Source organism: Pseudomonas sp. P5_109, from assembly GCF_034009455.1.
In the GTDB taxonomy this organism is placed as follows: domain Bacteria; phylum Pseudomonadota; class Gammaproteobacteria; order Pseudomonadales; family Pseudomonadaceae; genus Aquipseudomonas.
Genome location: NZ_CP125380.1, coordinates 5,721,004 through 5,836,346, shown reverse-complemented (window position 1 = coordinate 5,836,346; position 115,343 = coordinate 5,721,004). Strand labels below are relative to the sequence as shown.

Genomic DNA, 115,343 nt, shown 5'->3' with positions numbered 1-115,343 from the left:
GCCATCGCTGACCAGTTTGTCACCCGGCTGCACGCCCTTGATGATGTTCTGGCCACTGTCCTGATAGACCATTTGCACGGGCACGGTTTCGACTTTGTCGCCATTGAGGCGATAGACGAAATGTTGATCCAGGCCACGCTGTACGACGTTGGGCGGTACGACCAGTGCATTTTTATCCAGCGCTGTCTGAATCTTTACCGTCACCAGCAAGCCCGGCCAGAGCTTCTGCCCGGGATTGTCGAACTCGGCCTTGGCGCGGATGGTGCCGGTGTTGGCGCTGATCTGGTTGTCGATCAGGGTCAAGTGGCCTTCGCCGAGCAGGTTGCCGGTTTCGCCGTCGGTGTCGGCACCGATGTAGGCCTTGACCTGGGCGCGCTGCGGATCGTTGATCAGGCCCTGCAAGGTCGGCAGCATTTGCTGCGGTAGGGAAAATTCCACGGCGATCGGGTCGATCTGGGTCACCGTAAACAGACCCAGGGTGTCGGTCATGCGCAGGAAGTTGCCTTCGTCGACTGTGCGAATGCCGACACGACCACTGACCGGTGAGCGAATTTGTGTGTAGGAAAGCTGGACCTCGGCGGAGTCAATCGACGCCTGGTTGCCCTGGGCGGTGGCTTTGAGCTGGTTGACCAGCGCCTGTTGCTGATCGTAGGTCTGCTTGGACACGCCGTCATCGACGCTGAGCAGTTTGTAGCGCTTGAGGTTGACCAGTGCCACTTGCAGTTGTGCCTGGCTTTCGCCCAGTTGTGCCCGGGCCTGGTCGAGGCTGGCGCGGATCGACCGGTCGTCGATGGTGGCCAGCAGGTCACCTTTTTTCACCAGTTGGCCTTCCTTGACCATGATTTTGGTGAGGATGCCGTCGATTTGCGGGCGGACCACGACGCTGTGCAGGGACAGGACCGAGCCGATGCCGCTGACGAAGCGGGGGACGTCTTTTTCGGCAACGGCGACCACGCGCACCGGGATGGCGCTGGGGGCGGCGAGTTTGGCCTTGGCCGGTTTGGTGGCATACCACAGGCCCAGCGCTGCCAGGACGATCAGAAGGGCGACGAGCAGGGCGGGTGTTTTCTGGATTCGCATGCGAGTGGGGCGCCGGGGCTGGGTTTTGGGTCGAAGGGGAGTTTCCTTTATAAACCTGTTTGGTGGTCAGGAGGGTGACGGCTAACTGACGGCGCTGTCAGTTTGTGTATCTTGGCGGCCTCTGGGCCGACCATGTTCTTGGGTGATTGAGTACATATCCGTTTCTGCGGTGACGGCGGCTTATGGTTTCGCCCTTACGGCGAGTCCCTTTTGGCAAACGCCCCAAAAGGAACCAAAAGGTCTCGCCCCTGGCGTCCGGCCCCTCGCTTAGGCTCGGGGTTCCTTCGCTCCGGCATTCATCCGGGGGCATCGCCCTCCGGTTGGCTTCGCTGGCACCTACATGCGATGAGTTCGACTGCGTCGAACGGCGCTGCGCGCCAATCCCCGGATGAACACCTCCACTCAGCCTCCCGAGGGGGCGGGTGGATCAAGATCAAGAGCTGCAGGCGAGCTAACGCTCGGCCTGTTGAGTGGTGAGGGGCGTGGGTGTGTGCCGATCTGCCTTTGCTCTTCTGTGGGAGCGGGCTTGCTCGCGATGGACGACAACGATAACGCGGGAAACCTGATTCACCTCGGCGCCTCAGGTTTTTCGCGAGCAGGCTCGCTCCTACAGGTATGCGCGTCAATTCGCCACCCGAACCCCACCCAGACTCCCGCTCAGTTCATACGCCGCCAATTCCGCCTGATGCGCGGCCAGCAATTCCGGCAACGATCCGCGCAAATACTCGACCCAGGTCTTGATCTTCGCATCCAGGTACTGGCGCGAAGGGTAGATCGCATACAGATTCAGCTCCTGCGAGCGGTACTTGGGCATCACGCGCACCAGCGTGCCGCTGCGCAAGCCCTCTATCGCGGCGTACAGCGGCAGGACGCCAACGCCCATGCCGCTGATGATCGCGGATTTCATCGCGTCGGCGGAGTTCACCAGGAACGGTGAGCTGTTGATGGTGACCATTTCCTGGCCATCAGGGCCGTCGAAGGCCCATTTCTCCAGGGGTATCACCGGGCTGACCAGGCGCAGGCAGGCGTGGTTGAGCAGGTCGCTGGGCTTTTGTGCGCAGCCGTTGGCTTTGACGTAGGCCGGCGAGGCGCAAACGATGCTGTAGGTGATGCCCAGGCGCTGGGAGACGAAGCCCGAGTCCGGCAGTTCGCGGGCCAGGACGATGGACACGTCGTAGCCTTCGTCGAGCAGGTCCGGCACGCGGTTGGCCATGGTCAGGTCGAAGGTCACGTCCGGGTGGGTCTTGCGGTAGCGGGCGATGGCGTCGATCACGAAGTGCTGGCCGATGCCGGTCATGGTGTGCACTTTCAGCTGTCCGGCCGGGCGCGCGTGGGCGTCGCTGGCCTCGGCTTCGGCTTCTTCGACGTAGGCCAGGATCTGTTCGCAGCGCAACAGGTAGCGCTTGCCAGCTTCGGTCAGGGCAATGCGGCGGGTCGTTCGGTTGAGCAGGCGGGTTTGCAGGTGGGCTTCCAGGTTGGAGACCGCGCGCGAGACGTTGGCCGTGGTGGTGTCCAGTTGCACGGCGGCGGCGGTGAAGCTGCCGGCCTCGGCCACGTAACTGAAGGCGCGCATGTTTTGCAAAGTGTCCATGGGGTGCTCTCGGGTGCGATGGCAAATTGTGACACGAAGTTTCGGGGTCGGTGACCCCCTACCTACGGATTATCTCGTTAACGGTAACAAAGATTCACAGGAATCCCAGCTTATCGCCATCAAAGCCCACCCATAGAATTGCGTGGACTGTAGGAGCCGGCTTGCTGGCGATGGCATCGCTGCGGTCACCCAGATGCACCGCGGTGGCTGCATCGCCAGCAAGCCGGCTCCTACAAGATCTCGTTATCCCCCTATTTCAGGAAATCGCAGCAGTGCCGCGTCGCATCAGCAGAGCGCTTCAACCGCTCAGTGTTTTGGCTTTAACCCTGGCAATCAGCGGCTGCATCGGAACCGGAGGTATTGCCCCGCAGGGCAAGGCGCTGGAGGCCAATGCACTGGCTACCGACGAAGCGATCCAGAACGCCGCGCAAGATGCGCACTGGCCCACCGCGCAATGGTGGCAAGCCTATGGCGACCCACAATTGAATCGCTGGATCGACCTCGCCCTGCAAGGTAGCCCGAGCCTGGCCATGGCCGCTGCCCGGGTGCGTCAGGCCAGGTCCATGGCTGGCGTGGCCGAAGCCGCCGAGTCGCTGCAGATCAATGGGGATACGACCCTCAAACGCCACAACTGGCCGACCGACCAGTTCTACGGCCCGGGCGAGCTGGCCAACAGCACCACCTGGGACAACAACGCCGCGCTGGGCTTCAGTTATGCCCTCGACCTCTGGGGCCGCGAAAGCAATGCCACCGAGCGTGCCGTGGACATGGCCCACATGACCGTCGCCGAAGCCCGCCAGGCCCAGCTCGAATTGCAGGACAACATCGTCCGGGTCTACATCGAGTTGTCGTTGCATTACGCCCAGCGGGATATCGTCGAAGCGACCTTGCAGCAGCAACAGCAGATTCTCGAGCTGGCGCAAAAGCGCCTGAACGGTGGTATCGGCACCCATTTCGAGGTCAGCCAGGCCGAGACGCCGTTGCCGGAAACCCATCGCCAGATCGATGCCCTCGACGAAGAAATCGCCTTGAGCCGCAACCAGCTCGCCGCCCTCGCGGGTAAGGGCCCAGGGGAAGGCACGCAGTTGCAGCGGCCAACGCTGTCGCTGGGTGCGCCACTGAAACTGCCGTCTTCGCTGCCGGCGCAATTGCTCGGGCAGCGCCCGGACGTGGTCGCCAGCCGCTGGCAAGTGGCGGCGCAGGCGCGAGGTATCGATGTCGCCCATGCCGGGTTCTACCCGAACGTCGACCTGGTCGGCAGCCTCGGCTACATGGCCACCGGCGGTGGGGCCCTGGAGTTCCTGACCGGCAAGAAACTCAACTACAGCGTGGGTCCGGCGATTTCGTTGCCGATCTTCGATGGCGGGCGGTTGCGCTCGGAGTTGGGTGAAGCTTCGGCCGGTTATGACATCGCCGTGGCCAAGTACAACCAGACCCTGGTCAATGCGCTGAAAAACATCTCTGACCAATTGATCCGTCGCGAGTCCATGGACAAGCAGCAGGCGTTCGCCGCCGAGTCGGTGGCCACCGCGCAGAAGACTTACGACATCGCGATGATCGCCTACCAGCGCGGCCTGACCGACTACCTCAACGTGCTCAACGCCCAGACCCTGCTGTTCAAGCAGCAGCAAGTGCAGCAGCAGGTTCAGGCAGCGCGCCTCAGTGCCCATGCCGAACTGGTGACGGCGTTGGGCGGTGGTCTCGGTGCCGGTAATGACGTGCCGACAGATCGCCAGACCCAAGTGCCGAAAACCCCGAGCCTTTTGCGTTGAACACTGCACCTGTGGGAGCGGGCTTGCTCGCGAAGGCAGTGTGTCAGACGACATTTATGCTGCCTGACACTCCCACTTCGCGAGCAAGCCCGCTCCCACAGGGTCCGAGTTTTGGCTGAATTTTCATTGAGCAGGATTTGATGACTCCCTTGCCCGCCCCTTTGCGCTGGCTGTATTCCCTGGAATGGCGCCGGGGATTCTTCGACTGGGCACGCAGCGATGGCGTGACCTGGGTCTACATTTTCAAGGTGCTGCTCGCCGCGTTCCTGACGCTATGGTTGGCCATGCGCCTGGAACTGCCGCAACCGCGCACGGCGATGATCACCGTGTTTATCGTCATGCAGCCGCAAAGCGGCCAGGTGTTCGCCAAGAGTTTTTATCGTTTTCTCGGCACCCTGGCCGGGTCGGCGGTGATGGTCGCGCTGATCGCCCTGTTTGCGCAGAACACTGAACTGTTCCTCGGTTCGCTGGCGATCTGGGTTGGTATCTGTACCGCCGGTGCCGCCCGCTGCCGCAACTTCCGCGCCTACGGTTTCGTACTCGCCGGGTACACCGCCGCGATGGTCGGTTTGCCCGCGCTGGCCCATCCGGAGGGTGCGTTCATGGCGGCGGTCTGGCGGGTGCTGGAGATCTCCCTGGGCATTCTCTGTTCGACCCTGATCAGTGCCGCCATCCTGCCGCAATCGGCGAGCGCGGCGATGCGCAATGCCTTGTATCAGCGCTTTGGCGTGTTCGCCCTGTTCGTCACCGACGGCCTGCGCGGTCGCAGTCAGCGCGAGGCGTTCGAGGCCGGCAACGTGCGCTTCATCGCCGAAGCCGTGGGCCTGGAGGGCTTGCGCAGTGTCACTGTTTTCGAGGACCCGCACATGCGTCGGCGCAATGGCCGGCTCAGTCGCCTGAACAGCGAGTTCATGGGCATCACCACGCGTTTCAACGCCGTGCACCAGTTACTCGAACGTCTGCGCAGCAGCGCGGCGGACCAGGTTGTAGCAGCGATCAAACCGGGATTGCAGGACCTCGCCGAGTTGCTCGACGGCTTCAGCGGTCGTGCCCTGACCAGTGCCGATGCGGCGCGCCTGGTCACGGTGCTGAGTGTCTACAAGGAAGGCTTGCCGACGCGGGTGCGCAGCCTGCGGGCAACGTTCCAGCAGAGCAACCCGAGCGATGCCGAACAACTGGATTTCCACACCGCCTACGAGCTGCTTTATCGCTTCGTCGACGACCTGCACGGTTATGCGCAGACCCACGCGTCCCTGGCCGATCACAGTCACGAACGGGAGCGCTGGGACGAGCCGTTCACCCCGCAAACCAACTGGATGGCCGCGGCGGCGTCGGGCATTCGCGCAGCGTTCATCCTGGTGGTGTTGGGTAGCTACTGGGTGGCAACCGCCTGGCCAAGTGGCGCGACCATGACCCTGATTGCCGCCGCGACCGTGGGCCTGTCCGCTGCTACTCCGAACCCGAAACGCATGGCCTTTCAGATGGCGTGCGGGACGTTGCTCGGGGCGCTGATTGGTTTCGTCGAGATGTTTTTCATTTTCCCGTGGATCGACGGATTCCCGTTGCTGTGCGTGATGCTCGCACCGGTGATCGTGCTTGGTTCGTTCCTGACATCGCGGCCGCAATACGTCGGTGTCGGCCTGGGTTTGCTGATCTTCTTCAGCACCGGTTCAGTGCCGGACAACCTCACGGTCTACAACCCCTACACCTTCATCAACGACTACATCGCCATGGTGCTCGGCATGCTGGTGTGCGCGGCGGCCGGGGCGATCATTCTGCCGCCCAACAGCCGCTGGCTGTGGCGCCGGCTGGAGCAGGACCTGCGCGGTCAGGTGGTGTACGCCATCAGCGGCAAGCTCAAGGGCCTGGCGTCGAGTTTCGAAAGCCGTACCCGCGATCTGGTGCATCAGGCCTACGGCTTCGCGGCAGGTCAACCGCAAGTGCAGCGGGACTTGTTGCGCTGGATGTTCGTGGTGCTGGAGGTCGGTCACGCGATCATCGAATTGCGCAAGGAGCAGGCGATTCTGCCGGTGCATCCGGCCTATGCCGAATCCCAGCCATGGCGGCAATCGATCCGGGTGATGGGGCGTGCACTGGTGCGGCTGTTCCTGCAACCGAACAGCAGCAATCTCGAACGCGCGCTGATCGCGGTCGATCACGCGATCAGTCGTGTGCAGTCCACCGACGAACCCTTCGCCCCGCATTTCGATACCTCGGCGTTGCGTCGGGTGAAGAGTTACCTGCACTTCATCCGCACCTCTCTGCTCGATCCGCAATCACCGCTCGCTGCCTTCGCCAACAGCCAGCCCCAAGGACTTGAACATGCCTCGTGAAATCGCCTTCCACGGCGTGTACATGCCGACCATGACCCTGATGTTTTTCATCGCGGCGGCGCTTGCCTGGGCGCTGGACCGATTCCTGTCCGGGTTCGACCTGTACCGTTTTTTCTGGCACCCGGCGTTGCTGCGCCTGAGCTTGTTTACCTGTCTGTTCGGCGCGTTGGCGCTGACTGTCTACCGTTGACTCTCTTTCACTGAGAATGTCCTGATGAAAAAGTTTTTCAGCCTGCTCGCGACCTTGCTGGTGCTGGCCCTCGCGCTGTGGATCGGCCGCTCCTTGTGGGAGCACTACATGAACACGCCATGGACCCGCGACGGTCGCGTGCGCGCCGACATCATCAACGTCGCCGCCGACGTCACCGGCGAAGTGGTGAACGTGCCGGTGCGGGACAACCAGTTGGTGAAGAAGGGCGATTTGCTGATGCAGATCGACCCCGAGCACTACCGTCTCGCGGTGAAGCAGGCGCAAAGCCTGGTGGCATCGCGCAAGGCAAACTGGGAGATGCGCAAGGTCAACGCCCATCGTCGCGCCGACATGGACAACCTGGTGATCTCCCGGGAAAACCGCGACGACGCCAGTAACCTCGCCGACTCGGCCCTGGCCGATTACCAGCAGGCCCAGGCACAACTGGAAGCTGCCGAGCTCAACCTCAAACGTACTGAAGTGCGCGCGGCGGTGGACGGCTACGTCACCAACCTCAACGTGCATCGCGGCGATTACGCGCGCATCGGCGAGGCGAAAATGGCCGTGGTCGACATGAACTCGTTCTGGGTCTACGGCTTCTTCGAAGAAACCAAGCTGCCCCATGTGCGCGTGGGTGATAAGGCCGACATGCAACTGATGAGCGGCGAAGTGCTCAAGGGCCACGTGGAAAGCATTTCTCGCGGCATCTACGACCGCGACAACCCGGAAAGCCGTGAACTGATCGCCGATGTAAACCCGACCTTTAACTGGGTTCGCTTGGCGCAACGGGTGCCGGTGCGCATTCACATCGATGAAGTGCCGGAGGGTGTGGTGTTGGCGGCGGGGATTACTTGTACGGTGGTGGTGAAGCAAGGTGATGGTGCATAACCGATAGATCGAGTCGCCTGCTTCGCGAGCAAGCCCGCTCCCACATTTGATCTCCTTCGTGTGCAAACTTTGAGTTCACTGAAGATCCAGTGTGGGAGCGGGCTTGCTCGCGAAGGGTACAACGCGGTCCGTCAGACACGCATCGGGGCATTCACTCCTTGCAAAACGTCTCATGCAAATGCCGCCAGATCACCCGCCCATCCGCCTGCTTTTCGAACGCAACGGTCGAGCGCCGATCCGAGTGCAGCCCGGTCGCATCGGTCTGTTGCTCGCGGTAACTCACGGTTGCGCCACCGTCGTACAAGGCAATGCCACGCAACTCGCTGAGCTCGATGCGGAACCCGAGCTTCTTGCCGCCCGCCAGCGTGAACAATTCGTTCAGTGCGTCAAAGTCCAGCACCCGGCCGAGCGGCGAGACCATGGAGAATTGCGGCGAAAAACGGCTCAGCAGTTTTTCGAGTTCACACGCGTCGCGTTCCTCGGCCAGCCATTGTTCGATGGCCACGTGGGCCTGGATCACTTCGTCGAAGTATTCGGTGTAGTCGGTCATTTTTTTCCTGAATTTCCGTGGTGTCTGTTCTGACGCCTTCGCGAGCAAGCCCGCTCCCACAGGTCATGCGCAGATTCTGTGTGGGAGCGGGCTTGCTCGCGAAAGGGGCGAAGCGGTCTCAGAGCTGCCCACGCAACCCGAACCGCTTCATCAGCCCGACTTCCAATAAGCCTTTCGGTAACAACCCTGCCAGCAGTGGCAACGCACGACTGCCATTGCCGAGACGAATCAGTCGCGGTGGCTTGTCCTGCTGCACAGCCTTGAGTAATCCAGCGGCAAATTCACTGGCCGGGGTCGGTTTGTCCTGTGACGCCCTGGCCCGTGCGCGAATGCCTTCGCGCAGCGGAAACCATGGGGATTGCTCGCTGATCAATTGCTCGGCTTCGTGGCCGGCATTCTTGGCAAAGCTGGAAGCGATAGCCCCCGGCTGCACTTCCATGACCCGCACACCGAACGGCGCCAGTTCCATGCGCAAGGCATCGCTCAAGGCATGCACGGCGGCTTTCGAGGCGCAGTAGGCACCGGCGAATGGCGTGACCAGAACACCGGACACACTACCGATATTCACCACCAGCCCCTTGGCCCGGCGCAGTACCGGGAACAGGGCGCGAGTAACGCCTATGACAGCGAACACATTGGTCTCGAACTGGCGCTGCATGGCCGGCACACCACCATCGAGCAGCGGCCCCATGGCACCGTAGCCCGCGTTGTTGATCAACACATCAAGGCCACCGGTTTGCTGGTTGATTCGCTCGCCCAAGGCTTCCAGCGCGGCGGCATCGTTGACATCCAGTTGCACGGCGGTGAAACCCGCGGCGGTGAGTGCCGCGACATCTTCGGCCTTGCGCGCGCTGGCCCAGACTTCATAGCCGGCGACCTTGAACGCATCGGCAAGGGCGCGGCCGATGCCGCTGGAACAACCGGTAATCAACGCAACGGGCATGGCGCATTCCTTGTGCAAAAAATGGGGGAGGGCTCAGTCGGAAAAACTACCCTGCAATCGCTCGGCGCGAAACTCCAGGGTTTCCGGACGGTAGCCAGGGCGCAGTGGCGGCAGCGGCAAGCAATCTTCCCAGTTGCCACCGGCCTGCAATTCGCCGGGGCCACGATAACGCGGGGCAGTGTATTGATTGTCGGCCAGGTTCACCGTGTCGCCCGGAGCATACGCCGCGACCCGCCAGCGCAGCTCGGTCAGCGGCACGTCGTTGCCGTTGTTCATCGTCAGTTGCAACGGACGGTCTGCCGGGCAGTGTTGCGGCGCATAGCTGATGCGCAACTCCAGGCGTTGCAACTGCTTGAGTTCGCGGTGGTCCAGCCAGACGACCCAGGTGGCGACCAGGCCCAGCCCCACGGCGGCGGCCATGGACACGGGCAAGGCCTTGGCCGGATAGCGCAGCAACAGGATCAGCCAGGTGATGACCAGCAGGACGCCGATGAACATGGAGCGAAACCTCGCTAGCGATAAGAACTCATCTTATCCGGGCCGTGAGGGAAACCAACGTAACCATCCGTCGGATATGGCGGCGAACCTGTTAAGTTTGACAGGTTCTTCCGCGCGCAAAAAGCCGTAGGTTGGGGAGCAATCCACTGGCCTGTCGGTGACTCCCATGCAAGACAAGAACAATCGGCTATTGCGTAACCTTGTTAGCGAAATCGCTGACAAGAGCAGTCAGCCGGGCAAGGTGAGTTTCATCACCGCCATGCAGCAAATGAGCATGACGTCGGTGTTTGACATTATCGGCCAGTCAAAGCCCCGGTTTGTCGAACGCTTGGGTGAGATCTGTGACGCGGACGGTGCGTTGGCCTATGACAATGCCATGTGTTATGCGGTCCAGATCGGTGGACTGTATCGTGAGCATCGAGTATCCAGTGGCAAGCCCCAGGACCTGACCCAACGTACGGGTGTTCGTGCCTTGGTGGACGTGGGCCCCAGTTACCCCAACCTGTTCAAGGAAAACTGGGATGAGTTCTGCAAGGTCGGCGCGATCGCGGCGATCGACTCGCCGGTGTCCTACCTCAGTTCGTTGTACCAATTTGCCACGCGTACGCTGGAAACTTCGGGGCAGGGTGACCGGCCGAAAATTTTACTGGGCAAGCGGCGGCCCGACATTGCAAGCCTGGTCATTGACCAGCAAAGCACCTTTACCCCCCGGCCAATGCTGGAGTTGGTCAACGGGATTCTGAAGGAAGATATTGAGCGTTACCGCAAAGGCAAACCTGATGAAAACAAGCCAGTGTATGAACTACTGGCTGAACGACGGTACCCGTTCATCTTTCCGTACCACTTTGCCCATCATCAATGCCGTCTTGGATTGGCAAAAAAAAAACTTGGGTTGGGGGTGTTGAATTACCTGATCAGCCGTGAGGTGCCGGCGACTCAAGGTGATCGCAATGTCTATGGCGCGGTGCAGAATGCGTCGCTTGAGGCGCAACGGTTGTTGTCGGGATTGAGTCCGCAGCAACAACAGTTGTTGATCGAGCCGTCACTGTTTACCACGTTTTATCTGTCGAAGGCCGAGCTGGCGGCTGGTTGGAAAGGCCCGGGGACTTCTCACCTGAGGCCACATAAAGCGCTGGGCGTGGGCTTTTTACTGCTGCCGGGACAGGCCTCCATTGAAGTTGTCGTGCCAAGAGCGGATTTTTTTATCGACGACTTTTCGTCAACCAACCAAGCAGCGATGTTTTTTTCCAAGGCGGATAGTCCCGACAAGCTTCACGAAGTAGTTTTATTCAATTCAGGCACCCCGGCCCGTTCGGAACTATGGACGCTCAATTATCTGCATCAGGCCTCGTCCGAGACAATGTGTCCGCGTATCAGTTGGGGGGGGAATGATTCAGCGGGATATCGTGCTTCATTCACTATCACAACCACCAGCGGCTCTGTAACGGCCCCCCTAGGCGTGGCAGCGCTCAGCGTAACCCTCATGTCGGATGAGATTCCTGTCTGGTCGGTCGAGCAGCAAGGTTTTTTCCAGAAACACTACGGTCTTGAGAGCAATTTGATACAACTCGATCAGTCGCTGATCGAACTCAAAACCTTCATGCAGCGGACCGGGCTGGACGCGCAGCAAGTCGAAGCGGTGTTATCGCAACGTACTCATTTTCCCCGTCTTTCCCCCAACTGCCCAAGCACCAATCCGCAATTCGGCGCGGCGGGAATAGGAGCGCCATACCCTCATGCTTCCCACTTTGGCGCGTGTTACGTCAATGGCCACGGTTCGGGTCGCTATGACAGTGTCACCCCTGCCACCGCTACATCGATCCGCAAGGATCAATTCGACAACTCAATGGGCCTCACAGAGGTCCTGGTGGGCACTCGCAAAACCTGGCGCCTGACCAAAACCTCACCCAACCGCTTCGACCGCCTGCAGCGCATGATTCGCTTGCAACGCTGGCTGGACATTCCGTTTGCCGAGCTGGACACGCTGATCATCAGCGCTATCCGCAGCGAAGGCGAACACAACCTGACCATGGAGCTGAATCTCAATACCTTGCGGGCCTTGGGGGTCTATCGTTATCTCGCCCAACGATACAAGCTCGAGCCTCTGGAATTCGCCGCGTTTCTCCATGACCTCACGCCTTATGCGACCGGCGATGATGTACCGCTGTTTGACCAGGTCTTCAACGAGGTAACGCTGTTCGACGTGCCATTGGTGCTTGATCAACAGGTGTTCAATGCCAGGGGGGCGGACGTCGCCTCAAAACGAACCGTGGCACAACTGTGTGCCGGCCTCGGTTTGCAACCCTCGGAGTTGTCGTTTTTGCGCCTGGCCGGGCATACGCAGCAGTATGTCGGGCCACTGAAGCGCGATCTGGAAACGGTTTCATCGGTTTATCGTCAGGCGCGTGTCCCACAGATGTTTGGCCTTTCGGCGGAGGACGGCTGGGCCTTGATAGATTTGTTGGGGGGGCAGGACTATCAGCGGTTGCTGTGCACAGGGCGTTTGAGCCACCAATCCGGGCAATCGCTCAAGCCCCTTTACGTCAAGGCGGTGAGTCAAGATTATGAAATCACCTTGGCACTGGTTGTCGAGCCTTTGGCTGCGGGAGACTCCTTGCGCTTGCTGCCGGGGTCATTGCTTTCTGTGGAGGCGGGCGATGACTTTGCTCACACAGAAGACAGGCTTCGTGAGTTTACGCTTGACCGTCCAGGGGCTTCACCCGATGTGGCATGGTTTCTAACAAATGCTGACGACAGTCCGCTGACACTTGATCCGGTGGAGGCCGGGGGAAGACTCTCATTGAGCGGCAAAAAGATCACCAGAGTTGCCTGGGAGGCGATAAACGACTGGCCAGCAAAACCGATTGATTACTTGCGCGTGAGGTGTGGGAGGCTTTCAGTACAATTGTTGTCGTTCAGGGGGGTTACCGAAGGCGAGGCTTTCACGACACCACCCGACATTCTCGACCTTTTAATGCAAATGGACTGGGCCGTGACCTGGCTCAAGGACAGCAAGCAAAGCGTCACCGATGTGCGACGTTTACTGGGACTTGATCCGGGGGACTACCTGCCACCCCAGGGCCTGATTGATCGCCTGGCGAAGTTGGCCCTCGACACCCGGGCCGCGGTCATCACCGATCAGCAGATCGAGGCATTGAATCTGCCAACCCATGAGGCGCCCGCCAAGGGGCGTGGCCCGGGAGACGCCATCAACTGGCGCACGGTTTTGCTGCCGTTGCTCGATGAGCGAGGCATGGTCAAAGACTTGCCACTGGAGCTGATCGAAAACACCCAAGGGCAATTGTCGGCGGCGCTGGTGTTGGCGCTCAAGCCCCTGAGACTTGAGCCTGAGGCCAGGGCCCGGAGCCTGGAGAAACTGGGCACGCTGCTCCTGGTCGGTCATGACCGGCAACTGCGCCTGATCGAAGGACTGACTCAGGAAATGGTCAACTTGCCCATGGACCGCACCCAGGTTGTGGTGCGCTGGGCGGGGACTTCGGTCTACGAGTTGCTGTCGGCGGTGCTGCAAACCGATGCCGATGCCGGCATCTCGTCAATGGCCTCCCTGCTGGAGCAAATTCGCTCGATGCTGCGTCATGCAGAGGCGGCGCTGCATATGCGCCTGGACACCAGCGCCCTGCGTCTGTTCCTGGTCCATCCCGAGTGGCTGGGGGCCAAGGGTGGCACAGCGTTGTCATGGGCCAGTTTCTATTTGCTGGGCCGCTACAGCCAGTGGCTCCGCAGCCAGAGTCAGGCTGAAGAAGCCTTGCTCGGATACTTCATCGCGGCCAACCCGGCGAAGGTCCATCTCAAGAACAAGGCATTGCGTAGCGCGGTCAACGATGAATCAGCCGAGGCGTTGGCCAACCTGCTGGGTTGGTCCGTGCAAGAGGTCAGCCGATTGTTTCAAGAGTTGCCGCAAGGACGCGCCTGCTCCATGGCCGAGGTGGACTGGATATTGCGTTGCCAGGGCGCCAGCAAGGCCAGCGGGATGACGGCAGCGGATGTGTTGGCGGCTACTGCGCTGCATGCCGACAGTGCCCCTGCTGCCTGGCAAGCCGTCGGTGAAGCGGCGGTGGCCGCCAGTCGTTGAGTGATGTTTTTTCACTTTAAGGATCAAATCATGTCCAGCACCCTCGACAGTCAACTCAACGAAACCCTGCGCGATGCCCTGGTGGCCTACTACCTGGATGAACTGGTACCCAATGCTGCGGAATTTGTCGATAGCGGCTTGAGCGACAAAATCAAGACCGCCAACGACCTCTACGAATACAAACTGTTGGACGTGCAGGTCAGCCAGGCGGTGCCCAGCAGCCCGGTGGCGTCGGCGATTGCCAGCCTGCAGCAGTACATCAACGGCGCGTTGATGGGCATGGAGCCGGGGTATGAAGTCAAGGTCATGGAAGACCATCTGCTCACGCAGTGGCGCGAGATCAACAGCCAGTATCCGATCTGGGCGGCCAACCAGCAGTTGCGTTATTACCCGGAGGTGTACATCGACCCCTCATTGCGCATGAGCAAGTCGACCTACTTCCAGCAACTGGAAAACGACATCAACCAGAACAAGATTCACATCGACACGACTCAGGAAGCGGTGCTGAGCTATCTGGCCAGTTTCGAAGAAGTGGCCAACCTGACCATCATCAATGGCTACATCTCCACCGATGATTTCAAGAACGGCATGTACTACTTCATCGGCAAGTCCCGGGCCGAGAGCGTGTATTACTGGCGTTCGGTGGACATGTCCCAGCGTACCTACAAGGACATGAGCGGCAGCAACCCTGACCGGCCCAAATTCGATTATCCGCAGCCGGGCGCCTGGTCGGATTGGCACAAGGCCAACCTGCCGATCTCGGCCAGTGCCATCGAGCGCACGATTCGGCCGGTGCTGTTTAATAACCGCTTGTTTGTGTTCTGGGTCGAGTGCATCGACAACAACCCTCAGGCCTTGACGGTAGAACACGACACGGCCCCGGATCCGGGCATGCCGCTGACTACGGTCAAGACCAATCCGATGTTGCGGCTGAACCTGGTCTACAAGAAATACGACGACAGCTGGAGCGTGCCGCAAACCATTATCGAGGCGTGGAGCGAGGCGCCACGGTTCAAGACCGAGGATCTGGATAAATGGGTCGAAAGTATCACGGTGCACGACAGCTCGACTTCGCCCGACTCGATGTTCGTGGCGATGTATGCCGGGTATACCGCTGGCGCTGCTCAGGATGGCGTACACGACCAGTATGATTTTTTGAAAACGGCGATGATTGACAAGAACTTTAATGTCACGGAGTTGTTTCCCAGTCGCGGGTATGTGCCCAGCGTTGGGACTGCGGCAGATATAAAGGCGCCACATGTATTAAGGGTAGGGCGGATATTTGCGCTCGATAATAAAACACGGTTTCAGTTTAGGCTGCCTGCGTTTACTGTTGCACTGAAAAGTGTCGAGACGAGTTCGCCGAATACGGCAGGAGAGCCATGGAATTTTCGAGGGTGGCAAACTAAAATTCGCACGCCTGTCAAGGATGTTGATGTGAGATTTAATAAGCTTGCACAGCGTCTTGAATTTGATTCAAAAATATCCAGTAGTTTCTCTTGGTCGCCACGACTCAAAACGTGGTTGTTTTCGACGCGGGACAGTTATGGCTTTAGTTGGAGATTAACGCTGATAACCTCAGATAATCCAACTCCTCCGTATGAGGAACTGCTTTCAGGTTCGAAGTTGGAAATGATAAAAGGTCCGCCGGTTGGGCCTGGATCGAAATATTATTTCGGCTTGAGAGTAAACTGGAATCCGGGTTTCTTTGGAAGCATAATAAGGGACAGTGCCGAAGTCGAATATTGTACATTGCCGGGAATGCCTGATGGGGCCTCTGTTTCGCTTGCCGGTAAGGTGATTTTGGAATTGGCACTGATTTATTTAGTGGATAATCCGGAGCTTGTTGTTAGTGGGTCGATTGGGTCCCCTGATAATTATAGTCATGAGCTAGATGGTTATATGGAATTTCAAAAAGAAGCTTCTTATAACTTCCAGAATCTTATTCTAAGACCAGCAGATCTGAACAATTTTACCCCTGCTCATCCCGGCTACCATGCGCTGCATTACTCTTCGGCGCTTTTGGAGAGAAATCCACCTGATACGCAGACAATATCCATCGCCATCGATCCTGAAACGCTGCTACCGGACTGGAATGGCAATTGGCCTGTGGGTGTAAAAAAAATCCCACTGATACATGGCATCAAGGTTTTCAGCAGCGGCCAGGAAATGGGGCACGCGCTTAAACTCACCCTCATTGAGCTTGAACTTGCCCCCCGAGTCACGACTCCACTGATCGCCCCTTACATCAACACCCGCCCCAGCCCAACCCTGGGCACTGCCGAGTTCATCGATTTCACCGGCTCGGGCATTGCTCGCAACGACGACAATAGCGCCGCGCGCCAACCGATCCGCATGAACACCCTGTTCGCCCGCGAGCTGATCAACAAGGCCAACATCGCCCTGGAAAACCTGTTGGACTGGGACACCCAGAACCTCGAAGAGCCGCCCTTGCAGCCACCGTCAGCGGTCAACCGCATGGACTTCCACGGTGCCAATGGCCTGTACTTTTGGGAATTGTTTCTGCACTTGCCATTCATGGTCAGCCAGCGCTTGAACCTGGAACAAAAATTCGACGAGGCCGAGCAGTGGCTGGGTTTCATTTTTGACCCGGCACGCAAAAACGCCAGCAACGGCCGCCCGGACTACTGGAACGTGCGGCCACTGATGGACGACCCGGTGGAGATGGATTACGCCAGCCGCAAACCCGATGACCCGGACGGTATCGCCAGCAGTCATCCCGTGCGTTACCGCAAGGCGATTTACCTGCACTACCTGAAAAACCTGCTGGACCGGGGCGATGCCGCCTACCGGCAATTGACCCCCGACAGCCTCGGCGAAGCCAAGCTGTGGTACGTGCGGGTTCTGGATCTGTTGGGGCCGCGCCCGGACATCAAGTTGGTGGACCACTGGCTGCCCATCACCCTGAAAACCCTGAGTGATTCCATCAGCACCGAACTGCGCGCGTTTGAGCAGCGGCTGATCAGTCAGGACCAATTGCGTGCCGACAGCGCCGAGGCCAACGACGGTCAATCGCTTTATGACTTTGCCGAGCCTGCGTTGTACTTGCGCACTTTTAGCCCTGACCCGACCCTGATGGATCTGGACAGCGATTACTTGCGCCTGCCGATCAACCAACATCTGGTGCGCACCTGGGACATCGCCGAAGCGCGTCTGGATAACCTGCGCAACAACCGCACCCTGGATGGCAAGCCCTTGATGCTGCCGTTGTTTGCCGCGCCGTTGAACCCACGCGACCTGCTGGCGGCCTACGGCCAGGGCGCAGCGTCCGGCGGTGCCGCGCGGCTGCTGGCCCAGGACGTGCCGCATTATCGTTTCAATGTCATGCACAACCGCGCCAGCAGTGCCGTGGAGACCCTGATCCAGTTCGGCAACACGCTGCTGTCGTTGATCGAGCGCAAGGAGCAGGCACAGCTCCACGAGCTGCAAGGCCAGCAAGCCTGGGAGTTCGCGCAGTTTGCCATTGAACTGCAGCGTCAGGCGCAAGTGATCGACGTCGAACAGCGCAAGGCCCTGGAGGCAAGCAAGGCAGTGGTGCAGGGGCGTCTGGACTTTTACACGCGGTTGGCGGATGAAGTGGTGAACGCGGGTGAACAAGGTGCCGCAGGACTGCATTTAGCGGGGCGTGTCGCGGAAGGAGTAGGCGCCGTCGCTAATGCCATTGGTGGCGCTTTAATTGTCCCGCCCAATGCGGTCGGGGCCGTCGGCGGTAAGATCTCAGGTGCGGCCAATGGTGGGGGTGGCGGTGGATCGGTGGGTGGCTGGCGTCTGGACGGCGTAACAAGAATGGTCGCGGCGTTCGCTTTCGGCCTGGCCTCTGGGTTCCACGGCGCTGCCGAGGCGACGGACCGCGCCGAGAGCTTTCGCCGCCGCCATCAGGAATGGAAGCAGGCTCGTGATCAGGCCCAGCTTGAAATACAGCAGATCGATGCGCAGTTGAAGGTGCTTGAACAACAAGCCCTGGCCACGACCGTGCAGTTGAACCAGGCGCACGCCGCCCAGGAACAGGCATTGGCCAGTTATGAATTCCTGCGTACCCGCTTCAGCAACGCGCAACTCTATCAGTGGCTCAACGGCCAGTTCGCGACCTTCTATTACCAGGCCTACGACGCCACGCTGGCGCTGTGTCTGGCCGCCGAAGCCTGTTGGCAGTTCGAAATCGCCGACTACACCAGCCGCTTCATCCAGGTCGGCGCCTGGAAGGACAGCTACCGTGGCCTGGGAGCCGGTGAGTCATTGAAATTGCAGTTATTGAAAATGGAGTCGGCCTACATCACTCGCAACGAACGACTGCTGGAAATCACCAGGACCGTGTCCCTGCGTCAGCTCAAGGACCAGACCCCGGATTCAGAGATGAACCAGGACTGGCCCACCATTGAGTTGCGTTTGGAGGAGGAGGGTGACGTGGCATTCGAACTGACCAGGGCGATGTACGAAAGTGATTACCCAACGCACACGCTGCGGCGGATCAAACGCATCAGCGTGACCTTGCCGGTGACCCTGGGCCCGTATGAAGACATCTGCGCCACGCTGACGCAAACGTACAACGCCGTACAGATCGGTGACAGCCTCAAGGAAAACCTGCGGGCCAGTCAGCAAGTGGTGTTGTCCGGCGGTGTGGCGGATGACGGGTTGTTTGTCTTTGATTTCAACGATGAGCGTTACTTGCCCTTCGAGGGCACTGGGGCGATTTCCCGCTGGCTATTGCACTTTCCCAATCACGTACAGCAAGAGGCAATGATCAAGAGCTTGACCGACATCATTGTGCAGGTCCAGTACACGGCCAAGTCGTGAGCCCGGTGATGGTGACGATGAACGCGCAAGGTGGAGCCAGCCAGTGAACAGCCCATCGATTCACTGGCAGACTCCGCTGTTGAGTGTCCGCGCCCCTCGTGCAATGACGGTGCGCAGGGTGCAGTTCTGGCGCGACACTCCTGGCTTGCCAGCACAGGCGCGCGTCAACCGTAGTGCCTTTGACAGTGCCGGCAGGGCGGTGGCCGAGTGGGACCCGCGTCTGGGAATGGAGCCATCGGCGCCTGCCAATCTGGCGACGATATACTCGCTGAGTGGCAAGGTGCTAAGCACTCTGAGCGTGGATGCGGGGCTGCGGGTCAGTCTGTTTGCAGAGGCTGGACAGGTCGTGCAGAGCTGGGATGGTCGGGGCGCTCAGCGTCGCGTTGAGTACGATGCTCTGTTGCGTACCGTGGCATTGTTTGAACAGGCACGCTCTACGGAGCGTTACGAATACGGCGCTGCGCAGCTTGCCTTTGCCGACCACAACCAATGCGGCCAATTGATTCGCCACGATGACCCGGCGGGGACGCGACACTTCAACGCGTTCGGGTTGACAGGCGCATTGCTTGAGCAGACGCAGCACTTTCTGCGAGACCTGGATTCACCGGATTGGCCAATGCCAATCAATGAGCGCAATGTGCTGCTTGAGCCGGGCGAGGGTGCCCGCACCGTTTGGTGTTTCAATTCCCTGGATGACCGGTTGGAGCAAACCGATGCCCAAGGTAATCGCCAGCGTTTCAACCAAACCGTTGATGGCCAGTTGCGTGATAGTTGGTTACACCTGAAAAGCACGACCGAGCCCCGGCAAATGGTCCGCGCGATGGATTACAACGCCAACGGCCAGGTTGAACGTCAGATTTCAGGCAACGGCGTCATCAGTCTGTTCGACTACAGTCCCTCGGATGACCGGCTCATTCGCCTGCGGGCCTTGCGTGCCAACCACCAATCGCTGCAAGACCTGAGTTACCGTCACGACCCGGTGGGTAATATCCTCTGCATCAATGACAAGGCGTTGCCCATTCGTTACTTTGCCAATCAGCGTATCGAGCCGGTCAGCTGTTACGAGTACGACAGTCTGTCGCAATTGATCCGGGCTACCGGTTGGGAGGCCGGGAGTGCCAATCGCGGACCGTCCAAAATCGAAGACCCCAAAGCCGTCGCCAATTATCAGCAGACGTATCGTTACGATGCCGGCGGTAATTTGCTGGAACTGACTCATCAAGGGCCCCAACGACATGGCCGTGTTTTGACCGCAGCGAAATTCAGTAATCGTTGCTTGCTGGTACAGGATGGACGCCCGCCGACAGACGCTGAAATAGCAGGAGCGTTCGATGAAAGCGGCAATTTGTTGAGGCTGGAAAAAGACCGGACACTGAGTTGGGACGTTCGCAATCAACTTCAACAGGTGTGCCCGGTAGAGCGCGAGTCGGAGCTCAACGACACGGAGCGGTACATCTACGGCGGTGGTGGCATGCGTCAACGCAAGATACGCTCGGCCCACACCCATGCACGCGCAGTCATCAGCGAAACCCGCTATTTTCCAGGGCTGGAAGTACGCCGCGTAGATGATGACATACTTCATGTCATCACTGCCCAAGCCGGGCGCACGACGGTGCAAGTGCTGAATTGGGAAAGTGCGCCGCCCAACAACTTGGCCAATGACCAATACCGCTACAACCTCGCCGACCATCTCGGCTCATGTGCTCTGGAATTGGACCACGAGGCCAAGGTCATCAGCCGTGAAACCTATCACCCGTTTGGCAGTACGGCGTTCAGTGAACGGGGAGATTCGAATGAGGTGAGTTATCGCACGTTGCGTTACTCGGGCAAGGAGCGGGATGCGACGGGGCTTTATTACTATGGGCTCAGATATTACATCCCGTGGTTGCAGCGTTGGACAACGGTTGACCCGGCGGGCATCGCTGATGGGCTCAACCTATATTGCATGGTCGCGAACCGCCCCCTGGTTTTTCGTGACGCTAATGGTCAAGTCCGAGGTTTGCCAGAGGGTGTAGTGGTGAAGGATGAGCGCGATCCTCGGCAGAATGTTGTAGGTGCTGATCAGGCCAACCCTGTCATAGCTAGGGAACTAGATTTACCCCCTGAAATGTCACACTCAGTGGAATCAACTGTGGGTACATCAATGGCCAATGCGTCTCTACCCCGATGGACTCCTTTGCAATACCTGGCGGCGCATAAGGACAGTCAGCGAACATTGGTCGTGGGATGTGGTGCCAGTCCGCAAAACGTGACCAGCATGGGTGGCATTCGAGGAGGTGCCTGTTCTTTGGGAAGCTCCCATGAGCATGACTTTACGGTGGATATCGATGCGGGAGCGAACGCGGACCTTACGGCTGACCTGGTCACTTACAGAGGCACAGATCTTGGTCGAGATGGGTTGCAGCAGTTTGACGTGATCAGTTTTGAGTATCTCTTCAGAGGACCGCGTAATCCATTTAAAAATGAGCACATTCAGGCCTGGATTCAAGCAGCCGATGCATTGTCGCGGCCAGGAGCCGAGGTTTTTTTCTTTAATGGCCATGCCCCGTACAGAGAGGTTGCGGCGCAAGAATTGAGGCGGCTGAGTTACTCAGTGAGGGAAGAAAGCAGCAATCCTGGAAACCGCCGCGGACACGTATTCGTTGTGGGTAAAAAACCAGGGAATTCTCTTTTCAGCAAAATCAGAAAATTGTTTTGATTGGAAAAAACCCCCGTCCAGTTTACTGCGGATAGTGCACGCAGCAGACCGGACGGGGGCTTTTGTTTTGCTTGATGCTTACTGCGCGATCGTCTTCACCGATACCCCACGCTCAACCGGCGTCGAGCGACCATAGATATCCTCAAACCGCTCGATATCGTCCTCCCCCAAATAACTCCCCGACTGAACCTCGATGATTTCCAGCGGGATTTTCCCCGGGTTTCGCAGGCGATGCACCGAAGCGATCGGAATGTAGGTCGATTGGTTCTCGGTCAGCAGGAACACGTTCTCGTCACAGGTCACCTCGGCGGTGCCGCTGACCACGATCCAGTGTTCGGCGCGGTGGTGGTGCATTTGCAGCGACAGGCAGGCGCCCGGTTTGACCGAGATGTGCTTGACCTGGAAGCGCCCGCCCATGTCCACCGAGTCGTAGGAGCCCCACGGACGGTAGACCTCGCAGTGGTTCTGGGTTTCAGTGCGGCCCTGTTCGTTGAGGGTGTTGACCATCTGTTTCACGCCTTGGACCTTGTCCTTGTGGGCGATCATCATGGCGTCCTTGGTTTCGACCACGACGATGTTTTCCAGGCCGATCACCGACACCAGTTTGCCGTTGCCGTGGATCATGCAGTTTTTGCTGTCCTGAATCACCACGTCGCCTTTGGTGACGTTGCCGTTGGCGTCTTTTGCATTGACTTCCCACAGCGACGACCAGCAACCGACATCGCTCCAGCCGGCGGTCAACGGCACGACGCAGGCGCGTTGGGTTTTTTCCATCACCGAGTAGTCGATGGAGTTGTCCGGGCAGCAGGCGAAGGTGGCTTCGTCGAAGGTGATGGTGTCGGCGTCCTGGTGGCTGCGTTCCAGGGTCAGCAGGCAGGTGTCGTAGATGTCCGGATCGTGTTTTTTCAGCTCTTCGAGGAAACGGCTGGCGCGGAACAGGAACATGCCGCTGTTCCAGAAGTAACCGCCGGACTGGACGAACTCGGTGGCGCGCTTGACGTCGGGTTTTTCGACGAAGTGCGAGACGCGGCTGACGCCTTCAGGCAGCAGCGAGTCGTTGGTCGACTTGATGTAGCCATAGCCGGTTTCCGGCTTGGTGGCCGGCACGCCGAACAGCACCATTTCACCGTTTTCGGCGGCGACGGTGGCTAGGGCCAGGGCGCGCTGCAGGGCTTTCTGGTCCTCCAGTACGTGGTCGGCCGGCAGTACCAGCATCAGCTCGTCGCGACCTTCGTTGACCAGCATCATCGCGGTCAGGGCCACGGCCGGCGCGGTGTTGCGACCGAACGGCTCCATCAGGATGCGCTGGGTTTCCAGCTTGCGGGCGCTCAACTGCTCGTTGACGATGAAGCGATGGTCTTTGTTGCAGACCACGATCGGCGTGTCCATGCCTTCGAACACCAGGCGTTCCAGGGTTTGCTGGAACAGGGTGTGTTCGCCGGTCAGGGCGAGGAACTGCTTAGGGAATTGTTTGCGGGAAAGCGGCCAAAGACGTGAGCCACTACCACCTGACAAGATCACCGGAATCATGTTGTTACTCCTTGAATATCGATTGGTTAGAGCTACTGCGTTCTGTCGTTTCACTCTTGTTTTTGTTCCGTGTCCGGATTGACGCCTCGGTCCTCTGTAGGAGCGAGCCTGCTCGCGATGGACGTCAACGAAAACGCGTTCTGTCTGGGTAAACGCGTTGCCCTGACGTTTTTCGCGAGCAGGCTCGCTCCTACAGGGGGGACATGTGTCAGTCCGGAAAATTTGTTAGCGCGTCGACACCGGGCGTTTCACCCAGACCGGCGACAGGCTGCTGCCGCTGCCGGTGACGTACAGCACCGCGGCTTCACCGCGTTCCAGGGCGACCGGTTTCACGTCGCCGACTTTGGTGGTGCCGTCATACAGCGCCAGGCTGACCTTCACCGGGTTGATTTCACGCTCGCCGCGACCCTTGGGCGCAACGTTCGGGACCACGTCGGTCTTGCCATCGGCGGTCTTCAGGGTCAGCGCCTTGTCGCTCAGGTTTTGTACGCGGACCAGGGACTTCTGCTTGTTCTTGAACGGCGGCTCTTCGATCAGTTGCGGTGCGCCGCTGGCGTTGTTGACCAGGGTGTAATAGTGGTCGCCGGCCAGTTTCACCGGCAGGCCCTGGCTACCGACCTTGGCGCTGTAGTCGCCGCCCGGCATGAAGCTGAAGTCACTGCTCGACAGTGGCGCGACATCGCTCAGGTTGGTGCTGCCGACGGTGGCGCTGACTTCGGCGCTGCTCGCGTTGTAGATGCGCACGAAGGTCGAGCCTTTCGGTGCGGTCGGGCCGTACAGGGCGGCGTCGCCACCGGCGAAGGCCTGCATCGAAAGCACGCTCATGCCCGCAACGAGGGCAAAGGTCTTGGCGAGACGACGAGGAGTAGTAGTGAAAGTCATGGTGTACCTCTCTTTCAGTTTTGCGCCCGGTCGGGCGTCTCGGATTTGTTGTTGATGGCTACGTTTTGTTGGCGGGCGCCGGCTTGTTTAAGCTCTGCGACCCACTGCGGGTCGGCGTCGCCGATTTCGTTGTTCACAGGCAGATATCGTTCAGGGAACTCCCAGATCAGCACCTGTGGCGGGCTGTTCTTGAAAGCATCGCTTTTCAGGTAGCTGAGCATCGGCAGGATCGGGCCGTGGCCGTCTTCGGCGTAATTGACCACGTCGCTGTGCAGTGCTTGTTTCAGTGCGCCGACAAAATTCCAGTTGGGGTTGGCGCTGTAGCTGGTGCCGATCAGGGCCACCGGCACTTCGGTGTTGGCGAACAGGGCGTCGTCACCGGCTGGCTGGTCATCCGCTGCCACGGTGTTGCGCTTCTGCAAGGGTTCTGCCTTGGGCATCAGGTTTTCGAACAGCGGGTCCAGTGGCAGGAACAGACGCAGGTCGCCCTTGTGCGTGACGGTTTCTGCAGGTTCAGTGACGAAGCGCTGTGGCTCGCCACTCAACGGGTACTTGTCGGCGATGGTCTTGGCCAGACGGTTGGCGGCGATCTCGGCGCCTTCCGGGGTCCAGTGGGTGTCCGTGCGCAGGAACACTTGCTGGCCATTCTGCTTGGCCTGTTGCAGCGGGCCGAGCAGGTCAGGGGCCGGAATCCGGTCGGCGGCCAGGCGCTGGTGGAAGTCCTGGTAGAGGTTGGCGTGAATGCTCGCCGGTTTCACTTCACCGAGGTGTTCCGGGTACAGGCGCACCTTGGCCGGCACCACTGCCATCACCAGTTGTACGCCTTTGGCTTTCAGCGTTTGGCGCACGCCTTCGACCAGCGCGTAGTTGCCTTGCAGGTTCAACTCTTCGTTGACCACCGGGTGGAATTCTTCATCGCTGTACAACCACTGGTCGCGGCCGAGCACCACGCCCGGACGACCTTCGTTGAACAGTTTGAAATCCAGCGCGGCCCAGAGATTGGTGCCCAGGCGCTTGATCGGGAACTCGTCGTCGTAGTGCGTTTCCACTGCCTTGGTCCAGCGACCGTTGAGCACGGTCGCATCGGCGTTGGTGCTGAAGCCGAAGAAGCTGCGCACCGACCACAGACCGAGCACCAGCAGGGTCACCAGGAACAGCGCGATGTAGAAGATGCGTAATGAGCGGGTCATGGTCAGATCCCTCAGAACTGGAAGTAAAGGAACGGCGAGAAGCTTTGCGCCGAGAGTTTGAGAATCGAGGCGATGAACAGCAGCAGCACCAGCGCGCGCATTGCGTAACGCGACCAGTCAGCGGTCCAGTAGGCCGGTTGCACCTGGGCGTCGACGCCGACGGTGTAGCCAGGCTGGTGGATGTTCGCCGGGTTATCCCCAGGCGCGGCTTTGATCAAACCCGGTTCAGCAGCGGCGGGGCCATCGCTGTCGACGTTCACCGCAGGCTTGGTCTTCACCGGAGGCTGATTGGTGTAGAAGTCACGGATGCCGAAGAACGCCAGGGTCACGTAAGCCACGATCAGCGTCGCCACTTGCAGGCCGGTGAGGCTGGCCTGGTTGAGCTCCGACAGCGACCATTCGCCGAAGCTGAACATCGCGCCGTACATGCGCCCGGCGACGTGCAGGTTCTCTGCGCGGAAGATCACCCAGCCCATCACCACCAGCAGGAAGGTCAGGGCCCAGCGGATCGGGTTGATGCTGCGTGGCGAAGTGTTCAGGCCCAGGGCCTTTTCAATCGCCAGCCACATACCGTGCCACGCACCCCAGACGATGTAGGTGATGTTCGCGCCGTGCCACAGACCACCGAGCAGCATGGTCAGGAACAGGTTGCGATAGGTCATCAGCGTGCCTTTGCGGTTACCGCCCAGGGTGATGTACAGATAGTCACGCAGCCAGGTCGACAGGCTGATGTGCCAGCGCCGCCAGAACTCGGTGATCGACTGGCTGATGTACGGCTGCTTGAAGTTTTCCATGAAGCGAAAACCCATCATCAGGCCCAGGCCGATGGCCATGTCGCTGTAGCCGGAGAAGTCGAAATACAGCTGCGCGGTGTAGGCCAGCGCGCCGAGCCAGGCATCGCCCGTGGTCGGGTTTTGCAGGGCGAAGCAATGGTCGGCCACTACCGCCAGGGTGTCGGCGATGAAGACTTTCTTGATGAAACCCTGCATGAACCGCGTGCAACCCTCGGAGAACTTGTCGAGGGTGTGGGTGCGGTTGTTGAACTGGTCGGCCAGGTCGCGGAAACGCAACACGGGGCCGGCGATCAAGTGCGGGAAGATCGCCACGAACGCCGCGAAGTCGATCAGGTTGCGGGTTGCCGGGGTGTCGCCACGGTAGACGTCGATGATGTAGCTGATGGACTCGAAGATGTAGAACGAGATACCGATCGGCAGCAGCACGTGGGTCAGGATGAACGGCGAAAGACCCACCGATGTCATCATCGCGTTGATGCTGTCGACGCCGAAGTTGGCGTACTTGAAGTAGCCGAGGATGCACAAGTCGACGGCCACGCCGAGCAGCAGCCAGCGCTGCGCCGGTTTGGTCCGAACGCCTGCGGCGCCGACTTTCAGGCCGATCCAGTAGTTCCACAGCGTGACCGCCGCGAACAGCGCGAGGAAGTCCACACGCCACCAGGCGTAGAACACGTAGCTGGCAATCAGCAGCAGCAAATTGCGATAGCGTTGCCCGCTCAGGTAGTACAAGCCGAGGAAGATCGGCAAGAACAAAAACAGGAACACGTTGGACGAAAAAACCATCCCGATCTCTCCTTGTTTGAACCAACAGTCAAGGGCCAACGGCCCCCCCAAACCCCCCATAGAAACTGGGGGATGTCTTGCATTCAAAGCCACCGCGATCCCTTGTAGGAGCCGGCTTGCTGGCGAAGGCGGCAGATCAGTCGACATCGATGGTGAATGTCATACCGCCATCGCCAGCAAGCCGGCTCCTACAAAGGTTATGCGTTATGAACCCTTGCCCTTTTCATTGGCCGGGTCGTAGACCTTGGTCAGGTCACCGCCGAGGCGGAAGGTCTTGAAGGGTTGCATCTTGTGCTTCTGCGCCAGCACCTCGGGCGTGCAGGTGTAGAGCGAGCAGAACGGTTCGAGCCAGGCGAATTTCATGTCCTCCTTCAGGTCGGTCATGTCTTGTTCCTTGCCGTTCTTTTTCTCGAACTCGTCAGGGTCTTTCACCCCCGACAGCACCCGGTCACCGAGGCGTTTGAGTGCGCCATTGTTTTCCTGGCGCAGATCCACGCCGTTGACCTGGGCGAAACTGGCGATCATCGCCAGCGGCGGCAGGGCGTAGTTGTGGTAGGCCAGCGCCCGTTGCTGACGCTTGAGTTCGTTGGGCAGGTAGCCGTCGGCGTCGATCTGGTTGGCGCCGACCTTGTATTCCTTCACCGCCCAGTCGAACAGGTCGCGGCGGTTGGTGGCGACGGAAGTGGCCATCACCGACCACGCAGCCCAGTACGAGTGGTTGTTGGTCTGGTCGAGCGGCAGGTTGTCCCAGTCGCTGACCACCTGGTCGGCCATCTTGCTGAACCAGGCTTCGATCAACTGGGCTTGCTGTTGATGGGTGGCCAGCGGGTGGGAGTCGGAAAACTTCAGGCGGATGTACGCCGAAGCCATGCTGCCCAGCGCCCATTTGCGCATCGACTTGCCGGTGTGGTTGAAGTCCTTGGACATCAGCGCGTCGGCCTGGGCCCAGGCCGTCAACCAGTTCAACGTACACTCAAGCTGCTCCGGACGACCGTCACGCATGAACTGCATCACGCGCTTGCTGGTGCCGCGCTCGATCTTGGTGATGTCGGCGGTGCTGTCGCGGAAGGCTTTTTCCGACTGCACGTTCAGGGTCGCGCGGGCCTTGTCGGAACCTTCGTACTTGCTGCGAAATTGCAACGAGCCGGTGTACGGCGTCGGCATCGCATCGCAGCCTTCGCTCTTGTCGCCCGTCTTGAATTTATCCACAGGCGCAAAATAGCCCTGGGGTGGACGCAGTGGCGCGGCCGCTTGCGTGGCCCCGGCGAACATCGCCAGGCTCAGGAGCGTGGGTGCCAACAGTGTTGAAAATTTCGGATAGCGCATAGCAGACCTCATTGCCCGACCGAAGCAGTACGCTGCTCGGCGCCCGGGAATACGTTGCGTTTGCAAATTTTCGCTTCGACTTTCTGAGGCGCGGCACCGGCTTCGGGGCCCTGGACTTCAACGGCCAGCAGGTTCTGCGAAGCCCAGTCTTCGTCCGTGCGCAACTCGAAAGCGAAACGCCCGTCAGTCTCGGAGGTTTCCGGTTTGTCGATCTTGATGTCCTCGTGGCGACCGTTCATGTACCAGAGGGTGGCTTGCAGGGTTTTCACCGAGGTGTCGGCGAAGCGGATGTCGACCTGGTGGCTGCTGTTGCGCAGGTCCATGTTCTTGCTGTTGACCATCAACTCGTTTTTGCCCGGCTTGAGCGTGGCGCTACCGGACATCTGCGCATCCTTGCCTTCGCAACCGTTGTCCAGCAGCGCCATCATCTGGCGGTAGATGGTTTCCTGGTCGAGGCGGTACAGCGGCGAGAATTCCCAGATGAGAATCTTCGGCGGGTTCTTCTGGAACTCGTCGCTGCCCAGGTACTGCAGCATCGAACCTTCCAGGCCGCCGCCGGGGAATGCCACGTTGAGGATGTCGGCGCCGATGGCCTCTTCGAGGAATCCGGCGAAGTTGTAGTTCTTGCCACTGTGGGACGTGCCCACCAGGGTGATCTGCGGGTTGCCGGAGTCGCCGAACAAATCGCCATCGCCCGCTTCGCCCTTCGGCTCGGTGGTGAATTGATCCATGTACTGGATCGCGTAGCTGGTGCCACAGAGTTGACCGGCCATGTTGTGCAAGGTTCCGGTCTTGCCCATGCGCCCTGACTTTTTGGTCTCGAATTCGCGCTTGGGAATGTCGGCGAATTCAGGCAATTGCTTGACCTTCTCGGCGACGATTTTCGCCGTGCGCTGGGCGCCGTACGGGGTCCAGTGCTGGTCGCCACGGAAGTAGAAATCGTGGGCGGGCAGGGTGTCGGGCAACGACTCGTTGGTCAGCGGCGACAGGTCCGGAACGACGTAGCCCATCTGCGCGAAACGACCGAGCATGGTCTTGTAGTTTTTCAGTGCCTTGTCGAAGTCGAAGCTGGCCTTCTCCGCCGGATTGAGCTTGTTGCGGTTCACCAGGCCACGGGTTGGCTGGTACACGACAACCAGTTCCACGCCTTTGCTCTTGAACGCATCGTGCAGTTGTTTCATGCGTTTGTAGCCGGCGGGCGTGGTGTCGAATTCGGTGCGCAAATCCTCTTGCGTACGGAACAGCCAGTCGCCTTGGGCCTGCACCAGCGTGGTGAAGTTCTGCTGATAGCGGGTGGTGTAGTTCTTTGCGTCGTGGGCGGCCGGGCACAGGCTGCAGCACGGTTCGGCAGAGAATTTTGGTGCCTGGATTTCATCGGCACGCGCACCACCGCTGGCCGCGAGAATGCCGGCGGTCAGGGCCGACAGGCTGAGTAATTTGATCAAGTGTGGGTGCATAAAATTATCCTCAGTCCCGCATTTCGGTCTGGCGTTCGACAGGGTCGATCAGCACGGCTTTCTGCTGGCGCACCAGCAGGTCGAGAATTTCATCCTGACGTTCGCCAAGGATGCCGGTGAAGCTGATGCCGCTGGATTTGGTCGGTGCGAGCATCGACACGCGATACAACTCGACACTCAGCGGCGAGTCGATGGACAGCGGTCCGCTGCCGTTGGCCGCGAGCTCACCGCCGACCACGATCAGCGACACCTGGGCGTCGAACGGGTCGAGCTTGATGTCGCGGTCGGTGTTGCTCAGGTCCTTGATGTGGCCGTAGACACCGGTCAGGCCGTTGGCCATGGCGACGTTTTCGTAGAGGCGAATGTTCACGCTGTTACGAATGCGGATGCCGTGGCGGCGGTTGCTCAAGACCTTATTGCCCCACAACAGGTTGTCGGCACTCTCGTAGAGGGTGATGCCGTCGGTGTGGTTCTGGTAGATCTCGTTGTGGGCGATCAGGTTGTTGACGCTATTACGGTCGATCACCAGGCCCGAGAGGTGGTTGTCGTAGCTGCGGTTGTTGAAGATGAAGCTGTCGTTGACCTCACGGGAAATAATGATCCCGTGCTTCTTCTTGGTCCCGTACACCGTGTTGTCGGCAATGATCAGGCCGTGGGAGCGGTCGTGCGGGTCGATGCCGTAGACGATGTTGTCTTTGTAGGTGTTGCCCTTGACCACGAAGTCGCGGGTTTCATAGCAGTAGAAGCCGTACCACATGTCCGAGAATTCCGAGCCGACGATCCAGCCGGTCGGCTCAGGACGCTTGAGCACCTTGGCCATGTTCGGCGTGTACTGGGAAATACTCACGCCATAGGACTTACTGTTGGCGTAGCCGAAACTGGCGATCTTGCTGTTGGCGATGTAGGTCTCGGTGCCGCCCCAGGACAGCAGGAACGGACGGAATTCCTTGGGCGAATTGAACGTCGCCGGGCCGTTGTCCTTCTCGCGCCAGCCGGTGATTTTGGTGTCACGCACGAACAGCTGGCCGTCGTTGACCAGGAACGCACCGCCCTCCTGGGACAGGCGCAGTTCCTGGGTCTGCTTGTCGATTTCGAGGATGCCGTGACGACCGACCACGATCGGCAACCGGGAAAGGAACACCCCCGGCGAGGTTTCGCTGAAGTACTGCTTGGGAACCTTTTTCGCCAGGTCCTTGAGGTTCATGTAGCCGTCGTCGACGAAGATCGCCTGCGGGATACCGTGCTGACGCACCACCCACTCGGCCATCTTGTTGTCGCCACCGATGAAGTCCTTCAGGGCGTCTTCCTGCATCATCCGGCGCAGGCTGATCTTGCCCGGTTTGCTGCGCACGATTTTCGCGGCGATGGCTTCGGCGGTGTAGCCGGAAACGTCCGGCAGTTTCGGCGTGGCCAGTTCCAGCGGCGCGGTTGGTGCGCTGCTGACGGTGTAGGTCTTGGCCTGTTGCAGTTCCTTGGCCACGGTCGCAGGCTTCGCCGGCTCCACATTGGCGAAGGCAGTCGCGCTGGCCAGCAGCATCGCGCCGGCCAACAGGCTGATCGAGCCTTTTCGGGCTGGATGATTCATCTGGGAGACTCCCTTCGCAATGTGCATCAGAAGCGCCAGATCACGTCGATGAACGCGCGGTGCATGTACGAATCGACTTCCTTGCCGTACGCATCGCCTGGCTTGAACACGCCGCCACGGAAGCGCACCAGGGCCGAAGGCTCATCGATCGCCTGGCTCATCGACGCGGGCAACAAGCCTTGCTTGAAGTACTTGGTGACCACCAGGTCCATTTCCTGACCGAGGTCTTTCTCGCCATCGTTCAGCGGCAGCGAAGTGCTGGAGAGGATCGCGCCGGTGACGTCGTCGGTGTTGTTCTCGACGGCGTTGATGCCGTTGCTGCCGACCGGCTTGTTGCCGTCGACACGCCAGAATTTGTGGTAGATCAGGCTGGCGTCGTATTCGTCGTTGAGCATCCACGAACCGAACAGGGTGGCGGTCTGCATGTTGTTCATTTCGCCACGGAAGGCTTCGCCGAAACGGTGCACTCGCGAGCGGGTGCCGGTGTAGTTCGAGCGGTTGCTTTCCAGGCCGTTCTGTTCGTACTCGGCGCTGGCGCGAGCATAGGCGGCACCGACTTGCCATTGCGGATCGAGGCGCAAACGCACGCCGACATCGGTGGCCCAGCCGTTGAGGTCTTCACCGCGCTTGGCTTCGGTTGGCGACGTGCCATCGGCGTTCAGCGGGTTGACCTTGTCGATGTCGCCGCTCATGCCGGTGATGCTGCCCCAGTAGTTGACGGTGTTGGTATTGCGCCAGTTATAGGCGTCGCTGTCGGCGGTCAGGCCGAGCCAGCTGATGTCGCCGTTCTGTTTCTTGTCCAGCGAATCGGTCGGCACACCCGGCTCCGGGTAGTCGAGCTTGCCGTTGTCATGGGTGTGATGACCGCGAATGCCGACCCAGTTGCCCGGGGTCCACTGGTACGCGGCATCGGCGTAGGCGTGCAGGCGATCCTTGTCTTGTGGCGACAGCTCCTTGAGGTCGGTACGGTATTCGCTGAAGCGTTCGGCGATACCGACGTTGGCGCGCAGCAGGGTGGTGTCGAAGGTCCAGTTCAGGGCTTCGATGTTGGTGTCGCGCCACTGGCCGTCGTCGTTGCGCAGGCGCTGGCGACCGAGCTTCAGGACCTCGCCAGGGTAAGGCGTGAAGCCGCTGTAGCCGACCCAGAACTCACGCATGGCCAGGTAGTTTTTCTTGGTTTCGCGATCACCGTTGTCGGTGTTCTCGGCGCCGTCGGATTGTTGCAGGGTGTCGGTCTCGATGATGTCGGTGGACGTCAACGCCTGACCCATGGCGTAGGCGCTCCACGCGCCGCTTTCGCCGTAGACCCACGGACGCAGGTCCAGGCCGACGCCGTTGACGTCGCCACCGGGCGCGGTGCCGAGATCGCGGTCGTCTTCGGATTGGCCGGTGATTTTCACGTCCAGGCCGAAGTTCTTGGTTTCTTCAGTCATCGCAGCAAGCGTCGGGCAAGACCAGATCAGCGCGAATGTCAGGCCGATGCCGGCCTTCATGAATGGATTCAACTTCATTTCGATTCCTCGCTGGCTTCTTCTTGCAGGGCATTCAGCTCCGGCGTGTTCGGGCTCAGGGCTCCGCGCACGGCCTGTTCTTGTTTCAACAGGCGTTGGGCTTCGGCCAACCGCTCGGGCGGCAGTTGCGTTTGGATGGTTTGCGCGAGCTCGGTGGCTTGCGGAGTGTTCTGGGCCAGGGCCAACTGGCTGAAGACGTAGGCATTCAGCGGATCAGGCTTGGTGCCCTTGCCTTGGGAAAACAGCTGGGCGATGGCGAAGTCGGCGCTGTTCTGGCCGTTGCGCGCAGCGGTCAACAGATGGTCGAGGGCCTTCTGCGGATAGACCTTGCCCAGGTAGCCACGGCGATAGATCTGGCCGAGGTAGTAATCGGCAGCGACTTCGCGACCGACCGCTTTCTGGAAATGCTCTTCGGCGACCTTGGCGTCGGCCGGTACCAGCTTGCCTTCGAAGTAGAGTTTGCCCAGCAACAGTTCGGCGCGGGGCTGGTCGGCGGCGCGACCGTTGTCCAGGTACTTCATCATCTGGTCGACGTCACCCAGTTCGGGGAAGTCGTAGAGCAGTTGCGCGAGGCTGACCCACGAGGCTGGATAGCCCGGTGCGATCGGTTCGAGCAGTGACTGCGCGGTTTTCTCGTCGGTCTTGCCCAGGGACGAGTCGGCGAGCACGCGGGCGACGCTGTCCACACGTTGTGCCGACACGCTGCCGCGAGCGTGAGCTGCTTGCATCTGCTTGATCAGCTCGGCCTGTTGCTCTGGCTTGGCCTGTTTCTGATAGACCGTGGCCAGTTCGACGTAGCAGATGTCGCTGGTGTTGAGCGCGGCCTTGCAGATTTTTTCCACGTCATCCAGGTGCTGGTCGTAGGTGCCCTGGGTACGGTAGAGCAGCACTTGTGCCAGGCCGGCTTCCGGTTTGTTCTCGGCACGCCATTGGCTGATCTGTTGCTGCGCATTCACGTTCGGGAAGCTGTGCGGGTATTGCAGGTACAGCATCGCCAGCGGGATCAGCGTGTTGCCTTCGCCCGCGGCGGCGGCTTTTTTCAACAGGGTTTCTGCTTCGTGCTGCTCGGCTTCGGTGGAGCCGGGCTTGGCCACCAGCAAGCGACCGAGGCGTGCCTGGGCGCGCGGCGAAACGCTGGCCGCGGCGCGGTAGGTCGCCTCGGCCTGTTTCATCTGCGCCGGGTCACGGCTGTCGACCTGGATGTCAGCCAGACCGACCTGGGCTTCGCTGTAGCCCAGGTCTGCCAGTTGCCGGTAGTTCGCCGCAGCGGTGGCGGTGTCGCCACGCTTGAGCGCTTCGTTGGCCAGGCGCTGGTCGGGCAGGCCGGCGCAACCGGCCAGGCTTACCGCCAATGCCACTGCACACAGAGACCCCATGTGGGAGCGGGCTTGCTCGCGAAAGCGGTGTGTCAGCAAGCATTTATTCTGAATGTTCAACCGCATTCGCGAGCAAGCCCGCTCCCACAGGGGGTGTGGTGTGTTCAGAAAATTTGGAGTAGTCACAGGCATGTCCTCGACTTAAAGACCGACAGCCATGGCTTTGTCGATCAGCCAGTTCAGGTTCGGGCCACGGTCGCTGCTCACTTCCACAGGGCGGCCGGCGAGGGAGCTGTCCAGGGTTTCGTCCGGCTGGATCAGCACGCGGATGTCGGAGGACAGGTCGGCGCTTTTCAGGCTGGTGCTGCTGACGATCTTGCCGGTGCGGCTCTGGTCTTCGCCGGCGATCTGGAAGCGCACCGAAGTGCCTGGGCGTACGTCGCCGAACTGGCGATAGGAGAAGCGCGCTTCAACGTTGGCTTCGCTGTTGCGTGGCACCAGTTGGAAGATCACGTCGCCCTTGCTGGCGTACTGACCGTTGGCGACCATTTGCTGGGCCACGGTGCAGTCGCAAGGCGAGGTCAGGGTGCCGGTCATCTGCTTGCCGAACAGTTCTTCAACCTTGGCCGGTTGCAGCTGGTCTTCGTCCAGATGGCCCTTGAGCACATCGAGCATGCTGGTGCTGAAGGTCGCCAGCGGTGCGCCTTTGGCGGCCACGCCGTCGGTTTTCACCAGGCTTTGCACGGTGCCGTCGCGGGGCATGGTGATGTTCACGCCCGGCACGCTGACCAGACCGGCCTGGGCGTGGCTGACGAAGTACATGCCGTAAACGGATTTGAAAACAAAGCCGAATGCAGCCAGGCCGACAACGAAGACACCCAGGCTGAAGGTCACGGCCTTCATGCGACCGAACGCGGACATGCCGTGGCCGCCGTCCTTGACCTTGCGCGCCTTGGTGAAGTTGTCGCGCTGCAGGGTCGCCAGCATTTCACCCACGCTGACGATGTCACCGGCCAGGTGCGAAGTGATCAGGTGGCGCAGGGTCGAGATGTCCCGTGGTTCCAGGTTCTGGAACTGGCAGCCAGCGCGTCCGGTCTCGCGGTCGAAGGAGCGGACCTGCAACTCGACGTCCATGGCCAGGCCGAGGTTGTCGATGACGAATTGCAGGCGGGCCTTGTACACGTCGCCGATCTTCAGTGGCAATTGACCGGCGTTGAACGCCAGGCCACCGGCGGACAGGTCGATCACCCGGGCTTCGACCGGTGTCCGGTCGGGGCCGAAGAAACGCAACTTTGCCGGGATTTTCACGCGGGCGTGTTGGCGCTGGGCTTCGGATTCGTGCACTACGTTGGCGTTGACGGCGGTATTCATAAGGGCGTTTTCCTAGTTAATTCAGGCGAGTCAGGTCAGACCATCAACAGCAGCACGGCGACAAAAATGCTGCCGGCAGAGAAGGTCATGGTCCGAGACGACCAGGTGTTGAACCAACGTTGAAAGCTGGCGAGATCACGGGTCAGAGAAGTGGGCTGGCGAGTCCAGGATTGTTGGTCGAGGCGGAAGAACACATAGATCTTCACCAGCGCGCCGACGATCTGGTTGTAATAGAGAATCGCCGGGTAGGCCGGGCCGATCCGGTGTCCGGAGCACGACAACAACAAGGTCAGGATGAAGCGGGTGATGCCGATCCACAGCAGGTAAACCAGGATGAACGCGGTGCCGTACTTGAAGCTGGCGATCAGTGCCACGGTCAGGCCCAGCAGCGAGGTCCACATCGACACACGCTGGTCGAACAGCACCACCGAAGTGAACACGCCGAGGCGTTTGATCCCCAGGCCCAGGGCGCGGGAGTTCTGCCGCAGGTTGTTGCCGTACCAGCGGAACATCAGCTTGCGACTGGCCTTGATGAAGCTCTTTTCCGGCGGGTGTTCAACGGTGTTGATCGCCGCGTCGGGCACGTAGAACGTGTCGTAGCCCAGGCGCATCAGGCTGAACCAGCTCGACTTGTCGTCGCCGGTAAGGAACTTGAAACGACCCAGGCGCCAGTGTTGCAGCGAGTCGCTTTCCACGTCGGCGATGAACTCCGGGTTGGTGACCACGGTGGCGCGGAACACCGACATGCGCCCGGTCATGGTCAGCACGCGCTTGGACAGGGCCATCGAGCACATGTTGATGTGACGCTGGGCGAAACGCAGCTTGTGCCATTCGCTCATGATGTAGCCGCCGCGCACTTCGCAGAACTCGTTGGTGGTCAGGCCGCCGACGTTGCCGAACAGCTGGAACCACGGCACGGTCTTGCGCACCGTGCCTTCGCCGAGCACGGTGTCGCCATCGATCACCGCAACCACGGCGCGATCATCCGGCAGGTGCCGGGAGATGGCGCGGAAGCCATAGGCCAGGCCATCGCGTTTGCCCGTGCCGGGAATGCGCACGAAGTCGAGCTTGACCCGGGACGGCGGATTCATCCGGTTCCACAGGCTCTTGACCAGCAGCTCATCGGACATTTCCACGATGGAGCAGACCACGGTGGTCGGCAGGCCGCAGTCGATGGCCTCGCGGATCACCGAGCTGTAGACCTGTGCGGTGGTCAGCGCGTCGATACGGAAGCTGGTGACCATCAGGAACACGTGGGACGGGTCAGCCTCCTTGCCCAGCTTGCGCACTTTGCGCCGCAGGTGCGGGTAGACGATGTAGAGAAAAATCATGCCGCGCACAAAGTGTGTGGCACCCATCGAGTAGCGCCAGATACCCACGGCGCCAATCAGGAAAATGAAGTCCTTCGACTCGGAGTCGAACGTGGACACGGGCAACGCCATGGCGAGGCCCATCAGTAACGTCAGGTAGAACAGCCAACCGGCGGCCTGGAGTAGGCCGTGTTTTAGCCTGTGCATAATCTGCATCCGTCTAGATCTCGGGTTAACGCAGGCGTACAAACCTGTAGGAGCGAGCTTGCTCGCGATGGTCGCCAACGATGACGCTGGGTATCTGATACCCAGCGGTGTTCTCAGGTGCATCGCGAGCAAGCTCGCTCCTACAGGGGGCTTACCAGCAGATCCCTTCGGTACGGCCGCTGACGCTGGTGGCTTTGGACATGAAGCCGACCAAGTCGATCACCTGCTTGCCGTGCGGAACGTTCTGCGCCAAGGCGCGGAATTTCTCGTCGCGGTTGCCGAGGATGATCACGTCGGAGTTGTTGATCACATCGTCGAAGTCAGCGTTAAGCAGCGACGAGACGTGAGGAATCTTCGACTCGATGTAATCCTTGTTCGCGCCGTGAACGCGGGCGTACTCGACGTTGCTGTCGTAGATGCTCAGGTCGTAGCCCTTGCCGATCAGCATTTCCGCGAGGTCAACCAGCGGGCTTTCGCGCAGGTCGTCGGTGCCGGCCTTGAAGCTCAGGCCCAGCAGGGCGACTTTGCGTTTGTCGTGGCTGGAAACGATGTCGAAAGCGTTCTGCACCTGGGATTCGTTACTGCGCATCAGCGAGTTGAGCAACGGCGCTTCCACGTCCAGGGAACCGGCGCGGTAGGTCAGGGCACGCACGTCTTTTGGCAGGCACGAGCCGCCGAAGGCGAAGCCCGGGCGCATGTAGTACTGGGACAGGTTGAGGGTCTTGTCCTGGCAGACCACGTCCATCACTTCGCGACCGTCGACGCCGACCGCCTTGGCGATGTTGCCGATTTCGTTGGCGAAGGTGACCTTGGTGGCGTGCCACACGTTGCAGGTGTACTTGATCATCTCGGCGACCGCGATGTCCTTGCGGATGATCGGAGCGTCGAGCTCTTCGTACAGCGATTGCAGAACGTCGCCGGACGCTTTGTCGAACTCGCCGATGACGGTCATTGGCGGCTGGTCGTAGTCGGCGATGGCGGTGCTTTCGCGCAGGAACTCAGGGTTCACGGCTACGCCGAAATCAACACCGGCCTTCTTGCCGGAGCAGTCTTCGAGAATCGGGATGACCACGTTGGCCACGGTGCCCGGCAGTACGGTGCTGCGTACGACGATGGTGTGGCGGGTAGTCTTGTCACGCAGGACAAAACCGATTTCGCGGCACACGGCCTCGATGTAGTTCAGCTCCAGGTCGCCGTTCTTCTTGCTCGGTGTGCCCACGCAGATCATCGACAGGTCGGTGTCGCGAATCGCCTCGGCGAAGTTGGTGGTGCCGCGCAGACGACCGGTCTGGATGCCCTGGGCCAGAAGTTCGCCAAGGCCCGGTTCAACGATCGGCGATTTGCCGGCATTGATCATATCGATCTTGTCTTTGGCCACATCGACGCCAACGACGTCATGACCCCGTGCAGACAGGCAACCGGCACAGACTGCGCCGACGTAACCCAAACCAAAAATGCTGATGCGCATCGCAATTACCTCTGTATTGATCAAGCCATTAGATGGCCGGAGTTAATGGTGTTCAGCGTGTTTTAATGCACTCGAAAGTGCGCCTTGCAGGCGCAACAATGCCGTGTGCTGGCATATGAATTACGAGTGTCTAAATAAGTGCACTCAAGGGGTGCGCAACTAGGCCTTATAATTATAATTTGCCCTGTTATGCAGCCGATCCTCCTTTCAGGGGATGCTGGCGCAAAGGTATTACACGCTTGATGTCAGGCCGAAAGCCCGTGGATCAAGCGGTTTGGTGCTCGGGTGAGCACGTTTATAAGGGCGCTGCCGTGGCCTTGTAGGGGATAGTCATACCGCGTTATCTCCTGTCCGCTTGCTGTTGTCCAAATCAGTGATTAATCAGCGCAAGTTATTATTACAACTTGGCTACATGAATCGCTTATCTGCGTAAGTTATCTCGTACACGCTCGGCGAGAATCGTTACCGGTGGTATGAACGGCGCGTTTGGACATAGTTCCAGTCCATCCATCGCGAAATCTGAAATTTTTTGAAATATTGAGAAAGATGGCACTGCTCTCAAACTGATAGCACTTGCCGTTTCGCCCTTTATATATAGGCGGATAATTGGGGAGGATAGTTTTTTGCCAGCACTGTTAAAAAAAATCAGTGCCACTACGCAAAAAAAAGATTGAAGTCGAGTGAAACTAAAGTTAGAAAACCGGGTGGTGTTTTTATGGCGCCATAAAAATGGCGAAAAGGCGGGGGAAGACTGAAGTGAGTCCAGGGTCGGCGCACGAAGGTTGTGGAGGTCGTGCGCCGACCAGATGCATCACTCTGGTGCGTGATCGCGCAGGAACACCAGATTGTCCGGTTTAGACTGCTCGGCGCTGTAGCGATAGCCTTGAACGTCGAATTGCTTGAGGGTCGCCGGATCGTTGATGCGTTCCTCGATGACGAAGCGGCTCATCAAGCCGCGGGCCTTTTTCGCGTAGAAGCTGATGATCTTGTACTGGCCGTTCTTCAGGTCCTTGAATTCGGTATTGATGATGCGCGCGTTCAAGGCGTTGCGTTTGACCGCCGAGAAATACTCGTTGGACGCCAGGTTGAGCAGCACGTCATCGCCCTGATCGACCAGGGCTTCGTTCAGCCATTCGCTGATGCGTGTGCCCCAGAAGGCATACAAATCCTTGCCCCGGGCGTTGGCCAGCTTGGTGCCCATCTCCAGGCGATAGGGTTGCATCAGGTCCAGCGGGCGCAGCAGGCCATACAGGCCCGAGAGCATGCGCAGGTGTTTTTGGGCGTAATCGAAATCGGCTTCGCTGAGGGTTTGCGCATTCATGCCGGTGTACACATCGCCCTTGAAGGCCAGCAGTGCCTGCTTGGCGTTTTCCGGGGTGAAGGCGGGTGTCCAGCTGCCGAAACGCGCGGCGTTGAGCCCGCCGATCTTGTCGGAAACGTGCATCAACTCGCTGATTTGCGCGGGCGTCAGCTCGCGCAATTGCAGGATCAACTCCTGGGAGTGGTCGAGGTACTGCGGCTGGGTGAAGCGCTGGGTCGCCGGCGGTGTTTCGTAGTCGAGGGTCTTGGCGGGTGAAATCACCATCAGCATGAAGTCGTCTCCTTTAATCGTGGCGGCGATTCTAGGGGGTTGTCTTCGTTGACTCCAGCTATCAGGGTCATAGGTGATCAGCGGTTCGCCACAAACCTGTGGGAGCGGGCTTGCTCGCGAATGCGGTATGACATTCACCGAAAATGTCGACTGATACACAGCCTTCGCGAGCAAGCCCGCTCCCACAGTGGTTCAGTGTTGCTGCAGGAGGTGTGCCTGGATCAGCTATAGTGCCGCGCGGGTTTTGTTATGGAGACATCCCATTGCGTATCGCTTTTCTCATTTCGGTCTGGCTACTGAGCTTCGGCACCATCGCGGCACCGGGCGATGTGGCGACGCTTGATCGCGGCACCTGGCCGGAAAAACTCGGCAACCCGACGCTGTTCGACGTGGCGTCGAGGGCCGAGATCCTGATGTTTTCCAGTGTCCTGTTGGCCAGCGAATCGCTGGATGAACCCGCCCTGGCCCAGCGCCTGGGCCTGCGCACGATCAATCTGGAGTCGGTCAACCGGGTTCGCCAGCGCATGTGGCAACGGCTGCTGGCCAACTACAACTTCGCCCAACAGAGCTGCGACCAGGATGCCTCCTTCTGTTTTCTGGTCGAAGATATGCCCACCCTGCGTGAACAGGCTGGCAAGTTCCAGGTCAGTGCAGACAGCTACTACATCAAGTGGGCCGAGCCGAGCCGTGTGTTTCACAGCCAATACCTGGACGAGCAGTTACGCAAGGCCGCGCTGTTCCCGCAAACCAGCAGCGAAGTCGATCGTTTCGGTGACTATGAGCGCAGCGGCGACGAGATGCATGACCGGCTGTTTCTGCTGACTTTCGACAGTGCCGCCAACGCCGCGCCGGACAATACCGCCTGGGTCACCGAGTACCTGCGCAAGTCGAACATGAGCGCAACGTTCTTCGTCCTTGGCAAGGACATCCAGACCCGTTTGGCCGAGCATTCGGTGAGCGACCTGCAAGCGACCTACTCGACCCAGTGCATCGGTGTGCAAGGCTGGGAATTCCGCTCCCACAGCTATTGGCAGGGCTGGCAGGATTCGGTGCGCCGCAGCGCCGAACTGGTCAAAAGCAAGCTGCCGGAGAACTACGTGCCGCTGTTCCGCCCGCCGGATGGCCAGCGCCGTTCCGATGCCGAAAGCTTCTTCAAGACTCAGGGCTTGCAGGTAGCCTTGTGGGACATCGATGCCCAGGATGGCGCCGGCAAACTCAAGGGCAACCAGAGTGCGCAACGGGTGCTGACCTTGATGCTGCTGTGGCGGCACGGGGTGATCAATTTCAATGTGAAGCAGGATGGGGTGAAAACGGCGTTGCCGTGGCTGGTCACGCAAACGGCGCCGGCCGGCATCGGTTGGGAGGATTGCCAGGACGCGTTTCGCTGAAACGACAAAACCCCGTAAACATTGGGTTTTTGCCGATTTTGGCAGGGGATTCGTTGCAGGTGGACTTCCGACTTTAAACGGGTGATGGCAGTCCGCCAAGTGCTATTGGTCAATCTGAAAAATAAACTTCAAAAAAGCGTCAAAGTATTTTTTTTGTCACACGTTTTGGAGTATTACGAAGACAGACCGCCGAAACCTGCAACACAGGTGGCGTCTTCCAAGACCCCGCATGTAGGCAGAACACTTGAGTCCCCGCAGGTGTATTCGGCAGTCACTTCGAGGCGCAGCACCGCCAAGGTATTGCGTCGAATGGCTCCCACAAAGGTGACCGAGTATGGATGATCACGGACGTAGCTCTTCTTCCAACCAGCCAATCCTTTATGTACTCGATACCAACGTATTGATTCACGATCCAAACGCGCTGCTTAACTTCGAAGAACACCACGTCGCGATCCCGATGACCGTGCTTGAAGAGCTCGACAAGCTCAAGAGCGGGCATCACAGCGTTGCCGCCGAATGCCGCCAGGCCATCCGCCTGATCGACAAGACCTTGGGCGATGCCTCACCCGAGGACGTCGAGCAGGGTGTGCCGATCCAGCGTGGCAAAAGCGGACCCAAGGGTTTGCTGTCAATTCTGATGAGCAAACACGCCGAGCCGAACCTGATTCTGCCCGAGCACCTGAACGACAACAAAATCATCAATCAACTGATCGACCTGCACACCCGCGACCCGAAGAAGCCCGTGGTGCTGGTCACCAAAGACATCAACATGCGCCTCAAGGCGCGCGCCTGCGGGATTGCGGCCGAGGACTACAGCACCGACCAACTGGTCGACGACGTGTCCTTGCTGCCCAATGGCTACCACAACATGACCGGCTCATTCTGGGACCGCGTAAGCAAGGTCGAAACCCGTCAGGACCACGGCCGCACCTGGCATCAGGTGCAATTGATCGACAACCTGCCGGCGGTGCACATCAACGAATTCATCATTGATGAACAGGGCTTTGTCGGCTGGATCAAGGAGATCGAAGAGGACCGCTTGCTGATCCTCGACCTGCACCAGGAACCGCTGTTGCACCAGGAAGCCTGGGGCCTCAAGCCGCGTGATATCTATCAGAGCCTGGCGCTGTACGCGTTGCTCGATCCGGATATCCACCTGGTCAACCTGTCCGGTGCTGCAGGTTCCGGTAAAACCATCCTGGCGCTGGCCGCTGCGATCGAGCAGACCATGGTCAGCAAACGTTATCGCCGCATCATCGCCACCCGCAGCGTGCAGGGCCTGGACCAGGAAATCGGCTTCCTGCCCGGCACCGAGGCGGAAAAAATGGAGCCGTGGCTGGGCGCCATCACCGACAACCTCGAAGCCTTGCACATGGATGACGAAAGCACCCATGGCAGCGTCGACTACATCCTCAGCAAAGTGCCGTTGCAGTTCAAATCCCTCAACTACATCCGGGGCCGCAGCTTCCAGCAGAGCCTGATTTTGATCGACGAATGCCAGAACCTCACGCCGCACCAGATGAAAACCATCATCACCCGTGCCGGCGCCGGTTCCAAAGTGGTGTGCCTGGGCAACCTGGCGCAGATCGACACCCCTTACCTGTCCGCGACCAGCTCCGGGCTGACCTACCTCACTGAACGCTTCAAGGACTTCCCGAACGGGGTGCACATCACTCTGCAAGGGGTACCACGCTCGATCCTGGCCGAATACGCCGAAACGCATTTGTAACTGTCCACCGGAACCGGGCGGCCGTGAGGTCGCCCGGTTTTTTATGCCGGACAAAATTCCCTTGTGGGAGCGGGCTTGCTCGCGAAAGCGTTGTGTCAGGCAACATTGAGGGTGGCTGACACTCCCTCTTCGCGAGCAAGCCCGCTCCCACATTGGTTCCAGGTTGTTCATGCAATCTAAGGTGCGGAAAATTGACCCGCAGGTTTACAATCGGGATTCCTGATCAGGAGTAATCCCGTGCTGACTCATCTCGATTCCCAAGGTCGCGCCAACATGGTCGACGTCACTGAAAAAGCCGTGACGTTCCGTGAGGCGACCGCTCAAGCGCTGGTGCGCATGCTGCCCGAAACCCTGAAGATGATCGTCAGCGGCGGCCACCCCAAGGGTGATGTGTTTGCCGTGGCGCGCATTGCCGGCATCCAGGCGGCGAAGAAAACCAGCGATCTGATTCCCCTGTGCCACCCGCTGATGCTGACCGGCGTCAAGGTCGAGCTCAGTGCCGAAGGCGACGATTCGGTGCGCATCGTGGCCCGCTGCAAGCTGTCCGGGCAGACCGGCGTCGAGATGGAGGCCCTGACCGCCGCCAGCGTCGCTGCGCTGACGATCTATGACATGTGCAAGGCCGTCGATCGCGGCATGACCATCGAAAGCGTGCGCCTGCTGGAGAAGCTCGGCGGCAAGAGCGGTCACTTCCAGGCGGAGCAGCCATGAACGTGACCGTGAAGTTTTTCGCCCGTTATCGTGAAGCGCTGGGTCTGGACTCGGTGAAAGTAGAAGGCAACTTCGCCACCGTCGACGACGTCCGCGCGCTGTTGGTCCAACGTGACGGTGCCGAGGTGTTGAGCGAGCAGAACCTGATGTGCGCCCGCAACGAAGACTTGTGCCAGCTCGACGAGCCGGTCAGCGAGGGCGATGAAGTGGCATTCTTTCCGACCGTGACCGGAGGCTGAACCATGGCCATTCGCGTGCAGTCCACGCCGTTCGACCCGGGTGCCGAAGTCAATGCCATGCACGATGCCAATGTCGGCGTGGGTGCGGTGGTGAGTTTTGTCGGCTACGTGCGCGACTTCAATGACGGCCTGGACGTCGCCGGGATGTTCCTCGAGCACTATCCCGGCATGACTGAAAAGGCCCTCGGCAAGATCGCCATCGAGGCCGGGCAACGCTGGCCGCTGCTCAAGCTGGAAGTGTTGCACCGCATCGGCGGCCTTGAACCGGGCGAGCCGATTGTCTTCGTCGGCGCAGCCAGCGCCCATCGGCAGGCGGCGTTCGACGCCTGCGCCTTTGTCATGGATTACCTGAAAACCCGTGCACCGTTCTGGAAGAAAGAAAACACCAGCGACGGACCGCGTTGGGTTGAGGGGCGTGACAGTGATCATGCGGCGGCGGATCGCTGGAAGCAGTAGTTTCTGCGGCGTTCTGAAGTCAGCCTTCGCGAGCAAGCCCGCTCCCACAGGGTTTTGTGTACGACACAGAACCCTGTGGGAGCGGGCTTGCTCGCGAAGAGGCCATCTAATTCAGCCAATACCTTGCAGATCCACCACCCGACCATCAACCGGCACGGGCTGCATTTGCCTCATTGACGATTCATACATAAAAGTCCAGTATGGAATTATAAGTACAAAAAAGGTTCCCGCCCCGTTTCAGCTTTTTCTTCTGTCTTGCCAAACCAACAACAACCCGCGAGAAACGAACATGAAGAAGTTCCCCCTCATCACCGGTCTGGCCCTGAGCCTGTTGGCGTGCAGTTCTGTGTTTGCCGCCGAGAAAACCCTGCGCATCGGCATTGAAGCCGCTTACCCACCGTTCGCCTCGAAAACCGACAAAGGCGAGATCGTCGGTTTTGACTATGACATCGGCAACGCCCTGTGCGCGCAGATGAAGGTCAAGTGTGTGTGGGTCGAAGGCGAGTTCGATGGTCTGATTCCTTCCCTGAAGGTGAAGAAAATCGACATGGCGCTGTCGTCCATGACCATCAACGAAGACCGCAAGAAGTCGGTGGACTTCACCCACAAGTACTATTTCACCTCGTCGCGCCTGGTGATGAAGGACGGCGCGGTGGTGGATGACCAGTACGCCAGCCTCAAGGGCAAGACCGTCGGCGTGCAGCGCGCCACCACCACCGACCGTTACGCCTCCGAGGTGTTCGAGCCCAAGGGCATCAACGTCAAGCGCTACAGCAACAACGAAGAAATCTACATGGACCTGGCGGCCGGTCGCCTCGACGCGATTTTTGCCGACACCATTCCGCTCAATGACTTCTTGTCGATGCCGCGTGGCCAGGGTTATGCCTTTGTCGGGCCGGAGTTGAAAGATCCGAAGTATGTGGGGGAAGGTGCCGGGATTGCCGTGCGCAAGGGCAATACCGAGTTGGTCAGCGAACTGAACACGGCCATTGATGGCATTCGCAGCAGTGGCGAGTACCAGAAGATTTCCGAGAAGTACTTCAAGTCAGATATTTACGGCGACTGACAGTCCGCTTTCGCGAGCAAGCCCGCTCCCACATTTGATCTCCATAAGACGAAGTTCCAGTGTGGGAGCGGGCTTGCTCGCGAAGAGGCCAGATCAAGCAATACAAATCTCAGTGCCTAGCCCTTCAACTCCTTCAAATGCTTGTACACCGTCGCCCGGCCCATGTTCAGCACATTGGCCACGTAGTTCGATGCGCTTTTGCCCTTGAACGCGCCTTCGGCGTGCAACGCCAGCACCAGTTCACGCTTGTGGTCGCGGGTCAGCAGATTCAGGCTCAACTGGCGCTCGCGCAGCCAGGTGTGGAGGAAGGTGTTGATCCGCTCCTGCCAGTCATCGCGGAACAGGGCGTCCGGTTGCGGGATCAGTTTGGTCGGCGACAGGAACAGGTCCAGGGCGGCCTTGGCATTCTCGAACAACGAAATATTCAGGTTGATGCACAGCACCGCCAGCGGATGCCCCTCGCTGTCGCGCAAAACGGTGCTGAGGCTGCGAATTTTCTGACCATCCCAATTGAGCTTTTCGTACGGCCCGATATTTCGTTCGCTGGCATCCTCGCTGAGCATGTCTTCCAGCGCCGAGTCGTCGCCGATTTCGCGCTTGGACAGGTTGTTGGCGATGTAGTCGACCTTTTGCGTGCGCAGGTCATGCAGCACCACTTCGGCGTGGGGAAAGAACAACGTGGCGATGGCGTCGGCGATCGCGTGGAAGTTATCCAGGGACGTGTCGTTCAGGGCCGGGTCTTTTTCGGGGGCGTTCATACGGTGGAACTCCAGGCAGCGTCAGCGCCCCATCAAAGGGGCGCTGAAAGTGTGCCGTAATCGTGTGGGCGCGTCACCTGAGGATCTGGATCAGCCGAGGCGGGCAGGGGAGAGCATTTCGGCACTCAGGCCGAAACGGCCGAGCGTCTCGGGCAACGCCGCACCGCGTACCAGCGCGGCGCTGGCCTGGCCCATGGCCGGCGAGGTCTGGATGCCATAACCGCCCTGTGCCGCGACCCAGAACAGGCCCGGCACCTGTGGATCGAAACCGGACAGCAGGTCGCCATCGCTGACGAAGCTGCGCAAGCCGGCCCAGGTGCGGGTCGGGCGGCGAATGGTCAGGGTCGTGGCTTCTTCGATCTGGTAGATGCCCATGGCAATGTCCAGCTCTTCGGGCTGCACGTCGTGGGGTTCCACCGGGTCGGCGTTGGCCGGCGAACCGAGGAACATGCCGGCGTCGGGTTTCATGTAGAAGGATTCGTCGAGGCTGACCAGCATCGGCCAATGGTGGATGTCCACGCCCTCTGGTCCGGCGAAGATGAACGCGGCACGGCGTTTGGGTTGCAGGCCCAGAGGCTGCGCGCCGGCCAATTCACCGATCTTGTCGGCCCAGGCGCCCGCGGCGTTGATGATGATCGGTGCGCTGAAGGTCTGGCTGCCGGTCTGGACGAGCCATGTACCTTGATCATCGCGGCTCAGGCTGACGACCTCGCTGTCGGTATGCACTACACCCTGGTTGCGGCGGATGCCGCGCAGGTAGCCTTGGTGCAGGGCATCGGTGTCGATGTCGCTGGCGCTTGGGTCGTAGATGGCGCCGTGGACTTTTTCCCGACGCAGGATGGGTACCAATGCGCAGGCCTCATCTGCGTTGAGCAATTGCATCTCTGGCACGGTGGTTTTTGCGCTCTGGTATTGCCTGTTCAGTTCATCCGGATCGCCAGTGAGATCCACGGTCATCTCGCCGCGCGGGGTCAGCAGCGGGTGTTCGCAGAAGCCAACGGGCGGGTTGTCGAAAAAGTCGCGGCTGGCCAGGGTCAATGCCCGCACTTGCGGGGTGCCGTAGGCGGCGGTGTACAACGCCGCCGACCGACCGGTGGAGTGATAGGCCGGATGGGATTCGCGTTCGAGTACGATCACGCGGCCATGCTGCGACAGCCAGAAACCCGTGGAAGCGCCGGCAATCCCGCCGCCGATGATGATGAAGTCTGCCTGGCTCATGAATGTCTCCTGAAAGGGCATAAATGGGTAGTCCCTGTAGGAGCCGGCTTGCTGGCGATAGCATCACCGCGGTTTATCAGATGGACCGCGGCGTCTGTATCGCTGGCAAGCCAGCTCCTACAGGGGGTGTGGCGTTAGTGAGATAGGCGATGGATCGCATTGGCCAGCGCAATGTCTTCCAGGCCCAGGCCGATGGAGCGGAAGAACACGTGGCGGTCGTAAGCGGGGCGCTGCACTTTCTCGCTGATCAGGTCGGGCAGGTCGCCGACAATCGCGTCCTTGTCCCAGCCGTGTTGTTCGGCGGCGATCAGCATTTCACCGGCCGAGCCCGGGGTGGTCAGGCGATAGTCGCAGAACACCTGCATGTCGTTGAGGCTCTGCGGCGGCACTTCGTGGGCACGCGGCGCGTTGGTGCTGATGGAGGTGATCAGCGCCGGTTTGCTCAGGCTTGTCGGGTCGATCACCGGGCCGGGGGAGGAGGTGCAGAGCATGATCACGTCGGCGTCTTCAACGGCGGCTTCGCGACTGTCGAGGATGTTCAGGCGTGGTTCGATGTTTTTCAGCAGGCTCACGGTTTCGGCATCTTCACTCAGGCCTGGCGAGTACAGGCTGATGCTCTGCCAGTCGCGCAGGCCCTTCACGTAATGCAGGTGCGCCTGGGCCACTTTGCCACTGCCGATGATGGCCAGGCGATTGGCTGTGAGCGGCGCGAGGGCGTCGACCGCTACGGCGGTTGTCGCGGCGGTGCGTGCCGTGGTCAGTTCGCCCGCGTCGCACAGCAACAGCGGCTGCCCGGTTTGCATCGACATCAGCAAAGTCCACGCCGTCACCAATGGTCCCTGTTCACGGACGATGTACGGCGAAGTCTTGATCCCGTACACGCCATCCTCGGCCAGCACGCCCAGGTAGTTGATGAAGTCGCCGGCGCCCTGTGGAAACTCCACCAGTTGCTGCGCCGGTTGTACGGCTTGCCCCGCGGCCAGGTCGCGGAACATCTTGCGCAGGATCTGCGGTACATCGACCTGCGCCAGCAACTCGCGAGCCTGGGCTTGGGTGATCACTTGGGGCGTACTGGACATGGTCGGCTCCGGAGCTGAAAGTAAACTAATTTGTCTATTATGGACTTTTAGTTGTCTCTAGCAAGCTCCTGTTGAAAAGCCGGGCGAAAAAAAAGCGCAGTCCGTTTCCGGCTGCGCTTGTCTTTTCAGCGTCGCTTAATGCGGACGCTTGCGTTCAACGGCCCGCAACAGATGCGTCGGTGGCGTTTCACAGCTGATCTTGCGCCCCAGCTTTTCCTCGATGGACGGTAGCTGATAGGAGTCGTCTTCACCGGCAAAGCTGATCGATACACCGTCGGCACCTGCACGCCCGGTACGCCCGATGCGGTGCACGTAGTCGTCCGGCACTTCCGGCAGGGTGAAGTTGATCACGTGGCTGATGCCGTCGATGTGGATACCGCGACCGGCCACGTCGGTGGCGACCAGCACGCGAATCTTGCCTTCGCGGAAGCCTTCCAGGGTCTTGATGCGCTTGTGCTGCGGCACGTCGCCGGACAGTTGCGCGGCGTTGATGCCGTCGCGCACCAGGCGTTCTTCGATGCGCCGCACTTCATCCTTGCGGTTGGCGAACACGATGACCCGCTCCCAACCATTGTCGTTGACCAGGTTGAAGAGCAGTTTGTATTTGTCGGCACCGGCCACCGCGTAGATGTGCTGTTCGACGTTTTCGTTGGCCACGTTCTGCGACTCGATCTCGACGATCGACGGGTCGGTGGTCCATTGCTTGGCCAGGTTCATCACGTCTTCGGTGAAGGTCGCGGAGAACAGCAGCGTCTGGCGCTCGGACTTCGGCGGCGTCTGGCGAATGATCTGGCGCACTTGCGGGATGAAGCCCATGTCGAGCATGCGGTCGGCTTCGTCCAGCACCATCACTTCGACCATGTCCAGATGCACGTCGCCGCGCTGGTTGAAGTCCAGCAGGCGGCCTGGCGTGGCCACGAGGATGTCGCAGTGACGGGCTTCGAGGTGCTTGAGTTGCTTGTCGAAGTCCATGCCGCCGACGAACGTCATCACGTTGAGGCCGGTGTACTTGGTCAGGTCGGCGGCGTCCTTGGCGATCTGCACCACCAGTTCGCGGGTCGGCGCGATGATCAGCGCCCGTGGCTCACCCATGTAGCGCTCTTTTGGCGGCGGGGTTTGCAGCAACTGGGTGATGATCGAAATCAGGAACGCAGCGGTTTTGCCGGTGCCGGTCTGGGCGCGGCCGATGGCGTCTTTGCCTGCGAGGGTGAAGCCCAACACCTGGGCCTGGATCGGCGTGCAATACGGGAAGCCCAGGTCCTGGATGGCGTGCATCAGTTCAGGGGCGAGTTTGAAATCGTGGAAGCGGGTTTTGCCTTCCTGGGGTTCGACGACGAAGTCTTCGAGTTTCCATGGGATGACCGGTGCCTTGGGCTTGGGTTCGCGGCGCGGCCTGGCGGGTTTCGGCGTTTCGCTGCGCGGTTGTTCCGGGGCTGCTACTGCCGCAGGTTGGGCAGCTTTTGCGGTCTCCGGCTCATGCTTGGGTGCCGCAACGGGGGCGGCCCGTTCAGACTGATTACCGTCGGTGCGGTGGCTGGGAGCGTGAGACGCAGCGCTGGGAACTGGCGCGAGTTGCTCAGTCTCGCTTTTACCGAACATTTTCTTGAGTGCTTTGAGCACGGTCATCTCATCAATTGGTTAAGGAATGTACGCCGGCCAGTGTAATGCAAGAATCGGGCGCGGCGTAGGGGGATGGATCAAAGGGTGTTTTTAAACATTCATGTTCAGCGCAGGCGCTCGGAGAGCCAGGCGCCGATATCACGAATCTCCTCGGGTAACACTTCGTGACCCATTGGGTATTCCTGCCATGTCACGGTGACACCACGCTGCTTCAAATGCTCGTAGGCGCTGCGTCCCATCGAGTTTTGCACTACATCGTCGTATTGGCCGTGCATCGACAGTACCGGAGTGCGCTGCTGGCTGGCGGACAGTTCCAGTTGGTCGCTGAAGGTCGGTGCATAAGTAGAAAGGGCAACTACGCCACCGAGTGGTCCCTGCCATTTCAGAAACGCGGTGTGGAACACCACGGCGCCACCCTGGGAAAAGCCTGCCAGGAAAATACGCGAGGCGTCTATTCCGAGGGCTCGCTGGGTGTCGATTAATTTGATGACTCTGTCCGACGACTCTTCCAGTTGCTCGCGGTTGATCGCACGCGCGGGGTTCATGGCCAATATGTCGTACCAGCTCGGCATCTCATATCCGCCATTGATGGTGACGGCGCAGGTGGGGGCCTGAGGGAGAACGAAGCGGGTGGTCAGCAATGTTTCCTGCAACGCTTCGGCCACTGGCAGGAAGTCGTAGCGATCGGCGCCCAGGCCGTGCAGCCAGATAACGCAGGCGTCTGCGGGCTTGACGGGTTCAAGAATCAGGGGCTCGGTCATGTCTGCTCCAATGTTGTGCGTGCGCTCTCATTGAGTGCGAGGGCTGAGTGCGCGTCTGGTTGATCAGTTACGAAGATGTCGCAAGGTTACAAGTTTTGCTATTGACCTGCAGCTGAACCGCTTCGGTGAGCGGTGTGGTACGGGCTTTGCTATGGCGAAGTCTGTATGAAAAATCCCACGTCTGTCGGTAACACTATCAGGCCAAGGTTATTAGTGGGATTGAAAAAAATCCGGTGATGGATGTTCGCCAAAGGCCGCTACGGGGCTGCGCGAACGTGAAAGGGCTACAGCCCGTTCGGCCGACTGGTGAGAGTGAGTTTTCCATGATGTGGATTTTCTCCTACTAGACTCATAGCTAACGTCTTACGTCGGTTGACCCCAAAACAAGCCAACTCGGGTCAACTACGCCTCATAAGGGTGCGACAGGACTCACGCTCCGACACAACAAGAGCAAAACTGGAGGTTTGAATGAAGATGTTGAAATCCACCCTGGCTATCGTGACTGCAGCCGCAGTGCTCGGTGTCAGCGGGTTTGCCCAGGCGGGTGCAACCCTGGATGCAGTGATGAAGAAAGGTTTCGTGCAGTGTGGCGTCAGCGATGGCCTGCCAGGCTTCTCGGTTCCGGATTCCACCGGCAAGATCGTGGGTATCGATGCGGACTACTGCCGCGCAGTAGCGGCCGCTGTCTTCGGCGACGCGACCAAGGTCAAGTTCAGCCAGTTGAACGCCAAGGAGCGCTTCACCGCGCTGCAATCCGGCGAAATCGACATCCTGTCGCGCAACACCACCATGACCAGTTCCCGTGATGCGGGCATGGGCCTGAAATTCCCAGGCTTCATCACTTACTACGACGGCATCGGCTTCCTGGTAAACAACAAGCTGGGCGTGAAAAGCGCTAAAGAACTGGACGGTGCAACCATCTGCATCCAGGCCGGTACCACTACCGAACTGAACGTTTCCGACTACTTCCGTGGCAATGGCCTGAAGTACACCCCGATCACTTTCGACACCTCCGACGAAAGCGCCAAGTCGCTGGAATCCGGTCGTTGCGACGTACTGACCTCCGACAAGTCCCAGCTGTTCGCCCAGCGCAGCAAGCTGGCAACGCCTGCGGATTACGTGGTTCTGCCGGAAACCATTTCCAAGGAACCTCTGGGCCCGGTCGTGCGTAATGGCGACGACGAGTGGCTGGCCATCGTGCGCTGGACTGGCTACGCCATGCTCAACGCTGAAGAAGCCGGCATCACTTCGAAGAACGTCGAAGCTGAAGCCAAGGGCACCAAGAACCCTGACGTTGCCCGTCTGCTGGGTACCGACGGTGAATACGGCAAAGACCTGAAAGTGAAGAAAGACTGGGTCGTGCAGATCATCAAGCAAGTAGGCAACTACGGCGAAGTGTTCGAGAAAAACCTCGGCAAGAACACCCCGCTGGAAATCGACCGCGGGCTGAACGCTCTGTGGAACGCTGGCGGCATTCAATACGCACCACCAGTGCGCTGATGGTTCTGTCACCCGGTGGGCCAACCACCGGGTGATGTTCTGTTCCATTATTTCCGGGGCACTTCATGCAAAATTCAATCGGCGCACCAAAGCAGAGGCTCAGCCTCAGCGATCCGAAAGTGCGTGCGTGGCTATTCCAGATCATCACCATTGTCGCGGTGGTCTCGATGGGCTGGTATCTGTTCGATAACACCCAGACCAACCTGCAACACCGGGGCATTACCTCCGGTTTCGACTTTCTCGAGCGCAGTGCCGGTTTCGGCATCGCTCAACACCTGATCGACTACACCGAAGCGGACACTTACGCCCGGGTGTTTGTCATCGGTCTGCTCAATACCTTGCTGGTGACTTTCATCGGCGTGATCCTGGCGACGATCCTCGGTTTCATCGTCGGCGTGGCACGGCTGTCGAAGAACTGGATCATCGCCAAGCTGGCGACGGTGTATGTGGAAGTCTTCCGCAACATTCCGCCGCTGCTGCAGATCCTGTTCTGGTACTTCGCGGTATTCCTGACCATGCCGGGGCCGCGCAACAGCCACAACTTCGGCGACACCTTCTTCGTCAGCAGCCGTGGCCTGAACATGCCGGCGGCGTTGATGGCGGACGGTTTCTGGGCGTTTGTGATCAGCATTGTCGTGGCCATCGTCGCCATCGTGTTGATGAACCGCTGGGCGACCAAACGCTTCGAAGCCACCGGTGTGCCGTTCCACAAGTTCTGGGTCGGCCTGGCGCTGCTCCTGGTGATCCCGGCCTTGTGCGCACTGATCTTCGGCGCGCCGCTGCACTGGGAAATGCCCAAGCTGCAGGGTTTCAACTTCGTCGGCGGCTGGGTGTTGATCCCGGAACTGCTGGCGCTGACCCTGGCCCTGACCGTGTACACCGCGGCGTTCATCGCCGAGATCGTGCGCTCGGGCATCAAGTCGGTCAGCCACGGCCAGACCGAGGCGGCGCATTCGCTCGGCCTGCGCAACGGCCCGACCCTGCGCAAGGTGATCATCCCGCAGGCCCTGCGCGTGATCATTCCACCGCTGACCAGCCAATACCTGAACCTGGCGAAGAACTCCTCGCTGGCGGCCGGTATCGGTTATCCGGAAATGGTCTCGCTGTTCGCCGGGACCGTGCTCAACCAGACCGGCCAGGCGATCGAGGTGATTGCGATCACCATGAGCGTGTACCTGGCGATCAGTATCAGCATTTCCCTGCTGATGAACTGGTACAACAAGCGCATTGCGCTGATCGAGCGGTAAGGAAAAGCGCATGAGCACTCATACTTTCAAACCTGACATGCCTCCACCAAGCAGCAGCATCGGTGTGGTGGCGTGGATGCGCGCGAACATGTTCTCCAGCTGGCTCAACACCCTGCTGACCCTGTTTGCGTTCTACCTCATTTACCTGGTGGTACCGCCAATCCTGCACTGGGCCATCCTCGATGCGAATTGGGTGGGCACGACCCGCGCCGACTGCACCCAGTCGGGCGCCTGCTGGGTGTTCATCCAGCAGCGTTTCGGCCAGTTCATGTATGGCTACTACCCGCCGGTACTGCGCTGGCGCGTGGACCTGACGGTGTGGTTGGCGATTGTCGGCGTGGCACCGTTGTTCATCTCGCGCTTTCACCATAAGGCGGTGTACGGGCTGAGCTTCCTGGTGCTGTACCCGATCATTGCCTGGTGCCTGCTGCATGGCGGCGTATTGGGTCTGGACGCCGTGGCGACCAGCCAGTGGGGCGGCCTGATGCTGACCCTGGTGATCGCCACCGTCGGCATCGCCGGCGCGTTGCCGCTGGGGATTGTCCTGGCGCTGGGCCGTCGTTCGAACATGCCGGCGATTCGCGTGGTCTGCGTGACCTTCATCGAATTCTGGCGCGGCGTGCCGTTGATCACGGTGCTGTTCATGTCCTCGGTGATGTTGCCGTTGTTCCTGCCCGAAGGCATGAACTTCGACAAACTGCTGCGGGCCCTGATCGGCGTGATCCTGTTCCAGTCGGCCTACGTGGCCGAGGTGGTGCGCGGTGGTCTGCAGGCAATTCCAAAAGGTCAGTACGAAGCGGCCGCAGCGATGGGCCTGGGCTACTGGCGCAGCATGGGCCTGGTGATTCTACCGCAAGCCCTGAAGCTGGTGATCCCCGGCATCGTCAATACCTTCATCGCATTGTTCAAGGACACCAGCCTGGTGATCATCATCGGCCTGTTCGACCTGCTCAACAGCGTCAAGCAAGCCGCCGCCGATCCGAAATGGCTGGGCATGGCCACCGAAGGCTATGTGTTCGCCGCCCTGGTGTTCTGGATTTTCTGTTTTGGTATGTCGCGCTATTCCATGCATCTGGAACGCAAGCTCGACACTGGCCACAAGCGCTAAGTCGCTACCTAATTTAGGAAGTTTTGTGATGAGCGAAGCAAACAAAAAGCCTGTGAGCCCTGAAGGCATTATTCAGATGCAGGGCGTGAACAAGTGGTACGGCCAGTTTCACGTACTCAAGGACATCAACCTCAACGTCAAGCAGGGCGAGCGCATCGTCCTGTGTGGCCCGTCGGGTTCGGGCAAATCCACCACCATCCGCTGCCTCAACCGTCTGGAAGAACACCAGCAGGGCCGCATCGTGGTCGATGGCGTGGAGCTGACCAACGACCTCAAGCAGATCGAAGCGATCCGCCGTGAAGTCGGCATGGTGTTCCAGCATTTCAACCTGTTCCCGCACCTGACCATCTTGCAGAACTGCACCCTGGCGCCGATGTGGGTGCGCAAGATGCCCAAGCGCAAGGCCGAGGAAATTGCCATGCACTACCTGGAACGCGTACGCATTCCGGAGCAGGCGCATAAATACCCGGGGCAACTGTCCGGCGGCCAGCAACAGCGTGTGGCGATCGCCCGCGCACTGTGCATGAAACCGAAAATCATGCTGTTCGACGAACCGACTTCGGCGCTCGACCCGGAGATGGTGAAGGAGGTTCTCGACACCATGATTGGCCTGGCTGAAGACGGCATGACCATGCTCTGCGTAACCCACGAAATGGGTTTCGCCCGCACCGTGGCCAACCGTGTGATCTTCATGGACAAGGGCGAAATCGTCGAACAGGCCGCGCCGAACGACTTCTTCGACCATCCGCAGAATGAGCGTACCAAGCTGTTCCTGAGTCAGATCCTGCATTGATTGAACCCAGGCACTGAAATAAACCCGGACTGCGTTCCGGGTTTATTTTTGCCTGAAGAAAACCATGTCCCTGTAGGAGCGAGCTTGCTCGCGATGGACTTGAGAGCGCTGCGGGGTACCTGCCAACCAGCGATATCGTTGACGTCCATCGCGAGCAAGCTCGCTCCTACAGGGATCGTCTTGCTCTCTCGGGTGAAGCTGACTAACATGTCAGAAAATTCATCCTATGATTGGATGAAAGGGCGAATCCTATGTCAGAAGCTGCTCCACTCGTTAAACGATCCCTGGTCGATCAGGCCCTGGATCAACTGCGCCAGCGCATCAACCAAGGTGTTTGGATCGTGGGCCAGCGCCTGCCCACCGAGCCTGAGTTGTCCGCCGAGCTGGGCATCAGCCGCAATACCGTGCGTGAAGCCATGCGCGTGCTGGCGTTTTCCGGGTTGATCGAAATCCGTCAGGGCGACGGCAGTTACCTGCGGGCGGTGGTCGATCCGCTCGATACCTTGAAGGCGCTGTCCCGTTGCTCCCTTGAGCAGGCCCGGGAAACCCGGCACATCCTCGAAGTCGAGGCCATCGGCCTGGCAGCCCTGCGCCGCACCGATGAAGATCTGGTGGCATTGCGCGAGGCCTTGGGTGTCAGCGGCAGTCACTACCACGGCGATCTCGACACCTACATCGCCTGCGATCTGGTGTTCCACCGCCGCTTGGTGGACGCCGCGCACAACCCGACCCTCAGCGAGTTGTATCGCTATTTCTCCAACATCGTCGGCGCGCAATTGCGCCAGACCCTGAACATCGTCCCGCGCCGCCAGGAAGTGTTCGACCTGCACATCGCATTGCTCGATGCCGTCGAACAACGCGACCCGGAACGGGCCAAATCCCTGTCGAGGCAGTTGATCAATGAACCTTGAAACCGAGAAGTCGATACAGCGCAGTGATTTATCCACAGCCCCCAAACGCTCGGCAGAGTTGGAAGAACTGCTGATCGACGCCGAGGCTGATGACGAACAGGTTCAGCAAACCCACCCGGTTCTGCGCCGGCCGTGGTTGTTGCTGCTGGGCCTGGTACTGGTGGCGCTGAACCTGCGCCCGGCGCTGTCGAGCATGGCGCCGATGCTCAGCGAAGTGTCGAAGTCCCTCGGGCTATCGGCTTCCCAGGCCGGTTTGCTGACGACGTTGCCGGTACTTTGCCTCGGCCTGTTTGCGCCGCTGGCACCGCTGCTGGCAAGACGTTTTGGGGCTGAGCGTGTGGTGTTGGGCATTCTTCTGACCCTCGCTGGCGGGATCATCTTGCGCAGTTCCTTTGGCGAGATTGGCCTGTTCGCCGGCAGCGTACTGGCCGGTGCCAGCATCGGCGTGATTGGCGTGTTGCTGCCGGGCATCGTCAAGCGCGATTTCCCGAAACAGGCCGGGACCATGACCGGTGTCTACACCATGGCCCTGTGCCTGGGCGCGGCGATGGCGGCGGGTGCGACCGTGCCGCTCAGTGAGCATTTCGACAAGAGCTGGGCGCTGGGCCTCGGCTTCTGGGTCATTCCGGCATTAGCGGCCGCGCTGTTCTGGTTGCCACAAGTCGGCCAAAAACACGGCGCGCACAACGTCGCCTACCGCGTCCGCGGACTATTGCGTGACCCGCTGGCCTGGCAGGTGACCTTGTACATGGGCCTGCAATCGTCCCTGGCCTACATCGTGTTCGGCTGGTTGCCGTCGATCCTGATCGGTCGCGGCCTGACCCCGACCCAGGCCGGGCTGGTGTTGTCGGGCTCGGTGATCGTGCAACTGGTCAGCTCCCTCGCCGCGCCATGGCTGGCGACGCGTGGCAAGGATCAGCGCCTGGCGATCGTAATCGTGATGGCGCTGACCCTCGGCGGTCTGTTCGGTTGCCTGTACGCCCCGATTGAAGGTCTGTGGGGCTGGGCCATTGTGCTCGGGCTGGGGCAGGGCGCCACGTTCAGCCTGGCGTTGACCCTGATTGTGCTGCGTTCGCGGGATGCCCATGTGGCGGCGAACCTGTCGAGCATGGCCCAGGGCTTCGGTTACACCCTGGCGTCCATGGGGCCGTTCGCGGTCGGTATCGTGCATGACTTGACCGGCGGCTGGACGGCCGTGGGCTGGATCTTCGGCGTCATCGGCCTGGGGGCGATCATTGCCGGCCTCGGTGCCGGGCGGGCGCTGTATGTAGAGGTCAGCAGTGAGAAAATTCAACCGTGACAGACGCCTACAAATAGTTAACCTCAAGGGTCGCAGAGCCGTTGAGTGTTGCATCGCTACTCAAGTCCAGCGTTGAGGTGGGGGCAATGACGGTGACGAGCTTGACCCGACTGCTCAGGTTCTGAATTGCCACAGGACCTGCGGTGCTGCCCGCTACATCGGTGAAGCCCAGATAACTTCTGGCGCTGATCGGTAGGGGGTCGGACCTGGATGTACTCCACGCCCGCCCCGCAGTGGTGGAGTCGGTTCGATACACTTGAGGCACTGCGTCCACTGTGGTGCTGGCGGGATCGAAATTCAGTGAATACAGGCCGATCTTGTTGCCGCTGCGATCGAACTCCAGGCCATAGTAGATCTGACTGTCGACGATGGCCGAGCCTTCGCGGTTGTCCTGCATGAGCAATGCGAAACGGGCTGCTGCCGTGCAGCTGATGTTGAGGTCGAGGAACTCGTCACGCAGTTGCGTCCTTTTGTCGACGCTCAGGTCTTGCCGGGAGATCATCCCGTAGTCGACAACGCCGTTGTTGGAAAAGATCGGGGTGCAGGCGACCGGGGTGATGAGGCCGTTGACAGTCAAATCAGCGGTAGGCGCCGCCAGGGCGCAAGTCGTACTCATCAACAACGTTACGGTCAGGATCAAAGGTATACGCTTCATCGGTAAATTCCTTTTCGAGAAGAAGGTATAGGTGCTGAACCGCTTGTTCATGGAGGCAACGAACGGTTCAGCGTCCTGGTCCTTAGAGGTACATCACTTCAAACGTTGCGGAGCCGTCAAGGTCGAGGTCGCCGTCCAGCGTCAGCTCGTCAGCACGGAGGATGTAGGTGTCGACCTTAAAGTCCACGGTGACATTCTGTGCATCGATCGGTGTGGTACTGCTAGGGGTGGCTGCGGACAACCAAACTCCCGGTTTAGCAGAGTCTGTTCTCGCCCAAGTGGCTCCGTTGTCGTTTGACTCGATAGGATCAACAACGGCTGTATCAGCTGTGACTCGCTGAATTAGTGGGGTAAAGAATCCCACCGGATTTCCGTCGTTCAGGCCAAGGCCAAACCCGTCACCAATACCTGAGCCGGCTTTATTGTCGATTGCAATGATGGCGAAGCCGGTAGATCCATCGCAGTTCATGGACAATGAAACATCATGACTGCCAACTAGGGTGTTCTGCTCCTGTTCAAGCTGATTGTACGAGATCGATCCCAGGTCAATGTCACCAACGGAGAGTGTCGGCGTGCAAGCGACTGGCGTGATGACGCCGCTGACCGTCAGTTCAGTGCTCGGCCCTGCCAGAGCAAAAGGAGCGACGCTGATCAGTGCTGTCGTGGTGAGTGCTGCGAAGTACTTTTTCATGGGTGAAACTTCCTTTCTGTAGTTGACCTTGAAGGGTCCTGGGCGCGTGATTGCGCCTCGGCTTCAACAAGGTTGGGTGGGTTGTTACGGGTAAAACATCTCTATCGTCCCTGAGCCGTCGAGTTGAACGTCGGTGCTCAGGTCCAGGCTCGCCGTGGGGGCGATGACGGCATCGACCGTGACCGTGGTTGCGAGGTTCTGGATCGAGGCCGGCCCTGCGGTGCTGGCGGCGCTGTCGGTAAAGCCCAGGTAGCTTTGCTGGGCGATCGCTATGGGGTTTGAACTGGCGGTGCTCCAGGCCACGCCTCGGGTGGTGGAGTCGGTTCGATACATGCGGGTAAAACTGTCCACGCTGGCGTTGGCGGGATCGACAGTCAGCGAGTACAGGCCAATCTTGTTGCCGCGCCTATCCAGACCCAGTCCGTAGTAAATCCCGCTGTTGACCGTCGCCGTACTTGGGCGGTTGTCATGCATGACCAGGGCAAATTGCGTCGGTGCGTCGCAGCCAATTCGCAGGGTTAGATCCTTGGGAGGCAGTCGGGTGTTTTGGTCGGGATTCAGGTCGTTTATCGATAACCGACCGAAATCCACCTGGCCGCCATTGGACAGATCCAGGGTGCAGGCGACGGGGGCGAAACTGGCACGCAGGGTTATCTCCCTGGTGCGTCCCGTAGCGACCGCATCAAGCAGGCCGGTGGTTTCCCAGACAACCGCGTCTCGTATCTGCAAGGCTTTTTCCGGCGCCCAGGCTGTCAGTTCCAGTTGCGCCGACAGGCTTTGTCCTTGTACCGCCACACCACCTCGAACCGGAACGATCGCCTGTTGCGGTCGCCAGAGCAGACTCGAAGCGATTTCTTCGGGTACCTGGCCGACGGCGGAAATCTGGCCCAGGTCCACCGGTTGCCCATCGAGTACGGCGTCCCCCATACGCACGGCATAGCTGCCGTGCTCGGCAAAGCGAAAGCGTTCGGCGGTCGCGGACATGGCGCGGTAGAACAGGGTCATGTCAGTGGGTTGTGGGCAGTTCAGGGTCAAGCTCAGACGGCGCTCGCCCAGGGTTCGCTCCGCGGGGGCATGGGCGCGTATTGATCGATTCATCACGCCGTAATCGAGTACGGGCTGACTCAAGGTGAGTTGGCATTCATCGGTGAGCGCCCAGGCCTGAGGCGCAAGGGCGCTCAACATCAAGGTGCCGAGTGTCAACAGTAAAGGGTGGGAGAGCTTCATAGGGGCATCCTCAAAGTGTTCGGCACTGGGCGGTGGCGGTCTCGTAATACACCTGGATATTGGCCTTGGCGGGCAGCTCGAAACGCAGTTCGCAGCGCTCCAGCCCCGGTGCGGTTATCCATAGGTCGCGCGTGTCCAGGACGTTGGGCAGAAACACCAACCCCCCTTCTTGAGCGAGCGTGACGAACTCACCGTTTGCGGTGGTTACCGTCGCGCCACGGGGCAGGGGGGCACCGTTGTCGGTGGTAACCTTGAGCAAGACACGACGGGTCAACGTGACACCGAACTCGACTTTGTCGACGGCTCCGCGCCCGGCGGACACCATGGCCAGTCCGTTGTTGATATCGAGGTTGCGAGGCAGCGAGCGGGTGTCGACTTCTACCGGGCTGCGACCATAGGCGCGCACTTGAGGAACCACGGCGTGACCTTGCCAATCGGTCCATACCGGACCGCTTGGGGTCGAGACTTTGATGGCGCTCGTATCGCCTACCGAAAGCAGCGCGAAGGTGTCCCGCACGGCATATGGCGAAAACGTCAAGCCGTCGCCGTGCAATACAGCTGCGCCACGCGCGCCAATCTGGTAGCTGGAGTGTTCGGCATCGGAGCGGGTGTAGCTCAAGTCCAATTGGCTGTAGCGAGGCAGCAGGGAAACTCCTGCCGAGGACTGCACTTGTCTGTCTCGTGTGTCGTGCTCGACCCCGACCCGGTAACTCAACTGGTCGTTGAGCTGCTCGTTCAAGCCGACACCACTGCGGTATTCGCCAGCTGAACTGCGTACCCACGTGCGCGCCCGACGATTTTCACCCAGTGGAATACTCAAGCTCAGGTAAACGCTGTCGTCGCTGCGTTGGCTACCGCTGACTTGCCATTGCGCCGTGGCAGACACCGACACGCCGCCAATCTGGGTGCCCCAGGACGCCAGGGCGCGGCTGCTGTTTTGTCCGTCGAAAGTCGTTGAGCGATTGACGCCGCTGCTGAACGCGCCTAACCCGGGGTGTGACCAGGCAAGCGACAGGCTCTGCTGATCGCGGTAACGCGACTGGCTGCGCTCCGACCGGGAATCGAACACTGCCTCCGATAGCTCGCGATAGCCGAAGGTCCGGTGCGAAGTTCCGGCATTGATCGACCACTGCTTTCCCATGCGTTGCGAAACATTCAGGTCGGCCTGAAGCCCACTGTCGGCCTGGCGGGTGCTGGTGTCGGTCGCTTGCAGGGTGGCCTGGATCTGTGTGTCGGGCCCTGGCAGCAGGCCCAGGCCTGCGCCCGCAGCGCGGTAGTTGGTGGTCCCGGTGGCACCGGTGGTAAGCAGGACATTCGGGTTGAGTGCTCCGCTCCAGCCACCGCTGATCACCCAGGGCTCGCCGCTCTGTGCAGCGCCGAGACTACGTACCTGGCCGGCGGCCAGCGAAAAACCGGGAGCCGGCAAGCCAACACCGAGCATGGCGACGGGGACCGTGACGCGTTGCTCGCTGCCGTCCGCTTCCTTGACGGTGACCTCGACATCGGAGCGACTGTCGAGCCGACGCACGTTGCTCAGGGAAAACGGCCCGGCCGGCACCACTGTCGAGTGGATCAGTGAACCGTTCTGCCGGATTTCAACCTGAGCCTGGCTGTGAGCAATCCCCTCGATGGGATTGCTTTGGCCTTCGACCCGGAGCGCCTGCTCGGTCATGAGCTGGACGCCGGTGATCTGCGCGCCAGCCAGTACCGGGTTATAGAGATTGACCTGACCCGCTTGAAGCACCGTCTCATGGCTGGCAAAGGTGCGCTGGGCGTAGGCCGCAAGGTGAGTGGTACTGGACACATCGTTCTGCCAGGTCTGCACCTGACGACTACGCACAATCCAGTCGCCGGCATTGAAACCGACTTCGGTATTGGCTGAGAGGTAGCGGTTCGATTGGCTGCCGTATTGGCTGTGAAGGCTGTTGACGTCGTAGTTGAGTAATCCGGCGATACCGCCGGTTTGATAGCCCGAAACATCCCGGACAGCCGGACGTATTGCCTGGGTGGGTACTATCAATGACAGGCCGAGGTTGGCCGGGTCCTGTTCGATTCGGGTTTGCGGCCACGTGGCGAGTACGTCGAAGCAGCCTTTGTCGCTGGCTGGAGTTGGAGGTACGGTCAGGTTTGCCGCATCGAGCAGGGCAGGGTCAAAGCACAAGTCGCCTTCGCCGTTGAATGTGACGTCCACCCGGCCACTACGCAGGCCATTGACCGTGAGGGTGATCGGATGTCGGCCAGCGGTGAAGTTCGGAGCGGCCAGCAGCAGGGTTGCGAGAATGGGGTCGATACCGCGTTGACTCAGCATGTTCTGGTCGAACGAAGTCAGCAACGAAGCAGCATTGAGGTCTTCGGCATTGGCTTCGAGCCCAATCAGCACGTTGCTCAGCAGCAACAGCATGGCGGTCTTGGCCCGCGACAGTTGAGGGAACGTGTCGGCCGACCGAATCGCAGGCATGGCTTCGCCATCACGGTATTTCAATACGGTGTTCATGAGGCTCACTTGGGTTATGTCTAGGTGCCGGCTTGATCCGCGACGTCTTTCGTCACACAGTCGGCGACGGCAAAACAGGCCGTCACGTTGAGATGTCGACGCCTGCCTTTCCCTGCACGGCGCTATCGGTGGTATTGGTTCTAGGGAACGAGCAGCGCTTCATAGGGAGGCACGGCAAAGCCATAGACGGTCGCGGGATGAATTCGAACCTGGGTGGCAGCCTTTACTGGGGTGGAAACGCTGATGTGGTCCCCGGGTAGCACGTAGGTTCGCGGTAGCATTGCACCGCTCCCGGAAGGCAGCAGTTGTACTTCCTGGGCCAGGCGTACGACATAAGGTGTTTCGTTGCGCACGCTCAGTTGACCCTCCTGCAGCGACCATTTCAGGTCGGTCCACGGTGTGCGGTTGAGCGCCAGGCCTGCGGGGTGAAGGATGATCGGCAGGTTCTGGCGCACCGTCACACCCACACGGGCATGCCCGGCTTCGGGAGCAGATTTGTTTTGGGGGATGCCTTCAAAAATCACTCGTTTCAAACGCTGGGTGAGCAGGGGCTTTTCTGATTGCAGGATGAAACGCACCAATTGTGACTTTGAGGCTTCAACGCGTGCCAGTGGCGGTGTCACGAACACCAATGGTTCGAGGTCTTCAGGAATGTCTTCGATGGTGACGTGCAGCAGTGCCAGGCTGGCGTCGGTATTGGTCACCGAGACAGCAGTTTCCCCATTGGCTTCATTGACGATCACAACGGACGTATCGGGCACCATGCCGTCGGCGTGGACCTGTGCGATCCAAAACAGAGCACACGCACTGATGCCCGTATGGGTCAGGCGGCGCATCTGCTTCAAAAGTAATGTCTTGAAGTCTCTCATTGAAATTCCCGGATAAAAGACCCTTGGCATGGTTCGCCATACAGGTAACGCAAGGATTGCGTGAGCAGGAGTTCAGTGTGTTGGGTCATTGGCGTCTTGTTCATGTATTCGATAGTCATGCAGAGAGTGAGCACAGTTCCGTACAGGTATGGCCGGACTGCTTGGCAGGTCACAACTTAGCGAGTCGGCGGAGTGGGAGGAATGCAACTAGTACGAAAAGAGAGGGGGCGTGTATGAAAGAGTGTTGCGGACTACACAGAATTTCTGACGAGGAATACTTTGTTTGTAGTCCTCCTGCGTAGTCTTCAGTGCGCTGCAATGTAGGAACCGTCTATTTGTTAGATGGGCAAAGACTTGGTCCATTGAATACATTGAGGGGGGGACGTTAGAGCTCGGGGGCGGGGCGTTGTGGATGGGTAGGAACGGCGCTATTTTCCGCGCCTTAGTGCCACAAGCAGGAGGTACCCTACAATGCGAGTCGTAATTGCTGACGACCACTCTGTCGTTCGTGTCGGGCTACGCATACTCATCAACGCCAGCAGGCGATGCGTGATCGTCGGTGAGGCTGACAATGCCGACAGCTTGATGAATGTGCTTTCTAGCACGCCTTGTGACCTGCTGATCACTGACTTCTCCATGCCGGGAGGGCAGCAGGCCGATGGCTTGAAAATGTTGAGTACGATTCAACGCCTTTACCCCGCCTTGCCGATCATTCTGGTGACAATGTTTACCAGTGTGGCGACGGCAAGGGCTGCGTTGGCTCAAGGAGTGATGGCCATCGTCGCCAAGGCCGCATCGGCGACTGAGTTGTCCCTGGCGATCAAAGCGGTGCAGGAAGGGCACCATTACCTTAGTGAGTCCCTGCGCACGCTATTGGCCAACGCCAGCCATCAGTTGCACGAATCGCCACTGTCTGCCAGGGAGCACGAAGTGGTCCGAATGCTCGCCAGCGGCATGACCGTCAGCGAAATCGCCATTTATTTCAAACGCAGCGTGTCGACCATCAGTAAACAAAAGAACATGGCCATGCACCGGTTGGGTATTTCCACGGACGTTGATCTTTTTACCTACGCCCGGGACAGCGGAATGACGTATTGAAATGACGTGAGTAATCACCGCGTTATTTTCGTCATGAATGCAGATAGTGTTCGATGCATTTGCAGACTATCGTGCAGGCAATCTTTTGAAGCCATTATGCAAATCCAGGGGAACCCGCAAATGAGTGAAGCCCATAGCGCCTTGATCACCCGTTTCTACCAGGCTTTCCAGCGCCTGGATGCCGAAGCCATGGCGGCCTGCTACACCGAAGATGTGGTGTTCAGTGACCCGGCATTCGGCGAGCTTCGCGGTCGTGATGCCGGTGACATGTGGCGCATGCTGACCACTCGGGCCAAGGACTTTTCCCTGACGTTCGACCATGTTCACGCCTCCGAGCGCACCGGTGGCGCCCATTGGATCGCGACCTATCTGTTCAGCCAGACCGGCAACACGGTGATCAACGATATTCAGGCGCGTTTTGTCTTCCGTGACGGCAAGATTTGCGAGCACCACGACAGTTTCGATCTATGGACATGGGCGCGTCAGGCGTTAGGTTTCAAAGGCCTGCTGCTGGGCTGGACGCCACTGGTGAAGAACGCCGTCCGCGCCCAGGCATTGAAGGGCCTGAAGGCATTCCAGGCCAGTCGCTGATAAGATCGCGGCTTGTTTTCCTCCAAGTCCTGATCGTTACGTGACCACCCTCAGCGAAAACCCTGTCGACGCCGACACTCCTGCGAGCAAAACCTGGTTCGTCTACCTCGTTCGCGCGGCCAATGGTTCGCTCTATTGTGGGATCAGCGATGATCCCGTGCGTCGTTTCGCCAAGCATCAAAGCGGCAAGGGCGCACGATTCTTTCTGTCCAGCCCGGCCATGGCCTTGGTCTACACCGAGCGCTGTCGTGACAAAAGCGACGCGTTGCGTCAGGAGCGGCTGATCAAAAAACTCAAGAAAAGCGCCAAGGAATGCCTGGTGGCGAGTGCCACCCCTGGCTTATCACCCTGACTGATCAGTTCCCATCAGGCAGATCTGTAGGCTGTCAGGTGATTGCGCGCTAAGCTGCGGACTCTTGATCCTTGCGGCGGAGCCGAGCATGTCCGAGTTGATTCTGCATCATTACCCGACGTCCCCATTTGCCGAGAAGGCCCGCCTGCTGCTGGGATTCAAGGGCTTGTCCTGGCGCTCGGTGAAGATCTCGCCAGTGATGCCAAAACCGGATCTCACGGCGTTGACCGGTGGTTACCGCAAGACTCCGATGCTGCAGGTCGGTGCAGATATTTATTGCGACACGGCATTGATTGCCCGGCGACTGGAGCAGGAAAAAGCCTTGCCGGCGTTCTTCCCTGAAGGCCAGGAAATGGTCACCGCGTCGTTTGCCGCCTGGGTCGACTCGGTGGTGTTCCAACATGCCGTCAGTCTGGTGTTCCAGCCGGAATCGATCGCGGTGCGCTTTGGCAATTTGTCGCCGGAAGCGATCAAGGCGTTTCTGGCCGACCGTGCCGGTTTGTTCAGTGGTGGTAGTGCGACAAAACTGTCTACCGAACAGGCCAAACACCAGTGGCCAACGATCATGTCGCGTCTGGAGCTGCAGTTGCAGCGCGAAGAGGGGGACTTCCTTTTCGGCGAGCCGTCGATTGCCGACTTCGCCCTGGCTCATTGCCTCTGGTTCCTGAAAGCCACGCCCGTCACGGCGCCACTTGTGGATGCGTATCCGGCTGTTGCCGCGTGGCACGCGCGGGTACTGGGTTTCGGTCACGGTGCGTCCAGCGAAATGAGTTCCGAGGAGGCTCTGGCAGTGGCGCGCGCGTCCACGCCAGCGGCATTGCCGGATGAGCAATTCATCGATCCTAACGGGTTCACGACGGGTCAGCAGGTGGTCATCGCGGCCACGGACTATGGCGTTGATCCGGTGGCGGGCGAGTTGTTGTTTGTCGGCCGCGAGGAGCTGATTGTACGGCGAGAGGACGAGCGTGGCGGTGTGGTGCATGTGCACTTCCCGCGGTTTGGTTTCCGGATTGAAGTGCAGTAAGTCCCGCCACACACCGGCACTGTAGGCGCTGGCTTGCCAGCGATTGCGGTTTGTCAGTCTGCAGTTTTGTCGACTGATCCACCGTCATCGCTGGCAAGCCAGCTCCTACAAGGGAGGTTGCGCGCCGAGAAGTTACTTCAACGCTGCCAGAATCGCATCCGGGTCATATCCGCGTATAAGGGTTCCGTTGACATCGATGATCGGAATCCCGCCCCCACCGAGAGCCTCATAGTCCTTGCGTGCTACGGCATCTTTCTCGATATCGAATTCCTTGTAGGGAATGCCTTTCTGATCGAGAAAACGCCGGGTGAGCTTGCAGTAACCACACCAGTCGGTGGCGTAGAGGATGACGTTGGCCTGGGCCTGCGTCTGTGCAGACACCGCCTGCGAAGGGTTGAACACCCGCTCGATCTTGCCCCAGTTCTGGTAAGCCACGACCACCAGCAGGATCAGCAGGAATTTTTTCAGTACGCCGCCGAGCATCAGTTGCGACGCTTCAGTTGATCGGTGAGCGAAGTGGGCAGGCCCTTGATGATCAACGTGCCGGCTTCTTCGTCGTACTCGATCTTCGAGCCCAGCAGGTGCGCTTCGAAACTGATCGACAGGCCTTCGGCGCGGCCAGTGAATCGGCGGAACTGGTTCAGGGTGCGTTTGTCGGCCGGGATTTCCGGCGACAGGCCGTAGTCCTTGTTGCGGATGTGATCGTAGAAGGCCTTCGGGCGTTCTTCGTCGATCAGCCCCGACAATTCTTCCAGGCCCATCGGCTCGCCGAGCTTGGCCTGGCTGCTGGCGTAATCCACCAGGGTCTTGGTCTTCTCGCGGGCGTCGTCTTCCGGCAGGTCTTCGCTTTCAACGAAATCACTGAAAGCTTTGAGCAGGGTGCGGGTTTCGCCGGGACCGTCGACGCCTTCCTGGCAGCCGATGAAGTCGCGGAAATACTCCGAAACCTTTTTCCCGTTCTTGCCTTTGATGAACGAAATGTACTGCTTGGATTGTTTGTTGTTCTGCCACTCGGAAACGTTGATCCGCGCCGCCAGGTGCAATTGGCCAAGGTCCAGGTGACGGGACGGGGTCACGTCCAGCTCATCGGTCACGGCCACGCCTTCGCTGTGGTGCAGCAGGGCGATGGCGAGGTAGTCGGTCATGCCCTGCTGATAGTGCGCGAACAGCACGTGGCCACCGACCGACAGGTTCGACTCTTCCATCAGTTTTTGCAGATGCTCGACTGCCACGCGGCTGAACGCAGTGAAATCCTGGCCGCCCTCGAGGTACTCCTTCAGCCAGCCGCTGAACGGGAATGCGCCGGATTCCGGATGGAACAGGCCCCAGGCTTTACCCTGTTTGGCGTTATAGCTTTCGTTGAGGTCGGCGAGCATGTTCTCGATGGCCGCGGACTCAGCCAGTTCAGAGTCACGGGCGTGGAGAACTGCAGGTGTGCCGTCGGGTTTTTTGTCGATCAGGTGGACGATGCAATGACGGATCGGCATGGGCTTCTCGGCTGAATGAAGAGAGGAGGGCGTGCTCCCCCGAAAAAGCGCTCAGTGTACCGCAACCACTGGTTTTGGCGCGGTGCGAAGGGCAATTGGCAGGCGACCGACGGCGCTTATGCGTTTTTTTCCTGTTTTAGCGCAATAAAGCTGACCAAATGGGTAGCTAGAGGCGGATATTTCCCCGTCTGTGTGCTAGCTTTGCCCGGTCTTGCGCGAAGTCACTGCGTTAAGCGTGCAGTCAGCATTTGTCAGGTCGAACCAAACCCTGATTTCGGTATCTATAACCCCGATCCCGAGGTTATTTGGCCGAGGGTGCCGGATCCATAAGATCGGGCTCGATAGCTGACATTGCACTCTGCAATCCATATGAATTTGATAGGGAAGGAACACTAAATGGCTCTTACTAAAGACCAACTGATCGCCGACATCGCTGAAGCTATCGACGCGCCGAAAACCACCGCGCGTAACGCTCTGGACCAACTGGGCCAAATCGTTGCCGATCAGCTGGAAAACGGCGGCGAAATCACTCTGCCAGGTATCGGCAAACTGAAAGTGACTGAGCGCCCTGCCCGTACTGGCCGCAACCCTTCGACTGGTGCTGCCATCGAAATCGCTGCCAAGAAAGTGATCAAGCTGGTTGTGGCCAAAGGCCTGACCGACGCTGTTAACAAGTAAAAACTTGTTAAAAAAAACCGTGCGCCGGAGTGATCCGGGCACGGTTTTTTTGTGGGCGCCGGAAACAATTTCGCAAGGTAAATTGGCGCGATAATCCCGTTGTTTGAAAACGTTTGTAACCTGCGCACCGATAGTGAAAGCGCAGTTGCGTCGAATAGCACTTTTCTCTCTATATAAAGCGAACGGTCCTACAGAACTGATAGTTGAGTGTGCGCCTTGGGTCGGTAGTATCAACAAGGCGTAGCGCATGGCTTTGCTTAGAAAGCCAAAACCAAATTTCAGTTGTTGGTTACAGGGACGTTCTTATGAAAGTTAAACAGTTGTTGATGTGCGTATCATTTTTGGTATCTGGCCAGGCTTTGGCGAATGTGACCGAATACTGCCCGGGCCCTACTGACATCAAGGAGATGGCAGCCGGTGTCTATAAAGCCCCGACAGCAGGTGGCGACGGCGAATGGTACGGTGTTACGCAAACCGGGCGTGGGCCGGTAGCCGATTTTGAAATGGCGATATTCGTACCCCGCGTCGCAGCCGGGGGCGCCACCGTTGCCGGTGAAATCCTGCGTTGTGGTTACAAACTGCAACATGGGGGCGAGCTGGATATGAGATTCAAACGGGAGGGAACAATCGTAAGTATTGATACCGGTGGGCCATGGGAGGAGTGGTATGGCCAGTATTACTGCGATAGCAAAGAGGCGCGAGCCTGTGCATTCAAAGAGAATGTTCGTACAAAGTTTTAAAATGAAGATATCCAGATTTTCTGATAACGATATTGCAGAAAAGTTGTAAGGCAGTTAATGGTTAAAGATCTGAGCGTCACTGTTAAGCGGTGAGGTTTGTAAAAAGCCGTGTCCAGGACCCATCCGGGCACGGCTTTTTGTGCGCTTGGCCTTTTACTCAGCTGTAGCTTTCGACCATCGTGCCTGACGCCAGGCCTGTTGCTGCGCTTCGGTCTGAAAGGTCCAGGCGACGAAGCGGCTCTGTTTTTGGCCCTGTCCCATTTCCACCACCCGACTTTCCAGCGCGCCGGCCTTTTTCAAGGCGGTCTGGATCTGCGGCAGGTTCGACGCCTTCGACACCAGTGTGCTGAACCACAGCACTTGTTGCGCCACTTGTACGCTCTCGCTGACCAATTGCGTGACGAAACGCACCTCCCCACCCTCACACCACAATTCCGCCGCTTGCCCGCCGAAGTTCAGCACCGGTAGCTTGCGTTTCGGATCGGCTTTGCCCAAGGCTCGCCATTTTCGCGTGCTGCCCCGTGTGGCCTCGTCCAGCGAAGCGTGGAATGGCGGGTTGCACATCGTCAGGTCGAACCGCTCTGCGCTCTCCAGCAAGCCTGTGAGGATCTGCTTGGGGTTGCTCTGCTGGCGTACCTGGATCGCTTTGTTCAGGCCATTGGATTGAATGATGGCTTTCGCCGCAGCGATGGCGGTCGCGTCGATATCGGAACCAAGGAACTGCCACCGATAGTCGCTGTAACCGATCAGCGGATACACGCAGTTGGCGCCCATGCCGATGTCCAGCACCTTCACGGCGGCACCCCGGGGGATCACGCCTTCGTTGCCGCTGGCCAGCAGGTCGGCGAGGAAGTGCACATAGTCGGCACGGCCTGGTACTGGCGGGCACAGGTAGTCGGCCGGAATGTCCCAGTGGGCAATGCCGTAGAACGACTTGAGCAGGGCCCGGTTGAACACGCGCACGGCTTCCGGGCTGGCAAAATCGATACTTTCCTTGCCGTATGGATTGATGATCACGAACTTCTTCAGTTCCGGAGCGCTTTTGATCAGCGCCGGAAAGTCGTAGCGACCCTGGTGGCGATTGCGCGGGTGCAGGCTGGCCTTTTCCTTCGGGGCGACGGCCGTGGCCGGGGTCTTCGGGGCAGGCTTCTTGCGCGCAGGCTTGGGGGGGCGGGGGGCGGTCATGGGTGTGGTCGATTCGGGCATGGCTGAAAGTGGTGGGCATTGTCCCACATCTGAGAGCCACACTAATCAAATGTGGGAGCGGGCTTGCTCGCGAAAGCGGACTTTCAGTCAATATCTATATCGAATGTTATGGCCTCTTCGCGAGCAAGCCCGCTCCCACAGGGGGATCTTCATTGGATATAAGAAGGTGACAGGCAAAAAAAGGGAGGCCACTTGGGCCTCCCTTCTTCATTGCGATTTGCCGTTACAGGCTGGCAATCCGCGCATGCTGCTCGGCCAGCTTGCCCAGGGCCTGTTCGGCCTCGGCCAGCTTGGCGCGTTCTTTCTCGATGACTTCGGCAGGCGCCTTGTCAACGAAACCGGCGTTGGACAGCTTGCCGCCGACACGTTGCACTTCACCTTGCAGACGCTGGATTTCCTTGTCCAGACGCGCCAGTTCCGCACCTTTGTCGATCAAGCCGGCCATCGGCACCAGTACTTCCATCTCGCCGACCAGTGCGGTGGCGGACAGCGGTGCTTCTTCGCCGGCAGCCAATACGGTGATCGATTCAAGGCGCGCCAGTTTCTTCAGCAGGGCTTCGTTCTCGGTCAGGCGACGCTGATCCTCGACGCTGACGTTCTTCAGGAACAATGGCAGCGGTTTGCCCGGGCCGATGTTCATTTCGCCACGAATGTTCCGGGTGCCGAGCATCAGGCCCTTGAGCCATTCGATGTCGTCTTCGGCCGCCGGATCGATGCGGGTTTCGTTGGCCACTGGCCAAGGTTGCAGCATGATCGTCTTGCCTTCGATACCGGCCAGCGGCGCGATGCGCTGCCAGATTTCTTCGGTGATGAACGGCATGAACGGATGCGCCAGGCGCAGGGCGACTTCCAATACACGAACCAGAGTGCGGCGGGTGCCGCGCTGGCGTTCGACCGGAGCGTTCTCGTCCCACAACACAGGCTTGGACAGTTCCAGGTACCAGTCGCAATACTGGTTCCAGATGAACTCGTACAAGGCTTGCGCAGCCAGGTCGAAACGGAACTGGTCGAGCTGGCGGGTCACTTCGGCTTCGGTGCGTTGCAGCTGCGAAATGATCCAGCGATCGGCCAGGGACAGTTCATAGGCTTCGCCGTTCTGGCCACAGTCTTCGCCCTTGTCCAGCACGTAGCGGGCGGCGTTCCAGATCTTGTTGCAGAAGTTGCGATAGCCTTCGACGCGGCCCATGTCGAACTTGATGTCACGACCGGTGGACGCCAGCGAGCAGAAGGTGAAGCGCAGGGCATCGGTGCCGTAGCTGGCGATGCCTTCGGCGAACTCGTCGCGGGTCTGCTTCTCGATCTTCTTCGCCAGTTTCGGCTGCATCATGCCGGAGGTACGTTTCTGCACCAGGGCTTCGAGTTCGATGCCGTCGATGATGTCCAGCGGGTCCAGGACGTTGCCCTTGGACTTGGACATTTTCTGGCCAAGGCCGTCACGCACCAGGCCGTGAACGTACACAGTCTTGAACGGAACCTGTGGCGTGCCGTCTTCGTTTTTCACCAAATGCATGGTGAGCATGATCATCCGGGCAACCCAGAAGAAAATGATGTCGAAGCCAGTCACCAGCACGTCGGTGGAGTGAAATTTCTTCAGGAACTCGGTTTTTTCCGGCCAGCCGAGGGTGGAGAACGTCCACAGGCCCGAGCTGAACCAGGTGTCGAGAACGTCATTGTCCTGTTGCAATGCAACGTCCGGGCCGAGGTTGTGCTTGGCGCGTACTTCGGCTTCGTCGCGACCGACGTAGACCTTGCCCGACTCGTCGTACCAGGCCGGAATCCGGTGGCCCCACCACAGCTGACGACTGATGCACCAGTCCTGTATGTCACGCATCCACGAGAAGTACATGTTTTCGTATTGTTTCGGCACAAACTGGATGCGACCGTCTTCAACGGCGGCAATCGCAGGTTCGGCCAAAGGCTTGGTGGATACGTACCACTGGTCGGTCAGCCATGGCTCGATGACGGTGCCGGAGCGATCGCCTTTCGGCACTTTCAGGGCGTGGTCGTCAACGCTGACCAGCAGGCCGGCAGCGTCGAACGCGGCCACGATCTGCTTGCGTGCTTCGAAGCGGTCGAGACCGGCGTATTCGGCCGGGATCTTGCCGTCGATGGATTCGTTCAGCGTGCCGTCGAGGTTGAACACCTGGCAGGCTGGCAGAACGGCGGCGTTCTTGTCGAAGATGTTCAGCAGCGGCAGGTTGTGACGCTTGCCGACTTCGTAGTCGTTGAAGTCGTGGGCCGGGGTGATTTTCACGCAGCCGGTGCCGAATTCAGGGTCGCAGTAATCGTCGGCGATGATCGGGATGCGGCGGCCAACCAGTGGCAGCTCGACAAATTTGCCGATCAGGGCTTTGTAGCGTTCATCGTTCGGGTTAACCGCGACGGCGGAGTCGCCGAGCATGGTTTCCGGGCGAGTGGTCGCGACGATCAGGAAATCGTTGCCTTCAGCGGTCTTGGCGCCGTCGGCCAGCGGGTATTTCAGGTTCCACAGGAAACCTTTCTCGTCGTGGTTCTCCACTTCGAGGTCGGAAATCGCCGTGTGCAGCTTGGTGTCCCAGTTGACCAGGCGCTTGCCGCGATAGATCAGGCCGTCTTCATGCAGGCGTACGAAAGCTTCTTTAACGGCTTCCGAGAGGCCGTCGTCCATGGTGAAGCGCTCGCGGCTCCAATCTACGGACGAGCCGAGGCGGCGGATCTGACGGCTGATGTTGCCACCGGACTCATCTTTCCATTCCCAGACTTTCTCGAGGAATTTCTCGCGACCCAGATCGTGACGGTTCTGGCCTTTGGCTTCGAGCTGACGCTCCACCAGCATCTGCGTAGCGATACCGGCGTGGTCGGTACCCGGCTGCCACAGGGTGTTGCGACCCTGCATGCGGCGGAAGCGGATCAGGGCGTCCATGATCGCGTTGTTGAAGCCGTGACCCATGTGCAGGCTGCCGGTGACGTTCGGCGGCGGGATCATGATGGTGTAGGACTCGCCCGCGCCTTGCGGGGCGAAGTAATTCTCTGACTCCCAGGTGTTGTACCAGGAAGTTTCAATGGCGTGCGGCTGGTAGGTCTTATCCATGCGCGGCGGGACCCTATTGGCATTTATTCAGGAAAAGCCGGGAAGTATAGCGGGGATGAGCCGATGCGCGTAGAGCGAGGTGACAATGGGCGGGGGAAAAGTTGTGGTTTTTCAGGGGGTGTTTTGTCTGCAATGACGCCATCGCGGGCAAGCCACGCTCCCACAGTGTCGGTGTCGATCACAAAAAGGTAGTACGACACTAACCCTGTGGGAGCGTGGCTTGCCCGCGATGGCGGTCTATCAGTCGATGCGATTCAAATCGTTATGACGTGTTTCCTTCAGGCACAGCACCGCAATCAAACTCAGCACCGCCGCCCCGGACACATAGCCGCCGACGTAACTCAAACCACCCATCGCCACCAGTTTCTGGGCGAAGAATGGTGCAGCCGAGGCCCCGACAATCCCGCCCAGGTTGTAGGCGGCAGAGGCGCCGGTGTAGCGCACGTGGGTGGGGAACAGCTCCGGCAGCAGCGCACCCATCGGCGCAAATGTCACGCCCATCAGGAACAGCTCGATGCACAGGAACAGTGCCACGCCCCAGGTCGAGCCCTGGGTCAGCAGCGGCTCCATGAGGAAACCGGACAGGATCGCCAGCACGCCGCCGATGATCAGCACCGGTTTGCGCCCGTAACGGTCGCTGGCCCAGGCTGACAGCGGGGTGGCGGCCGCCATGAACAGCACGGCGAAGCACAGCAGGCCAAGGAAGGTTTCACGGCTGTAGCCGAGCGTTGCAACGCCATAACTCAGGGAAAACACGGTGGAGATGTAAAACAGCGCGTAGCACACCACCATCGCGCCGGCGCCCAGCAATACCGGCATCCAGTATTGGCCGAACAGCTCGAACAGCGGGATCTTCACTCGTTCCTGGCGCGCGATAGCGTTGGCGAACACCGGGGTCTCATGCAGCTTGAGGCGTACATACAGGCCAACCATTACCAGCGCGGCGCTGAGCAGGAACGGGATGCGCCAGCCCCAGGAGCGGAACTGTTCATCGTCCAGCACCACGGCCAGTGTCAGGAACAGGCCGTTGGCCGCGAGAAAACCGATGGATGGGCCGAGTTGCGGGAACATGCCGAACCACGCGCGCTTGCCTTTGGGCGCGTTCTCCGTGGCCAGCAGCGCTGCGCCACCCCATTCACCACCCAGCCCCAGTCCCTGGCCGAAGCGCAGGACGCACAACAGGATCGGTGCCCAGGCGCCAATGCTGTCGTAACCCGGGAGCACGCCGATCAGCGTGGTGCACACGCCCATCAGCAGCAGGGAGGCGACCAACGTCGATTTACGGCCGATACGGTCGCCGAAGTGGCCGAACAACGCCGAACCCAGCGGGCGGGCGAGGAAGGCGATACCGAACGTGAGAAACGCCGAAAGCATCTGGGCGGTGCCGGACGTCTGTGGAAAGAACACTGGGCCGATCACCAGCGCGGCGGCAGTGGCATAGACATAGAAATCGTAGAACTCGATGGCGGTACCAATGAAACTCGCGGTAGCCACGCGGGTGGCGGAGTTCGTCGGTTGCGCAGGTGCGGAGTCGTTGTAAGTCGTGCTGGTCGTCATGCAGTGATCCCTGACAGTTTTGTGCTCCAGTGGAGCGAATTATTATGGTCGAGAACCCAGGGATGTGGGTGAGGGCGCGGTCGCTGTTTCAGGTAGGAACAGGCGTCGGTTTTTTGCAGTTCTTGTCGATGGTCGGGCCGGAAGCTGCTAGGTGCGGGGTAAGCACGGGGCCGGCGAGGCTTGGGTAAGCGATTCGATTATAGGAAGGTGGCTAACGATCGAACAAGGGGTATGGCGAGGACATTGTGGCGAGGGGGCTTGCCCCCGTTGCGCTGCGAAGCAGTGCCAGAATAAGTCAGCCCCCAAGCCGGTGTGCCGGTTGATTTACGACTGCTTCGCAGCCGAACGGGGGCAAGCCCCCTCGCCACAGGGGATTGTGTCAGGCGTTAGATAGCGACAGGCATCGAACTGGTCTGCCAGATCAGCACCCGCGTGACACGGTTGTCTTCGGTCTCGAGAATTTCCAGGCGATACCGGCCAATCTTCAGGCACACCGCGCTTTCGGGAATGGTTTCCAGGGCCTCGGTGACCAAACCGTTCAGGGTTTTCGGGCCATCGCTGGGCAGGTGCCAGCCGAGGCTCTTGTTCAGTTCGCGGATGGATGCGGCACCGTCGATCACCAGGCGCCCGTCGGCTTGCGGATGAATGTGCGGGTTGTCCTGGCTGTGCTGGCTTTCGAACTCGCCGACGATTTCTTCGAGAATGTCCTCCAGGGTGACGATGCCCAGCACTTCGCCGTATTCATCGACCACCATGCCCAGGCGTCGCTGCTGCTTGTGGAAGTTGAGCAATTGCAGCTGCAGCGGAGTGCTTTCCGGCACGAAGTACGGCTCGTGACTGGCTGCCAGCAACGCTTCCCTGGTCAGGCTCGCATCGGGCAGCAAGTGCAGGATGTGCCGGGTGTTGAGGACGGCTTCGACCTGGTTGATATCACTGTGGAATACCGGCAGGCGCGTGCGCTTGTTGTGGCGCAATTGTTCGATGATTTCGTCGATGGGGTCATCGAGGTTGATGCCGTCCACGTCGCTGCGCGGCACCAGGATGTCATTGACCGTGATGTTGTCCAGCGCGTGGATGCCTGGCAGCGGGTGAGGGCGACTTACGGTTTCCGGCGTGTCCTGCCGCTCCGGCGGTGTTTCGTCCTCACTTCGTTGCACCACTTTGGCTTTACGGGCGAACGGTCGCGTCAGCAATTGACTGATGCTGTTGAGCAGCCATGCCGCGGGATAGATGAATTTCAGTGGTATGCGCAACAGATTGTTGCCCTGGGCCAGGATCGCATCCGGATAGCGGGTGGCCAGCGCCCGTGGCAAATAATCGGAAAACACCAGCAGAATCGCGCCCGTCCCAAGGCAAGCGACCCACGGGCCATTCTCGGCCCAGGTGAAAATGGCCAGCAAGGTGCTGATGACCACCGCGAGTGCACGGCAGAGGGTGTTGCAAAAAATCAGGCTGGCCAGGGGGAAGCTGAGTTTCGCCACCGGTTTGTCACTGGAGCGCGTCGCGGTGCGCTGGGCCAATAAATGTTGGTGCGCCGCTTCGATGGCGGTAAACAGCCCCGACCATAAAATCAACAGGGTCACTACCGCGAGCATCGGCCCTATGGGCAAGTCGTCCATTAATGCCGCCCGTCAGATATGCAGGATGTATTCACGAACCAGTTTGCTGCCGAAATACGCCAGCATCAGCAGGCAAAAGCCGGCCAGGGTCCAGCGAATGGCTTTGTGCCCGCGCCAGCCGAGGCGATTGCGCCCCCACAGCAGCACGCTGAAAACGAGCCAGGCCAGGCAGGCCAGCAGGGTTTTGTGCACCAGATGCTGGGCGAACAGGTTTTCGACGAACAGCCAGCCGGAAATCAGTGACAGCGACAACAGCGTCCAGCCGGCCCAGAGGAAACCGAACAGCAGGCTTTCCATGGTTTGCAGCGGCGGGAAGTTCTTGATCAGGCCGGAGGGGTGCTTGTGCTTGAGCTGGTGGTCTTGAACCAGTAACAGCAAAGCCTGGAACACCGCGATGGTGAACATGCCGTAGGCCAGAATCGAGAGCAGGATGTGGGCGAGGATGCCCGGCTCCTCATCGATGACCTGCACCGTACCGGCCGGCGTGAAATGCGCCAGCAGCACAGTCAGGGCGCCAAGCGGGAACAGCAGGACCAGCAGGTTCTCCACCGGAATCCGCGAGCAGGCCAGCAGGGTCAATGCAATGACCGCCACGGCAATCAGGCTGGCGGCATTGAAGAAATCCAGGCCCAGGCCGATCGGGGTCAGCAGATGGCTGAGCAGGCTGGCGCTGTGGGTCACTACGGCGAGCACGCCAAGCATGACCAGCAGGCGTTTGTTGGCCTTGGCACCGGAAGCCAGGCGAGTGCCCTGATAAATGGTCGCAGCGGCATACAAGCAGGCGGCGGCGAGGGTAGTAAGCAAACTGGGTGACAAGGGGAGCATAAATCCTGTTAGGCAAGCCCGAAAGTCGCTGAGTTTGGCATAGAACCCCCGCCACACGAAAGACCGCGCAACCTGACGGCGAGGTGTCCGCCGGCCACAGTCTTCGCTATAATCCGCGACCTGCCCACGCCGCAGGCTCGCCGAGCACACGTTTAGTCCGGTCCGGGCCGCCATTATCCCGGTCTACACAGGGCCTGAAAGGATCGCGCAATGTTTGAAAACTTAACCGACCGTCTCTCGCAGACGCTGCGCCATGTCACCGGCAAGGCCAAGCTGACTGAAGACAACATCAAAGACACCCTGCGCGAAGTGCGCATGGCGTTGCTCGAAGCCGACGTCGCCCTGCCGGTGGTCAAGGACTTCGTCAACTCGGTCAAGGAACGTGCCGTCGGTACCGAGGTATCGCGCAGCCTGACGCCGGGCCAGGCCTTCGTGAAGATCGTCCAGGCCGAGCTCGAAAGCCTGATGGGCGCGGCCAACGAAGATTTGAACCTGAGCGCAGTGCCGCCAGCGGTCATCCTGATGGCCGGTTTGCAGGGCGCTGGTAAAACCACCACCGCCGGCAAGCTCGCGCGCTTCCTTAAAGAGCGCAAGAAGAAATCGGTCATGGTTGTGTCCGCCGACGTTTATCGTCCCGCGGCGATCAAGCAGCTGGAAATGCTCGCCGGTGAAGTCGGCGTTACCTTCTTCCCGTCCGACCTGAGCCAGAAGCCGGTCGAGATCGCGCAAGCGGCTATTAAGGAAGCGAAACTCAAATTCATCGACGTGGTCATCGTCGATACCGCCGGTCGCCTGCACATCGATGAAGAGATGATGGGCGAGATCAAGGCGCTGCATGCCGCGATCAACCCGGTCGAAACCCTGTTCGTGGTCGACGCCATGACCGGCCAGGACGCCGCCAACACGGCCAAGGCCTTCGGCGATGCATTGCCGCTGACCGGTGTGATCCTGACCAAGGTCGACGGCGACGCCCGTGGCGGTGCCGCCCTGTCGGTGCGTGCCATCACCGGCAAGCCGATCAAGTTCATCGGTATGGGCGAGAAGAGCGACGCGCTCGATCCGTTCCACCCTGAGCGTATCGCCTCGCGCATCCTCGGCATGGGCGACGTACTCAGCCTGATCGAGCAGGCGGAAGCGACCCTCGACAAGGACAAGGCCGACAAGCTGGCCAAGAAGCTGAAGAAGGGCAAGGGCTTCGACCTCGAAGACTTCCGTGATCAGCTGCAACAAATGAAGAACATGGGCGGCCTCGGCGGACTCATGGACAAGCTGCCGAACATGGGTGGCGTGAATCTGGCGCAGATGGGCAACGCCCAGGGTGCGGCAGAAAAGCAATTCAAGCAGATGGAAGCCATCATCAACTCCATGACCCCGGCCGAGCGCCGCGACCCCGAGATGATCAGCGGTTCGCGCAAACGTCGGATTGCCATGGGTTCCGGCACCCAGGTGCAGGACATCGGTCGCTTGATCAAGCAGCACAAGCAGATGCAGAAGATGATGAAGAAGTTCTCCGCGAAAGGCGGGATGGCCAAGATGATGCGCGGCATGGGTGGAATGCTACCCGGCGGCGGCATGCCAAAGATGTAAAGAATTCGCGCCGGTCGTCGCACCGGCGCTAACCCACACGGACGTGGGATACACAGCAAACCCGCACTTGGCGGGAGCTGATCGGCCGTTTTCAACGACGGCTCTATAGCAAATCTGCAAGGCGGCCGATAGACCGCCGGAAAAAGTCATTTGCAAAAGTCCGGATATTCCTTAGAATATGCGGCCTTTCGGGCACCCATGCCCGCTGTGCCTTTAGATTTGCAGCACCGACTACAGGAACGATGTTCACATGCTAACAATCCGTCTTGCCCTTGGCGGCTCCAAAAAGCGCCCGTTTTACCACTTGACCGTAACCGACAGCCGCAACCCGCGCGACGGTTCGCACAAGGAACAGGTTGGCTACTTCAACCCTGTTGCTCGTGGTCAGGAAGTTCGTCTGTCCGTGAACCAAGAGCGCGTAGCCTACTGGCTGAGCGTTGGTGCACAACCTTCTGAGCGCGTTGCTCAGTTGTTGAAGGAATCTGCTAAGGCTGCGGCCTGAGCAATATGAACGCGACGCCAGCCATTGCTGATGATTTGATCGTTATCGGCAAGATTTACTCAGTTCACGGCGTTCGCGGCGAAGTGAAGGTGTACTCCTTTACTGATCCGATTAAGAACCTGCTGGAATACAAAACCTGGACGCTCAAGCGTGAAGGCAATGTTAAGCAGGTAGAGCTGGTCAGCGGACGCGGGAACGACAAGTTCCTGGTCGCAAAGCTCAAGGGGCTCGATGATCGCGAAGAAGCTCGTCTTCTGGCCGGTTATGAGATCTGCGTGCCGCGTAACCTGTTTCCTGAACTGACCGACGGCGAGTACTACTGGTACCAGCTGGAAGGTCTCAAGGTCATCGACACCCTCGGACAACTGTTCGGGAAAATCGATCACCTGCTGGAGACTGGCTCGAATGATGTAATGGTGGTCAAGCCTTGCGCTGGCAGCCTGGATGATCGCGAACGCCTGTTGCCCTATACCGAGCAATGCGTGTTGGCCGTCGACCTGGCCGCGGGCGAGATGAAGGTGGATTGGGACGCGGATTTCTAAGCGTGGCTAACTTGCGCGTAGAAGTGATCAGTCTGTTTCCCGAGATGTTCTCCGCCATCAGCGAGTACGGCATCACCAGTCGTGCGGTGAAACAGGGGCTCTTGCAGCTCACCTGTTGGAATCCGCGAGACTACACGACGGATCGACATCACACTGTGGACGATCGCCCGTTTGGCGGTGGTCCGGGCATGGTGATGAAGATCAAGCCCCTGGAAGATGCTCTGGTTCAGGCCAAGGCAGCAGCCGGGGAGGCGGCGAAGGTAATTTACCTGTCGCCCCAAGGCCGTCAACTGACTCAGTCGGCGGTACGCGAGTTGGCGAATCTGGATGCATTGATCCTGATTGCCGGCCGCTATGAAGGCATTGACGAGCGTTTTATTGATGCTCATGTCGATGAAGAGTGGTCGATTGGCGACTATGTACTGTCTGGCGGCGAGCTGCCGGCGATGGTCCTGATCGATGCGGTTACACGACTGCTGCCTGGAGCTTTAGGGCATGCGGACTCCGCCGAGGAAGATTCCTTTACGGATGGTTTGCTGGATTGCCCGCACTACACCCGACCGGAGGTGTATGCGGATCAGCGTGTTCCCGACGTATTGCTAAGTGGCAATCACGCGCACATCCGGCGTTGGCGTTTACAGCAGTCCCTTGGTCGGACCTTTGAACGACGCGCCGATCTTCTGGAAAGCCGCTCGCTTTCTGGAGAAGAGAAGAAGCTGCTCGAGGAATACATCCGCGAGCGGGACGATAGTTAACAACGTATCGATGGTAGATCAGACGATTTACCTTAGGAGCACAGCATGACTAACAAAATCATCCTTGCACTCGAAGCAGAGCAGATGACCAAAGAGATCCCTACCTTTGCCCCGGGCGACACCATTGTCGTTCAGGTGAAAGTGAAGGAAGGCGACCGTTCGCGTCTGCAAGCGTTCGAAGGTGTTGTTATCGCCAAGCGTAACCGCGGCGTAAACAGTGCATTCACCGTTCGTAAGATCTCCAACGGTGTTGGCGTAGAGCGTACTTTCCAGACCTACTCCCCGCAAATCGACAGCATGGCTGTCAAGCGTCGCGGTGACGTACGTAAAGCCAAGCTGTACTACCTGCGTGACCTGTCGGGTAAAGCAGCTCGCATCAAGGAAAAACTGGCTTAAGTCCAGCTTCCGATGCAGAAAAAAGCAGCCTACGGGCTGCTTTTTTGTTGCCTGCGATTTGTCCGTTCCCTGTAATAGGAGCTGGCTTGCCAGCGAAGACGGCCGTCCAGTCGATGAATGTGTCGACTGAAACACCTCCTTCGCTGGCAAGCCAGCTCCTACAAGGCGAATCGATCTGTCAGGCGCCGCTGATCTCGGGCTGAATCAACGCCAGAAGCGTCCACCCGGCAGCAGGCTTCAACGTGCTCTCCGGCGTCACCACATGCACCCAGCCGCTGTCGTCGCGCACGAACAGCAAAGTCGCCCGCTCACCATGCAGCGCGCGGTAATCGTCCCAGCCGAAGCCATCCGTCAATGTCGTGCTGTATAGCTCCGAGCCCTGGCTCAACTGGCTGGCGAGCTTGGCGTAGGTCAGCGCTTCGCTGCCCAATTGATTGCCGCGATGTTCAAGGCTGGTGCGGTGTTTGTCGGTGCGGCGGCTTTCCTGGCCGCTGGCCAGGCCGAACATGCGCTGATGGCCCAGTTCATGACGAAAGCGCATCAGCGCCAGGGTGTTCATCTCGCCAGAAGGCGACAGCGCCAGCAAGTGCCCAAGGCCTACCAGGTCCAGATGTGCATCGGCATGTTGTGACGCCGGATTGCCAAAATAAGTCGGCAAGCCTTCCATCCGCGCTACGCGAATGTTTTCCCAGCTCGAATCCGTCAGCAGTACGCGACTGCCTAGTTGTTGCAGTGCCTTGCCCAGGGTGCGCGCAGGTCCGTTGGCACCGATGATCAGGAAACCACTCGGTGCCGGTTCCGCCACCTTCAGCAAGCGAGCCAGCGGTCGTGCCGTCGCGCTTTGCAACACCACCGTGCCGATGATCACCGCAAAGGTGAGCGGCACCAGCAGCAATGCCCCCTGATGGCCGGCCTCATGCAGGCGAATGGCGAAGATTGCCGACACCGCCGCTGCCACGATACCCCTTGGCGCAATCCACGCCAGCAGCGCTCGCTCACGCCAACCCAGGCTGGAGCCTGCCGTGCTTAGCAGCACATTCAAAGGACGGGCGATGAACTGAATGACCAGCAGCAAAATCAGCACCAGTGGCCCGAGGCCGATCATGGCATTCAAGTCCAGCCGTGCCGCCAGCAGAATGAACAGGCCGGAGATCAGCAGCACGCTGAGGTTCTCCTTGAAGTGCAGGATGTGCCGCACGTCGACGCCTTTCATGTTGGCCAGCCACATGCCCATCAAGGTCACGGCCAGCAACCCGGATTCGTTGGTGACTTCGTTGGAGCCAATGAAAATACCCAGGACTGCCGCGAGCGCTGCCAGGTTGTGCAGGTATTCCGGCAGCCACTGGCGGCGAATCAGTGTACCGAGCAACCAGCCGCCAGAAACACCGAACAGGCTGCCGCACAGAATCACGCCACCGAAGGTCAGCAGGCTTTCCTCGAGGCCGTTACCTTTGGAGCTGGCGATAATGAAGCTATAGACGACCACCGCCAGCAGGGCACCGATGGGGTCGATGGCAATGCCTTCCCAGCGCAGGATGTTGGCAATCGACGCTTTCGGGCGCACGACGCGCAGCATAGGCACGATCACGGTCGGCCCGGTCACCAGGGTCAGGCTGCCGAACAGGATGGCCAGCATCCAGTCGAAATCCAGCAGCCAGTGAGTGGCGACAGCAATGACCACCCAGGTGGAGAGGGCGCCAATGGTGACCAGACGATGGACGACGCTGCCGATTTCGCGCCATTCGGACAGATGCAGGGTCAGGCTGCCTTCGAACAGGATCAGCGCCACTGCCAGTGATACCAGCGGCATCAACAGTGGTCCGAACATCTCCTGCGGGTCGAGCAAGTGCAGCACGGGGCCGGCCAGGATGCCGGTCAACAGCAGAAAAAGAATCGCCGGCAATTTCAACCGCCAGGCCAGCCATTGGCAAAGCAGCGCCGCCGCGCCTATCCCGCCAAATGCCAATAAAATCTGCTGCTCGCTCATTGCTGCTCCCTGTTCCTTGAAATGGCGGCCTATGAAAGACTAGCGGCCGTTTCCATGTCCAATTTTAATTTCGTGCGCGGCCTCCAGGCTGCATGATTCGAGTACCCATGCCTGCCATCGATAACCCGCTGATAGACCAATTCCTCGATGCCCTGTGGCTGGAGAAAGGCCTTTCCGATAACACCCGCGATGCCTATCGCAGTGACCTGGCGCTGTTCAACGGCTGGCTGCAGGACAAGGGGCTGGAACTGGTCAATGCCGGTCGCGAGTTGATACTCGACCACCTGGCCTGGCGCCTGGAGCAGAACTACAAGCCACGCTCCACGGCGCGATTTCTCTCGGGTGTGCGTGGCTTCTATCGCTATCTGTTGCGGGAAAAGGTGATCTCGGTCGATCCGACATTGCGCGTTGATATGCCGCAACTCGGCAGGCCACTGCCAAAGTCCTTGTCCGAGGCGGATGTGGAAGCCTTGCTGAAGGCGCCCGACTTGAGCGAAGCCATCGGTCAGCGTGACCGGGCCATGCTTGAAGTGCTGTATGCCTGTGGCCTGCGGGTGACCGAGTTGATCAGCCTCACTCTGGAACAAGTCAATTTGCGTCAGGGCGTGTTGCGCGTGATGGGTAAAGGCAGCAAGGAGCGGCTGGTGCCGATGGGCGAGGAGGCAATTGTCTGGGTCGAACGCTACATGCGTGATGCCCGCGGCGAACTGCTTGGCGGGCGTCCCAGCGATGTGCTGTTCCCGAGCCAGCGTGGCGAGCAGATGACCCGCCAGACCTTCTGGCACCGCATCAAGCATCAGGCCAAGGTCGCCGGGATCGGCAAGTCGCTGTCGCCGCACACCCTGCGCCATGCCTTTGCCACGCATCTGCTCAACCACGGCGCAGACTTGCGGGTGGTGCAGATGCTGCTGGGGCACAGCGACTTGTCGACGACCCAGATCTACACTCACGTTGCCCGGGCACGCTTGCAGGATCTGCATGCCAAGCACCATCCCAGAGGCTAACGCAGCCCTTGAAATGGAATACAGACCTGTGGCGAGGGGGCTTGCCCCCGTTGGGGTGCGAAGCAGCCCTAAAACCCTTCACCCAGTTCATTCAGGCACCCTGCATACATCGGAATCACGGCTGCTGCGCAGCCGAACGGGGGCAAGCCCCCTCGCCACAGGGGCCTTATGTGATAGGCTTGGCCGGTTTGCACGATGGGCGGTTATGACCCGGTGTTTCGGCACGGGCGTTCTGATCGTCCCATATGTTCGCCTTCAGGAGTTCTCATGCGTCTGACCCAGATTTTCGCCGCCGCAGCCATTGCGTTGGTCAGCACCTTTGCCGTCGCCGATGACGCGGCCGACAAAGCCATTCGTAAAAGCCTGGAAAACCTCCAGCTCGAAGTGCCGGTAGAAAGCATCACCGCCAGCCCGTTGCCTGGCCTGTACGAAGTCAAACTCCAAGGCAGCCGTGTGCTGTACGCCAGTGCCGACGGCCAGTACGTGGTTCAGGGCTACCTGTTCGATCTCAAGGACGGCAAGCCGGTCAACCTGACCGAGAAGACCGAACGCCTGGGCATCTCCAAGCTGATCAATGATATTCCGGTTGCGGAAACCGTGGTGTACCCGGCTATTGGCGAAACCAAGTCGCACATCACCGTATTCACCGACACCACCTGCCCGTACTGCCATAAGCTGCACGCCGAAGTGCCCGAGCTGAACAAGCGCGGCATCGAAGTGCGTTACGTCGCGTTCCCGCGTCAGGGCCTGGGCTCGCCGGGCGACGAACAGTTGCAGGCAGTGTGGTGCTCGAAAGACAAGAAAGCGGCCATGGACAAAATGGTCGACGGCAAGGAAATCAAGGCCGCCAAGTGCGATAACCCGGTTTCCAAACAGTTCGCACTCGGCCAGTCGATTGGCGTGAACGGTACACCGGCCATCGTTTTGGCCGACGGTCAGGTCATTCCGGGCTACCAGCCTGCGCCACAAGTCGCCAAACTGGCGCTGGGCGCGAAGTAAATTCGCATCGTCACGGTCAGCCATTGACGATCATGGTCCGGTAGCGACATTCGCCGGGCCATCAATAGAGAACCGCGAGTCTGCGGTTGTTTTCACGGCCGGCCTCGAGTCGGCCGTTTTATGGGGAGTTCACAGTGAAACCGGTCAAAGTAGGCATCTGTGGGTTAGGAACCGTCGGTGGCGGTACCTTCAACGTACTTCAGCGCAACGCCGAGGAAATTGCTCGTCGTGCCGGGCGTGGGATCGAAGTGGCACAAATTGCCATGCGCACGCCAAAGCCTCAGTTCCAAACGACCGGTATTGCGATTACCAACGATGTCTTCGAAGTGGCCACGAACCCTGAGATCGACATCGTTATAGAGCTGATGGGCGGCTACACCGTTGCCCGCGAGCTGGTACTCAAGGCCATCGAGAATGGCAAGCATGTGGTCACCGCGAACAAGGCACTTATCGCCGTTCACGGTAATGAAATTTTCGCCAAGGCTCGCGAGAAGGGCGTGATCGTTGCGTTCGAAGCGGCGGTAGCCGGTGGCATTCCGGTGATCAAGGCGATCCGCGAAGGCCTGTCCGCCAACCGCATCAACTGGGTGGCCGGCATCATCAACGGCACCGGCAACTTCATCCTGACGGAAATGCGCGAGAAAGGTCGTACCTTCGAAGACGTATTGGCCGAAGCCCAGGCCCTGGGTTACGCCGAAGCCGATCCGACCTTCGACGTCGAAGGTATCGACGCCGCCCACAAGCTGACGATCCTGGCGTCCATCGCGTTCGGCATCCCGCTGCAATTCGACAAGGCTTACACCGAAGGCATCACCAAGCTGACCACCGCCGACGTGAACTACGCCGAAGCGCTGGGCTACCGCATCAAGCACCTGGGCGTGGCGCGTAGCACCGCGGCCGGTATCGAACTGCGCGTGCACCCGACGCTGATCCCGGCCGATCGCCTGATCGCCAATGTCAACGGCGTGATGAACGCGGTAATGGTCAATGGCGATGCTGCCGGTTCGACCCTGTTCTACGGTGCCGGTGCCGGCATGGAGCCGACCGCTTCGTCGGTGATCGCCGACCTGGTGGACGTGGTCCGCGCCATGACTTCCGACCCGGAAAACCGTGTACCGCACTTGGCGTTCCAGCCGGATTCGCTGTCGGCTCACCCAATCCTGCCGATCGAAGCCTGCGAAAGCGCCTACTACCTGCGTATTCAGGCCAAGGACCATCCGGGCGTATTGGCTCAGGTCGCGAGCATCCTCTCGGAGCGCGGCATCAACATCGAGTCGATCATGCAGAAGGAAGCCGAGGAGCACGACGGCCTGGTGCCGATGATCCTGCTGACCCACCGCGTGCTGGAACAGCACATCAACGACGCCATCGCTGCTCTGGAAGCTTTGGCGGGCGTGGTTGGTCCGGTCGTACGTATCCGTGTCGAGCACCTGAACTAAATAAAAACAGCGGCGAGCTGTAAGCCCCTGGCGACAAGTTGAAAGCAGTCCAGCTTTAACTTGTCGCTTATGGCTTGAAGCTCAAAGCTCAAACCGAAGGTTTGCCCCTATGCGCTACATCAGTACCCGCGGCCAGGCACCGGCCCTGAATTTCGAAGACGTCCTGCTGGCAGGTCTTGCCACCGACGGCGGTCTGTACGTCCCGGAAAACCTGCCACGTTTCACCCAGGAAGAAATCGCTTCCTGGGCCGGCCTGCCGTATCACGAACTGGCTTTCCGCGTCATGCGCCCGTTCGTCACCGGCAGCATTCCAGACGCTGATTTCAAGAAAATCCTCGAAGAAACCTACGGTGTGTTCGCCCACAGCGCCGTGGCACCGCTGCGTCAGTTGAACGGCAATGAATGGGTGCTGGAGCTGTTCCACGGTCCGACCCTGGCGTTCAAGGACTTCGCCCTGCAACTGCTCGGTCGCCTGCTCGACTACGTGCTGGAAAAGCGCGGCGAGCGTGTTGTCATCGTCGGCGCTACTTCCGGTGATACCGGTTCGGCCGCCATCGAGGGCTGCAAGCACTGCGAAAACGTCGACATTTTCATCCTGCACCCGCACAACCGGGTGTCCGAAGTGCAGCGTCGGCAGATGACCACCATTTTCGGTGAGAACATTCACAACATTGCCATCGAAGGCAACTTCGATGACTGCCAGGAAATGGTCAAGGCGAGCTTCGCCGACCAGGGTTTCCTCAAGGGCACTCGCCTGGTGGCTGTGAACTCGATCAACTGGGCGCGGATCATGGCCCAGATCGTCTACTACTTCCACGCAGCCCTGCAGTTGGGCGGCCCGGCGCGTTCGGTGGCGTTCTCGGTACCGACCGGCAACTTCGGCGACATTTTCGCCGGTTACCTGGCGCGCAACATGGGCCTGCCGATCAATCAGTTGATCGTCGCCACCAACCGCAACGACATCCTGCACCGCTTCATGAGCGGCAACCAGTACGTCAAGGAAACCCTGCACGCCACTCTGTCGCCGTCCATGGACATCATGGTGTCATCGAACTTCGAACGCTTGCTGTTCGACCTGCATGGTCGCAACGGCGCGGCAATCGCCGGGTTGATGGATTCGTTCAAGCAGGGCGGTGGTTTCAGCGTCGAGCAAGAGCGCTGGACCGAAGCCCGCAAGTTGTTCGACTCGCTGGCCGTGGATGACGCGCAAACCTGCGAAACCATCGCCGAAGTCTACGAGCAGACTGGCGAAGTGTTGGACCCGCACACTGCCATCGGCGTGAAAGCCGCGCGGGAATGCCGCCGTAGCCTGGACATTCCAATGGTGATCCTGGGCACTGCCCACCCGGTCAAATTCCCGGACGCCGTGGAAAAAGCCGGTGTAGGAAAAGCGCTCGAACTGCCTGTACATCTTTCTGATTTGTTTGAGCGAGACGAACGTTGCACCGTATTGCCAAATGACTTGAAGGCCGTGCAGGCCTTTGTCAGCCAGCATGGCAACCGTGGCAAGCCGCTGTAACCGGTCAGCGCTGTAACATTTTGAAGCCCGTCTCCTGACGGGCTTTTTCATTTCTGCATGCACACTTGTCATGTTATCGCCGCGAAAGGACAGGCGTATGGATCACCAAGGACATGGGAATGCTGTTTACAAGTGTGTTCAAGTCAGTCACGCGCTGGCTGTTTTTGCTCGGCATCCTGGGTGTTGCCCAATGGGGAGCGGCAAGCCCGGCAACGATCCAGGAGCGTGGGAAGTCTGTCGCACGTTCAGTGGTCGTGCTGGATGACCAGGAGTTGCAGTGGATAGCCAACCATCCACGGGTCGTGGTCACGGCACTGGAATACCCGTTGTACCAGTTCAAGGATGAGTATGGTCAATGGACGGGTCTGAACAATGACCTGCTCAAACGCATCAGTGACATGACGGGGTTGCAGTTCGTTTACCAAGAGTCTTTTTCCACCGATCAGATGCTGGCCCATCTGGAAAGCGGCGCTGCGGATTTGAGTACGACCCTGGCGATGAATGACGAACGCAAGGCGTTTCTCGATTTCAGCCATGCGTTCGGCGGTGCAGGATGGGTCTTTGTCGGGCAGCCCGGAACACCACCGGTGCAGTCGCTGGAGGATCTGGCGAAGCGGGTGGTGGTGCTGCCGACCCGGCATGCACTGGAAGCGATGATCCGTCGCAATTATCCGTCCATCGAGTTGCGTTCGGTTAAAACCCACGCCGAAGCCCGCGCCTGGGTGGAAAGCGGCGAAGCCTACGCCACTATCGAAAGTGAAATCCGCGCCCAGCTTATTCCGTCGGACCGGCTACAGATCGGCGCCGTGGTGCCGGGCAAATGGGATGGGGATTATCTGGCGGTGCGCAAAGGCCAGCCGCAGTTGCTGAGTATCCTCAACAAGGCGCTTGAGGCGTTTACTGAACAGGAACTGCGCGATCTTCGCCGTAAGTGGTTCGGCGGCGCTATCACGCTACAGGCACCTGGCTTCTGGCAGCGATTTGACACGTGGATTTGCTGGGGCATGTTTGTGCTCAGCCTGTTCTGTCTGTTGTCCCTGCTCTGGAATCGGCGGTTGGCGGTGGTGGTCAGGCAGCGGCTCGATGCCCAAAGGAGCCTGCACGATCAGCTCGCATTCCAGCATGCCCTGATGGATGCCATGCCTGACCCGATGTTTGTCCGGGACCTGCACGGGCGTTTGATCATGTGCAACAAAAGTTATGAGGACGCCCTGGCGACACGTTTTGACCGGATGCAGGGGCGGCAGCTGATCGAAGTCGATGTCATGCCCAGACAAACCGCGGAACTGCTGCATGGCGAATTTCTGGCGCAGTTGAAAACGCGCCGGTCGCGCTTCTTCGAGCGTCAATTGTTGTTCAAGGAAGGCGTCAGGGATATCTACCAGTGGACGGTGCCGTTCTACACGGCGGATGGCCAGCTACGAGGATTGTTGGGGGGCTGGGCCGACATCGCCCGGCGTACCCGACAGACGTGATGGTTGCGTTTTTTCTCTGTCATGTTCGCCGTGCATGCTCTCTTGACTGGGCTGCAGGTTCGCCTGCGGTCAGTATCCAGAACTTTCTTCTCGGGCCAGCGGTCATTTGTTGTAGGCATGCCCCAGGCACGTTGTTTTCAGACTATTGAGTGGTGATCGGGATGGAAAGTATCAGTCTGTTGCTCGGTGAAGCGCTGAGCCCGTATCAGGTTACGTTGACCCCGTCAGGCATTCGTGGCGAATGCCGGGTGACCCTGAAGAATGCTATCGGTGCGACGGTGGTCGAGCGCGAGTTCAATCAGGCCCAGTTGAATGACAAGCGCCTGCTGACGGATGTGGTCGACGGTTTGCACCGCGACGTGCTGATCGCCGAAGGACGCCTTGAGCCTTGTGTCATCGCGGCATTGCGTAATGCGGCACAGGACAAGCTTCTGTCCAGCCGCAATTGAACGGTTTTTTGTGGGAACCTTCCCGCGCCCAGGTCGGTCAGACTTTGTAACAGCAGGATCAAGCATTGTGCTCCGGTGCTTGTAGCTTGCTGCTACTGGTCTCTAAGCAGGCCACGTTTAACCCCGAGTCGTCTCCCCACTTCTTGGGGTTTCTTTTTGCCCGGGATTTTTCATGGCTGCGCCAGATTGTCGAAAAACGCCTTGGTGTCTTTCAGGTAATCGCTGCGACTTTCGGGGTCCAGCCAGGCGGCGTAGGCCTCATCAAGGCGTTCGCGGGGAAGGGTGCGCAGCACCTGGTTGATTTCGACAATGGCCTGGCGGCCCTTTGGCGTGTCGGTGCAACCGATGTAACCGGACAGGTATTTGCCCGTGCCACTGATTGGATAGAACTGCAGTTCATCCTCGGCGATGCCTTGCAATGAAGCCTGGTAGCGAATTTCCGGGCGATAGCCCAACAGCAGGCGCAAGCGTCCCAGGCGCTGCATTTGCAGCAGGCTGCCCAAGGCGTCGTTGCCGTAATGAGGCGTCAGTGCATCGACTGGCGCTTGCTTGAGCAGCCCATCGAGGTATTCGCCGTAATTGCGCTCGGCAATAACGCCCAGTTTTTCGCGGCCGCTGGCGAGCAGCGCTGCCAGGTCCACTTCGCCATCCTTGATGAAGGGAGCCAGCACTTTCTGGTCAGCGCGCCGCACGGCCAGGCCATTGCTCATGGCGCGAAAGACCGGAATGGAAAAGGCGATCCATTGTTCCCGTTCCTTGCTCCAGTTCAGCGCAGCGTCGCAGACGAGAGACGGTTCGTGGAGCATTTGCAGCCCACGTGCGCGATTGACCCTCATCACGCTGTGCTGGTACTGCGGCATGCCGGCTATCAAGAGTGGAAGTAGTTGATCGATGACGCCCTGGCCTTTTTTCGGCCCGTCGAAGATCGTCAGCGGCGGCAGGTCGCGCTTGAGCCAGATCAGGTTTTCCTTGGGTTGCGCCAGGGCTGACGGGATCGGTTCGAGGAGCAAGAGTAAAATCGCCAGCATGCACGGCAGCCACCCGTCGCGCGACGGGTAGCGTCGAGGTGGGCGCCTCAGATCAGATGGCTCCGTCTTTGCGCAACTGTGCGATCCGCGACGCGTCATAGCCAAGTTCCTGGAGTACCTGTGCGTTGTGCTCACCCAGTTGAGGCCCGACCCATTCACATTCACCGGGTGTCTCAGAGAGTTTCGGCACAATGCCTGGCATCTTGAAGTCTTTGCCGTCCGGCAGCTTGGCTTGCAGGAACATTTCCCGCGCCAGGTACTGGGGGTCATTGAACATGTCTTCGGCGCTGAAGATCCGGCTGGCCGGCACGTCGGCCTGATTGAGTTGCGCCAGTACGGTGTCCAGCGGCAACGAGTTGACCCAGCGATCGATGACGCCATAAATTTCGTCGCGTCGGGCATCGCGGCCATCGTTGCTGGCAAGCTGCGGGTCGTTCGCCAGGTCTTCCCGGCCAATGATCAGCATGAAGCGTTTGAAAATCGCATCGCCATTGGCGCCGATCTGCACGTGTTTGCCGTCGGCACTGGTATGGATCGAGGACGGGGTGATGCCCGGCATGATGTTGCCCGTGCGTTCGCGGATGAAGCCGAACACGTCGAACTCGGGGACCATGCTTTCCATCATGGCGAAGATGGCTTCATACAGCGCCACGTCCACCACTTGCCCCTGGCCGCCGTTGACCTCGCGATGACGCAGGGCCATCAACGCGCCGATCACGCCCCAGAGCGCGGCAATCGAGTCGCCGATGGAAATGCCAGTGCGCACCGGTGGCCGATCCTCGAAACCGGTGATGTAGCGCAGGCCCCCCATGGACTCGCCAACCGCGCCAAAGCCGGGCTGATCTTTCATCGGGCCGGTCTGGCCGAATCCCGACAGCCGCACCATGACCAGTTTCGGGTTCAAGGCGTGCAGGACGTCCCAGCCCAGGCCGAGTTTTTCCAGGACACCGGGACGAAAGTTCTCGATCAGAATGTCTGCTTCGCTCAGCAGTTGTTTCAGAATCGCCTGGCCTTCGGGGTGCTTGAGATTGAGGGTCAGGGATTTTTTGTTGCGCGCCTGGACGAACCACCACAACGAAGTGCCTTCATACAGTTTGCGCCACTTGCGCAACGGATCGCCGCCGTCCGGGGACTCGACCTTGATCACGTCGGCGCCGAACTCGGCGCAAATGCGTGAAGCAAACGGGCCGGCAATCAAGGTACCCAATTCGATGACTTTCAGACCGGAAAGCGGTTTGGCGGTGAACGGCATGCGGGATCCTGTAGGACAAGGGTTGAGCGAATACAGCGTTTTAACATAGCCGACTGTCAGGCGCTTGAGGTTGATCACCTTCAATTCGTGGATTGCCCGTCGCATCGGTTAGACTTGCCGCCTTTCCTCGTATCAAGAAGCCCGTTCATGGCCCAGCCGTCCACGACCTACAAGTTTGAACTGAACCTCACCGACCTCGACCGCAGTGTCTATGAGAGCGTGAAGCAGACCATCGCCCGTCACCCTTCGGAAACCGAAGAGCGCATGACCGTGCGCCTGCTGGCCTACGCCCTCTGGTACAACGAGCAGCTGTCCTTTGGCCGTGGTCTGTCGGAAGTGGATGAACCGGCCTTGTGGGAAAAAAGCCTGGATGACCGCGTCCTGCACTGGATCGAAGTCGGCCAGCCCGATGCCGAGCGCCTGACCTGGTGTTCGCGCCGTACCGAGCGCACCAGCCTTTTGGCCTACGGCAGCCTGCGCGTGTGGGAAGGCAAGGTGGTGCCGGCGGTGAAAAACCTGAAGAACGTCAACATCGCTGCCGTGCCTCAGGAAGTCCTGGAAACCCTGGCCAAAGACATGCCCCGCGTCATCAAGTGGGACGTGATGATCAGCGAAGGGACGATCTTCGTTACCGACGACCGTGGTCAGCACGAAGTCCAGTTGCAGTGGCTGGCCGGTGAACGCGGCTGATTTTTCGTCACTGCACTGCGTCACCCGGTTTTATCCTACGTATTGAAGAGAAGCTCCTGTCACCCCATGCGCATCGAACCTCGCTTGCTGCCCGACACCCTGCCATTCCTCGGTGATATTCCACCGCTGTTGACCCGCTTGTACGCAGCGCGGGGCGTGCAATCGGAGGCGGAACTGGACAAGAGCCTGGCGCGGTTGATTCCGTTCCAGCAACTCAAGGGCATCGATGCCGCCGTGGATCTGCTGCTGACGGCGCTCGAACAGCGCCAGCGCATTCTGATCGTCGGCGACTTCGATGCCGACGGCGCGACAGCCAGTACCGTGGGCACGCTGGGCCTGCGTTTGCTGGGGGCGGCGCATGTCGATTACCTGGTGCCGAACCGTTTCGATTACGGCTACGGCCTGACACCGGAGATCGTCGCGGTGGCGCTGGAGCGTCAGCCGCATTTGCTGATCACCGTCGACAATGGCATCTCCAGCGTCGAAGGCGTGGCAGCGGCGAAAAAGGCCGGGCTCAAGGTGCTGGTAACCGATCACCACTTGCCCGGTGACGAACTGCCCTTGGCTGATGCCATCGTCAACCCGAACCAGCCGGGTTGCGAATTTCCGAGCAAGGCGCTGGCCGGTGTCGGGGTGATTTTTTATGTGCTGATGGCCCTGCGTGCGCGGTTGCGCGAGCTCGGCTGGTACACCAGCAAGCCGCAGCCGAATATCGGCGAACTGCTCGATCTGGTGGCCCTGGGCAGCGTGGCCGACGTGGTGCCGCTGGATGCCAACAACCGGATCCTGGTGCATCAGGGCCTCGAGCGGATTCGCGCCGGGCGTGCACGGCCGGGGATCAAGGCGATCCTCGAAGTGGCCAAGCGTGACCATGCGCGCATCACTTCCACCGACCTGGGGTTCATTGTCGGCCCGCGACTGAACGCGGCAGGACGCCTGGATGACATGAGCCTGGGCATCGAATGCCTGCTGACCGAAGACGCAGGCCTGGCTCGTGAAATGGCTGCTCAATTGGACGGCATGAACCAGGATCGCAAGTCCATCGAGCAGGGCATGCAGCGTGAAGCGCTGGCGCAGCTCAAGGATTTGCCAGTGGAGTCGATGCCGTTCGGCTTGTGCCTGTTCGATCCCGAGTGGCACCAGGGTGTCATTGGTATCCTCGCGTCGCGGATGAAAGAGCGCTACTTCCGCCCGACCATCGCCTTTGCCGATGCAGGAGATGGCCTGCTCAAGGGCTCGGGGCGTTCGGTCCAGGGTTTTCACATCCGCGATGCCCTGAGCGTGGTGGCGGCGCAGCATCCGAATCTGATCACCAAGTACGGCGGCCACGCGATGGCGGCCGGGCTGACGTTGCCGGAAGCGAATTTCCCCTTGTTCGCCGAAGCCTTTGACGCTGAAGTGCGCCGGCAGCTGCGCGAAGAAGACCTGACGGGCCGCCTGTTGTCGGACGGCACCCTGGCTGTGGAAGAATTCCACCTGGAACTGGCCCGCGCCCTGCGGCATGCCGGCCCTTGGGGGCAGCATTTCCCGGAGCCGTTGTTTCATGGGGTGTTCCAGTTGGTCGAACAGCGGGTCGTGGGCGAACGGCACCTTAAAGTCGTGCTGAAAAGTGAATGTGGTTCGGTGAAGCTCGACGGCATCGCCTTCGGGATCGACCGCGACATCTGGCCGAATCCGACCATCAAGTGGGTGGAACTGGCCTACAAACTCGACCTCAACGAGTTTCGTGGCAACGAGACTGTGCAACTGATGATTGCCCACATCGAACCGCGATAAGTCGGATCACTGCCTTGCTTTTGTGGCGAGGGGGCTTGTCGGATCGCCGCACCGCCCCGTTGGGCTGCGAAGCGGCCCCAAATCTGCTATCGAATTCGGCAAGATAAACCGTGCCGAATCAATTTGCGGCTGCTGCGCAGCCGAACGGGGGCAAGCCCCCTCGCCACAGAACCTCGATTTACCTGCTATTGAGGTGTTTCAATTCTTGAACCCTCCCTGATCCCCCGATGTCGACTAGGCTCTAAGCACTGCTTGATTTTGGCCTTGTGACGTCTTGTCGAATTTTTTGCCCGCGGGGGCGGGTGCTGTACCTTTTTCCTGTCACTCGTCGACTATTCAAACAGAACCTGGAGCCTGCCCACTGATTCGAGAGGTGCCCCATGAGTCTGCTGCTTGAACCCTTTACCCTTCGCCAATTGACCCTGCCCAACCGCATCGCGGTATCACCGATGTGCCAGTATTCCAGTGCCGATGGCCTGGCCAATGACTGGCACCTGGTCCACCTCGGCAGCCGCGCTGTCGGCGGCGCCGGGCTGGTGTTTACCGAAGCCACGGCGGTCACCGCCGACGGGCGTATCACCGCTCAGGACCTTGGTCTGTGGAATGACGAGCAAATCGAACCTCTGCAACGCATCACCCGTTTCATCACCGCCCAGGGGGCCGTTGCTGGCATTCAACTGGCCCATGCCGGGCGCAAGGCCAGTACCTACCGGCCTTGGCTCGGCAAGCATGGCAGCGTCAAACCCGACGAGGGCGGCTGGTTGCCGGTCGGACCTTCGCCGATTGCGTTCGACCCGCAGCACACCCAACCCAGACAATTGGATGAAGGCGAGATCGCCAATGTGATCCTGGCCTTTGTCGATGCGGCAAAGCGCTCCCTGACGGCCGGTTTCAAGGTGGTCGAAGTGCACGCGGCCCATGGTTACCTGCTGCATCAGTTCCTGTCGCCGCTGAGCAATCAGCGGCGCGATCAATATGGCGGTTCGTTCGAAAATCGCATCCGGCTGGTGCTGCAGGTTACCGAAGCGGTGCGTGCGGTCTGGCCTGAGGAGTTGCCGGTGTTTGTCCGGGTCTCGGCCACCGACTGGGTGGAAGACGGCTGGAACCCCGATGAAACCGTGGAGCTGGCGCGTCGTCTGAAAAACCTGGGGGCGGACCTGATCGACGTTTCGTCGGGCGGGACGGCGGTGAATGCCGAGATTCCCACAGGCCCTGGCTATCAGACCCGCTTCGCCGAACGCGTGCGCAAGGAGTCGGGCATGGCCACCGGCACGGTGGGCATGATCACCGAGCCGGCCCAGGCCGAGCACATCTTGCGCACCTGTCAGGCGGACATCATCTTCCTGGCCCGTGAGTTGTTGCGTGATCCGTACTGGGCGTTGCATGCCGATGACGATCTGGGCGGACACAAGGCCGTGTGGCCGGCGCAGTACCAGCGGGCGACTCACCGCGAGCAGCCCATTCACGAGTCGGATTTGCGCGACTGAATTCCATCGATACGAAAAAGCCCCTGAATCGCGCGACTCAGGGGCTTTTGTTTATGCCAGCGACCGATCAGGCGGCTTCGATCTTGCTGCGGTTCTGTTCGACCTGGTTCAGGTAGTCCTTGAGCTTTTCCTGTTCGGCCACCGTTGTGAACAAGCCAAGCTTGCTGCGGCGCCAGAGGATGTCGTGGGCGCTGGTTGCCCATTCTTCGCTGCACAGATAGTCGACCTCACGGGTGTAGAGACCGCCGCCGATGTGCTCGCCCAGATCGCTGAGGTCTTGTACGCCTTCGAGCATGCGCCAGGTACGGCTGCCATAGCTGGTAGCCCAGCGGCGAGCGATCTCGCTTGGCACCCAGTCGAACTTGTCGCGGATACGCGAGCTCAAGGCTTGTGGAGTGGTCATGTCCTCACCGCCGGGCAAGGTGGCGTTGGCGGTCCAGCTCGGCTGGATGTGCTTGAAATACGGTGCCAGTTGCGCCAGCGCCGACTCAGCCAGTTTGCGATAGGTGGTGAGCTTGCCGCCGAATACCGAGAGCAACGGCGCTTCTTCGCCAGTGCCAGACAGTGCCAGGGTGTAGTCGCGGGTCACGGCCGACGGGTTGTCGGATTCGTCGTTGCACAGCGGGCGCACACCGGAATAGCTGTGCAGGATGTCGTCGCGGCTGATCTGCTTTTTGAAATGGGCATTGACCACGTTCAGCAGGTAATCGGTTTCGCCATCGGTAATTGCCACTTTCGCCGGATCGCCAGTGTACTCGCGGTCGGTGGTGCCGATCAGGGTGAAGCGGTTCAGGTACGGAATGGTGAACACGATGCGCTGATCTTCGTTTTGCAGGATGTGCGCGTGTTCACCTTCGTACAATTTTGGCACGATCAGGTGGCTGCCCTGGATCAGGCGGATGCCGTATGGCGATTCCATCTTCAGGTCATCACGAATGAACTTCGCAACCCATGGCCCGGCCGCGTTCACCAATGCCTTGGCGCGGATCGAAAACAGGCTGCCATCGGCGCGCTCCAGGTGCAGGTGCCACAGGCCCTTGGTGCGGCGCGCGCTGACACAGCGGGTCTGGGTGTGCACGTGGGCGCCTTTTTCCCGGGCGGCCATGGCGTTCAGCACCACCAGGCGCGCGTCGTCGACCCAGCAATCGGAGTATTCGAAGCCTTTGGTGATCTCACTTTTCAGTGCGCTGTCGGGGCCGAACTTCAGGCTTTTCGAACCTTGCAGTTGCTCGCGCTTGCCCAGGTTGTCATAGAGAAACAGACCGGCGCGAATCATCCACGCCGGACGCAGGTGCGGGCGGTGTGGCAACACGAAGCGCATTTGCTTGACGATGTGCGGAGCCTTGGCCAGTAGCACTTCGCGTTCAGCCAGGGCTTCTCGCACCAGGCGGAATTCGTAATGCTCGAGGTAACGCAGGCCGCCGTGGATCAGCTTGCTGCTGGCCGACGAGGTATGGCTGGCCAGGTCATCCTTTTCGCAAAGGAACACCGAGAGACCGCGACCGGCGGCATCCGCTGCGATCCCCACGCCATTGATCCCGCCACCGATGACGGCGATATCGTAGACCTCAGCGAGAGGGGGCGTAGGCAAGGTAGAAGTGGGCATCGGCACGGCCTCGGAATTCTTTGATGTTCTGTATTTGAATTCGAACATTAATGTTCATTTGCGAAAATACTAGCCCATAAAGACGCGCGCAGCCAGTCAGCTTCGATTGAAAATACTCATCGAAGGGCCGGTAAAGGAAAATTTACGAACATTGAAAGGTTGCAGGCTGCTTTTGTGGCGAGGGGGCTTGCCCCCGTTCGACGGCGAAGCTGTCGCAATTGCAGCTGACCGAGTGAATCTGAATGATCTCGGTTGAATGGTTTGGGGGCCGCTTCGCAGCCCAACGGGGTCAAGCCCCCCTCGCCACAGGGGAGCGGTGTGCTTAAACGACCTCCAGCCGAACCTTGTGCTGGTTCAACAGCTGCGCCAGCGCCGGGGACGGCTGCTGATCGGTGACCAGGCAATCGACCAGGCTGATCGGCCCCAGGCGAATCATGGCGTTGCGTCCGAACTTGCTGGAGTCGGCGGCGAGGATCACTTGTCGGGCATTGGCGATGATCGCCTGGGATACCCGCACTTCCTGATAATCGAAGTCCAGCAGGCTGCCATCCTCATCGATACCACTGATGCCGACCAGGGCGAAATCGACTTTGAACTGGTTGATGAAATCGACGCTCGCCTGGCCGACCACGCCACCGTCGCGGCGCACGTTGCCGCCGGTCAGCAGCACGTCGAAGTCGTCCTTGGCGCTGAGCATCGAAGCCACATGCAGGTTGTTGGTGATGATTTTCAGGTGACTGTGGTTGAGCAGTGCCCGGGCGATGGATTCGGTGGTCGTGCCGATGTTGATGAACAACGAGGCATGGTCGGGAATCTGCGCGGCAATGGCTTCGCCGATACGCTGTTTTTCATCGCGCATCTGATCGGCGCGCATGGCGTAGGCGGTGTTTTCAACGCTGGAGTCGTAAGCCGCGCCGCCGTGGTAGCGACGCAACAAATTGGCTTCCGCGAGCTGATTGATGTCGCGGCGGATGGTCTGCGGTGTAACAACGAACAACGTGGCCATTTCCTCGATGCTGACATAGCCGCGTTCGCGGACCAGTTCGAGGATTTGCTGCTGACGGGGAGGCAGATTCATGGGGCTTCCTTTGGGCTGCCGTGCAAAATTTGCCCATGATGCCGCAGGAATCTGCTCCCTACCAGTTACATACAGATACGGAGGCTGGAGTTCGCTTACTCAGCCTCGTCTTCAGCCGCCCAATCGCGGGTGCGGCTGACCGCTTTTTTCCAGCCGGCGTAGAGTTTTTCCTTCGCCGTTTCATCCAGCGTCGGCTCGAACTGGCGCTCGATCACGGCCTTGCCGCGCAACTCTTCAAGGCTACCCCAGAAGCCACAGGCCAGGCCTGCCAGGTAGGCGGCGCCGAGTGCCGTGGTTTCGCGCATTTGCGGGCGCTCGACCTGCGTGCCGAGGATGTCGGCCTGGAATTGCATAAGGAAGTTGTTCGCCACTGCACCGCCGTCCACACGCAGGGCCTTGAGGCGTTCGCCGGAGTCCTGCTGCATGGCGTCGAGCACGTCGCGGGTCTGGTAGGCAATCGACTCCAGCGCGGCACGGATGATGTGATCCACACGGACGCCACGGGTCAGGCCGAACAGTGCGCCACGGGCGTACGGGTCCCAGTAGGGAGCGCCAAGACCGGTGAAAGCCGGCACCAGATACACGCCATTGCTGTCCTTGACCTTGTTGGCGAAGTACTCGGTGTCGTGGGCATCGTTGATGATCTTCAGCTCGTCACGCAGCCACTGCACGGTGGAACCGCCGTTGAACACTGCGCCTTCCAATGCATAAGCGACTTCGCCGCGAGGGCCGCAAGCGATGGTGGTCAGCATGCCATGCCGGGACTTCACGGCTTTGTCGCCGGTGTTCATCAGCAGGAAGCAGCCAGTGCCGTAAGTGTTTTTCGCCTGGCCTGGCTCGACGCACATCTGGCCGAACAGGGCGGCTTGCTGGTCACCGGCAATACCGCCGATGGCGATGCCGCTTTTGGTGTGGCCGTAGATTTCGGACGACGATTTGACCTCTGGCAGCATCTCACGCGGGATGTCGAGGACTTGCAGCATCTTCGCGTCCCACTCCAGGGTGTGGATATTGAAGAGCATGGTGCGTGAGGCGTTGGTGTAGTCGGTGACATGCACCTTGCCGCCGGTAAACTTCCAGATCAGCCAACTGTCGACAGTGCCGAACAACAGTTCGCCGTTGCGTGCGCGCTCGCGGCTGCCTTCGACGTTGTCGAGGATCCACTTGAGCTTGGTGCCGGAGAAGTACGGATCGGTGACCAGGCCGGTGGTTTCGCTGATGTATTGCTCGTGGCCATCGCGCTTCAGTTGCTGGCAGATCTCGGTGCTGCGGCGGCATTGCCAGACGATGGCGTTGTAGATCGGGCGGCCGGTGTTCTTGTCCCACACCACGGTGGTTTCGCGCTGGTTGGTGATGCCGATGGCCGCCACCTGGTCATGGTGCAGGCCGGCTTGCGCCAGGGCCTCGACCATTACCGCGCTTTGAGTGGCGAAGATTTCCATCGGGTCATGCTCGACCCAGCCGGCTTGCGGGTAATGTTGGGCGAACTCCCGTTGGGCGGTGCAGACCACGTTCGCGTCGCGGTCGAAAATGATCGCGCGGGAGCTGGTCGTACCCTGATCGAGGGCAATGATGTAGTTCTTATTCTGTGTGTCGGTCATGTCGATTGCCTTGGACGAAATAAGGGAGTGAGGTCTGGCGCGCGATCAAGGGGCAGGGCACGCGCCGACGGTATCAAGAAGTTCTGGGTTTGCCGTCAATGGCCGGTGTTTCATCCTTTGTAGCAGGTACGGCGCCGGGCAGATGGCGGGCAATCAGCCCGCGATAGGCGGCAGCGCCGAGGCAGGCACCGACAATCGGTGCAAAAACAGGAATCAGGAAATACGGAATATCGCGTCCGCCGGTGAAGGAAATTTCACCCCAGCCAGCGAAGAAAGTCATCAGTTTAGGGCCGAAGTCCCGCGCAGGGTTCATGGCAAAACCGGTCAACGGTCCCATCGAGCTGCCGATCACCGCAATCAGCAGGCCGATCAGCAGCGGTGCCAGCGGGCCTTTTGGCAGGCCATTGTTGTCGTCGGTCAGGGACATGATCACGCCCATCAGGATGGCCGTAATGATCACCTCGACCAGGAATGCCTGGGCGGTGGTCAACACAGGGTTTGGGAAGGTTGAGAACACCGAAGCCAATTCAAGGCTGGCTTGAGTGCCGCGAACCATGTGATGCGATTGTTCGAATTCGAAGAATAGATTGCTGTAGAGCGTGTAAACCAACAACGCGCCACAGAAGGCGCCCGCCACTTGGGCCAGTACGTAGAAAGGCAGTTTACGCTTTTCGAAATCCGCGAAAATGCTCAGGGCAATGCTCACGGCAGGGTTCAGGTGCGCCCCGGAAACCCCGGCGGTGAGGTAGATCGCCATGCTGACGCCGATGCCCCAGATAATGCTGATTTCCCACAAGCCAAAACTGGCACCCGCGACTTTGAGCGCGGCAACGCAACCCGTACCAAAAAAGATCAGCAGCGCCGTACCCAGAAACTCGGCCATGCATTGGCTCGAGAGCGACGGTTGTTGCAAAGCAGTTGTCATTGAAACCTCATTTTTTTTGTTGTCTGGCGCTTTTCCCATAGTGGTCGGAGCGCGTTTTTCGCCGAGGCAGGATCCCCATCCTGGTCACGGTTTGCTGCCGGGTGCTGCGGTAGGACGTTTCGTACAGTTTCAGAAACGAAAAAATATAGACAAGAAACACTGCTGTCAAAGGTCGAAAGTGAACCGTCGGTCATAAAGAAACTATTCGTCGCATGAATGAACGAGTCATTGGGCGATGGGAACGCCGGGCAGTGGCGTTATGGATGTGCTGCCCTGAAGCCTTTTAACGATCAATGTCCTAGAATCCGGCGCAGTATTTTCTTCTGCCGCCGAGTCTGGAGCTGTCATGACCCCCGCATTGGATTTGTTGAAAAAGGTTCGGGCCGAACATCGCGTACACAGTTACGAGCATGACCCGAAGGCTGCCTCCTATGGTCTGGAAGCTGCGGAAAAACTCGGGCTCGACCCGGCACAGGTGTTCAAGACCTTGCTGGCGGCCAGCGAAAAAGGGGAATTGCTGGTGGCGGTGGTGCCGGTGGCCGGCAGCCTGGATTTGAAAGGGCTGGCCCACGCCGCTGGCGTGAAAAAGGTCGAAATGGCCGATCCGGCGGCGGCGCAGCGCTCCACTGGCTATCTGTTGGGCGGGATCAGTCCGCTGGGGCAGAAAAAGCGTTTGCGTACCTTCATTGATAATTCGGCCCAGCCCTTCGCCAGCATTTTTGTCAGTGCCGGTCGACGTGGACTGGAAGTCGAGCTGGCACCGGCGGTGCTGGCCGAACACACCCAGGCAAAGTTTGCCGATATCGGCCGTGCGTGAGCATCGAAGTGGGCGCAGCGCTGTATGGTGAAAATCAGCCTGCTCTGTCACTGGTGCCGGTTCGACCAACGCGGCATGCTCGACGGGTCTGACAAAGGGAGAAGTTTATGCAGCTTGAGTTTCATCAGGTCGACGCGTTCAGCAATCAGCCATTCAGCGGCAACCCGGCAATGGTCTATCGGCTCGATACCTGGCTCGCCGATGAATTGATGCAGAAGATTGCTGCCGAGCACAACCTCGCCGAAACGGCGTTTGTCGTGCGCGAAGGGCAGGGCTGGCACATCCGCTGGTTTACGCCGACCACCGAGGTGCCATTGTGCGGGCACGCGACGCTGGCCAGTGCCTATGTGTTGTTTGAGATCTACAAGGAGCCAGTCGAGCGACTGGACTTCACCTGTAAATCCGGCCCGTTGAGCGTGATGCGGGAGGGCGGGCGCCTGTGGCTGGATTTTCCGACCATCGTGCCGACGCCAGTGAGCGACACTGTGGCTATCGAACGTGCACTGGGTGTGAAAGTCGTGGAAGTGCTGGCTTCGAACGAGCTGTTCGTGGTGCTCGAATCCGAGCAGGCCGTGCTTGACTGCACACCGGACATGGCTGCCCTGGCGAAGTTGCCGTGGTTGGGCGCCATCGTGACGGCGCGGGGCGAGCAGCACGAATTCGTTTCCCGTTACTTCGCTCCGGCCATCGGCATTGATGAAGACCCGGTGACCGGATCGACCCATTGCCTCCTGATTCCGTACTGGTCAAAGCGTTTGGGCAAGTCGAGCCTGACGGCTTTCCAGCGTTCGGCGCGGGGTGGGGAGTTGTTCTGCCGGTTGGAAGGCGATCGGGTGAAGATTGGCGGGGATGCGACGCTCGTTGCGCGTGGAACGCTAATCTTGGGCTAATGCAAAACTACTGTAGGAGCGAGCCCGCTCGCGATGGACGTCAACGATGACGAGTGCTCGCTGGATGAACGCGGCGCTCCGACGTTTTTCGCGAGCAAGCTCGCTCCTACAGGTTTTTGTGTGTATCAGTGGGCGGTGCTGTAGCGCCGGACACCTGATTCAACAGTCGGAATCTGCGCCGCCGTGCTGCCTGACGCCTGGAACAGCACCAGGTGTTCAGCCGCGACACGAATGCCCACATCCGCCCCGACCTGACGATCGACATGGCTCGGGAAAATCGATTCCAGCTGTGCGCCTGTCGGCAGCTGCAAGCGATACAGGGTCGACGCGCCCAGGAACGTCTTGCCAGCGATTCGCGCCTTCAGCTCGCTATCCGGTGCATAGACAATGTCGTCCGGACGCAGCAACACATCCACGGCGCCACCGACCGGCCAGGTGTAGGCCCGGTTGCCGCGCAACTCACCCAGCTCGGTTTGCACCGATTCGGGGCTGCTCAACTGACCGCGAATGAAATAGCCCTGGCCGATGAAGCTGGCCACAAAGGGTGTCAGCGGTTCGTGATACAGGTTGTAGGGCGTATCCCACTGCTCCAGTCGACCTTCCTTGAACACGCCAACGTGGTCGCTGACCGCGAAGGCTTCTTCCTGGTCGTGAGTCACCAGAATCGCGCTGGTGCCACGGGCCTTGAGGATGTCGCGCACTTCGTGGCTGAGCTTGCGGCGCAATTCGCCATCGAGGTTGGAGAACGGCTCGTCGAGCAACAGCAGTTGCGGCTCCGGCGCCAGGGCGCGGGCCAGGGCGACGCGTTGCTGCTGGCCACCGGAAAGCTCATGGGGGAAGCGCTTGCCGAGGTTCTTCAGGTTGACCAGTTCCAGCAGCTCTTCGACGACGCGATCCTTTTGCGGATGCTTGCGAATGCCGAAGGCGATGTTGTCGGCCACGCTCAAATGCGGAAAGAGTGCGTAGTCCTGGAACACCATGCCGATGCGACGCTTCTCCGGGGCGAGGGTGAAGCCGGCGCTGGAGATGGTCTCGCCCGCCAGCTGGATTTCACCTTCGTGTACCGGTTCGAAACCGGCAATCGCCCGCAGGGTGGTGGTCTTGCCGCAGCCCGAAGAGCCCAGCAGGCAACCGATGTCGCCAGCGTTCAAATGCAGGTTCAGGTTCTGCACCACGCGCTGGTCTTGATAGCCGCAGGCGAGGTTGCGCAGGTTAAGCAGTAATGGCTGGCTCATGCGTGGTGATACGAAGGTGGGACGAGGAATTCGAGCAGGGCTTTTTGCGCATGCAGACGGTTTTCGGCTTGATCCCAGGCCACCGAGCGTTTGTCGTCGAGCAGGTCGACGCTGATTTCTTCGCCGCGGTGTGCCGGCAGGCAGTGCATGAACAGCACGTCGTCAGCGGCCAGGTCGAGCAGGGCGCGGTTGACCTGATACGGTGCGAAGAGCTTCAGGCGCTTGGCGGTTTCCTCTTCCTGGCCCATGGAGGTCCAGACGTCGGTGCTCACCAGGTGTGCGCCGCGCACGGCATCTTTCGGGTCGCGAACGATGGTGACCCGATCGCCGGCCTTGGCCACGAATTCAGGATTGGGCTCGTAGCCTTCCGGGCAGGCAACGCGCAACTGGAAGTCGAACTGGATCGCCGCTTCTATATAACTGTTGCACATGTTGTTGCCGTCGCCGATCCAGGCCACGGTCTTGCCCTGGATGGAGCCGCGGTGTTCGAGGAAGGTCTGCATGTCGGCCAGCAACTGGCACGGGTGCAGGTCATCGGACAGGCCGTTGATCACGGGTACGCGGGAGTTGGCGGCGAATTCGGTCAGGTTGCTGTGGGCAAAGGTACGGATCATCACCGCATCGAGCATGCTCGACATGACGATGGCGCAGTCGCCGATCGGCTCGCCGCGACCCAGTTGGGTGTCACGTGGCGACAGGAAGATCGCCTGGCCGCCGAGCTGGATCATGCCGGCCTCGAAGGAGATTCGGGTGCGGGTCGAGGATTTCTCGAAAATCATCCCCAGGACGCGATTTTTCAGAGGCTCGAACAGTACGCCGCGGTTACGCAGGTCCTTGAGCTCAACGCCTCGACGGATCACGCTGACCAGCTCTTCGGGCGTGCAATCCATCAGGGAGAGAAAGTGCCTTGCGCTCATCATTGACTACCTTTTTGCTACAAACCGCAGATGCTCAAAGCCTTGTTTAACGGAACAACGGGCGAGACCTGCGGCGTAAGCCGCACGGGGCGACGAAATAGGGGAAGGCGCGATCTTATAATTAAATGTCGCGTCTTACCAATAGGGCTACAGTTTTTAGGGAGTTTCAGAGGTGCTACGGGTTCACCGAGGTAGCGCTTTGAAGCTTGATTCCTTATAGCAGCGGCTCATTTGTACACCGGCCTCTCGGGGCTTGGCAATCAGACGGGGCGGCAATGGTGCGCTGACAGTCGGTTTCTGACCTGTCATTCCAGTGCTTGAGCGGCCTGTCGCCAGCCTGAAATATTTGCTAATGCAAAGTGCTGGGTTATAAATAAATCTCGAGCGACGCAGGAAGCTTTCCGATGGAATCGAAAGAACAGCTGTTAATGGAACTACTGGGCCTCACGGCACGCTCCCTGACCCACCTCACCGCCTCAGTGACGACGATGTCCTTCGAGTTGCTGCGCAGTGAAGACGAGATTACCCGAGCCGCCGGCCGTCACATGGTCGATCGCATGGCCACCATCAGTGCCGGGCTCGACGAACACTGGCGCCTGATCGGCGAACTGACCGGTGTCGATGTCGCTCGCGGGCAGTTCGAAACCCGTCAGGACATCCAGTTGCAGGCGCCACCCAGGTTGCCTTCGAACTGAACTCTCGTGGCCATCGGCTGGCCTGATAACCCTCGATTCACAAGACGAACGTCGCTGGTGTAGCGACGGCTCTGGCGCCATAGTTTTGTTTCCGCGGCCTACGTTGCCCGCCCATAACAAGACAGAGACTGGCCATGACCAAGACTCTCCATCACCGTGCGTGCCATTTGTGCGAAGCAATCTGTGGCCTGACCATCGAAACCACTGAGGTCGAAGGCGGAAACGTCCAGATCACGTCGATCAAGGGTGATCCCCTGGACACATTCAGTCGTGGACACATCTGCCCCAAGGCGGTAGCGCTGCAAGACATCCAGAACGATCCGGACCGCCTGCATCAGCCGATGCGGCGGGTGGGCAATGAATGGCAACCCATCGAATGGGAAGCGGCATTCAATCTGGTCGCCGAACGCCTTGCTGCAATACAGGAACAGCACGGACAAAATGCCGTGGCGGTCTATCAAGGCAACCCGAGCGTGCACAATTACGGGCTGATGACCCACAGCAATTACTTCCTCGGCCTGCTGAAAACCCGCAACCGGTTTTCCGCTACATCGGTCGATCAACTGCCTCATCACCTGACCAGTCATTTGATGTACGGCCACGGTTTGTTACTGCCTATCCCGGACATCGATCACACCGACTTCATGCTGATCCTGGGCGGCAACCCGCTGGCTTCGAACGGCAGCATCATGACCGTGCCGGATGTGGAAAAGCGTTTGAAAGCGATTCAGGCGCGGGGCGGCAAAGTGGTGGTGGTCGACCCGCGCCGTAGTGAAACGGCGGCCATTGCCGATCAGCATCTGTTCGTGCGCCCGGGCGGCGATGCCGCGCTGTTGTTCGGCCTGCTCAATACCTTGTTCGCTGAGGGGCTTACCCGCGACAGCCATCTGCCGGTAGACGATCTAGAGCAGGTGCGGGAGGTTGTCGCGCCATTCACCGCCGAAGTCATGAGCCCGTTGTGCGCCGTACCGGCCGAACAGATCCGCCAGTTGGCGCGGGACTTCGCCGCAGCGCCGAGTGCCGTCTGCTATGGCCGCATGGGCGTCTCGACCCAAGCCTTCGGTACGCTGTGCCACTGGGTGGTGCAGTTGATCAACCTGGTCACCGGTAACCTTGATCGCGTGGGAGGGGCCTTGTGCACCGAACCGGCGGTGGACCTGGTGGCGACGACATCAGGCGGACACTTCAATCTGTGGCAGAGCCGGGTTTCCGGTCGCCCGGAATACGCTGGAGAGCTGCCGGTCTCGGCACTGGCCGAAGAGATGCTGACTGAGGGAGAAGGGCAAGTCCGGGCGCTGATTACCGTGGCGGGCAATCCGGTGCTGTCCACGCCCAATGGCCGAAAGCTCGAACAGGCGCTGGACGGGCTGGAGTTCATGGTCAGCATCGACCTGTACATCAATGAAACCACGCGCTATGCCGACCTGATCCTGCCGTCCACATCGGCGCTGGAAAACGACCATTACGACACCACGTTCAACCTGTTTGCGGTGCGCAACGTCAGTCGTTTCAACCGCGCAATCCTCGGCAAACCCAAGGGCGCGTTGCACGACTGGGAAATCTTCGTCGGGTTGGCCAAGGCATTTGCCGCCAGGACCGGCAAGGAGTTGAAGCCCACCATCGCCCCGGCGCAAATGATCGATCGCGGCCTGCGCATGGGGAAGTACGGCGACACGTCTGAGCACAGGCTGTCGCTGGCGACTTTGTTCGATCACCCCCATGGCATCGATCTGGGCGCGCTCAAGCCTAACCTGACGCCACGCCTGAAGACTGCCAATCAACGCATCCAGGCCGCACCGGCCGCGATACTCGCTGACCTGGCGCGCTTCGCAGCCTTGAAGGCACCCGCCGCCGACGAGTTGTTGATGATTGGCCGCCGGCATGTGCGCAGCAACAACTCATGGATGCATAATTATCATCGGTTGGTGAAGGGCAAACCGCGTCATCAGTTGCTGATGCATCCGGACGACCTGGCCAGTCGCGGACTCAGTGACGGGCAGCGCGTACGGGTCAGTTCGCGGGTGGGCGTGATCGAAGTCGAAGTGCTTGGCAGTCTGGACATGATGAAAGGCGTGGTCAGCCTGCCACATGGCTGGGGCCATGCGCGGCCGGGCGTGCAAATGTCGATTGCCAGCAGTCAGCCGGGTTCCAGCGCCAATGATCTGACCGACGAATGCCAGATTGACGAATTGTCGGGAAATGCCGCGCTCAATGGCGTGCCAGTGACCGTGGCAGCTGCTTGAATCAGTCTGACGGAGAGACCAAGCAGGGCGCTCGGCTTTCCGTTACAATGCGCCACCGTGCCGACCCATGAGTCGGAAAGTTCAGCCGAGGTGCTCCATGGATATCATCGAAACGATTAAAGAGCAGATTGCCAACAACACCATTCTGCTTTACATGAAAGGCTCGCCGAATGCCCCGCAGTGCGGCTTCTCCGCGAAAGCCGCGCAGGCCGTGATGGCTTGTGGCGAAAAGTTTGCGTACGTGGACATCCTGCAGAACCCGGAAATCCGCGCCAACCTGCCAAAATACGCCAACTGGCCAACTTTCCCGCAATTGTGGGTGGGTGGCGAGCTGGTCGGCGGTAGCGACATCATGACTGAGATGGCTGCTGACGGTTCGTTGCAGACCACCATCAAGGCTGCTGTCGAAGCTGCTGCTGCCAACAAGTCCGAAGCCTGATTCGCTGTATGTAGGAGCGAGCTCGCTCGCGATGGACTCAAGAACACCGCTGGGTGCCAGGCTCCCAGCGTTATCGTTAACGACCATCGCGAGCAAGCTCGCTCCTACAACAGGAACAGGCACAAAAAAGCCCCGCCTCTGTAAAAGAGAGCGGGGCTTTTTATTGCATCGAGATTAACGGCGTAGAACTTATTCGTCTTCGCCCATCTGCGATTGCAGGTAGTTCTCGATACCAATCTTGTCGATCAGGCCCAGTTGGGTTTCCAGCCAGTCGATGTGTTCTTCTTCGGACTCGAGAATGTCTTCAAGCAATTCACGGCTGCCGAAGTCGCCAACTTTCTCGCAATGCGCGATGGCCACTTTCAGATCGGCATGACCGGTTTTTTCAATACGCAGGTCACACTCGATCATTTCCTTGGTGTGTTCGCCGATGTGCAGCTTGCCCAGGTCCTGGACGTTCGGCAGGCCTTCAAGGAACAGGATGCGCTTGATCAGCTTGTCCGCGTGCTTCATCTCGTCGATGGATTCGTGGTACTCGTGCTTGCCGAGCTTGTTCAGGCCCCAATCTTCATACATGCGCGCATGCAGGAAGTATTGATTGATCGCGACCAGTTCATTGGCAAGGATCTTGTTGAGATGCTGGATGACTGTAACGTCGCCTTTCATGATGGGGTCCTGCCCTTTAATAGCTGTCAATAGGACAGAGTTTGAGCCGCGTATTTGCTAGTGTCAAACCTAAGTTATTGAAACTTATATAAAAATTAATCGGAATAAGAATGTTTGTGTTCCGCGTCTAGAACATAACTAGTTGATTTGCGGACATAAAAAAACCGGACATATGTCCGGTTCCTTGAAAATCGATATTTAAGCGGCTGTAAATTCTGCCGGGTATGGAATTGCAGCCTGGGCCGTTTGCAGTTTGGTCAGGGTCTCGCGGACCACTTCCTTGGCGAGGCAGGCACATTTGCCGCATTGGCTGGCAACGCCGGTGGCCACACGGACTTCCTTGTAGCTGCAGCATCCTTCATAGATCGCATCGCGGATTTGACCGTCGGTGACGCCAGTGCAGAGGCAAACATACATAAGGAAGGACCGTCGCTGATTGTGACTCAATTGCGATGGATCTTAATGTTAACGAGAATGATTGTCAAAGTTGTTTCAGGGCACTTTTCCTCATAAGCGCGGATGGCTGACGAACGGTCTGCCTGGCAAGTCGGTGATGCAAAACCGTCGGGGATTTCATCGCGAGGGCAAAAAACAGCTAAGCCAGCTCAAACACGCGGTGTATGATGGCCGGTCTTTTGCGACCGGGGATCGTGTCACAGGGCTGTCGCCTCAGGGTGGCAGGCTGATACGAACCCTGTTTCTCACGCTATTACACCAGGAGATATCCAATGAGCGTACTCGTAGGCAAACAAGCCCCTGACTTCACCGTACCGGCCGTACTCGGCAATGGCGAGATCGTTGACAGCTTCACCCTGTCTTCGGCGATCAAAGGCAAATACGGCCTGGTGTTCTTCTACCCACTGGACTTCACCTTCGTTTGCCCGTCCGAGCTGATCGCTCTGGACAACCGCATGTCCGAGTTCAAGGCACGCAACGTTGAAGTGGTCGCTGTGTCGATCGACTCGCACTTCACCCACAACGCCTGGCGCAACACCCCGGTCAACAATGGTGGTATCGGCGAAGTTCGCTACACCATGGCTGCCGACATCAAGCAGGAAATCATGAAGGCCTACGACGTTCAGTCCGCTGACGGCGTGGCTTTCCGTGGCGCGTTCCTGATCGACGACAAAGGCGTTGTCCGTTCGCAGATCATCAACGACCTGCCGCTGGGCCGTAACATGGAAGAGCTGCTGCGTCTGGTTGACGCTCTGCAATTCCACGAAGAGCACGGCGAAGTCTGCCCTGCCAACTGGAAGAAAGGCGACAAAGGCATGAACGCTTCGCCAGAAGGCGTTGCGGCTTACCTGACCGAGCACGCTGCCGCTCTGTAAGGCACGTTGCAGGTACAAAAAAACCGGCCTTCGAGGCCGGTTTTTTTATGGGCGGGATTTCCGCTTTCTGTAGGAGCGAGCTTGCTCGCGATGGACTCGAGAACACCGCAGGGTGTCAGGCTCCCCGAGTTTTCGTTCACGACCATCGCGAGCAGGCTCGCTCCTACAACACATCAATCGTCGAAGTCTTCCCAGCCGCCCATCTGTTTCCAGCGATTGACGATGCCGCAGAACAGCTCAGCGGTCTTCTCGGTATCGTAGCGGGCCGAGTGAGCCTCACGACCATCGAAGTCGATGTCTGCTGCCTGGCAGGCCTTGGCCAGAACGGTTTGACCGTAGGCCAGACCGGCGAGTGTCGCGGTGTCGAAGCTGGAGAACGGGTGAAACGGATTACGCTTCATGTCCAGGCGCGCAACCGCCGCATTCAGGAAGCCCAGGTCGAAACTGCTGTTATGCCCGACCAGGATCGCCCGTTTGCAGCCATTGGCCTTGAGGGCCTTGCGCACGCCACGGAAGATATCGTTCAGGGCAGACTCTTCGCTCACGGCCATACGCAGCGGGTGATCGAGCTTGATCCCGGTGAACTCCAGGGCGGCCGCTTCGATGTTCGCGCCTTCGAACGGCTCGACACGGAAGAAGTAGGTGTGATCCGGGTAGACAAAACCCTTTTCATCCATGGCGATGGTGGTCGCGGCGATCTCCAGCAGGGCATCGGTGGCCGAATTGAAGCCACCGGTTTCTACGTCGACGACAACCGGCAGGTAACCACGAAACCGCGCTGCCATTGGATGACGGGAACCGCCTCCGCCACCATTGCCTTCCAGTTCGTCGTCGAAATGCTCTTCACTCACGCGTGTTCCTCCAGCAGGCGCCAGCGCAGTTTTTCACCGGCGCGCAGCGGGATAACGGTCAGCTCGCCAAATGGCAGGCTGGCAGGGGCGGTCCATTCTTCGCGGACCAGGGTGATGCGATCGGTGTTGGCCGGCAGGCCGTAGAAACGCGGGCCATTGAGGCTGGCGAAGGCTTCGAGCTTGTCCAGCGCATTGCGCTGTTCGAAGGCTTCGGCGTACATCTCGATCGCCGCGTAAGCGGTGTAGCAACCGGCGCAACCGCAGGCGGCTTCCTTGGCATGCTGGGCGTGGGGCGCCGAGTCGGTGCCGAGGAAGAACTTCTCGCTGCCACTGGTAGCGGCGTCGAGCAGGGCTTCCTGGTGGGTGTTGCGCTTGAGGATCGGCAGGCAATAGAAGTGCGGCCGAATCCCGCCCACCAGCATGTGGTTGCGGTTGTACAGCAGGTGATGCGCGGTGATGGTCGCGCCAACGTTGGCCGAAGCCGCGTTGACGAACTGCACGGCGTCCGCGGTGGTGATGTGTTCGAAGACCACTTTGAGGGTCGGGAAACGCTCGACCACACGGCGCATGTGCTCATCGATGAAGATTTTTTCGCGGTCGAACACGTCGACATCGCCACGGGTGACTTCACCGTGGATCAACAACGGCATCCCGACTTCGGCCATGGCCTCGAGTGCAGGGAAGATCTTGTCGATGCTGGTGACGCCAGAGTCCGAGTTGGTGGTCGCGCCGGCCGGGTACAGCTTGGCGGCGTACACGAATCCGCTGGCCTTGGCCTCGCGAATCTCTTCAGGCTGGGTGCGGTCGGTCAGGTACAGGACCATCAGCGGCTCGAACGGGCTGCCGGCCGGGCGGGCAGCGAGAATCCGCTGGCGATAGCCGTCGGCTTCGGCCGCGTTGCGCACTGGTGGAACCAGGTTGGGCATGATGATGGCGCGGCCAAAGGTGCGCGCGACATCCGCAACGGTATTGGTCAACACGGCACCATCGCGAAGATGAATGTGCCAGTCGTCGGGACGCAGCAGGGTCAGGCGGTCGGACATGAGGGGATTCCAGGCGGGTCAAACTGAGGGGAATGCTACCGGAAAAGACTCTTGCAGGCACTCGCTATCAAGTTTTGCGGGAAGCTTCCGATATCCAACAGGTATGCCGTAAACATATGTGTGTCGGTCTTTTTGTTGTAGAAGCCAGTGGAGCCCCCCGTGCGCCAGCGTTATTTAGCCTTGCTCAGTGTGTTTGCCAGCCTTCCCGCGATGGCGCTCACTTTCCAGACTCGCCTGGAGAGCATTGAGTGGACGGTCGAAGGCGACAAGTTCGAATGCCGCCTGACGCAGCCGATTACCGACTTCGGTTCAGGCGAATTCGTACGCAAGGCCGGTGAGCAGGCAACGTTTCGTCTGAAAGCCTATAACCCGATGATGGGCGGCGGTTCGGCGACCTTGCTCGCGGCTGCCGCACCGTGGCAACCGGGGCGTGACGATATCAACCTGGGCACGGTGAGAATCGGCAGCGGCAATGTATTGTTCAACAGTTCACAGGTTCAGGCCGGGCGTCTGATCAGTGGCCTGATGGACGGTCGCAGCCCGGTGGTTCGCCATTCCTCGGGGGATGGGCGGGTGTCGGAAGTACGTTTGTTGCCGGTCCGGTTCACCAAGGCATTTGCCGACTACCAGGGTTGCGTGGCGAAATTGTTGCCACAGAATTTCGAACAGGTGAAGCAATCCGAAATAGGTTTCCCCGGCGGCGGAATCGAACTCGACAGCGCAGCAAAAGCCAAGCTGCAGGTGATGCTGGAGTACATGAAGGCCGATCCGACGGTCAATCACGTCGAGCTCGACGGTCACTCCGACAACAGCGGCAACCGCCTGACCAACCGCGACCTGTCGCGGCGCCGGGCCCTGGCCGTGATGGAGTTCTTCAAGGCCAACGGCCTCCAGGAGTCGCAAATCACCGTGCGTTTCCATGGCGAACGTTATCCGCTGGCGCCTAACTCCAACAATGCCAACCGCGCGAAGAACCGTCGGGTAGCGGTACGCCTGGAGCGTGGAGCGCCCGCGGAGCAAGTCGCCCCGCAAGCAACGAAAGCGGCCACTTCGGCAACTTCCTGACTATTCGGTCATCGTCGCCCTCTCGACATAATCTGTCGCTTCGTCGTCATAAGCTGTCGCGCCACTGTAAATTATTCTGCATGAGCGGTAGACTTCCCGGCTTTCCGTAGAACCCCGTGGAGTGATGGCATGGCGGACGTAAACAAGGTCGTTCTGGCGTATTCCGGCGGCCTGGACACTTCGGTGATCCTCAAGTGGCTGCAGGATACTTATAACTGTGAAGTGGTGACCTTCACCGCTGACCTGGGTCAGGGCGAAGAGGTCGAACCTGCACGCGCCAAGGCTCAGGCCATGGGCGTCAAAGAGATCTACATCGACGACTTGCGCGAAGAGTTCGTGCGCGATTTCGTTTTCCCGATGTTCCGCGCCAACACCGTTTACGAAGGCGAGTACCTGCTGGGTACCTCCATCGCTCGTCCGTTGATCGCCAAGCGCCTGATCGAAATCGCCAACGAAACCGGCGCTGACGCCATTTCCCATGGCGCCACCGGCAAAGGCAACGACCAGGTTCGTTTCGAACTGGGCGCGTACGCCTTGAAACCCGGTGTGAAAGTGATTGCCCCTTGGCGCGAATGGGACCTGCTGTCCCGTGAAAAGCTGATGGATTACGCCGATAAGCACGCGATCCCGATCGAACGCCACGGCAAGAAGAAATCCCCGTACTCCATGGATGCCAACCTGCTGCACATCTCCTATGAAGGCGGCGTGCTGGAAGACACCTGGACCGAGCACGAAGAAGACATGTGGAAATGGACCGTCTCCCCGGAGAACGCTCCTGACAAGGCGCAGTACCTGGAACTGACCTACCGCAACGGCGACATCGTCGCGCTGGACGGCGTCGAAATGACTCCGGCCACCGTGCTGGCGACCCTGAACCGTATCGGTGGCGAACACGGTATCGGTCGTCTGGACATCGTCGAGAACCGTTACGTGGGCATGAAGTCCCGTGGCTGCTACGAAACGCCTGGCGGCACCATCATGCTGCGTGCCCACCGTGCGATCGAATCGATCACTCTGGACCGCGAAGTGGCTCACCTCAAAGACGAGCTGATGCCCAAGTATGCCAGCCTGATCTACACCGGTTACTGGTGGAGCCCTGAGCGCCTGATGCTGCAACAGATGATCGATGCGTCCCAGGCCCACGTGAATGGCGTCGTGCGCCTGAAACTGTACAAGGGCAACGTGATCGTCACTGGCCGTAAGTCCGACGAGTCG

95 protein-coding genes (2 of these 95 only partly in view) are annotated in these 115,343 nt (G+C 59.6%); 47 read left to right on the top strand and 48 right to left on the bottom strand.

Going from position 1 to position 115,343, the window contains the following annotated elements; genetic code table 11:
* Positions 1–1,080, bottom strand: the 5' portion of a protein-coding gene (locus QMK54_RS25830) for an efflux RND transporter periplasmic adaptor subunit (protein ID WP_110662358.1). It extends 81 nt beyond the left edge of the window; only the first 1,080 of its 1,161 coding nucleotides appear in the window; it begins with the start codon at positions 1,078–1,080; its stop codon lies off the left edge, out of view.
* A 622-nt stretch (positions 1,081–1,702) separates the two neighbouring features.
* Positions 1,703–2,671 carry a LysR family transcriptional regulator gene (locus QMK54_RS25825; RefSeq protein WP_110662446.1) on the bottom strand — a complete coding sequence of 323 codons (969 nt, stop codon included), beginning with the start codon at positions 2,669–2,671 and terminating at the stop codon, positions 1,703–1,705.
* A 272-nt stretch (positions 2,672–2,943) separates the two neighbouring features.
* On the opposite strand from QMK54_RS25825, the gene QMK54_RS25820 reads away from it, so the two are divergent.
* The 4 genes from QMK54_RS25820 to QMK54_RS25805 all read left to right on the top strand — a co-directional run bounded on the left by QMK54_RS25820 (position 2,944) and on the right by QMK54_RS25805 (position 7,854).
* Positions 2,944–4,443, top strand: coding sequence for an efflux transporter outer membrane subunit (locus QMK54_RS25820; RefSeq protein WP_110662445.1), 1,500 nt, complete (start codon positions 2,944–2,946; stop codon positions 4,441–4,443).
* Between the two features lie 140 nt (positions 4,444–4,583).
* Positions 4,584–6,776 (top strand): FUSC family protein, encoded by a 2,193-nt coding sequence (locus QMK54_RS25815; protein WP_320401557.1) that lies wholly within the window; start codon positions 4,584–4,586, stop codon positions 6,774–6,776.
* A complete protein-coding gene (locus QMK54_RS25810) occupies positions 6,766–6,966 on the top strand; it encodes a DUF1656 domain-containing protein (RefSeq protein WP_007896379.1) in 201 nt (66 codons plus the stop codon). Before QMK54_RS25815 ends, QMK54_RS25810 begins: the two co-directional genes overlap by 11 nt.
* A 24-nt stretch (positions 6,967–6,990) precedes the next feature.
* Positions 6,991–7,854: an HlyD family secretion protein gene (locus tag QMK54_RS25805; RefSeq protein WP_223592438.1), complete on the top strand. Its 864-nt coding sequence runs from the start codon at positions 6,991–6,993 to the stop codon at positions 7,852–7,854.
* Positions 7,855–8,005: 151 nt separating this feature from the next.
* Here the strand turns inward: QMK54_RS25805 and QMK54_RS25800 are convergent, their stop codons facing one another.
* The 3 genes from QMK54_RS25800 to QMK54_RS25790 all read right to left on the bottom strand — a co-directional run bounded on the left by QMK54_RS25800 (position 8,006) and on the right by QMK54_RS25790 (position 9,845).
* The gene (locus tag QMK54_RS25800) at positions 8,006–8,404 is read right to left on the bottom strand and encodes a DUF4440 domain-containing protein (RefSeq protein ID WP_320401556.1); all 399 of its coding nucleotides are present in this window, start codon (positions 8,402–8,404) and stop codon (positions 8,006–8,008) included.
* A gap of 118 nt (positions 8,405–8,522) precedes the next feature.
* Positions 8,523–9,347 carry an SDR family oxidoreductase gene (locus tag QMK54_RS25795; RefSeq protein ID WP_320401555.1) on the bottom strand — a complete coding sequence of 275 codons (825 nt, stop codon included), beginning with the start codon at positions 9,345–9,347 and terminating at the stop codon, positions 8,523–8,525.
* Positions 9,348–9,380: 33 nt separating this feature from the next.
* The gene (locus tag QMK54_RS25790) at positions 9,381–9,845 is read right to left on the bottom strand and encodes a multidrug transporter (RefSeq protein WP_110663052.1); all 465 of its coding nucleotides are present in this window, start codon (positions 9,843–9,845) and stop codon (positions 9,381–9,383) included.
* Between the two features lie 166 nt (positions 9,846–10,011).
* Here QMK54_RS25790 and QMK54_RS25785 point away from each other — a divergent pair, with 166 nt between their 5' ends.
* The 3 genes from QMK54_RS25785 to QMK54_RS25775 are packed head-to-tail and all read left to right on the top strand — an operon-like array spanning position 10,012 to position 21,451.
* The gene (locus QMK54_RS25785; RefSeq protein WP_320401554.1) at positions 10,012–13,938 is read left to right on the top strand and encodes a Tc toxin subunit A; all 3,927 of its coding nucleotides are present in this window, start codon (positions 10,012–10,014) and stop codon (positions 13,936–13,938) included.
* A gap of 30 nt (positions 13,939–13,968) precedes the next feature.
* On the top strand, positions 13,969–18,753 hold the full coding sequence (locus QMK54_RS25780) for a neuraminidase-like domain-containing protein (protein WP_320401553.1): 4,785 nt from the start codon (positions 13,969–13,971) through the stop codon (positions 18,751–18,753).
* A 43-nt stretch (positions 18,754–18,796) separates the two neighbouring features.
* Positions 18,797–21,451: an RHS repeat-associated core domain-containing protein gene (locus QMK54_RS25775; RefSeq protein WP_320401552.1), complete on the top strand. Its 2,655-nt coding sequence runs from the start codon at positions 18,797–18,799 to the stop codon at positions 21,449–21,451.
* A gap of 78 nt (positions 21,452–21,529) precedes the next feature.
* Here the strand turns inward: QMK54_RS25775 and QMK54_RS25770 are convergent, their stop codons facing one another.
* From QMK54_RS25770 to yaaA, 13 genes are all read right to left on the bottom strand, one after another.
* Positions 21,530–22,981, bottom strand: a complete 1,452-nt coding sequence (locus QMK54_RS25770) for a mannose-1-phosphate guanylyltransferase/mannose-6-phosphate isomerase (RefSeq protein WP_110659741.1) — start codon at positions 22,979–22,981, stop codon at positions 21,530–21,532.
* Between the two features lie 225 nt (positions 22,982–23,206).
* Positions 23,207–23,863 (bottom strand): alginate O-acetyltransferase AlgF, encoded by a 657-nt coding sequence (locus tag QMK54_RS25765; RefSeq protein WP_320401551.1) that lies wholly within the window; start codon positions 23,861–23,863, stop codon positions 23,207–23,209.
* A 14-nt stretch (positions 23,864–23,877) separates the two neighbouring features.
* Positions 23,878–25,053 (bottom strand): alginate O-acetyltransferase, encoded by a 1,176-nt coding sequence (locus tag QMK54_RS25760; protein ID WP_223592460.1) that lies wholly within the window; start codon positions 25,051–25,053, stop codon positions 23,878–23,880.
* 11 nt (positions 25,054–25,064) lie between these two features.
* On the bottom strand, positions 25,065–26,630 hold the full coding sequence (locus QMK54_RS25755; protein ID WP_320401550.1) for an MBOAT family protein: 1,566 nt from the start codon (positions 26,628–26,630) through the stop codon (positions 25,065–25,067).
* Between the two features lie 204 nt (positions 26,631–26,834).
* Positions 26,835–27,956, bottom strand: a complete 1,122-nt coding sequence (locus QMK54_RS25750) for a mannuronate-specific alginate lyase (protein WP_110660346.1) — start codon at positions 27,954–27,956, stop codon at positions 26,835–26,837.
* Between the two features lie 8 nt (positions 27,957–27,964).
* Positions 27,965–29,413, bottom strand: a complete 1,449-nt coding sequence (locus QMK54_RS25745) for an alginate O-acetyltransferase (protein WP_110660347.1) — start codon at positions 29,411–29,413, stop codon at positions 27,965–27,967.
* A gap of 10 nt (positions 29,414–29,423) precedes the next feature.
* Positions 29,424–30,998 (bottom strand): mannuronan 5-epimerase AlgG, encoded by a 1,575-nt coding sequence (gene algG / locus QMK54_RS25740; RefSeq protein WP_110660348.1) that lies wholly within the window; start codon positions 30,996–30,998, stop codon positions 29,424–29,426.
* Between the two features lie 26 nt (positions 30,999–31,024).
* A complete protein-coding gene (locus tag QMK54_RS25735; RefSeq protein ID WP_320401549.1) occupies positions 31,025–32,509 on the bottom strand; it encodes an alginate export family protein in 1,485 nt (494 codons plus the stop codon).
* Positions 32,506–34,011 (bottom strand): alginate biosynthesis TPR repeat lipoprotein AlgK, encoded by a 1,506-nt coding sequence (gene algK / locus QMK54_RS25730; protein WP_223592513.1) that lies wholly within the window; start codon positions 34,009–34,011, stop codon positions 32,506–32,508. Before algK ends, QMK54_RS25735 begins: the two co-directional genes overlap by 4 nt.
* Before the next feature lie 15 nt (positions 34,012–34,026).
* On the bottom strand, positions 34,027–35,196 hold the full coding sequence (locus tag QMK54_RS25725) for an alginate biosynthesis protein Alg44 (protein ID WP_110660351.1): 1,170 nt from the start codon (positions 35,194–35,196) through the stop codon (positions 34,027–34,029).
* Between the two features lie 35 nt (positions 35,197–35,231).
* A complete protein-coding gene (alg8, locus tag QMK54_RS25720) occupies positions 35,232–36,713 on the bottom strand; it encodes a mannuronan synthase (RefSeq protein WP_413787347.1) in 1,482 nt (493 codons plus the stop codon).
* Between the two features lie 151 nt (positions 36,714–36,864).
* On the bottom strand, positions 36,865–38,181 hold the full coding sequence (locus tag QMK54_RS25715; RefSeq protein WP_320401548.1) for a nucleotide sugar dehydrogenase: 1,317 nt from the start codon (positions 38,179–38,181) through the stop codon (positions 36,865–36,867).
* A gap of 811 nt (positions 38,182–38,992) precedes the next feature.
* A complete protein-coding gene (gene yaaA, locus QMK54_RS25710) occupies positions 38,993–39,772 on the bottom strand; it encodes a peroxide stress protein YaaA (protein WP_057713390.1) in 780 nt (259 codons plus the stop codon).
* Positions 39,773–40,035: 263 nt separating this feature from the next.
* Here yaaA and QMK54_RS25705 point away from each other — a divergent pair, with 263 nt between their 5' ends.
* The 6 genes from QMK54_RS25705 (at position 40,036) to QMK54_RS25680 (ending at position 45,361) form a co-directional block, all read left to right on the top strand.
* The gene (locus tag QMK54_RS25705) at positions 40,036–41,160 is read left to right on the top strand and encodes a polysaccharide deacetylase family protein (RefSeq protein WP_223592522.1); all 1,125 of its coding nucleotides are present in this window, start codon (positions 40,036–40,038) and stop codon (positions 41,158–41,160) included.
* A gap of 334 nt (positions 41,161–41,494) precedes the next feature.
* Positions 41,495–42,889 (top strand): PhoH family protein, encoded by a 1,395-nt coding sequence (locus QMK54_RS25700; RefSeq protein ID WP_103396283.1) that lies wholly within the window; start codon positions 41,495–41,497, stop codon positions 42,887–42,889.
* Positions 42,890–43,126: 237 nt separating this feature from the next.
* Complete coding sequence (gene moaC, locus QMK54_RS25695; RefSeq protein ID WP_320401547.1) at positions 43,127–43,600, top strand: cyclic pyranopterin monophosphate synthase MoaC; 474 nt, start codon at positions 43,127–43,129, stop codon at positions 43,598–43,600.
* Positions 43,597–43,839 carry a MoaD/ThiS family protein gene (locus QMK54_RS25690; protein WP_110663239.1) on the top strand — a complete coding sequence of 81 codons (243 nt, stop codon included), beginning with the start codon at positions 43,597–43,599 and terminating at the stop codon, positions 43,837–43,839. Before moaC ends, QMK54_RS25690 begins: the two co-directional genes overlap by 4 nt.
* Before the next feature lie 3 nt (positions 43,840–43,842).
* The gene (gene moaE / locus QMK54_RS25685; RefSeq protein WP_320401546.1) at positions 43,843–44,295 is read left to right on the top strand and encodes a molybdopterin synthase catalytic subunit MoaE; all 453 of its coding nucleotides are present in this window, start codon (positions 43,843–43,845) and stop codon (positions 44,293–44,295) included.
* 289 nt (positions 44,296–44,584) lie between these two features.
* Positions 44,585–45,361, top strand: a complete 777-nt coding sequence (locus QMK54_RS25680; RefSeq protein WP_110657912.1) for an ABC transporter substrate-binding protein — start codon at positions 44,585–44,587, stop codon at positions 45,359–45,361.
* A 116-nt stretch (positions 45,362–45,477) separates the two neighbouring features.
* Here QMK54_RS25680 and QMK54_RS25675 read toward each other — a convergent pair whose 3' ends face one another.
* The 5 genes from QMK54_RS25675 to QMK54_RS25655 form a co-directional block, all read right to left on the bottom strand.
* Positions 45,478–46,119 carry a transcriptional regulator gene (locus QMK54_RS25675; protein ID WP_320401545.1) on the bottom strand — a complete coding sequence of 214 codons (642 nt, stop codon included), beginning with the start codon at positions 46,117–46,119 and terminating at the stop codon, positions 45,478–45,480.
* A gap of 90 nt (positions 46,120–46,209) precedes the next feature.
* Complete coding sequence (locus QMK54_RS25670; RefSeq protein WP_320401544.1) at positions 46,210–47,337, bottom strand: FAD-binding oxidoreductase; 1,128 nt, start codon at positions 47,335–47,337, stop codon at positions 46,210–46,212.
* Positions 47,338–47,471: 134 nt separating this feature from the next.
* Positions 47,472–48,416 (bottom strand): ornithine cyclodeaminase family protein, encoded by a 945-nt coding sequence (locus tag QMK54_RS25665; RefSeq protein ID WP_320401543.1) that lies wholly within the window; start codon positions 48,414–48,416, stop codon positions 47,472–47,474.
* Positions 48,417–48,551: 135 nt separating this feature from the next.
* Positions 48,552–50,042: an ATP-dependent RNA helicase RhlB gene (gene rhlB / locus QMK54_RS25660; protein ID WP_110657919.1), complete on the bottom strand. Its 1,491-nt coding sequence runs from the start codon at positions 50,040–50,042 to the stop codon at positions 48,552–48,554.
* Between the two features lie 98 nt (positions 50,043–50,140).
* Complete coding sequence (locus tag QMK54_RS25655) at positions 50,141–50,797, bottom strand: alpha/beta hydrolase (protein ID WP_110657922.1); 657 nt, start codon at positions 50,795–50,797, stop codon at positions 50,141–50,143.
* A 468-nt stretch (positions 50,798–51,265) separates the two neighbouring features.
* Between QMK54_RS25655 and QMK54_RS25650 the strand changes: the two genes are divergently transcribed.
* The 6 genes from QMK54_RS25650 (at position 51,266) to QMK54_RS25625 (ending at position 57,656) form a co-directional block, all read left to right on the top strand.
* Positions 51,266–52,297 (top strand): amino acid ABC transporter substrate-binding protein, encoded by a 1,032-nt coding sequence (locus tag QMK54_RS25650; protein WP_320401542.1) that lies wholly within the window; start codon positions 51,266–51,268, stop codon positions 52,295–52,297.
* Positions 52,298–52,362: 65 nt separating this feature from the next.
* The gene (locus tag QMK54_RS25645; protein WP_320401541.1) at positions 52,363–53,544 is read left to right on the top strand and encodes an amino acid ABC transporter permease; all 1,182 of its coding nucleotides are present in this window, start codon (positions 52,363–52,365) and stop codon (positions 53,542–53,544) included.
* Positions 53,545–53,554: 10 nt separating this feature from the next.
* A complete protein-coding gene (locus tag QMK54_RS25640) occupies positions 53,555–54,652 on the top strand; it encodes an amino acid ABC transporter permease (protein ID WP_110657926.1) in 1,098 nt (365 codons plus the stop codon).
* Positions 54,653–54,680: 28 nt separating this feature from the next.
* Entirely contained in the window at positions 54,681–55,445 is a 765-nt protein-coding gene (locus tag QMK54_RS25635) for an amino acid ABC transporter ATP-binding protein (protein WP_104449323.1), read from the top strand.
* A gap of 251 nt (positions 55,446–55,696) precedes the next feature.
* A complete protein-coding gene (locus QMK54_RS25630; RefSeq protein ID WP_320401540.1) occupies positions 55,697–56,356 on the top strand; it encodes a FadR/GntR family transcriptional regulator in 660 nt (219 codons plus the stop codon).
* The gene (locus tag QMK54_RS25625; RefSeq protein ID WP_320401539.1) at positions 56,346–57,656 is read left to right on the top strand and encodes a CynX/NimT family MFS transporter; all 1,311 of its coding nucleotides are present in this window, start codon (positions 56,346–56,348) and stop codon (positions 57,654–57,656) included. The genes QMK54_RS25630 and QMK54_RS25625 overlap by 11 nt, the downstream gene beginning before the upstream one ends.
* Positions 57,657–57,663: 7 nt before the next feature.
* Here QMK54_RS25625 and QMK54_RS25620 read toward each other — a convergent pair whose 3' ends face one another.
* The 5 genes from QMK54_RS25620 to QMK54_RS25600 form a co-directional block, all read right to left on the bottom strand.
* Entirely contained in the window at positions 57,664–58,311 is a 648-nt protein-coding gene (locus QMK54_RS25620; protein ID WP_320401538.1) for a DUF1120 domain-containing protein, read from the bottom strand.
* Positions 58,312–58,393: 82 nt separating this feature from the next.
* Positions 58,394–59,002, bottom strand: coding sequence for a DUF1120 domain-containing protein (locus QMK54_RS25615; protein ID WP_320401537.1), 609 nt, complete (start codon positions 59,000–59,002; stop codon positions 58,394–58,396).
* 84 nt (positions 59,003–59,086) lie between these two features.
* Positions 59,087–60,229 carry a DUF1120 domain-containing protein gene (locus tag QMK54_RS25610; protein ID WP_320401536.1) on the bottom strand — a complete coding sequence of 381 codons (1,143 nt, stop codon included), beginning with the start codon at positions 60,227–60,229 and terminating at the stop codon, positions 59,087–59,089.
* A gap of 10 nt (positions 60,230–60,239) precedes the next feature.
* Positions 60,240–62,723 (bottom strand): fimbria/pilus outer membrane usher protein, encoded by a 2,484-nt coding sequence (locus tag QMK54_RS25605; RefSeq protein WP_320401535.1) that lies wholly within the window; start codon positions 62,721–62,723, stop codon positions 60,240–60,242.
* Positions 62,724–62,863: 140 nt separating this feature from the next.
* Entirely contained in the window at positions 62,864–63,592 is a 729-nt protein-coding gene (locus tag QMK54_RS25600; protein ID WP_110657940.1) for a fimbria/pilus chaperone family protein, read from the bottom strand.
* 471 nt (positions 63,593–64,063) lie between these two features.
* Here QMK54_RS25600 and QMK54_RS25595 point away from each other — a divergent pair, with 471 nt between their 5' ends.
* The 4 genes from QMK54_RS25595 (at position 64,064) to QMK54_RS25580 (ending at position 66,657) form a co-directional block, all read left to right on the top strand.
* Positions 64,064–64,690: a response regulator transcription factor gene (locus QMK54_RS25595; protein WP_110657942.1), complete on the top strand. Its 627-nt coding sequence runs from the start codon at positions 64,064–64,066 to the stop codon at positions 64,688–64,690.
* A gap of 120 nt (positions 64,691–64,810) precedes the next feature.
* Entirely contained in the window at positions 64,811–65,281 is a 471-nt protein-coding gene (locus QMK54_RS25590; protein WP_320401534.1) for a nuclear transport factor 2 family protein, read from the top strand.
* 40 nt (positions 65,282–65,321) lie between these two features.
* Positions 65,322–65,633: a GIY-YIG nuclease family protein gene (locus QMK54_RS25585; protein ID WP_110657944.1), complete on the top strand. Its 312-nt coding sequence runs from the start codon at positions 65,322–65,324 to the stop codon at positions 65,631–65,633.
* 88 nt (positions 65,634–65,721) lie between these two features.
* The gene (locus QMK54_RS25580; RefSeq protein WP_320401533.1) at positions 65,722–66,657 is read left to right on the top strand and encodes a glutathione S-transferase family protein; all 936 of its coding nucleotides are present in this window, start codon (positions 65,722–65,724) and stop codon (positions 66,655–66,657) included.
* 132 nt (positions 66,658–66,789) lie between these two features.
* On the opposite strand, the gene QMK54_RS25575 is transcribed toward QMK54_RS25580, so the two are convergent.
* Both QMK54_RS25575 and yejK read right to left on the bottom strand, forming a co-directional pair.
* Positions 66,790–67,140, bottom strand: coding sequence for a glutaredoxin family protein (locus QMK54_RS25575; protein WP_320401532.1), 351 nt, complete (start codon positions 67,138–67,140; stop codon positions 66,790–66,792).
* On the bottom strand, positions 67,140–68,144 hold the full coding sequence (yejK, locus tag QMK54_RS25570; RefSeq protein WP_008018580.1) for a nucleoid-associated protein YejK: 1,005 nt from the start codon (positions 68,142–68,144) through the stop codon (positions 67,140–67,142). Before yejK ends, QMK54_RS25575 begins: the two co-directional genes overlap by 1 nt.
* A 396-nt stretch (positions 68,145–68,540) precedes the next feature.
* On the opposite strand from yejK, the gene QMK54_RS25565 reads away from it, so the two are divergent.
* Positions 68,541–68,822, top strand: coding sequence for an HU family DNA-binding protein (locus tag QMK54_RS25565; RefSeq protein ID WP_007905514.1), 282 nt, complete (start codon positions 68,541–68,543; stop codon positions 68,820–68,822).
* A gap of 305 nt (positions 68,823–69,127) precedes the next feature.
* Entirely contained in the window at positions 69,128–69,562 is a 435-nt protein-coding gene (locus QMK54_RS25560; protein WP_320401531.1) for a DUF3757 domain-containing protein, read from the top strand.
* 153 nt (positions 69,563–69,715) lie between these two features.
* Here the strand turns inward: QMK54_RS25560 and rlmF are convergent, their stop codons facing one another.
* The 5 genes from rlmF to QMK54_RS25535 all read right to left on the bottom strand — a co-directional run bounded on the left by rlmF (position 69,716) and on the right by QMK54_RS25535 (position 77,839).
* Positions 69,716–70,747, bottom strand: coding sequence for a 23S rRNA (adenine(1618)-N(6))-methyltransferase RlmF (gene rlmF, locus QMK54_RS25555; protein ID WP_320401530.1), 1,032 nt, complete (start codon positions 70,745–70,747; stop codon positions 69,716–69,718).
* Between the two features lie 244 nt (positions 70,748–70,991).
* On the bottom strand, positions 70,992–73,838 hold the full coding sequence (locus QMK54_RS25550; protein WP_223591633.1) for a valine--tRNA ligase: 2,847 nt from the start codon (positions 73,836–73,838) through the stop codon (positions 70,992–70,994).
* Between the two features lie 240 nt (positions 73,839–74,078).
* Positions 74,079–75,395: an MFS transporter gene (locus QMK54_RS25545; protein WP_110663013.1), complete on the bottom strand. Its 1,317-nt coding sequence runs from the start codon at positions 75,393–75,395 to the stop codon at positions 74,079–74,081.
* Positions 75,396–75,781: 386 nt separating this feature from the next.
* Positions 75,782–77,014: a transporter associated domain-containing protein gene (locus tag QMK54_RS25540; protein ID WP_320401529.1), complete on the bottom strand. Its 1,233-nt coding sequence runs from the start codon at positions 77,012–77,014 to the stop codon at positions 75,782–75,784.
* Positions 77,015–77,026: 12 nt separating this feature from the next.
* Positions 77,027–77,839 (bottom strand): inner membrane protein YpjD, encoded by an 813-nt coding sequence (locus QMK54_RS25535; protein WP_110661248.1) that lies wholly within the window; start codon positions 77,837–77,839, stop codon positions 77,027–77,029.
* A 210-nt stretch (positions 77,840–78,049) separates the two neighbouring features.
* Between QMK54_RS25535 and ffh the strand changes: the two genes are divergently transcribed.
* The 5 genes from ffh (at position 78,050) to rplS (ending at position 81,621) form a co-directional block, all read left to right on the top strand.
* Positions 78,050–79,426, top strand: a complete 1,377-nt coding sequence (gene ffh / locus QMK54_RS25530; RefSeq protein WP_320401528.1) for a signal recognition particle protein — start codon at positions 78,050–78,052, stop codon at positions 79,424–79,426.
* Between the two features lie 250 nt (positions 79,427–79,676).
* Complete coding sequence (gene rpsP / locus QMK54_RS25525; RefSeq protein ID WP_007972721.1) at positions 79,677–79,928, top strand: 30S ribosomal protein S16; 252 nt, start codon at positions 79,677–79,679, stop codon at positions 79,926–79,928.
* A 5-nt stretch (positions 79,929–79,933) separates the two neighbouring features.
* A complete protein-coding gene (gene rimM, locus QMK54_RS25520; RefSeq protein WP_110661249.1) occupies positions 79,934–80,470 on the top strand; it encodes a ribosome maturation factor RimM in 537 nt (178 codons plus the stop codon).
* 2 nt (positions 80,471–80,472) lie between these two features.
* A complete protein-coding gene (trmD, locus tag QMK54_RS25515; protein ID WP_007897583.1) occupies positions 80,473–81,225 on the top strand; it encodes a tRNA (guanosine(37)-N1)-methyltransferase TrmD in 753 nt (250 codons plus the stop codon).
* A gap of 45 nt (positions 81,226–81,270) precedes the next feature.
* Positions 81,271–81,621 (top strand): 50S ribosomal protein L19, encoded by a 351-nt coding sequence (gene rplS / locus QMK54_RS25510; RefSeq protein WP_003175895.1) that lies wholly within the window; start codon positions 81,271–81,273, stop codon positions 81,619–81,621.
* A gap of 178 nt (positions 81,622–81,799) precedes the next feature.
* On the opposite strand, the gene QMK54_RS25505 is transcribed toward rplS, so the two are convergent.
* Positions 81,800–83,608, bottom strand: a complete 1,809-nt coding sequence (locus tag QMK54_RS25505; RefSeq protein ID WP_320401527.1) for a sodium:proton antiporter — start codon at positions 83,606–83,608, stop codon at positions 81,800–81,802.
* A 107-nt stretch (positions 83,609–83,715) separates the two neighbouring features.
* On the opposite strand from QMK54_RS25505, the gene xerD reads away from it, so the two are divergent.
* From xerD to QMK54_RS25475, 6 genes are all read left to right on the top strand, one after another.
* A complete protein-coding gene (gene xerD, locus QMK54_RS25500) occupies positions 83,716–84,612 on the top strand; it encodes a site-specific tyrosine recombinase XerD (protein ID WP_223591644.1) in 897 nt (298 codons plus the stop codon).
* Between the two features lie 267 nt (positions 84,613–84,879).
* Positions 84,880–85,611 carry a bifunctional protein-disulfide isomerase/oxidoreductase DsbC gene (gene dsbC, locus QMK54_RS25495; RefSeq protein ID WP_110661271.1) on the top strand — a complete coding sequence of 244 codons (732 nt, stop codon included), beginning with the start codon at positions 84,880–84,882 and terminating at the stop codon, positions 85,609–85,611.
* Positions 85,612–85,745: 134 nt separating this feature from the next.
* Positions 85,746–87,050 carry a homoserine dehydrogenase gene (locus tag QMK54_RS25490; RefSeq protein ID WP_007998527.1) on the top strand — a complete coding sequence of 435 codons (1,305 nt, stop codon included), beginning with the start codon at positions 85,746–85,748 and terminating at the stop codon, positions 87,048–87,050.
* Positions 87,051–87,159: 109 nt separating this feature from the next.
* On the top strand, positions 87,160–88,569 hold the full coding sequence (gene thrC / locus QMK54_RS25485; protein ID WP_007971289.1) for a threonine synthase: 1,410 nt from the start codon (positions 87,160–87,162) through the stop codon (positions 88,567–88,569).
* A 119-nt stretch (positions 88,570–88,688) separates the two neighbouring features.
* The gene (locus QMK54_RS25480) at positions 88,689–90,044 is read left to right on the top strand and encodes a transporter substrate-binding domain-containing protein (RefSeq protein WP_223591654.1); all 1,356 of its coding nucleotides are present in this window, start codon (positions 88,689–88,691) and stop codon (positions 90,042–90,044) included.
* 161 nt (positions 90,045–90,205) lie between these two features.
* Positions 90,206–90,493, top strand: a complete 288-nt coding sequence (locus QMK54_RS25475; protein WP_223591656.1) for a DUF3509 domain-containing protein — start codon at positions 90,206–90,208, stop codon at positions 90,491–90,493.
* 170 nt (positions 90,494–90,663) lie between these two features.
* Here the strand turns inward: QMK54_RS25475 and QMK54_RS25470 are convergent, their stop codons facing one another.
* Positions 90,664–91,620 (bottom strand): TIGR02285 family protein, encoded by a 957-nt coding sequence (locus QMK54_RS25470; RefSeq protein WP_320401526.1) that lies wholly within the window; start codon positions 91,618–91,620, stop codon positions 90,664–90,666.
* Positions 91,574–92,773: a CaiB/BaiF CoA transferase family protein gene (locus tag QMK54_RS25465; protein WP_110659834.1), complete on the bottom strand. Its 1,200-nt coding sequence runs from the start codon at positions 92,771–92,773 to the stop codon at positions 91,574–91,576. The genes QMK54_RS25470 and QMK54_RS25465 overlap by 47 nt, the downstream gene beginning before the upstream one ends.
* A 147-nt stretch (positions 92,774–92,920) precedes the next feature.
* On the opposite strand from QMK54_RS25465, the gene QMK54_RS25460 reads away from it, so the two are divergent.
* The 3 genes from QMK54_RS25460 (at position 92,921) to QMK54_RS25450 (ending at position 96,726) form a co-directional block, all read left to right on the top strand.
* Positions 92,921–93,463 (top strand): YaeQ family protein, encoded by a 543-nt coding sequence (locus tag QMK54_RS25460; RefSeq protein WP_007971297.1) that lies wholly within the window; start codon positions 92,921–92,923, stop codon positions 93,461–93,463.
* Positions 93,464–93,529: 66 nt separating this feature from the next.
* Entirely contained in the window at positions 93,530–95,239 is a 1,710-nt protein-coding gene (gene recJ, locus QMK54_RS25455; protein ID WP_110659833.1) for a single-stranded-DNA-specific exonuclease RecJ, read from the top strand.
* 380 nt (positions 95,240–95,619) lie between these two features.
* A complete protein-coding gene (locus QMK54_RS25450; RefSeq protein ID WP_110659832.1) occupies positions 95,620–96,726 on the top strand; it encodes an NADH:flavin oxidoreductase/NADH oxidase in 1,107 nt (368 codons plus the stop codon).
* Positions 96,727–96,793: 67 nt separating this feature from the next.
* Here QMK54_RS25450 and glpD read toward each other — a convergent pair whose 3' ends face one another.
* The 4 genes from glpD to QMK54_RS25430 all read right to left on the bottom strand — a co-directional run bounded on the left by glpD (position 96,794) and on the right by QMK54_RS25430 (position 101,936).
* Positions 96,794–98,332: a glycerol-3-phosphate dehydrogenase gene (gene glpD / locus QMK54_RS25445; RefSeq protein ID WP_110659835.1), complete on the bottom strand. Its 1,539-nt coding sequence runs from the start codon at positions 98,330–98,332 to the stop codon at positions 96,794–96,796.
* Between the two features lie 322 nt (positions 98,333–98,654).
* Positions 98,655–99,410 (bottom strand): DeoR/GlpR family transcriptional regulator, encoded by a 756-nt coding sequence (locus QMK54_RS25440; RefSeq protein WP_007971301.1) that lies wholly within the window; start codon positions 99,408–99,410, stop codon positions 98,655–98,657.
* Between the two features lie 95 nt (positions 99,411–99,505).
* A complete protein-coding gene (gene glpK / locus QMK54_RS25435; RefSeq protein ID WP_223591668.1) occupies positions 99,506–101,011 on the bottom strand; it encodes a glycerol kinase GlpK in 1,506 nt (501 codons plus the stop codon).
* A gap of 73 nt (positions 101,012–101,084) precedes the next feature.
* The gene (locus tag QMK54_RS25430; protein ID WP_110659831.1) at positions 101,085–101,936 is read right to left on the bottom strand and encodes an MIP/aquaporin family protein; all 852 of its coding nucleotides are present in this window, start codon (positions 101,934–101,936) and stop codon (positions 101,085–101,087) included.
* Positions 101,937–102,282: 346 nt separating this feature from the next.
* Between QMK54_RS25430 and ybaK the strand changes: the two genes are divergently transcribed.
* Complete coding sequence (gene ybaK / locus QMK54_RS25425) at positions 102,283–102,753, top strand: Cys-tRNA(Pro) deacylase (protein WP_110659830.1); 471 nt, start codon at positions 102,283–102,285, stop codon at positions 102,751–102,753.
* 107 nt (positions 102,754–102,860) lie between these two features.
* Positions 102,861–103,643: a PhzF family phenazine biosynthesis protein gene (locus QMK54_RS25420; protein WP_223591669.1), complete on the top strand. Its 783-nt coding sequence runs from the start codon at positions 102,861–102,863 to the stop codon at positions 103,641–103,643.
* A 125-nt stretch (positions 103,644–103,768) separates the two neighbouring features.
* On the opposite strand, the gene QMK54_RS25415 is transcribed toward QMK54_RS25420, so the two are convergent.
* Together QMK54_RS25415 and argF are read right to left on the bottom strand one after the other, a co-directional pair.
* Entirely contained in the window at positions 103,769–104,878 is a 1,110-nt protein-coding gene (locus QMK54_RS25415) for an ABC transporter ATP-binding protein (RefSeq protein WP_110661863.1), read from the bottom strand.
* On the bottom strand, positions 104,875–105,795 hold the full coding sequence (gene argF / locus QMK54_RS25410) for an ornithine carbamoyltransferase (protein WP_110661864.1): 921 nt from the start codon (positions 105,793–105,795) through the stop codon (positions 104,875–104,877). Before argF ends, QMK54_RS25415 begins: the two co-directional genes overlap by 4 nt.
* 404 nt (positions 105,796–106,199) lie before the next feature.
* Between argF and QMK54_RS25405 the strand changes: the two genes are divergently transcribed.
* The 3 genes from QMK54_RS25405 (at position 106,200) to grxD (ending at position 109,172) form a co-directional block, all read left to right on the top strand.
* Complete coding sequence (locus QMK54_RS25405; protein ID WP_110661865.1) at positions 106,200–106,490, top strand: hypothetical protein; 291 nt, start codon at positions 106,200–106,202, stop codon at positions 106,488–106,490.
* A 134-nt stretch (positions 106,491–106,624) separates the two neighbouring features.
* Positions 106,625–108,733, top strand: coding sequence for a molybdopterin oxidoreductase family protein (locus tag QMK54_RS25400; protein WP_320401525.1), 2,109 nt, complete (start codon positions 106,625–106,627; stop codon positions 108,731–108,733).
* Positions 108,734–108,830: 97 nt separating this feature from the next.
* Positions 108,831–109,172 carry a Grx4 family monothiol glutaredoxin gene (grxD, locus tag QMK54_RS25395; RefSeq protein WP_034149018.1) on the top strand — a complete coding sequence of 114 codons (342 nt, stop codon included), beginning with the start codon at positions 108,831–108,833 and terminating at the stop codon, positions 109,170–109,172.
* Positions 109,173–109,361: 189 nt separating this feature from the next.
* Here the strand turns inward: grxD and bfr are convergent, their stop codons facing one another.
* Both bfr and QMK54_RS25385 read right to left on the bottom strand, forming a co-directional pair.
* Positions 109,362–109,838 (bottom strand): bacterioferritin, encoded by a 477-nt coding sequence (bfr, locus tag QMK54_RS25390; protein ID WP_110660658.1) that lies wholly within the window; start codon positions 109,836–109,838, stop codon positions 109,362–109,364.
* 198 nt (positions 109,839–110,036) lie between these two features.
* Positions 110,037–110,255, bottom strand: coding sequence for a bacterioferritin-associated ferredoxin (locus QMK54_RS25385; RefSeq protein WP_007985869.1), 219 nt, complete (start codon positions 110,253–110,255; stop codon positions 110,037–110,039).
* 311 nt (positions 110,256–110,566) lie between these two features.
* On the opposite strand from QMK54_RS25385, the gene QMK54_RS25380 reads away from it, so the two are divergent.
* Positions 110,567–111,169 carry a peroxiredoxin gene (locus tag QMK54_RS25380; protein WP_007971324.1) on the top strand — a complete coding sequence of 201 codons (603 nt, stop codon included), beginning with the start codon at positions 110,567–110,569 and terminating at the stop codon, positions 111,167–111,169.
* Positions 111,170–111,342: 173 nt separating this feature from the next.
* On the opposite strand, the gene rnt is transcribed toward QMK54_RS25380, so the two are convergent.
* Both rnt and pyrC read right to left on the bottom strand, forming a co-directional pair.
* Complete coding sequence (rnt, locus tag QMK54_RS25375) at positions 111,343–112,020, bottom strand: ribonuclease T (RefSeq protein WP_110660659.1); 678 nt, start codon at positions 112,018–112,020, stop codon at positions 111,343–111,345.
* Positions 112,017–113,063, bottom strand: a complete 1,047-nt coding sequence (gene pyrC, locus QMK54_RS25370) for a dihydroorotase (RefSeq protein WP_110660660.1) — start codon at positions 113,061–113,063, stop codon at positions 112,017–112,019. Before pyrC ends, rnt begins: the two co-directional genes overlap by 4 nt.
* 159 nt (positions 113,064–113,222) lie before the next feature.
* Here pyrC and QMK54_RS25365 point away from each other — a divergent pair, with 159 nt between their 5' ends.
* Together QMK54_RS25365 and QMK54_RS25360 are read left to right on the top strand one after the other, a co-directional pair.
* Positions 113,223–114,128: a flagellar protein MotY gene (locus QMK54_RS25365; protein ID WP_110660661.1), complete on the top strand. Its 906-nt coding sequence runs from the start codon at positions 113,223–113,225 to the stop codon at positions 114,126–114,128.
* A gap of 129 nt (positions 114,129–114,257) precedes the next feature.
* Positions 114,258–115,343 carry the 5' portion of an argininosuccinate synthase gene (locus QMK54_RS25360; RefSeq protein WP_110660662.1) on the top strand. It continues 132 nt past the right edge of the window, so 1,086 of the gene's 1,218 nt are visible here — the first part of the coding sequence; it begins with the start codon at positions 114,258–114,260; its stop codon lies beyond the right edge, outside the window.

Coding starts and splice junctions, on each gene's coding strand:
- QMK54_RS25805 (WP_223592438.1), top strand. CDS start 6,991: ATGAAAAAGTTTTTCAGCCTGCTCGCGACCTTGCTGGTGCTGGCCCTC.
- QMK54_RS25550 (WP_223591633.1), bottom strand. CDS start 73,838: ATGGATAAGACCTACCAGCCGCACGCCATTGAAACTTCCTGGTACAAC.
- QMK54_RS25420 (WP_223591669.1), top strand. CDS start 102,861: ATGCAGCTTGAGTTTCATCAGGTCGACGCGTTCAGCAATCAGCCATTC.
- QMK54_RS25790 (WP_110663052.1), bottom strand. CDS start 9,845: ATGTTCATCGGCGTCCTGCTGGTCATCACCTGGCTGATCCTGTTGCTG.
- QMK54_RS25620 (WP_320401538.1), bottom strand. CDS start 58,311: ATGAAGCGTATACCTTTGATCCTGACCGTAACGTTGTTGATGAGTACG.
- rplS (WP_003175895.1), top strand. CDS start 81,271: ATGACTAACAAAATCATCCTTGCACTCGAAGCAGAGCAGATGACCAAA.
- rhlB (WP_110657919.1), bottom strand. CDS start 50,042: ATGACCGTGCTCAAAGCACTCAAGAAAATGTTCGGTAAAAGCGAGACT.
- QMK54_RS25545 (WP_110663013.1), bottom strand. CDS start 75,395: ATGACGACCAGCACGACTTACAACGACTCCGCACCTGCGCAACCGACG.
- QMK54_RS25745 (WP_110660347.1), bottom strand. CDS start 29,413: ATGCACCCACACTTGATCAAATTACTCAGCCTGTCGGCCCTGACCGCC.
- QMK54_RS25655 (WP_110657922.1), bottom strand. CDS start 50,797: ATGACCGAGCCCCTGATTCTTGAACCCGTCAAGCCCGCAGACGCCTGC.
- glpK (WP_223591668.1), bottom strand. CDS start 101,011: ATGACCGACACACAGAATAAGAACTACATCATTGCCCTCGATCAGGGT.
- QMK54_RS25560 (WP_320401531.1), top strand. CDS start 69,128: ATGAAAGTTAAACAGTTGTTGATGTGCGTATCATTTTTGGTATCTGGC.
- recJ (WP_110659833.1), top strand. CDS start 93,530: ATGCGCATCGAACCTCGCTTGCTGCCCGACACCCTGCCATTCCTCGGT.
- QMK54_RS25725 (WP_110660351.1), bottom strand. CDS start 35,196: ATGAATACCGCCGTCAACGCCAACGTAGTGCACGAATCCGAAGCCCAG.
- QMK54_RS25460 (WP_007971297.1), top strand. CDS start 92,921: ATGGCCCAGCCGTCCACGACCTACAAGTTTGAACTGAACCTCACCGAC.
- QMK54_RS25605 (WP_320401535.1), bottom strand. CDS start 62,723: ATGAACACCGTATTGAAATACCGTGATGGCGAAGCCATGCCTGCGATT.
- QMK54_RS25590 (WP_320401534.1), top strand. CDS start 64,811: ATGAGTGAAGCCCATAGCGCCTTGATCACCCGTTTCTACCAGGCTTTC.
- QMK54_RS25565 (WP_007905514.1), top strand. CDS start 68,541: ATGGCTCTTACTAAAGACCAACTGATCGCCGACATCGCTGAAGCTATC.
- QMK54_RS25665 (WP_320401543.1), bottom strand. CDS start 48,416: ATGTCCAGTACGCCCCAAGTGATCACCCAAGCCCAGGCTCGCGAGTTG.
- QMK54_RS25640 (WP_110657926.1), top strand. CDS start 53,555: ATGAGCACTCATACTTTCAAACCTGACATGCCTCCACCAAGCAGCAGC.
- QMK54_RS25465 (WP_110659834.1), bottom strand. CDS start 92,773: ATGCCGTTCACCGCCAAACCGCTTTCCGGTCTGAAAGTCATCGAATTG.
- QMK54_RS25770 (WP_110659741.1), bottom strand. CDS start 22,981: ATGATTCCGGTGATCTTGTCAGGTGGTAGTGGCTCACGTCTTTGGCCG.
- ybaK (WP_110659830.1), top strand. CDS start 102,283: ATGACCCCCGCATTGGATTTGTTGAAAAAGGTTCGGGCCGAACATCGC.
- QMK54_RS25625 (WP_320401539.1), top strand. CDS start 56,346: ATGAACCTTGAAACCGAGAAGTCGATACAGCGCAGTGATTTATCCACA.
- QMK54_RS25750 (WP_110660346.1), bottom strand. CDS start 27,956: ATGCGCTATCCGAAATTTTCAACACTGTTGGCACCCACGCTCCTGAGC.
- moaE (WP_320401546.1), top strand. CDS start 43,843: ATGGCCATTCGCGTGCAGTCCACGCCGTTCGACCCGGGTGCCGAAGTC.
- QMK54_RS25380 (WP_007971324.1), top strand. CDS start 110,567: ATGAGCGTACTCGTAGGCAAACAAGCCCCTGACTTCACCGTACCGGCC.
- QMK54_RS25430 (WP_110659831.1), bottom strand. CDS start 101,936: ATGACAACTGCTTTGCAACAACCGTCGCTCTCGAGCCAATGCATGGCC.
- QMK54_RS25480 (WP_223591654.1), top strand. CDS start 88,689: ATGCTGTTTACAAGTGTGTTCAAGTCAGTCACGCGCTGGCTGTTTTTG.
- alg8 (WP_413787347.1), bottom strand. CDS start 36,713: ATGCACAGGCTAAAACACGGCCTACTCCAGGCCGCCGGTTGGCTGTTC.
- QMK54_RS25765 (WP_320401551.1), bottom strand. CDS start 23,863: ATGACTTTCACTACTACTCCTCGTCGTCTCGCCAAGACCTTTGCCCTC.
- QMK54_RS25505 (WP_320401527.1), bottom strand. CDS start 83,608: ATGAGCGAGCAGCAGATTTTATTGGCATTTGGCGGGATAGGCGCGGCG.
- dsbC (WP_110661271.1), top strand. CDS start 84,880: ATGCGTCTGACCCAGATTTTCGCCGCCGCAGCCATTGCGTTGGTCAGC.
- pyrC (WP_110660660.1), bottom strand. CDS start 113,063: ATGTCCGACCGCCTGACCCTGCTGCGTCCCGACGACTGGCACATTCAT.
- QMK54_RS25415 (WP_110661863.1), bottom strand. CDS start 104,878: ATGAGCCAGCCATTACTGCTTAACCTGCGCAACCTCGCCTGCGGCTAT.
- QMK54_RS25800 (WP_320401556.1), bottom strand. CDS start 8,404: ATGACCGACTACACCGAATACTTCGACGAAGTGATCCAGGCCCACGTG.
- QMK54_RS25680 (WP_110657912.1), top strand. CDS start 44,585: ATGAAGAAGTTCCCCCTCATCACCGGTCTGGCCCTGAGCCTGTTGGCG.
- QMK54_RS25595 (WP_110657942.1), top strand. CDS start 64,064: ATGCGAGTCGTAATTGCTGACGACCACTCTGTCGTTCGTGTCGGGCTA.
- QMK54_RS25630 (WP_320401540.1), top strand. CDS start 55,697: ATGTCAGAAGCTGCTCCACTCGTTAAACGATCCCTGGTCGATCAGGCC.
- ffh (WP_320401528.1), top strand. CDS start 78,050: ATGTTTGAAAACTTAACCGACCGTCTCTCGCAGACGCTGCGCCATGTC.
- QMK54_RS25580 (WP_320401533.1), top strand. CDS start 65,722: ATGTCCGAGTTGATTCTGCATCATTACCCGACGTCCCCATTTGCCGAG.
- thrC (WP_007971289.1), top strand. CDS start 87,160: ATGCGCTACATCAGTACCCGCGGCCAGGCACCGGCCCTGAATTTCGAA.
- QMK54_RS25535 (WP_110661248.1), bottom strand. CDS start 77,839: ATGCTCCCCTTGTCACCCAGTTTGCTTACTACCCTCGCCGCCGCCTGC.
- rlmF (WP_320401530.1), bottom strand. CDS start 70,747: ATGACCGCCCCCCGCCCCCCCAAGCCTGCGCGCAAGAAGCCTGCCCCG.
- QMK54_RS25780 (WP_320401553.1), top strand. CDS start 13,969: ATGTCCAGCACCCTCGACAGTCAACTCAACGAAACCCTGCGCGATGCC.
- QMK54_RS25825 (WP_110662446.1), bottom strand. CDS start 2,671: ATGGACACTTTGCAAAACATGCGCGCCTTCAGTTACGTGGCCGAGGCC.
- QMK54_RS25815 (WP_320401557.1), top strand. CDS start 4,584: ATGACTCCCTTGCCCGCCCCTTTGCGCTGGCTGTATTCCCTGGAATGG.
- QMK54_RS25635 (WP_104449323.1), top strand. CDS start 54,681: ATGAGCGAAGCAAACAAAAAGCCTGTGAGCCCTGAAGGCATTATTCAG.
- xerD (WP_223591644.1), top strand. CDS start 83,716: ATGCCTGCCATCGATAACCCGCTGATAGACCAATTCCTCGATGCCCTG.
- bfr (WP_110660658.1), bottom strand. CDS start 109,838: ATGAAAGGCGACGTTACAGTCATCCAGCATCTCAACAAGATCCTTGCC.
- QMK54_RS25615 (WP_320401537.1), bottom strand. CDS start 59,002: ATGAAAAAGTACTTCGCAGCACTCACCACGACAGCACTGATCAGCGTC.
- QMK54_RS25470 (WP_320401526.1), bottom strand. CDS start 91,620: ATGACGCGTCGCGGATCGCACAGTTGCGCAAAGACGGAGCCATCTGAT.
- QMK54_RS25385 (WP_007985869.1), bottom strand. CDS start 110,255: ATGTATGTTTGCCTCTGCACTGGCGTCACCGACGGTCAAATCCGCGAT.
- QMK54_RS25405 (WP_110661865.1), top strand. CDS start 106,200: ATGGAATCGAAAGAACAGCTGTTAATGGAACTACTGGGCCTCACGGCA.
- glpD (WP_110659835.1), bottom strand. CDS start 98,332: ATGCCCACTTCTACCTTGCCTACGCCCCCTCTCGCTGAGGTCTACGAT.
- QMK54_RS25475 (WP_223591656.1), top strand. CDS start 90,206: ATGGAAAGTATCAGTCTGTTGCTCGGTGAAGCGCTGAGCCCGTATCAG.
- rpsP (WP_007972721.1), top strand. CDS start 79,677: ATGCTAACAATCCGTCTTGCCCTTGGCGGCTCCAAAAAGCGCCCGTTT.
- QMK54_RS25400 (WP_320401525.1), top strand. CDS start 106,625: ATGACCAAGACTCTCCATCACCGTGCGTGCCATTTGTGCGAAGCAATC.
- QMK54_RS25700 (WP_103396283.1), top strand. CDS start 41,495: ATGGATGATCACGGACGTAGCTCTTCTTCCAACCAGCCAATCCTTTAT.
- yaaA (WP_057713390.1), bottom strand. CDS start 39,772: ATGCTGATGGTGATTTCACCCGCCAAGACCCTCGACTACGAAACACCG.
- rimM (WP_110661249.1), top strand. CDS start 79,934: ATGAACGCGACGCCAGCCATTGCTGATGATTTGATCGTTATCGGCAAG.
- QMK54_RS25450 (WP_110659832.1), top strand. CDS start 95,620: ATGAGTCTGCTGCTTGAACCCTTTACCCTTCGCCAATTGACCCTGCCC.
- QMK54_RS25755 (WP_320401550.1), bottom strand. CDS start 26,630: ATGGTTTTTTCGTCCAACGTGTTCCTGTTTTTGTTCTTGCCGATCTTC.
- QMK54_RS25735 (WP_320401549.1), bottom strand. CDS start 32,509: ATGAAGTTGAATCCATTCATGAAGGCCGGCATCGGCCTGACATTCGCG.
- QMK54_RS25650 (WP_320401542.1), top strand. CDS start 51,266: ATGAAGATGTTGAAATCCACCCTGGCTATCGTGACTGCAGCCGCAGTG.
- QMK54_RS25675 (WP_320401545.1), bottom strand. CDS start 46,119: ATGAACGCCCCCGAAAAAGACCCGGCCCTGAACGACACGTCCCTGGAT.
- QMK54_RS25440 (WP_007971301.1), bottom strand. CDS start 99,410: ATGAATCTGCCTCCCCGTCAGCAGCAAATCCTCGAACTGGTCCGCGAA.
- yejK (WP_008018580.1), bottom strand. CDS start 68,144: ATGCCGATCCGTCATTGCATCGTCCACCTGATCGACAAAAAACCCGAC.
- QMK54_RS25795 (WP_320401555.1), bottom strand. CDS start 9,347: ATGCCCGTTGCGTTGATTACCGGTTGTTCCAGCGGCATCGGCCGCGCC.
- QMK54_RS25715 (WP_320401548.1), bottom strand. CDS start 38,181: ATGCGCATCAGCATTTTTGGTTTGGGTTACGTCGGCGCAGTCTGTGCC.
- grxD (WP_034149018.1), top strand. CDS start 108,831: ATGGATATCATCGAAACGATTAAAGAGCAGATTGCCAACAACACCATT.
- QMK54_RS25760 (WP_223592460.1), bottom strand. CDS start 25,053: ATGACCCGCTCATTACGCATCTTCTACATCGCGCTGTTCCTGGTGACC.
- argF (WP_110661864.1), bottom strand. CDS start 105,795: ATGAGCGCAAGGCACTTTCTCTCCCTGATGGATTGCACGCCCGAAGAG.
- QMK54_RS25540 (WP_320401529.1), bottom strand. CDS start 77,014: ATGGACGACTTGCCCATAGGGCCGATGCTCGCGGTAGTGACCCTGTTG.
- QMK54_RS25610 (WP_320401536.1), bottom strand. CDS start 60,229: ATGAAGCTCTCCCACCCTTTACTGTTGACACTCGGCACCTTGATGTTG.
- algG (WP_110660348.1), bottom strand. CDS start 30,998: ATGAATCATCCAGCCCGAAAAGGCTCGATCAGCCTGTTGGCCGGCGCG.
- QMK54_RS25690 (WP_110663239.1), top strand. CDS start 43,597: ATGAACGTGACCGTGAAGTTTTTCGCCCGTTATCGTGAAGCGCTGGGT.
- QMK54_RS25600 (WP_110657940.1), bottom strand. CDS start 63,592: ATGAGAGACTTCAAGACATTACTTTTGAAGCAGATGCGCCGCCTGACC.
- QMK54_RS25645 (WP_320401541.1), top strand. CDS start 52,363: ATGCAAAATTCAATCGGCGCACCAAAGCAGAGGCTCAGCCTCAGCGAT.
- QMK54_RS25670 (WP_320401544.1), bottom strand. CDS start 47,337: ATGAGCCAGGCAGACTTCATCATCATCGGCGGCGGGATTGCCGGCGCT.
- QMK54_RS25810 (WP_007896379.1), top strand. CDS start 6,766: ATGCCTCGTGAAATCGCCTTCCACGGCGTGTACATGCCGACCATGACC.
- QMK54_RS25785 (WP_320401554.1), top strand. CDS start 10,012: ATGCAAGACAAGAACAATCGGCTATTGCGTAACCTTGTTAGCGAAATC.
- QMK54_RS25575 (WP_320401532.1), bottom strand. CDS start 67,140: ATGCTCGGCGGCGTACTGAAAAAATTCCTGCTGATCCTGCTGGTGGTC.